Consider the following 113,875-nt stretch of genomic DNA (forward strand, 5'->3'; position numbering starts at 1 on the left):
CGACTTCCTCACGCTCGCGAACGTCGTCGGCATCCTGCAGAACTGCGTCGCCCTCGGCCTGGTCGCGGTGGGGCAGACCGCCGTCATCCTCACCGGCTCCCTCGACCTGTCGGTGGCGTACCTGATCAGCCTCGGCACGCTCGTCGCCGCCACCACCATGGAGGACGGCGGCGTCGTCACCGCGGTGCTCGCCGTCCTCGCCCTGTCGGCGGCCGTCGGCCTCGCCAACGGCCTCATCGTCACCGGGCTCAAGGTCAACGCGTTCATCGCGACGCTCGGCACCGCGTTCATCCTGCGCGGCTGGATCGAGGACAACTACACGGGCCCCGCGGGCAAGGTCCCCGCCTCCTTCCAGCATCTGGGCTATGACCGGATCGGCCCGGTCCCCGTCTCGCTCTTCCTGCTCGCCGCCGTCGCCGCCGCGATGTGGCTGATCACCCGCCGCACCCGCTTCGGACACCACCTGTACGCGACCGGCGGCGACGAGCACGCGGCCCGGCTCTCCGGCGTCCGCACCCGGCGCACCGTCATCGCCGCGCACGTCCTGTGCTCGCTGTGCGTGGGCGCCGCCGCCCTCTTCCTCGCCTCACGGCTCGGCGCGGGCGCCCCCTGGGCGGGCACCGAGGCCCGCTACGACCTGGAGTCGATCGCCGCCGTCGTCCTGGGCGGCACCGTCCTCGCGGGCGGGCGCGGGGGAGTGGCGGGCACGCTCGGCGGCGTCCTCGTGCTCGCCGTGCTCGACTCCGTCTTCAACCAGCTCGGCGTCGACCCGTTCTTCAAGAACGTCGTACGCGGCGTCGTCATCATCGCCGCCGTCGCCCTCTACGCCCGGCGCGGCAGCAGGAGGTCCGCATGAGCAGCCAGACGACAACGGCCGCTCCGTACAGGAGAGTTGCCCGCTCGCTCGGGGCCGGGGCGCCCGTCTTCGCCCTGCTCGTCGTGCTGCTCGTCGCGCTCGCCGCCACCGACCCCGGCTTCTACGAACCCGACCGCTTCCTCGCCTTCGTCAAACGCGCCGCGCCCCTGGTGATCCTTGCCGCCGGGCAGTATCTGGTCATCGTCTGCGGCGAGTTCGACCTGTCCGTGGGGGCGATCGTCACCGCGGGCGTCGTCGCGGCCGTCGAGATCTACGGATCGTTCCCCAACGCGCCGTGGCCGCTCATCACGGCGGGCCTGCTGCTCGCGGGCGCGGTCACCGGTCTCGTCAGCGGGCTGGTCACCACACGTCTGAGAGTGCCCTCGTTCATCACCACGCTCGGCATGATGCTGATCCTGGAGGGCGCCGTCTTCTTCTGGACGGGCGGCTCCCCGCACGGACAGCTCTCCGAAGGATTCCGCCAACTGGGGCGCGGCACCGCCATGGGCCGGCTGCCCTGGGCGGTCCTCGCCTGCCTCGTCGCGGGCTGCGTCGCCGTCCTGCTGATGCGCTCCGACTTCGGCCGTACGCTGATCGCGACCGGGGACAGCGAACGCGCCGCCGCCCTCGCGGGGGTCCGCGTGCACCGCGCCCGCGTCATCGCCTTCGTCCTGTCCGGCACGGCGGCGGCGCTCGCCGCGGTCCTCGTCGGCGGCTTCTCCGGGGTCTCCGCACAGGCGGGCCGCGGCTACGAATTCGAGGCGATCACCGCCGTCGTCCTCGGCGGGGTCGTGCTCGGCGGCGGCCGGGGCAGCGTCGTCGCCGCCATGGCGGGCGCCTTCTCGCTGCAGGCCCTGTTCACGCTGCTCAACCTCCAGGGCGTATCGGGCGCCCTGGAATCCACCGTCCAGGGCGTCATCGTCATCGCCGCGGTCGGACTCGGGGCCGCCGACTGGTCCCGGCTGCGCCGCCGTCGTACCCACTCCTCGGGAGGCAGACCCTCGTGATGCACAGCCCCGTGAACCCCCTGACGCGCAGGCGCGCGCTGATACCCGCCGCCGCTCTCCTCGCCGGCGCGCTGCTCACCTCCTGCTCCAGCGACGCCCCGGCCGACGCACCAGCCGGAGCTTCGCAGTCCGCCGGCTCCGGCGAGGGCGGCGACAAGCCCTCCAAGTTCTTCGAACAGGCGGAGTACGAGCGCCAGTTGAAGCTCGGCAAGGAGACACCGCAGGGCCCGGAGGCCAAGCCCTGGGAGCAGATGCTGGAACCGGAGATGACCGACACGACCCGGTACAAGAAGAAGGGCGCGGGCGGCACCCACCTGTGCTTCTCGAACGCCGGAGTCTTCAACCCCTGGCGCCAGGTCGGCCTGAAGAACATGAAGGCCGAGGTGAAGCTCCACAAGGAGATCAGCGACTTCACCGTCCTGGACGCGCAGGGCAAGGACGACAAGCAGATCTCCGACATCCAGGAACTCGCGGGCGACAAGGACTGCGACGCGCTCATCGTCTCGCCGAACACCACCGCCACCCTCACCCCCGCCGTGAAGGAGGCCTGCGGCAAGCTCCCCGTGATCGTCTTCGACCGGGGCGTGGAGACCGACTGCGCCGTCACCTTCGTCAACCCCATCGGCGGCTACGGCTACGGCGCGGTCGCCGCGGACTTCCTCGTCGACAAGGTCAAGCCCAAGGGGAAGATCCTCGCCCTGCGCATCTCGCCCGGCGTGGACGTCCTGGAGACCCGCTGGTCGGCGGCGAAGCTCGCCTTCGACAAGAGCGAACTCGACGTCGTGGACGCCAAGTTCACCGACGGTGACCCCGCCAAGACCAAGTCGATCGTCTCCGACGCGATCTCCCGGCACGGCTCCGTCGACGGCGTGTGGATGGACTCGGGCGCCACGGCCGTCGCTGCCGTCGAGGCCTTCGAGGACGCCGGTGTCGACGTCCCGCCGATCACCGGCGAGGACCAGCAGGACTTCCTCCAGGCGTGGAAGGACAAGAAGCTCACCGCGATCGCCCCCACCTACCCGACCTTCCAGTGGCGCACGCCGGTCATCGCCGCCCTGCGCATCCTGGACGGCAAGGAGGTCCCCAAGGAGTGGAAGCTCCCGCAGCCCACGGTCACGCAGGCCAACCTCGACGAGTACCTCCAGGAGGGCATGCCGCCGCTGCACTACGCGATGTGCGGCTGCCGGCAGATGCCGGGCTTCCCCGGCTACTGGGGAGGCAAGAAGTGACGTACACCGCCTGGCCGTTGGGCGCCAACCCGTGGATCTGGCACTCGCCGGTCACCACCGATGTGCTCGGTCAGACGCTGCCGCGCCTCGCGGGCTGGGGATTCGACTGCGTGGAGCTGCCCCTGGAACAGCCCGACGACTGGGAGGCCGCCGCGGCGGCCAAACTCCTCGACGCCACGGGCCTGATGCCCGCGGCCGTCGTCGCCGTCATGGCCGAGGGGCGCGACCTGGTCCGCGCCGACCCGGGCGCTCTGCGCGCCACCCGCGACTATCTGCGCCGCTGCGTCGACGCGGCCCACGCGATCGGCGCCCCGGTGGTCGCCGGTCCGGTGTACGCGGCGGTCGGCCGGACCTGGCGGATGGACCGGGCCGCGCGGGCGGCGGCGTACGACGAGTGGCGCGAGCACATCGCCCCGGTCGTCGAGCACGCCTCGCGCGCCGGTGTCCGTATCGCCGTCGAGCCCCTCAACCGCTACGAGACGAGCCTGTTCAACACCGTCGCCCAGACTCTCGACGGCCTCACCGGCCTGCACGGCGAAGCGATCGGCATCGCCCTGGACACCTATCACCAGAACATCGAGGAGCACTCGCTGCCGGAGGCGGTCCGCACGGCGGCGGGTCGCATCGCCCACGTCCAGGTGTGCGCCAACGACCGCGGTGCCCCCGGCGCCGACCACCTCGACTGGCCCGGTTTCCTGCGCGCCCTGGGCGAAACCGGCTACCGGGGGCCGCTGTGCATCGAGTCGTTCACCGCGCACAACGACGCCATCGCCGTGGCCGCCTCCGTCTGGCGGTCCCTCGCGCCCACCCAGGACGCGCTCGCGACCGACGGGCTCGGCTTCCTGCGCCGGACCGTGGCCGCCCTCTGACATCCGGCGATCCCGCACGTCCGTCCGTCCTTCCCACCAGAGAGGACCAGCCCATGGGCTGTCATGAACGTGACATGAGACTGCGCGACCCGAGAGGCGTACGAAGAGCGGTGCTCGCCCTGCTGACGGCGCTGCTGCTCGCGGTCGGGTTCCTGCCCGCCACGTCGAGCGCCGCCGACCAGGCCCCCGCCTTCCGGGCGCTTCTCTTCACCAAGGCCGTGGGCTACGTCCACGACTCCATCCCGGCCGGCGTCCAGATGGTCAAGGAGCAGGCCGCGGAGAACAACTTCGAGGTCGTCGAGACCGCCGACGCGACGGTCTTCGACGACGCGAAGCTCAAGGACTTCGACGTCATCATCATGCTGCAGAACTCCGGCATGGTCTGGGACACCGAGGCCCAGCGCGACGCCATGAAGGCGTACGTGAAGAGCGGCAAGGGCGTCGTCGCCCTGCACAACACCCTGGACATGGGCGTCGAGGACACCTTCCCCTGGTGGGACGACCTGATCAACGCCGGCGCCCACATGCCCGCCCACTCGCCGGGCGTCCTGAAGGGCACCGCCAAGGTCGCCGACCGCGCGCACCCCTCCACCAAGGGACTTCCCGAGCGCTGGGAGCGCCCGGAGGAGTGGTACAACTTCGACAAGAACCCCCGCGGCGACGTGCACGTCCTGGTCACGGCCGACGAGACCACGTACAACCCGGGCAGCGAGGCGATGGGCGCCGACCACCCCATCTCCTGGTGCCGCAACGCCGAGGGCGGCAAGGTCTGGGCCACCGCCATGGGCCACGACAAGGCGTCGTACGGCGAGCCCGCCTTCCGCGAGCACGTGCTCGGCGGCATCGAGTGGGCCGCGGGCAACAAGCCCGGCGACTGCGGCGGCACCGTCTGGTCCGGTTACGAGAAGACCGCACTGGACGACAACACCGCCGACCCGATGGAACTGGACGTCGCCAAGGACGGCAAGGTCTTCTACGTCCAGCGCAGCGGCGAGGTGAAGATCTTCGACCCGAAGAGCCACTCCACCACCACGGCCGGCAAGCTCGACGTCTACACCGGCGGCGAGGACGGCCTCGTCGGCATGGAACTCGACCCGAAGTTCGCCACCAACCGCTGGATCTACCTCTACTACGCGCCCGCGTCCGCGAAGGACGACGTCAACCGCCTCTCCCGGTTCACGGTCAAGAAGGACAACACCCTCGACCTGGCCAGTGAGAAGAAGCTCCTGGACGTCCCCGCCTACCGCGACCGCATCTTCCCCGAGCCCGGCCACACCGGCGGAGCCGTCGAGTTCGGCCCGAACCGTACGCTCTACCTCGGCGTCGGCGACGACGTCCCGCCCAACCTCGACCCGAACTGGCAGGGCTACGCCCCGCTCGACTGGCGCCCCGGCAAGCAGATGCTGGACGCGGCCCGCACCGCGGGCAACACCAACGACCTGCGCGGCAAGATCCTGCGCATCAAGCCCACGGACAAGGGCGGCTACACCATCCCCAAGGGCAACCTCTTCGCCAAAGGCAAGGCCAAGACCCGCCCCGAGATCTACGCGATGGGCTTCCGCAACCCCTTCCGCTTCACCGTCGACCCCAAGACGGGCTACGTCCACGCCTCCGACTACGGCCCCGACCGCGGCGCCCCCGAGACCGATCGCGGCCCCGAAGGTCTCGTCGAGTACAACGTCATCAAGAAGGCCGGCAACTTCGGCTGGCCCTTCTGCCACGGCAACAACCAGGCGTACGCCCCCTACAACCCCGACACCAAGGAAGTCGGAGCCAAGTTCGACTGCGCCAAGCCGACCAACCCCTCCCCGAACAACACCGGCTTGAAGGACCTGCCGACGCTCTCGCAGCCCGAAATCTGGTACGGCTACGGCGAGTCCAAGGAGTTCCCGGAAATGGGCGCGGGCGGCTCGGCGCCGATGAGCGGACCCGTCTACCACTACGACGCCAAGAACCCCTCCACGACGAAGTTCCCCGCCTACTTCGAGGGCGCGAGCTTCTTCTACGAGTGGGCCCGCGACTCGGTCAAGGAGATCCGCTTCGACAAGGACGGCAAACTCCTGAAGATCAACGACTTCCTGAAGTCCGCGAAGTTCGCCAAGCCGATGGACATGACCTTCGGCCCCGACGGCTCGCTGTACGTCCTGGAGTGGGGCAGCGAGTTCGGCGGCGGCAACAACGACTCCGGGCTCTACCGCATCGACTACTCCCAGGGCCGGCGCACCCCCCTCGCCAAGGCCAAGGCGTCCGCCACCAACGGCCCGACCCCGCTGAAGGTCGACTTCTCCAGCGAGGGCAGCAAGGACCCGGACGGCGACCCGCTCACCTTCGCCTGGGACTTCGACGGCGACGGCACCTACGACTCCACCGACGCCGACCCTTCCCACACGTACGACACCAAGGGAGACTTCAACGTCCAGCTGAAGGTCACCGACTCCACCGGCAAGTCCGGCTACGCCAACGTGCCCGTCACCGCGGGCAACACGGCGCCCGAGGTGAAGGTCGAGACCCCGGTCGACGGCAAACTCATCGAGTTCGGCGACAAGATCCCCTACAAGGTGACGGTCACCGACCCCGAGGACGGCACGATCGACTGCTCCAAGGTCACCGTCAACCCGGCCCTCGGCCACGACGACCACGAGCACCCCACCACCGACATCCCCGGCTGCGAAGGCACCGTGGACACCGGTGACCTGGGCGGCCACCCCGAGGGCGCCGACCTCACCTACGTCCTGAACGCCAAGTACACCGACAAGGGCGGCGACGGCGTCAGCGCCCTCACCGGCTACGGCCGCTCCGTCATGCATCCCGAGCACAAGCAGGCGGAGTACCACGACGACCAGTCAGGAACCCGCATCGTCTCCCAGGCGGGTGCCGAGAACGGCAAGCGCGTCGGCGACATCAGCGACGGCGACTGGATCGCGTACAGCCCGATGAGTGTCGAGGGCGTCAGCAAGGTCAGCTACAAGCTGTCCTCGCCGTACGGCGTCGGCTCGATCGAGTTGCGCGCGGACGCGCCCGACGGCAAGCTGCTCGCCACCACGCCCGTGCCCGATACCGGGGGCTGGGACACCTATCAGGCCACACCCGACGTGCCGGTCGAAGCCCTGTCCGGCACGCACAAGCTGTACGTGGTCTTCAAGTCGCCGCAGAACAATTCCTTTGACGTAGACGCGGTGCAGTTCACCACGTCATAGTCACCCGGGGATCGCCGGGGGCATACAAAGGTCCGCAGTACGCCATTGTCCAAGGCGTACTGCGGACCTTTCCCCCCGGTCAGCGGGTACCGACCGCCGCGCGCACGGCCCGGCGGGCCAGCTGGCAGTCGTCGTGCAGCCGCCGCAGAAGCAGCCGCTGTTCCTCGCCGGACGGCGCGGCGCCGGGGTGGCCCGGGCCAGGCGCCGGGGCCGCGTCGTGCATCGAGCGCTGCACGGCCATCTCGTACGTCCGGATCTCCCGGGTGAGGATCAGCATCAGGTTGACCAGGAACGCGTCACGCGCCGCAGGCCCCTGCTCCTGCGCGAGCTGGCTGATCTCGCGCCGTGCCACCGGAGCGTCACCGAGCACCGACCACAGCGTCGCCAGGTCGTAGCCCGGCAGATACCAGCCCGCGTGCTCCCAGTCCACGAACACCGGCCCCGCCGGCGAGAGCAGGATGTTCGACAGGAGCGCGTCACCGTGGCAGAACTGCCACGTGGCGTGCTGCCCCGACGCGTGCGCGATGCCGTGCAGAAGCTTCTGCAGGTCGCCCATGTCACGGTCGGTGAGCAGGCCCAGGTCATGGAAGCGCGAGATCCGTTTGCCGTAGTCCAAGGGCCTGCCGAACAGCTCCTGCGGCGGCCGCCAACGGTTGAGGTGCCGGATCGCGTTGAGCGCAAGGCGTACGTCCGCACGCGGAGGCGCCTCGACGGGATGGCGGGACAGCGCGGCGACGCGCCCCTGCATGCGCTCGATCACCAGCGTGCAGTCCTCCGGGTCCGCGGCGATGAGCCGCGGGGCCCGTACCGGAGGACGGTGCCGGACGAACGAGCGATATGTCGCTATTTCGTGCTGGATCCGCTCGGCCCACGCGGGCGAGTGGTCGATTAAACACTTGGCGATCGCTGTGCTGCGTCCTGTCGTTCCCACGATCAGTACGGTGCGTCCGCTGCGGCGCAGCACCTGTACGGGATTGAATTCCGGACAGATGCGGTGCACCGAGGCGATCGCGGTGCGCAGTTGCGCCCCCTGGGGGCCTGACAAGTCGAGTCTCCCGCTGAGCGGTTGCGTGCCGGGCCCCGGGACGCGTCGCGTGCGGCCTGCGCCGAGCGACCCGGCCGCGGGGCGCGCGGGCTCCAGATACGGGCCGCTGCCCGGCTGTCGGCTGTGCAGTGGCCGGGGCGGGGCGGACACGGAGGACGATGCTGTGTACATGGGCGATACAGATCCCTTCGTGTGCCGGCGAATTGCGGCGCCTCCCGCCCCGGCCCCCTTTTGGGAGCACCCTGGGGAATGTCCCGCGGTGGGGCCGGGTCGGGGTGGCGCTTTCCTACCTGACACCCGCCGTCCCGTGGCACACCACGTAGCGCACCCTGGCGAACCCTGGCGAATAGTCGCTCAGCAACTGACAGAGGGTTACTGTCAACTCAGCCGAGAACCTGGGGGCTTGACGTGAACGGACAACCCAACACCCGACTGTCGGACCTGTTCGGCCTGGCGGGCTGGTCCAAGGGGGAACTCGCGAGACTGGTGAACCGGCAGGCGGCGGCCATGGGCCATCCGCAGCTGGCCACCGACACTTCGCGCGTCCGGCGCTGGATCGACACGGGAGAAATCCCCCGCGATCCCGTGCCGCGGGTTCTGGCGGCTCTGTTCACCGAGCGTCTCGGCCGTGTCGTGACCATTGAGGATCTTGGTCTGGTCCGGCACGGGCGCGTGGGGAAACGGCGTGGCGACGGGAGTGCGGAGCACCCCGACGGCATTCCGTGGGCGCCCGAACGGACAGCCGCGGTCCTCACCGAATTCACGGGAATGGACCTCATGCTCAACCGACGCGGCTTGGTGGGCGCGGGTGCCGCGCTCGCCGCCGGCACCGCACTGACCGGCGCCATGCACGAGTGGCTGCACACCGACCCGGCTCTTGCTGCCGACGCTCCCCGTACCAACCATCCCCTGCACGCCGACCCCGCTGGGTTCGACCGCTACGAGGCCGCCCCCATCGGGTCGCAGGAGATCGAGGAACTGGAGACCTCCGTCGAGGTCTTCCGGGCCTGGGACGCGGCCCGCGGCGGCGGGCTGCAGCGCAAGGCTGTGGTGGGACAGCTCAACGAAGTGGGCGGCATGCTCGCCTACCGACACCCCGACCATCTCCAGCGCCGCCTGTGGGGCGTCGCTGCCAATCTCGCCGTCCTCGCGGGCTGGATGTCGCACGACGTCGGCCTGGAACCCACGGCACAGAAGTACTTCGTGATCGCCGCGCACGCGGCCCGCGAGGGCGGGGACCGGCCGCGTGCCGGTGAGGCCCTGTCGCGGGCGGCACGCCAGATGGTGCACCTGGGGCGGCCCGACGACGCCCTCGACCTGATGAAGCTCGCCAAATCGGGCTCGGGCGAGGAGGTCCTGCCGCGCACGCAGGCCATGCTCTACACCATCGAGGCCTGGGCACAGGCGTCGATGGGCAAGGGCCAGGCCATGCGCCGCACCCTCGGCATCGCCGAGGACCTGTTCGTCTCCGACAACGGCGACGTGCCGCCGCCCAGTTGGATGCAGATGTTCGACGAGGCGGACATGCACGGCATGCAGGCCCTGGCCTACCGCACCCTCGCCGATCACGACGCGTCCGCGGCCAACACCGCCCAGCGCCATGCGAGGGAGGCGATCGAACTGCGGTCCAAGGGCCGCGACCGCTCGCAGATCTTCGACTACATCTCGCTGGCCTCGGCCTGCTTCATCGGCGACGACCCCGAACAGGCCGACCGGTACGCACGGTTGGCGCTGGTCTCGATGGGTGCGAACTCCTCGCACCGCACCTGGGACCGGCTGCGCGAGATGTACCGCCTGACGGCGCAGTACTCGGGCTACCCGAAGATCCAGGACCTGCGTGAGGAGATCAAGCTGGCCCTGCCCAAGGCGGCGGCCAAGACCGGAGGTGGCAGCCGGGTCAAGGCCTAGAGCCGCCGAGGCCCGGAGCCGGAACCCGGCATGACCCGGGCGCGGATCAGAAGACGATCCGCGCGATCAACAGACAGGCGTCGTCCTCGCGCGGGGCCACGCCGAACTCCTCGACGACCGCGCGCACACAGTCCTGCGCACCCCGCGTGTCCGTGAAGCGTGGCGCGAGCGCGAGCAGCCGGCTCGTGGCCGCGTCCCTGGCGCGCCGGGGGACAAGACCGTCGGTGTGCAGCAGCAACAGGTCGCCCGGTTCGAGGTGCACTTCGGCCTGCTCGTACGTGGCTCCGGAGGTCGCACCGAGGATCACGCCGCCCGGTGGCGTCAGCGCGCGCCCCGTCCCGCCGCGGAACAGCAGCGGGGCGGGGTGTCCGGCCTGCGCCCAGGTGAGGGTGCGGGTCGCGGGGGCGTACTGGCAGCAGACGGCGCTGCCGAGAGCCGGTTGTGTGGTGGTGTCCAGTAACTGGTTGAGCCAGCCCATCAGCCGGCCCGGCCGCACTCCGGCCACCGCCATGCCGCGCACCGCGCCGAGGAGCATCGCCATACCCGAGGTGACGGTGACGCCGTGCCCCGTGAGGTCGCCGACGCTGAGGAGGAACCGGCCGTCGGGCAGCTCCATGGCGTCGTACCAGTCGCCGCCGATCAGCGAGCTCGTGGCGGAGGGGAGGTAGTACGCCGCGAGATCCAGTGCGGCGGGTCCGCCGTGCGGGAACCGCAGGGAGCCGCGCCACGGCGGCAGCACGGCCTCCTGCAGTTCGACCGCGAGCCGGTGCTCTGTCTGCGCGATGTGCCGCTGGCGCTGCAGCGAGTCACGGGTCTCGCGCACCACTCGCTGGCTGCGGCGCAGCTCGCTGACGTCCCGCAGGACCGCCCACATCGAGGCGGTGCTGCCGTCAGCGGCGAGCACGGGCTCGCCCATCATGTGCACCTGTCGTACGCCGCCGTCCGGGCGCACGATACGGAACTCGCCGTCGATCGGCTTTCCGTCGATCAGGCAGTCCGTGACCATGGCCGTCAGCATCGGCTGGTCGTCGGCGTGCACCAGGGAGGGCAGCTCGTCGAGGGAGAGCGCGGGGGCTTCCGGATCCCGCCCGAGAATCCGGTAGAGCTCGCCCGACCAACTCGCCTCGTCGTTCAGGAGGTTCCACTCCGCGCTGCCGACCCGGCTGAGCAGTGAGCCGCGCTGCGGGTCGAGCGGTGCGGGCACCGCCGGAGCCGCGGGCTCGGCGGCCGGTGGCAGGGGTCCGTCCCGCAGCTGCGCCAGGTGGTCGTCCAGGTCGTTGAGCTGGTGGACCGCCAGGTCGCACAGGGCGCGCTGCCAGCGCCCCTGCGGGTCGCCGCGATCGGCCCCGGCGTCCCGGCGCACGGCGTCGACCTGGCCGCGGAGCCGGCGCGTCTGCGTGATCAGCGCTTCGACCGAGCCGCGCTCGGGCGGCTGGGCGGAAGGGCGGTCCGCGAAGACATGGGACGGCATGAGGTGCTCCGTTGAGGATGCGGTGCGACCAAACGGGCGGGATGGACCGCTAATGACTTTCGCACAGCGGGGGGTGGCCCGTAAGGGATTTGGCAACACACGACCCGGTCTTGCTTCTGGTATATGCCTATGTCCTCCGGAGCAGTACGTTCCGGAAGAACGGTCCCGATCACCCCCGCAAGTAGCGGATATCCGCCAGGGCGCGGCGGTTGTGGTCGTGCGACCTGTCGACCACGTGCAGATCGCGCTCGACGCGCCTGAGCAGCGCCACCGAGTCGACCACGGCCAGTACCCGCGTCTCCTTCAAGTCCCGCACTCCCTCGACCATTGGAAATGTGGCTGGTAATAACAAGCCCTACGGCGCGGCATCCCTGCGTGGTGACGCGCGACGCCGGGGGCTGTCGCTCGCAGCGGTGAGAGCGCTGCGGGGCCGTTCGGGTGAATCGCTGTGCCTTTACGCGTGCCGGGGTCGACCGCCGGTGCGTCCTCGTGCACAGCATTTCGGTGTGATCATCGGACGAAAGGGTGCGACACGACCGCGGTCGGCGCGGTGGCTGCTGGTCGGCCTTCTGCTGGCCGCGGGCTGCTGGTCGGCCGCCGGGCCCTCCGTCGCCGATGGTGCCGGGCCGAACGGGCTCGCCCTCCAGGTCACGGTGAACACCCGGCCGGGTCTCGGGGCGGTGCGTCCCGGCATCCGCACCGGCGACGCCGTGGTCAAGTCGTACCGTCTGATCAACCGCAGCGGCGCCGACCTCTACCAGGTGCGGGTGTGGGATCCGGGCATGCCGGGCGCCGCGATCCGCTGTCCCGGCGGACGGGACCGGGTGCCGATGCTGACCGGACTGCGTTCGGTGCGCTGTACGGCCACCGGGGCCGCCCGCCCCGGGCCCTGGATCAGCCGGGTCCGGGCGGTCGGACAGCAGCCCTATCTGCGCGCCGGTGCCATGCCGGTGGCCGTGAGTTCCCCGGGCGGGGGGAGCGTGCGACCAGCCGCGTTTTCCGCGCGTGCCGGCGGCGTGCAGGCGACCGCGCGGTCCGGATACACCGGGGTCGGCGCCGCGCTGGCCCTGACGGAGACGGCGCGTGTCACCGGTCCGCGGCAGGCGCGGGTGAGCTATGTCGTGGCCAACCGGGGCAACCGGGCCGTCCACGGCGTGCGGATCACGGACCCGGTGCTTGCCCCGGACCGGATCGTCTGTGCGGGCGGCCGGCCGGTCGTCGCCCATCTCGCCGCGGGGGCGCGGGCCGTGTGCACCGCGCTCGTACGGCGCGGGCCCGGCACGTATCTCAGCGCGGGGCGCGCCGACGGCAGCGACCTGATCCGCACGCTCGGTCCGCGCGGCCAGGCGGTGATACCTCCACGCCTGACGGCGCGGGCCCGGGCACGCTTCACGCTCCGGGATGCGGTGTCTGTGACTCCCGTGGCTCCCGGGGCGTCGCGGCCCGGGGCGCCCGCGGGGGCGGCGGGACAGGGGTCGCGCTCCGGGCCACCGGGGCCGCGCTCCGGGCCGCCGGGAGCCGTACCCCGCCTCGCGTCACAGCTGCCCGCAGCGCCCCTCCCGCCGGGTATCGCGGCCCCGGGCGCCGGCCCGCCGGGCGCCGGCCCGCCGGGCGCCGGCCCGCCGGGCGCCGGCCCGCCGGGCGCCGCGCCCCTGGGCGTCGGTCCACCCGGCGCCGCACCCCTGGGCGTCGGTCCACCGGGCGTCGGCCCGCCCGGCGTCGCCCCACCAGGCGCCGCACCGCCGGGCATCGCACCACCCGCCCCCGCCGCACCCGACGGGCCGGGTCAAGCCCCGGCAGCGGTTCCGCCCGCTGTGCCGCCACCAGCGGTACCACCAGCGGTGCCGCCCCCCGCGGTGCCGCCGCCCGCGGAACCACCGGCCGCGGTCCCGCCGCCAAACGAGCCGCCCGCCGCGGTGCCGGAAGAGGAGCGGCCCCAGCGCACGCTGCTCAGCCGCTTCGTCCGGCCGGACAACACGCCCACCGGCATGGGCATGCTGGCCGCGCTGTTCCTCGTCCTGCTGCCCGCAGCCATCGCGGCCGCCGTCTTCGGCTCCCGCAGACTTTGACCGCGCCGCCACGAAACGGGACCCACCGATGATCGAAAGCTTCGCCGTCGTCCTGGGCGTCGCCCTGCTGGCCGGGGCGGTCGTCCTGATCAAGCACCGTTTCTGGCCCCCGGGCCCGGACGAAGAGCCCCGCGAGGACGTCGCCGAGTACATCTCCATGATGGTCGGCGTCCTGTACGCCCTGGTCCTTGGTCTTGCCCTGGTGTCGGTCTGGGACACCAACTCCGGCGCCGAGGACCACGCCGCCACCGAGGCCAGCGCCGCGCACCAGATCCATCTGCTCGCCGCGGGCCTGCCCGCAGGGCAGGACGCGCGGATGCGCGGCGAGATCGAGACGTACATCCGGCACGTCACCGAGACGGAGTGGCCCGCCATGGCCGAGGGCACCCCGCTGGGGCCGACCGGCTGGCGCCTGCTGAACGACGTGCGCGCCACCGGTCAGGTCCCCGCGGATGCCACACCGGCCCAACAGGCCACGGGCCAGGAGACCTTGGCCCAGTTGAGCACCCTGGACGAGGCGCGCCGCGGTCGCGAGGCCGATGCCACGGAGCGGCTCTCGCCGGTGATCTGGTTCGGCCTGATCGTCGGCGGTGGTCTCACCATCGCCTTCATGTTCATGTTCGGCGTCCAGCGCAGCTTCACCCACCTCGTGATGGTGATGGGCCTGTCCGCCCTGATCACCTTCACCGTGCTCCTGATCTACCAGCTGGACAGCCCCTTCCAGGGGCTGTTCGCCGTCGACACGACGCCGTTCACGCGTTACTTCTAGGGTCCCGGTCGGAGGCAGGCCAGAGGTAGGGCAGGTCGTCGGGTACGCCGGGGAAGATGTCGGCGTAGAACTCCGGGGCCTTGCGCAGCAGTGCCGACTGGTGGCTGCGGTGGAAGGCCGGGTCGCCCAGCCAGGGTGGCAGTTCGCCGTCGGCGGCGAGCTGTTCCCCGGTGCGTACGGCGGTGTCGGGGCGGTGGCGGGTGAAGTCGGTGACGAGGGTGGTGGCGCAGGTGTCGGCGCGTCCGGTGGCGGTCCATGTGGCGCATACGTCGAGGCCGTAGCGGACCAGGGCTTCCTCGTAGCCGATCCACATGCGTACCGCTGGATGGTTGCGCCATCCGTAGCCGGGCACGGTCAGGCCGCGCAGCACCTGGAGGGCCTCGACCCGCTGCTTGCCCAGGCGTGCCTGGTCGAGGACCGCGGCGGATTGCGTGAAGTCGGGGTAGGGGAGAAAGGTCTGCACGCAGCATCTGTACCGCGGCCGGGGCGTTCTCAGACGCCCGCCTCGCCAGGCGCCCGGGGTTTGCGCGTACCTCTTCGGTCGCGGGGCCCCAAGGGGGGAGAGGCGCCCGGAGTGGCCATGTCCGCACCAGGGGGGCCGTCAGCACTGGGCGAAGACGTAGCCCTTGGTGCCCTTTGGGGTGACGTCGCGGTCCCGCAGGGTGATGGAGAGGCGGGAGCCGTAGGTGTCGCAGGCGGTGTTGTAGTCCTTGCGGGTGTACTCGACGGCGAAGACCTTGTCGTCGTAGGCGTCGGCGAAGTCGCCGCATTCCTTGTACGCCGCGCACTCCTCGACGACGGCGAAGTCGAAGCCGATGCGGTCGCGGTCCGGCAGCAGGTCGGTGGTGTTCTTCTGTGCGATGGCCAGGCCCTTGCGGTGGGCGCGCTCGGCGAGCAACTGGGCGAAGGAAGCGGCGTGTTCGGTGGTGAGGAGGTCGTCGGAGCGCTCGTAGGAGTCCAGGTTGTCGGGCTCCACGGCGTCGTAGCCCGCCTTGGCGCAGCCGTCGATCCAGGGCCCCACGATGTTCATCAGCTTCTCGCGCTTGCCGGCCGCGGAGATGTCGAGGAGCGGCTCGTCCCAGTCCTCGTCGACCACCAGTGAGCCCTCGTCGTTCTTCAGGAGCAGGTCGGGGTGGTTCTTCTTCCACCAGGTGATGGCGTCGCCCGGCTGGGTCTGGAAGGCGTTGACGTAGCACACGTTGTACAGGCCCTTGGCCGGCTCGGCGGAGCGGTCGCGGGAGATGGCCCGTACGGCGTCGTCGGGCGCGTAGGGGCCGCCGAGTTGGTAGTCGAAGACGGTGTCAGGCTTCGGCGGGCGCACGGTGCCGGTCCGGTCCGTGGACGTGTCCGGGGTGTCTTTGCCGTCGCCGGTGGAGCAGGCGGCGGCGAGCAGGAGTGTGGCGGCGCAGGCGGCGAGACGGCCGGGGCGCGAGCGGTACGGGCGGTACGGGCGGTGCATGGACAGCTTTCGTTCGAAGCGTGCAGGCCGTGCGGAATGTGGTGCGATGTCGATCTTACGGTGTATGTCGGAGGGGTCGGAGGCCAGGGCAGCGGCGGCCGGCCGGGGGAGACCGGTCGCCGCTGCCTGCCGCTCACGGCGTCAGTGGCCCGGGGGTCAGGCCGGGACGACGACGGAGCGGGTCAGGTGGTCGGAAGGTGTGGCGTGGCGTGGCGGGGTGGGCCGGTCGGGTCAGTCGCCCAGTGTCCGGCGCAGGGCCGGCTGGAGGCGGTCCGCGTGGGCGCGGACCATGTCGTCGCACAGCCGCCAGATCTGCTCGACGGTGAGGGCGGCGGCCGTGGCCGGGTCGGTCATCGCCGCGTGCCGGATGTGGCGCGGCTCGTCGTCGAGGGCGGCGCGGACCACGAGGTCGTTCATGCTGAGGTAGGTGCGGTTGAGCGCAGCGAGTTGCGGGGGCAGGGATCCCGCGCGGGTGGGCTGGATGCCGGAGGCGTCGACGAGGCAGGGGACTTCGACGACGCCGTGGTCGGGCAGGTTGTCGATCAGGCCGTGGTTGGGGACGTTGGCGTAGACGGTGCGCGGGGTGCCCGTCACGATGCTGTGGATGATCTGGGGGGCGTACTCCATGGTGCCCTCGACGGTGAGCGGTTCGCCCGCGGCCAGGGCGTCACGGGTCTGGTGGTAGGCGGCGACGTTCTCGTCGACGATGCCGAGGTAGGCGCCGACCGGCAGGCGCAGGCGCTCGATCTCGCTGTCGTGGTGCAGGTACCAGGGGACGTACTCGGAGGAGTGCTCGCTGGTCTCGGTGGGGTAGTAGCCGAGGCGGCGGTACATGTCGACGCGGACCCGGCGCCGCAACTGCTCGTCGCCGGAGATCAGTTCGTCCAGGCGCGGGTAGAGGTCCTTGCCCTGGTGCTCGAAGCGGAGGACCCAGGCCTGGTGGTTGACGCCCGCCGCCCGGTAGGTGATCTCCTGGTACGGGACGCCGACCAGTTCGGCCAGGTCGTGCATGGTCCAGTACACGGAGTGGCACAGGCCCGCCACCTTGGTCAGGCCGGTGGCCTCGGTGAGGTACTGGATGTTCATGGCCATGGGGTTGGTGTAGTTCAGGAGCCAGGCGTCGGGGCAGAGTTCGGCGATGTCCTGGCCCAGGGCCTTCAGGAGCGGGAAGGTGCGCAGGGCGCGGAAGATGCCGCCGATGCCGAGGGTGTCGCCGATGGTCTGGCGCAGTCCGTGGCGTGCGGGGACCTCGAAGTCGGTGCGGGTGGCCTCGCCCATGCCGACCTGCACGATGTTGATGACGAAGTCCGAGCCGGTGAGGGCTTCGCGGCGGTCGGCGTGGCTGGAGATGGTGGCGTGCGCGCCCAGGTGGTCGGCGATGTACTCGGCGGCGGCCTGTGCGGTGGCCAGGCGTTCGGGGTCGATGTCGTGCAGGGCGATGTGGGCGCCCTTGAGTTCGGGGAAGGCGAAGAGGTCGGCGAGCAGGCCTTGGGTGAAGACGACGCTGCCCGCGCCGATGAAGGTGATCTTGGGGTGGTTCATGAGGCGTGCGCTCCGCTCGGAGTGGTGTGGGCGAGGGCTTCGTCTCGCGTGGGCTGGGCTCGGGTGCCGCCGTGGGCGCGGGTCGAGAGGGATCCGCAGGCGACGGCGAACCGCAGGGCCTCTGGCGGGGTCAGGCCGTCGTGGAGGGCGGCGACGAAGCCGGCGTCGAAGCTGTCTCCGGCGCCGACGGTGTCCTTGGGGGTCAGGGCAAGGCCCGGTGCGGTGTGCAGGGTGCGGCCGTCGTGGCACAGGGCGCCGTCGGCGCCGTTCTTGACGACGGCCAACGGGACGCGGGCGGCGAGGAGTTCGGCCGCCTGTTCGGGGCTGCCGGAGGGCAGTCCGGCAAGGCGCAGGGCCTCTTGGGCGTTGGGCAGCAGGAGGTCGGTGTGGTCGAGGACGGCGCCGAGGGCGGCCGGGTCCCAGCGCCCCGAGGGGTCGTCCTGGGTGTCCAGGGACGTCCTGGCGCCGTGGTCGCGCGCGGTACGGAAGAGCCGGGGCAGGTCGGCGGCGAGGGAGGGCTGCAGGAAGTAGGAGGCGGCGTGCACGTGCCGGGCGTCGGCGAGGAGCTCGGCGGGTACGTCGTCGCCGCTGACGGCGGTCAGGGTGCCCGGCGAGGTGAGGATGGCGCGGTCGTCGCCGCGGGTGAGTACGACGGTCAGCGGGGTCGGCCGGGTGGCGTCCATGTGCAGGGCCCGGGTGTCGACGCCGCGGGAGGCGAGGGTGTCGCGCATGTAGCGGCCGGCGTCGTCGTCGCCGACGCGGCCGGCGAAGGCCACGTCGAGGCCGAGGCGTGCGGCGCCGCAGGCCATGATGGCCGCCGAGCCGCCGAGGGTCAGGGACCCGGTGTCGACAAGCTGTTCGCGCTGGCCGAAGGCGAGCGGTCCGTCGAGCGGGCCCAGGATCACGTCGGGGTTGGCGTCCCCGATGACGAGCAGGTCGTACGAGTGCGGCATCGCGTTCCTTGTGTTCCTTCGGTTCGTGCGGGGATGTGGTGCGGGGCGGGTCAGCCCTTGAGGCCGCTGGAGGTGACCGAGCGGATGAAGGCCTTCTGCGCGAAGAGGAAGGCGACCAGGACGGGCAGGACGGTGAGTACGTTGCCCGCCATCACCGCGGACCAGCGTGTGTGGTGCTGTCCCTGGAAGGTGGTCAGGCCCAGTTGCAGGGTGTACTGGGTGTCGTGGTTGATCGCGATCAGTGGCCAGGTCAGGTCGTTCCAGGTGGTGAGGAAGGTCAGGACGGCCACCGTGGCCAGGGCGGGCCGGGCCAGGGGCAGCACGATCGAGCACAGGACCCGCAGCCTGGAGCAGCCGTCGATCCAGGCGGCCTCCTCCAGTTCCCTGGGCAGGGAGAGGAAGAACTGCCGCAGCAGGAAGACCGCGAAGGGTGTGACGAGGGAGGGCACGATCAGCGCGCCGAGGGTGTCGATGAGGCCCAGCTTCTTCATCACCAGGAAGGTGGGGATCATCGTCAGCTGGAAGGGCACCGCCATCGTCGCCAGCATCAGCACGAGCAGCGTGCGCGAGCCGCGAAAGCGCATCCGGGCGAACGCGTAGCCGCCCAGGGCGCCGAAGACGAGGTTGGAGGTGACCGCGACGGCGGAGACGATCGCCGAGTTCAGCAGCCAGCGCGGGAACATGGCGTTGCCCAGGACGTAGCGGTAGCCGCCGAGGTCGATGCCGGAGGGCCACAGCGCGGGCGGGAACCGGTTGATCTCCGCGTTGCTCATCACCGAGCTGACCAGCAGCCAGATCAGCGGTACGGCGAAGAGCAGTGCCAGGGGTGCGAGCAGCGCGTGCCAGCCGCTGAAGGGCAGGCGCAGGCGGCGGCGTATTGCGGCGGGCCGGGTGGTGCGGCGGGCGGCGGTCTCGGGCGCGGTGGTGGTCGCGGTCATCAGGCGGCTGCTTTCGTACGAAGGGAGCGGCCGCGGGTCACGCGCAGCACGGCGCCCACGGCGAACAGGGCGAGCGCCAGGACGTAGGCGGCCGCGGCTCCGTACCCGGCGGTGAAGTTCTTGAAGGCCTGTTCCCAGATGAAGTAGACGATCACTGTGGTCGAGCCGAGGGGTCCGCCCTTGGTGGTGACGTAGACCAGGTCGAAGACTTGCAGGGACTGGATGGTCTGCCACAGGAGCAGGAAGACGCTGACGGGGGTGAGGGCGGGCAGGGTGACGTGCCGCAGCAGGTGCCACCGCCCTGCGCCGTCCAGGCGGGCCGCCTCGATCAGCGACTGCTCGACGTCCTGGAGCGCGGCCAGGTAGATGACGGTGCACAGTCCGGTGCCGCTCCACAGGGTGATGGCGACCAGTACGAACAGTGCCTGCGAGGAGTCGGTGAGGAAGCCCTGGGGTGAGATGCCCAGGTGGTGCAGGACGGAGTTGGCCGCGCCGAAGTCGGGGTCGAGGATGAAGGAGAACAGCACGCCCTGTGCGGTGGCCGAGATGACGAACGGCACGAAGAACAGGGTGCGGTACAGGCCGACGAAGCGGATCCGCCGGTTCAGCGCGAGGGCCAGGGCGAGTCCGATGACGATGCTCAGGGGCACGTACAAGAGGGTGTAGAGCAGGGTGTTGCGCACGGCCTGGCTGAAGTTCGGGTCCTGCGACAGTGCCCGGTAGTTGTCCAGGCCCACCCAGCGGCTGGGTGTGACCAGGTCGTTGGCCTGGAAGGACAGCAGCAGCGACCAGATGACCGGCAGGACGCTCAGGCCGAGGATGACGAGTACGGCGGGGAAGACGAACGCCCAGGCGGTGGCGGTCTCGCCGCGGCGCCGGCGGCGCAGGGCGCGTCGGCCGGCGGGGTCGGGCGGCAGGGTCAGGGGGCGGGGCAGTGATGGCATGGCGGTGTCCTCAACGGTCTTCGGCTGTCCTCGGCTGTCCTCGGCGGTCCTCGGCGGTCCTCGGTGGTCCGCGGCTGTCCTCGGCGGTCCTCGGCTGTTTTCGAGGGGCTCAACGCGGTATCAGCAGGGCGGCGTTGGCCTCTTCGGCGCAGGAGCGCACGGCGTCGGCGGGGTTCTTGCGGCCGAGCAGGACGGCGACGATCGCCTGGCCGAGGGACTGGGAGATACGGGGGTAGGCCGGGTGCACGGGCCGCACCCGCGCGGAGGTGAGCGCCTTGGTGAACACCGGGAGGCCGGGCTTGCGGTCGGCGTGTTCGCGCCAGGCCGGGCGGTCCTGGCTGCGGCGGCTCAACGGCAGGCTGCCCGCCTCGACGGCCCATCGGCTGTCTTGGGCGGGCTGGTTCAGCCAGGTCACGAAGGTGCGGGCGGCCTCGGCGCGGGCGGAGCCGTTGTCGAACACCGTCCAGGTGTCGGGGCCCGAGATGGTCACGGGGCGGCGGCTGAAGCTGGGCAGCGGCACCACGTGGTAGTCGATGTTCGCCTGGGTGATGTCGGGCAGCTGCCAGGGCCCGGTGGGCACCATGCCCATCCGGTTCGACAGGAAGACCTGGTACATCTGCTCGCTGCCCGGTTTGGGGTCGATGTAGACGCTCTTGTCGCGCGCCAGGTCGCGTACGACCTCAAGGGCGCGCACGCCCTCCTTCGCGAAACCGATGCTGTGCCCGTCGTCGCCGATCACGTCGCCGCCCAGGTCCCACACCAGGGGCCACAGCCGCCACACGGTGTCCTCGTCGCCGGTGCCGGGCCAGCCGGTGCCGAAACGTCCCCGGGAGGCATCGGTCAGGCGCCGCGCGGTGTCGGTGAACTCGTCCCAGGTCCAGCCCGGCTCGGGCAGATCGATCCCGGCCTCGGCGAAGAGCTTCTTGTTGCAGACCACGGCGAGGCAGTCCAGGACCGCGGGCACCGCCCGGACCTTGCCGTTGATGGTGACGGCCTCCCTGGCGGGCGCCCAGAAGTTGCGCCACGGCGTCGCTCCCTCGCGCACGTGCGCGGTCAGGTCGACGACCTCGGGGCTGCGGGCGACGCTGGCCAGGTCGGAGCCGAAGACGTAGGCGATGTCGGGGTAGGAGCCCGCGGCGAGCGCGGCGGTGACCTTCTGGAGCATGGCGTCGGCGAGCACGCCGCCGCCCATGTCGACGCGGATGTCGGGATGGGCCCGGTGGAAGCGTGCGACCAGCCCTTTGATGACCTTGGCGGCGGAGTCCGTCTGGCCGTGCCACAGCTGGATGGTCACCCGCCCGTCGGGGCCGACCCCGTCCGCGGGTCCCGTGCCGCAGCCCGCGACGGCGCCCCCGCCGGCCGCCATCGCCGCCGCGCCGCCCGCGCGCAGCACACTGCGCCGCGAGGGGCCGCCCGGTGCTCGGGGTCCTGCAGCCATCACTACCTCCAGGGGATCGGGGTGCGCCCGCGGCGCGGGAGGGCCGTGGGACGGATGTCGCACGGCGGGGAGGTGGAGCGGGAAGGCGGCCGCTGTCCGGGCGCACCGCGTCACGGCGGATGGCGCGCGGACGCCCGGCAGCGGGGCCGGGTCAGCAGGTCTGGCGGACGTATCCGCTGCTGCCCGCGGGCGACACGTCGAGGTCGCGGCGCACGATGCTCAGCCGGTCGCCCCAGCCCGCGCAGGAGGTGCGCAGTCCCTCGGCCGTGTATTCGATGACCACGACGTCGTCGCCGAAGGCGGAGGTGTAGTCGCCGCACTCGTCGTAGACGCCGCACTCCTCGGCGACGGCGAAGTCCAGGCCGGTCTCCTCGCGCGCGTCGGCCAGTTGGGGCGTGTTCTTCTGCGCGGCGGCCAGGCCCCGCTGGTGGGCGCGGGCGGAGAGCAGCTTGACGAAGGACTTGGCCTGCGAGGCGGTGAGCAGGTCCGGGAAGCGGGTGAAGGTGTCGTAGTTGTCGGGCTCGATGGCCTGGAAGCCCTTGTCGGCGCAGCCGTCGATCCAGGAGCCGACCCGGGCGGCGATCCGCTTTCGCTTGTCGGCGGTGCGGATGTCCAGGACGGCCTCGCCCCAGTCGCCGTCGTAGACGACATCGCCGTTGTCGTCCCGCAGCAGCAGGTCGGCGTCCCAGTCGCCCTCCGCCCCCGGCTGGGCCTGGAAGGCGTTGAGGTAGCAGATGTTGTACAGGCCGGGTGCGGGGGCGGCCGTACGGTCGCGGCTGACGATCCCGACCCCGGCGGGCGGTGTGTACGCGCCGCCGATCTGGTAGTCGAACCCGGCGTGCGCCGGGGGCGGTTCGACGGTGCTCGCTTCGGCGGCGGCGGTCGAGGGCGCGAGCAGGCAGGCGGCGGCGGTGGCCGTGAGGGCCGCTGACGCGGCGATGCCCGTGCGCAGAACACGATTGAGGCTCATCTCAGAGCTCCGGTGGTCTGAGGGCACGTCCCCGCCTCGGACACGCGAAGGGTCCTGGCGACTTAGTCCGGGCTCATGGCCGAGGCCAACTACCGGCTGGGCGTACCTCTGCGCCGAGTGCTCCGCACCGGCGTGCCAGGGAGTTAATCGAGCAGTTTCAGTCATGTCAAGGGACCTGGACTGAGAAGCACTTGGCGTATTCGCGCAGAAACGCGCAGCGATTGTGCGGAACTCTGCTCACGGCTGCTGTTCCGGTCCCTCTCGCGGTCTATGCTCGCCGGGTGCTGAGAAGCGACCGCCAGGCGCGGATACTTGAGCATGTCGCCGCCCGGGGCAGCGCGGACGTCGTACGGTTGGCCGGCCTCCTCGGGGTTTCGCAGGCCACCGTCCGCCGTGACCTGCGGCAGTTGAGCGAGCAGCGGCTGCTCGAACGCACCCACGGCGGTGCGGTGCTCGGCGCACTGAGCATCGAAGTGCCGCTGCGGCACCGCGTCGACCAGCGCTCCCCGCAGAAGCAGGCCATCGCGCGGGCCGCCGCCGGCCTGGTGCCCGAGGGTGCGGTGGTCGGTCTCACCGGCGGCAGCACCACCACGGAGGTGGCCCGGCTGCTCGCCGACCGGGGGCCCGTCACGATCGTCACCAACGCCGTGAACATCGCGGCCGCCCTCGTCCTGCGCCCGGGCGTCACCCTGATCGTGGTCGGCGGCACCGCCCGCAGCGAGAGCTACGAACTGGTGGGCCCCATCGCGGAGAAGACCCTGGCCGACCACCACACCGACATCGCGTTCCTCGGCGTGGACGGCATCAGCGCCGTCCACGGCTGCACCACGCACGATCAGTTGGAGGCGGCCACCGACCGCGCCTTCGCGGGGCACAGCAGCCGCACCGTCGTGGTCGCCGACCACACCAAGATCGGCAGGGCGACGTTCGCCAGGATCTGCCCGACGGCCGGGGTGCACACCCTGGTCACCGACGCCGGCGCGCCCGGCGGCGAGCTCGATGCCATCGCCGCCGTCGGCGTGCAGGTCACGGTCGTATGAGCCGCCGTACGAGCGACTGCCCGGGGTGTCGTACGAGCCGCTGACCTGGGTGTCGTACGAGCCGTCGTGCGGGAGCCGTCAGTGCGCGATGGAGTCGATCAGTTCGCGGGCGCCCTGGCGCAGGAGCGTCACCGCCACCGACGTGCCCAGCGTCGCCGGGTCGAGCGGTCCGGCCCACTCGTGGGCGTTGAGCACCGTCTTGCCGTCCGGGGTGAAGACGCGGGCGCGCAGCGAGAGATCGCCGCTCCGCTCGCAGCGCGCGTATCCCGCGATGGGGGAGTTGCAGTGCCCTTGCAGGACGTGCAGGAACATGCGCTCGGCGGTGGCCTCCCGCCAGGCCTCCGGGTCGCCGAGGCCCGAGACGGCGTCGATGGTCCGCGTGTCGTCCTCGCGGCACTGCAGCGCCAGGATGCCCGCGCCGATCGGCGGGCACATCGCCTCCACCGACAGGACCTCGGTGACCACGTCCATGCGGTCGATGCGCTCCAGGCCCGACACCGCGAGCAGCAGCGCGTCCGCGTCGCCCGCGGCGAGCTTCTCCATGCGGCGCCCGGCGTTCCCGCGCATGGGCACGCACTCAAGTTGCGGGTGGGAGGCGGCGAGTTGGGCGATGCGGCGCACCGAGGACGTGCCGATGCGGGTGCCCGCGGGCAGCTCGTCCAGGGTCAGGCCGCCCGGGTGGATGAGCGCGTCGCGGATGTCGTCCCGCTTGAGGAACGCCGCGAAGGTGGTGCCCGCCGGCAGCGGCCGGTCCGCCGGTACGTCTTTGACGCAGTGCACCGCCAGGTCCGCCTCGCCGGCGAGGAGCGCCGCGTCGACCTCCTTGGTGAACGCCCCCTTGCCGCCCAGCTTCGCGAGGTCCCCCATCCAGCGGTCGCCGGAGGTCGTGACCGGCACGACCTCGGTGCGGATACCGGGGTGCAGCGCGGCGAGTTCGGCGCGTACGCGCTCCACCTGGGCCAGTGCCATGGGGGAGGAGCGGGAGACGATGCGGATCAGCTCAGGAGCGGACATGCGCACCACGATAGGCGCTCGCGGCAGAGGGCCGTTAAAGGAGTCCTCGCCTCGCTGGGGCCCGGAAGGCGGCCGGTTCCGGGGTGCGCCGCGCACCGAGCCCTCATAGCGTGAGGAGCAGTCGGCCCCCGTGCCCGCCTTTGTGCAGGTCCCGGCGTCAGTCCCCTGGGAGGTCCCATGTCAGCCGCCGCCGCCCGCCAGGAGTCCCCGATCGTCCTGGAACGGATGGCTCCCACCCATCTGGCCGACGTCCTGGCCCTGGGCCGGGAGCTGTACGACACCTCGGTCAAGCCCTACACGTCCTGGTCGCTGTCGGCGATCACCGGGCACATGGACGCCGATGCCTCCTCGTGCTGGGTGGCGCTGGACGGCGACGTGCTCGCCGGGTTCGTCTGCGGGTCGATGGGGTTCGACCACCGTACGGACTGGGGGAACCTGGAGTGGATCGCCAGCGCGCCCGCCTATCAGGGGCGGGGGGTCGCCAGCCATCTGGTGCAGGCCTGCTGCGCGACCCTGACCGCCGCCGGTGCCGTCGCGGTCGTCACCGACGTGGAGTCGCGCAACACCGCGTCGGCCGCGCTGATGCGGCGCAACGGTTTCCGGGAGAGCGTCTCGGTCACTCTCTTCGTGCGCGACGCCCCCGAGGCGTCGCTCTGAGGCGGCCCTTCCCCGCGCAGTCCTGGCCCGGCTCCAACGGCGGTGCGCCGACGCCCAGATGAGAGGTGCAGCGCGGGGTGTTGCCCGCCTCCTCGTGCCAGGTGCCCGGACGCGGGCGGATGAAGAGCAGCGCCGTGGCCGCCGCCAGGACGAACAGGCCCGCGCAGCCCACGGCCGCTTTCGCGAACGCCGTGTTCAGGGCCGCCGGATTCGCGTACGCCGTCCCGGACAGGCCCACGGCGAGCGGCAGCGCGGCCACGACGAGCATCTGGGCGACCCTCGCGGCGGTGTTGTTGACGCCGCTGGCCAGGCCCGCGCGCCCCGCGTCGACCGAGGCCAGGACCGTCGCCGTCAGCGGGGCCACGAACACGCTCATCCCCAGGCCCAGGATCACGACCGCGGGCAGGACCTCGGTGCCGTACGAGGCGCCGGGCTCGATGCGCAGCATCAACAGCGCTCCCGCTCCGGCGATCAGCGGGCCCGCGACCAGCGGCAGGGTGGGGCCGACGCGCCGGGCGAGATCGCCCGCGGCGGCCGAGAGCAGCAGCATCAGGACCGTGATGGGCAGCGTCGCCGTGCCGGCCCGCAGGGCGTCGTAGCCCAGCGTCGTCTGCAACTGCACCGGCAGCATGAACAGGAGCCCGCCGATGGCCGCGTACAGGCACAGCGTCATGACGTTGGCCGCGCTGAACAGACGGGAGCGGAAGAGGGAGAGCGGCAGCATCGGGTTGCGGCGGCGGTGTTCGACGACGACGAATGCCGCGCCGGCGGCGAGGCCGCCGAGCCCCGGCAGCAGGGCCGCGGTCTTCGGCGCGTCCCCCGAGGCGCCGATCAGCGAGAAGCTGATGCCCGCCAGGAACAGCGCCGCCAGGCACGCGCCCGTCACGTCGAAGGGCTTGTCCGCGGCGCCCTCGGCGCGGCTCTCGGGCACGTGGCGCACCGCGAGGAGGACGAGCGCGGCCAGCGGCACATTGATCAGGAAGATCCACCGCCAGCCGGGGCCGTCGATCAGCCAGCCGCCCAGGAACGGCCCGATCGCGCCCGCGACCCCGCCGAGGCCCGACCACGCGCCCACCGCCCGCGCCTGGTCCCGCGACCGGAACGAGGTGCGCACCAGGGCGAGCGAACCCGGCGTCAGCAGTGCGCCGCCGATGCCCTGCAGTGCCCGCGCCGCGATGAGCGTCCCCGCGTTCTGCGCGAGCCCGCACAGGGCCGAGGCCAGCGCGAACCACACGACGCCGATGACCAGGGTGCGCCGCCGGCCGATGCGGTCGCCGAGCGCCCCGCCGAGCAGCAGGAGTGCCGAGAGGGTGAGCATGTAGGCGTTGACGACCCACTGCAGGGACGCGAGCGAGGCGTCCAGGTCGCGGCCGAGCGTGGGCAGCGCGACGTTGACCACCGTGCCGTCCAGCATCGCCATGCCCGAGGCGAGCACGGCGCAGGTGAGGACCCAGCGGCCCCGCGCGGACGCCAGCGCGACACCGCCGTCGGAGCTCTGCGTCGCCGAAGCCTCCGCCGCGGACGCCATCGCCCCACCGCCCTACATGTGGACCGGGCCGCCGCCCGTGTCCGAGTGGACCGGAGCGCCCCGGCGGTAGAGAACGACCGTAACGAGGAGTCCGACGGCGAAGAAGACCGCCGACCACCAGTACGCGGTCGAGTAGCTCTCCATGGCCGACTGTGCCTGTACCTCGGGCGTCGGCCGCCTGCCCACGAGGTAGTTGGCCGCGGCGCTGGTGGCCAGGGAGTTGAGCAGGGCCGTGCCGATCGAACCGCCCACCTGCTGGCTGGTGTTGACCATCGCCGATGCCACCCCCGCGTCGTGCGCGGCGACGCCCGCGGTGGCCATGCTCATCGCCGGGGCGAAGACCAGACCCAGGCCGAGGCCGGCGACGAGCAGCGGCGGCAGGACGTGCGCGGCGTAGCCGCTGTGCACGTCCAGGGCGGTCAGCCAGGCCATCGCGGCGGCGGCGAGGCCCATGCCGAGGGGCACGATGGGTTTCGCGCCGAACCGGGGCACCAGCGAGTTGGTGGTGACGACGGAGATCACCACCATCACGGCGACCATCGGCAGGAAGGCGAGGCCCGTCTTGACCGGCGTGTAGCCGAGGATCTGCTGGAGGTAGTACGTCAGGAACAGGAAGACTCCGAACATGCCGGCGCCGGAGATGAACATCGCGAGGAACGACGCCGCGCGGTCCCGGTCGAGCACCACCCGCAGCGGGAGCAGCGGATGCGCGGCCCGCGTCTGCCACCAGGCGAAGGCGGCCACCAGGACGGCGCCGACCACCAGGAAGCCCCAGGTCCGGGCGTCGCCCCAGGCGTGCGACTCGGCGTTGGAGAAGCCGTAGACGATGCAGAAGAGGCCCGCGGAGACAAGGACCGTGCCGGGGACATCGAGCTTGGGCCGGTCCGCCGGCCTGCCGCCGTGCAGCAGCCGGGCGCCGCCGAGCATGGCGAACACCGCGAAGATCAGGTTCACGTACAGGCACCAGCGCCAGTCCAGGTACTCGGTCAGGACGCCGCCCAGGAGCAGGCCGACCGCGCCGCCCGCGCCCGCGATGGCGCCGTAGATGCCGAATGCCTTCGCCCGCTCCTTGGGGTCGGTGAAGGTCGTGGTGAGCAGGGAGAGCGCGGCGGGCGCAAGGAGGGCGCCGAAGAGGCCCTGGAGCGCCCTGGCCACCACCAGCATGGTGAAGCTGGTCGCCGCGCCGCCGAGGGCGGAGGCGAGCGCGAAGCCGCCGAGTCCGGCGAGGAAGACCAGTTTGCGGCCCACCAGGTCGGCGATCCGGCCGCCCAGGAGCAGCAGGCTGCCGAAGGCGAGTGCGTAGGCGGTGACGATCCACTGGCGGTTGCCGTCGCTGAAGCCGAGGTCCCGCTGGGCCGATGGCAGTGCGATGTTCACGATCGTCGCGTCGAGGACGACCATGAGCTGGGCGATGCCGACGACGCCGAGGATCAGCCAGCGGTGTTCGTGACGTCCGCCGGTCTCGTGCGGGGCCGGTGCGGAGGTGGCTCCCGCGGTGGGCGCCGTCTCGAAGGGTTCCGGCGCGGGCGAGCGGTCCATGGGTGCCTCCAGAGGCCCCCCTGTCGCGCCGGACATCCCCGTAACACCGTAGATGCGCTGCCCGGGGGCCGCGACCGGGGCCCGGCACCACCGGGCCCCGCGGGTGGCGCGGGCGGGCGGTCAGTTCTGCGGCTCGCTGATGTCGACCATCCAGGGGATGCCGAAGCGGTCCGTGCACATGCCGAAGACGTCGCCCCACATCTGCTTCTCCAGCGGCACGGCCACCGAGCCGCCTGCGGACAGCTTCTCCCAGTAGCCGCGCAGCTCGGCCTCGTCGTCTCCGCTCAGGCTCACCGAGAAGTTGTTGCCCGGCGTGTGGTCCATGCCGGGCGGGGTGTCGGAGCCCATCAAGGTGAAGCCGTTGGGTGCTTGCAGCAGGCCGTGCATGATCTTGTCGGCGACCGGCGTGCCCTGCTGGCCGGCTTCGCCGAAGGTGTGGAGCGCGAGGTCGCCGCCGAAGACTTCCTTGTAGAACTCCAGGGCTTGGCGGGCGTCGCCGCCGAAGCTGAGGTACGGGTTGAGCCGCGAGACCATGGAAACCTCCCAAAACCGGGTAAAAGGTCCGTTGCGCGGAGAGTAGCGCGGCCCGCCGGCGACGGCCCGGTGAGGCCGGGCGCGCGGTCGTGCGGCACTGCGCGGGCGGGGCGTGCGGCTCATCACGGCCAGGGTGCGCCGCGCATCTCGCGGGGCGTGCGGCGCGTCGTCCGCTGATGGGCGGAAGTCGGACGGAAAGTCCGCTGGATGTAGTGCCCATCCATTTGTCGCACCCGGTTATTCAATCTTCATCGAATCCGGTCCGGCATCCGGACGGACCCCTTGTGTGCGGACTGTATGCGAAATACGTTCTGCCGTATTCCTTGATCGTCCACGATCAACTCCGGAACCACCCTGGCGGAGGTACCTACCCGTGCGCCGAAAATCGGTCGCCCTGGCGGCAGTTGCCCTGGTGATGTCCACGACGGCGGGCTGCGCGTCCTTGCAGTCGCCGGCCACCGAGGTCGGCGGTGAGCGCATGACCGACGACCGTCCCGTACGCGACGGCGGCACCCTGACCGTCGCCCTCAACGCCGACCCGGACAAGCTCGATCCGACCCTCGCGCAGACCCTCGTGGGCCGCACCGTCTTCGCCGGGATGTGCGAGAAGCTCTACGACATCGACGAACACGGGACCGTGATCCCGCAGCTCGCCGCCGCGCTGCCCACGACGTCGAAGGACGGCCGCACCGTCACCTTCGGCCTGCGCAAGGGCCTGCGATTCAGCGACGGGACCAAGCTGGACGCCGACGCCGCCGTCACCTCGCTGCTCCGCCACCGCGACCTGGCGGGCACGGCGCGCGCCACCGAACTCGCCCCGCTCGCCGGGGCGGAGGCGACCGGACCGTACACGGTCAAGCTCACCCTCAAGCAGGCCTACGTCCCCCTCACGGCCGTGCTGGCGGACCGCGCCGGCATGGTGATGTCGCCCGCCGCACTCAAGAAGTACGGCAAGAAGTTCACCAACCACCCCTCCTGCGTGGGCCCGTTCAAGTACGTGGAGCGCGTCGGCGGCGACCGCATCGTGCTCGCCAAGGACCCCCGCTACTACGCGGCCGACCAGGTCCACCTGGACAAGGTGATCTACAAGCCGATCCCCGACGGCAACGTCCGCCTGGCCAACCTGCGCTCCGGCGACATCCAGGTCGGCGACCAGATGACGCCCGTCGACGTGCGCGGTGCCCTGACCGAACCCGGGCTCCAGCTCTTCAACTCGCCCTCGCTCGGCTATCAGGGCATCGGCCTCAACGTCGGCAACGTCAAGGGCCTCGGAGAGAAGCCGGGCCGCATCGACACACCCCTCGCGCGCGAACCGAAGGTCCGCGAGGCCTTCGAGCTCGCCATCGACCGCGACCTCATCAACAAGGTCGTCTTCCAGGGCATGTACGAGCCCGCCTGCGGCCCCGTCTCGCCCGAATCCGCCATCGCCCCCGGCGTCAAGGCCTCGGCCTGCCCCGGGCGCGACGTCGCCCGGGCCAAGAGGCTGCTGCGCGAAGCCGGGGTCAAGACCCCCGTGCGCATCGAACTGAAGGTGTCCACGACACCCGAGTCCAGCCGTCTGGGGCAGGTCGTCCAAGCCATGACCAAGGAGGCGGGCTTCGCGGTCACGCTGCGCCCCACCGAGTACGCCACGATGCTCGAAGAGACCGACTCCGGGCACTACGACGCCTTCACCAGCGGCTGGTCGGGGCGGCTCGACCCCGACGGCAACATCGCAAGCTTCCTCCGGACGCGCGGCGCGATGAACGCCTACGGGCTCTCGGACCGGGCCATCGACCGGCTCGTCGAGCGGGGCCGCGCCGAGGCCGACCCGGAGGAACGCGGCAAGATCTACGCGGAGTTGACCCGGCGCGCCAACGAGCGGCGCGGCCTCGTCTACCTCTACCGGCAGAAGAACTACGTCGTCGCCGGCAAGAACGTCGCGGGCGTCCGCGTCTTCGGCGACGGCCTGGTCCGCGTCACGACGGCGGGGTACGCCCGATGAGCCTCAGCCTGAAGACCGCACGGCCGGTTCCGGTGCGCCTGAGCCCCATGACCTCCTACCTCCTCACCCGCATCCGGCAGTCCCTCATCACGCTCGTCCTGGTCAGCATGGTCGTCTTCGCCGGGATCCGCGCGCTGCCGGGCGATCCGGCGCTCGCGCTCGCCGGTGAGGAGCGCAGCCCCGCGGCGCTCGCCGCGATCCGCGCCGACTACGGCCTGGACGACAACATCGCCGTCCAGTACGGGCGGTTCATCGGGCACGCGATCACCGGCGACCTCGGCACCTCCTCGCGCACCGGCCTGCCCGTCGCCGACGCGATCACCGCGGCGCTGCCCGTCACCCTCGAACTGGCCGCCCTCTCCCTGCTCCTCGCGGTCGTGGTCGGCATCGGCGCGGGAATCGTCGCCGCCGTGCGGCGCGGCAGGCCGGAGGAGTGGCTGGCCAACGCGCTCGCCCTGCTCGGGCTCTCCGTGCCCACCTTCTGGCTGGGCATGGTCCTGGTCCTGGGCTTCGCCATCGCGCTGCCGGTCTTCTCGGCCTCCGGATACGTGCCCTTCGCCGCCGACCCGCCGGACAACCTGCGCCGCATGGTGCTGCCCGCCGTCGTCCTCGGCTCGGGGCTCGCGGCGGTCGTGATGCGCCAGACACGGGCGGCGATGCTCGACTCGCTCTCCGCCGACTACGTGCGCACCGCGCGGGCCAAGGGCCTCTCCCGGCGCGAGGTCATCGGCACCCATGCCCTGCGCAACTCCCTGGTCACCGTCGTGACCGTGCTCGGCCTCCAGCTCGGCCACCTCATCTCCGGGGCCGTCGTCACCGAGCAGATCTTCGTCCTGCCCGGCTTCGGCAAGCTGACCATCGACGCCGTCTTCACCCGCGACTACGCGACCCTGCAAGGCGTGGTGCTGTGCACGTCCGCCGCGTACATCCTCATCAACCTGCTGGTCGACGTGGCCTACTCGCTCATCGACCCGCGCATCCGGCTCGGAGGTGCCCGGTGACGACAGCGCTACCCACCACCCCGGCGCGCACACGCTCCGCGGGCAGCGGCAAACTGCGCGCCCTGCGCAAGAACCGGCTCGCCATGACCGGCGGTGTCATCGCCGCCGTCTTCGTCCTCGCGGCGCTCTTCGCGCCGCTGGTGGCCCCCTACGACCCCGCGCGCCCCGACTTCGCCGACGCCCTGGCCGCGCCCGGCTGGTCGCACTGGCTTGGCACCGACGACCTCGGCCGCGACCAGCTCTCCCGCGTCGTGTACGGGGCGCGGGCGTCCATGCAGGTCGGCGTTCTGGCCGTGGCGCTCGCCTTCGTCGTCGGCGTACCGCTGGGACTGCTCGCCGGCTACTACGGCAAGTTCACCGACAGCGTGGTCTCGCGGCTCACCGACACCATGCTCGCCTTCCCCTTCCTGGTGCTCGCCGTCGGGCTCGCCGCCGTGCTCGGGCCCTCGCTCACCAACGCGACCATCGCGATCGGGATCTCGCAGATCCCGGCCGTCATCCGCATCACCCGCGCGGAGACACTGCGGCTGCGGCACGTCGACTACGTGGCCGCCGCCGTCGCCAACGGCGGCGGGGATGCCACCGTGCTCTTCCGGCACATCCTGCCGGGCGCCACCTCCGCGCTGACCGTCCAGGCGACCGTCGGCATCCCCGCCGCGATCATCGGCGAGGCGCTGCTCAGCTTCCTGGGCCTCGGCGTACAGCCGCCGGAGGCATCGCTGGGCGTGATGCTCTCCGGCGCCCAGTCCTTCCTTGCGCCCGCGCCGTGGATGGCCGTCTTCCCCGGACTCGCCGTCGTCGCGGCCACCCTGGCGTTCAACCTGCTCGGCGACGGCCTGCGCGACGTCCTGGACCCCCGAGGAGCCACCCGATGAGCCTTGCCATGAGCGAGCCCGTACTGAGCGTGCGCGACCTGTCGGTCTCCTTCTGCTCCGACACCCGCACCGTGCACGCCGTCGACCACCTCTCCTACGACGTCGCACCGGGCGAAGTGCTCGCGGTGGTCGGCGAGTCAGGGTGCGGCAAGTCCGTCACGGCGATGGCCGTGATGGGCCTCCTGCCGCCCACCGCGCGCATCGGCGGGTCGATCAGACTCGGCGGGAGGGAGATCGCCGGCGCGAGCGAGAAGGAACTCGGACGGATCCGCGGCAAGGACATCGCGATGATCTTCCAGGAGCCGATGACCTCCCTGAACCCCGTCCTGACCATCGGCCGGCAGATAGGCGAGGTGCTCCGGCGCCACCAGGGCCTGTCGAAGAAGGAGGCACGCGCGCGTGCCGTCGAACTCCTCGGCCTGGTGGGCATCCCGGCCCCCGCCCAGCGCGTGGACGAATACCCCCACCAGCTCAGCGGCGGCATGCGCCAGCGCGTCATGATCGCCATCGCGGTCGCCTGCGACCCCTCCGTACTGATCGCCGACGAGCCGACCACCGCGCTCGACGTCACCGTCCAGGCGGGCATCCTCGAAGTCCTGCAATCCCTGCGCGAACGGCTCGGCACCGCGATCGTGCTGATCACCCACGACCTGGGCGTGGTGGCCGACACCGCCGACCGCGTCCTGGTCATGTACGCGGGACGGCCCGTCGAACAGGCGCCGGTGGACGAGCTGTTCGCCGAGCCGCGCCACCCCTACACCCACGGTCTGCTGGGCGCCGTCCTGCGTCCGGGCGGCGAGGGCAAGCGGCGGCTGCCCGAGATCCCCGGCCTGGTGCCGAGCCTCGACACGCAGCCGGAGGCGTGCACCTTCGCCCCGCGCTGCGCGCACGCCGACGACCGGTGCGCGACGAGCAGGCCCGGCTTCAAGACCCTCGCCCCGAATGCCGGAGCCGCAGCCGGCGCCGCGCACCGCGCTGCCTGCTGGCACCCGCAGCACGCCCCCGCACTCATGCCCACCACCCGGGAGGCCGGACAGTGATCCCCACGCAGCCACCGCACACACCGGGCGGCGGCGCCACGCCCGTACTCGAACTGGACGCTCTGGAGCGGCACTTCGCGGGGCACGGCGGCATCGTGCGCGCCGCCGACGGTGTCACGCTGACCGTCGGCAAGGGCGAGGTCGTGGGCCTCGTCGGCGAGTCGGGCAGCGGCAAGTCCACGGTGGGCCGCTGTGCCGTACGGCTCGACGAACCCACCGGCGGCACCGTCCGCATCAACGGCCGGGACGTGACCCGCCTCTCGCGGCGTGCCCTGCGCCCCCTGCGCAAGGACTTCCACCTGGTCTTCCAGGACCCCTCCTCCTCGCTCGACCCGCGCATGACCGTCGGGCAGATCATCGCCGAACCCCTGCGCCTGCACGGCATCGCCAAAAAAGACGCGGCACGCGCGCGTACCGCCGAACTCCTCGGCCAGGTCGGTCTGCGCCCCGAGCACGCGCAGCGCCGTCCGCACGAACTCTCCGGCGGCCAGCGCCAGCGCATCTCCATCGCCCGCGCGCTCTCCGTGGACCCCGACCTCCTGGTGGCCGACGAGCCCACCTCCGCCCTGGACGTCTCCGTCCAGGCCTCGGTCCTCAACCTCCTCGCCGACCTGCAGCGCGACCGCGGCTTCGGCTGCCTGTTCATCACGCACGACCTGGCCGCGGTGGAGTTCCTCGCCGATCGCATCGCGGTCATGTATCTCGGCCAGATCGTCGAACAGGCGCCGACCGCCGAACTGTTCGCCGACCCCAAGCACCCCTACACCAGGGCGCTGCTTTCCGCCGCCCCCGTGCCCGACCCGGCCATCCAGCGCACCCGCCGGCGCATCGTGCTCAGCGGAGAGCTGCCGAGCCCGCTCGCCCCGCCGCCGGGCTGCCGCTTCCACACGCGCTGCCCGCTGGCCGTGGACCGCTGCCGCACCGAGGCGCCGGAGCTGCGCGAGCTTCCCGGAAACGCGGCCGAGGGCGGCGGACGCCAGGTCTCCTGCCACCTGGTCGGCGACGACGGCACGGCACCGGACGCTGCCGCCGCCCCGGCCCTTCGTACGATCCCCAGTACCCGCACCGCACGCTAGGAGCAGCACTCTTGTTCACCACTAGGCCGACCCTGCAAGGCACCTTCGGCATGGTCTCCTCCACCCACTGGCTCGCCTCGCAGTCCGCGATGGCCGTCCTGGAGGACGGCGGCAACGCCTACGACGCGGCCGTGGCCGCCGGCTTCGTCCTGCACGTCGTCGAGCCGCACCTCAACGGCCCGGCGGGCGAGGTGCCGATCATCCTCGCCCCCGCCGGCGGCGACGTGCGCGTCCTGTGCGGGCAGGGCGGTGCGCCCGCCGGAGCGAGCGTGGAGCACTACCGCTCGCTGGGCCTCGACCTGGTGCCGGGCACCGGACCGCTCGCGGCCGCCGTGCCGGGCGCCTTCGACGCCTGGATGGTGCTCCTGCGCGACCACGGGACCAAGTCCCTCGCCGATGTCCTCAAGTACGCCATCGGATACGCCGAGGACGGGCACGCGCCCGTGGAGCGCGTCGGCGAGACCGTCGAGACGGTCCGTGAACTCTTCGAGACCGAATGGCCCTCGTCGGCCGAGGTCTACCTGCCCGGCGGCCGGGCGCCGCGCCCCGGCGAGCTCTTTCGCAACCCGGCGCTCGCGGCGACCTGGCGCCGCGTCATCGAGGAGGCGGGAGAGGGTTCGCGGACCGAGCAGATCGAGGCCGCGCGCAGGATCTGGAGCGAAGGGTTCATCGCCGAGGCGCTGGTACGCCAGGCCGGCGTGCCCACGATGGACACCAGCGGCGCCCGGCACACCGGCACCCTGACCGCCGCCGATCTCGCCGGCTGGGAGGCGACCTACGAGGCCCCGGCGACGTACGACTGGAACGGCTGGACGCTGTGCAAGGCGGGCGGCTGGAGCCAGGGCCCAGCCTTCCTCCAGCAGCTCGCCGTGCTTCCCTCCGCGCTCGCTGACCTGCCCGCGTACGGCTCGGCCGACTACGTCCATCTGCTGATCGAGGGCTGCAAGCTCGCCATGGCCGACCGCGAGGCCTGGTACGGCGACGCGGCAGGCCCCGGCACCGTCCCGGTGGCCGACCTGCTCTCCGCGGCCTACAACGACGAGCGGCGCGCGCTCATCGGCGACAAGGCGTCGCACGAACTGCGCCCCGGCAGCCCCGGCGGCCGCACCGCCAAGATATCCGCCCACGCGCGTGCCGTGGCCGAGGGCGAGCCCGGCTTCGACGCGCTCGGGCTGCCCGGAGCGGGCGCCGGCGAGCCGACCGTCGCCAAGAGCGGCACCTCGCCCGTGCCCGGCGAACCGGCCGTCTCGGCGGACGGCGCCACTCGCGGCGACACCTGCCACCTGGACATCGTCGACCGCTGGGGCAACATGGTCGCGGCCACGCCCAGCGGCGGCTGGCTGCAGTCCAACCCGGTGGTTCCGGAGCTGGGTTTCCCGCTCGGCACCCGCCTCCAAATGGCCTGGCTGGAGGAGGGCCTCCCCAACTCCCTGACGCCGGGCCGCCGTCCGCGCACCACCCTGACCCCCTCGCTCGCCCTCAAGGACGGCGTTCCGGTGATGGCGTTCGGCACCCCCGGCGGCGACCAGCAGGACCAGTGGCAGGTGCACTTCTTCCTGGCGGTCGCACTGCGCGAGGCCGTACGCGGAGGCCTCGACCTGCAAGGCGCCATCGACGCCCCCAACTGGCACAACGACAGCTTCCCCGGCTCCTTCTACCCGCGCGGCATGCGCCCGGGCAGCGTCACCGTCGAATCCCGCATGGAGGAGGCGGTCATCGAGGAACTGCGGCGGCGCGGACACGACGTGACGGTCGGCGAGCCCTGGTCGGAGGGCCGCCTGTGCGCGGTGGCGCGCGACCCACACACGGGCGTGCTCTCGGCCGCGGCCAACCCACGCGGAATGCAGGGCTACGCGGTGGGCCGCTGAACCGCCACCCCGCTGCGCACAATGGCGCCGCTCTCCGCCCGCGCCGCCTTCGGCACCATGACGACGGCGAATAGGCGGGTGGTCTTGGTTCTGCTCGCGTTGTCCGGGGCGGTCCGGCGGGGAGACGGTCGGCGATTTGCCTGCATCGGGCCGGGGCCGAGGGCGTGGTGAGTGGTGAGTCCCTGCCGTGTGTCGGCATGCCCCTGTGTTCGGCTGCATAGCCGACGGCCCGTATCGAAAAGGACCGCGCCCGCCCCGTAAATCATGCGGGGCGGGCGCGGTGTGCCGTAGGCGGCGTCGGTCAGGAGCGGCCGCTGGTGTTCTGGCCGTCGAGCGACTCCTCCGAGGAGCGTTCCGGCTTTCTGGGGGCGGGCAGGGTGACCGCGGCCGTGTCCCGGCGGCGCGACCTGAGGTCGCTCACGCGGGCGGCCACCGGCTGCGCGAAGCGCGCGGTCAGCGGGCCGACGATCACCAGGATCAGGACGTACGCCGTGGCCAGCGGGCCCAGTGACGGTTCGATGCCCGCGGTGACGGCCAGGCCCGCGATGACGATGGAGAACTCGCCGCGCGCGACAAGGGCGCCGCCCGCCCGCCACCGTCCCTTGACGGAGATCTTGGCGCGGCGGGCCGCCCAGTACCCCGTGGCGATCTTCGTGCACGCCGTCACGACGGCGAGCGCGAGCGCGGGCAGGAGCACCGGCGGGATGCTCGCCGGGTCGGTGTGCAGGCCGAAGAAGACGAAGAAGACGGCGGCGAAGAGGTCCCGCAGCGGCGCGAGGAGGCTGTGGGCGCCCTCGGCGACCTCGCCGGAGAGCGCGATGCCGACCAGGAAGGCACCCACGGCGGCGGAGACCTGGAGCTGCTGCGCGATGCCGGCGACCAGGATCGTCAGACCGAGGACGACCAGGAGCAGCTTCTCGGGGTCGTCGCTCGACACGAAGCGCGAGATGACGCGGCCGTAGCGCACGGCGAGGAACAGCACCAGACCGGCCGCCCCGAGCGCGATGCCCAGGGTGAGGCTGCCCGCGGCCCAGCCGACGCCGGCCAGCAGGGCGGTGATGATGGGCAGATACACCGCCATCGCCAGGTCCTCGAGGACCAGGATGCTGAGGATGACGGGCGTCTCGCGGTTGCCGAGGCGGCCCAGGTCGTTCAGGACCTTCGCGATGACGCCGGACGAGGAGATCCAGGTGACGCCCGCGAGCACGACGGCGGCCACCGGACCCCAGCCCATCAGCAGCGCGGCGATCGCCCCCGGCACGGCGTTGAGCCCCATGTCGACGAGCCCGGCCGGGTACTGGGTCTTGAGGTTGCTGACCAGGTCGCTCGCGGTGTATTCGAGGCCCAGCATCAAGAACAGCAGGATCACGCCGATCTCGGCGCCGATCGCGACGAACTCCTCGCTGGCGCCGAGCGGCAGCAGACCGCCCTCGCCGAAGGCGAGCCCGGCGAGGAGGTAGAGGGGGATCGGGGAGAAGCGGAACCGTCCGGCGAATCTGCCGAGCAGTCCGAGCGCGAGAATGATCGCGCCGAATTCGATCAGGAAGACAGCGGAATGCATCGGCTCACTCCCGCCCGAGTATCGCGGCGGCGCTCTCCACACCCTCGCGGGTGCCGATCACGATGAGGGTGTCCCCGCCGGCGAGCCGGAAGTCCGGCGTGGGCGAGGGAATGGCCTCGGCCCTGCGCAGGACCGCGACGATGGAGGCGCCGGTCTCGGTGCGCATCTGGGTCTCGCCGAGGACGCGCCCGTTCCAGTGCGACGTGCCGGAGATCTCGATGCGTTCGGCGACCAGACCGAGGTCGGTGGTGTGCAGGAGGTTCGGGCTGTGGTGCGAGGGCATCAGCGCGTCGATCAGTGCGTCCGCCTCACCGGAACTCAGTTTCAGCGAGAGCGCGCACTCGTCGGGATCATCGGCACGGTAGGCGCTGAGGGTGCGCGCACCGTCCCGGTGCGCGACGACCGAGATCCGGCGGTGTTCCCTGGTGCTCAGGTCGTACCGGATGCCGATGCCTGGAAGTGGCGTCTGGCTCAGGCGTGAAGCGGACACAGCTCTTCCCCTAGTTGCTGATTGGGTTGATGGGCGTCAATACGGCGTTAAGGTCACCCTATCGGCCCGTTCTTTGCCTGAACTTGGTGGTAGAGGGTCCGCCGGGGGATTAAGGCTGACGGTTCGCCAGGACCGTCTCGACGGAATCGGCTTCCGCGGGCGTCTTGTCCTCGCGATAACGGACGACCCGGGCGAACCGCAGCGTGACCCCGGCCGGATAGCGGGTGGACTTCTGCAGCCCGTCGTAGGCGATCTCGACGACGAGTTCCGGGCGTACGGTCACCACGAGACCGTCGTCGCTGACCGCGATCTCACGCAGCCGCTCGGTCTGCCAGGCGAGCATCACGTCGGTCATGCCCTTGAAGGTCTTGCCGAGCATGGCGAACGTGCCGTCGTCGCGCCGGGCGCCCAGATGGAGGTTGGAGAGCTTGCCGGTGCGCCGCCCGCTGCCCCATTCGGCGGCCAGGACCACGAGGTCCAGGGTGTGTACGGGCTTGACCTTCAGCCAGCCCGCGCCGCGCCGTCCCGCGCTGTACGGCGCGGCAAGGTCCTTGAGGACGATCCCTTCGTGGCCGCGGCGCAGCGTCTGGGCGAAGAACTCGTCGGCCGCGCGCAGTTCCGCCTCGTCGGCGGGGTCGGCGACGACGGTGCGCCGCACCCGCATCGGTTCGGGGACAAGCCGGGCCAGGTGGCCGTGGCGTTCGGCGAGCGGCAGGTCGAGCAGATCCTGCCCCGCGGCGTACAGGACGTCGAAGAAGACGGGGGAGACGGGGAGCGCGGCGGCCGCGGCGGCGACGTCCACGCGGGAGCCGACGCGTCCGGCGATCTCCTGGAAGGGGCGGGGTCTGCCGTCGGCGTCGAGGGCGATGACCTCACCGTCGAGAATGAAGGACTCGTCCTTCAATTCCAGTGCGGCGGCGGTGAGTTCGGGCAGCCGGTCGGTGATGTCGTCGAGGGTGCGGGTGTAGACGCGGACGTCGGGTCCGTCGCGGTGCACCTGGACGCGGATGCCGTCCAGCTTCTCCTCGACGGCGCACGGCCCGGCCAGCTTGCCGATGCCATCGGCGACGGAGCCCGCGCCCTGCGCGAGCATCGGGAACACGGGGCGGCCGACGCTGAGCAGAAACTCCTCCAGGGCGCCGGGCCCGCGCGCGAGCAGGGCCTCGGCGATGGGGGTGACCGCTCCGGCCAGCATCACCGCGCGCCGTACGGCGGCGGGCGGTGCCTCCGTCGCCCGGGCCAGGCCCTCCACGGCGATGGCGTCGAGCGCGCCCTGCCGGACCTCGCCGGTGAGCAGTCCGACCAGGAACCGCTGCTCCTCGGCGGTGGCGGCGCCCATCAGCTCCCGCACCAGGCGCTTGCGCTCGCCCTGCGACCCCTGGCCGGAGACGGCGCCGATCGCGGTGAGGGCGGCGTCGGTGGCCTGGACGGTGAGGGCGGGTTCGACGGCGGGCGGGGGCGGCTCCTTCAGGAGGCTCCACCCGATGCCGAGTCTTCCCCGGGGCAGGCGGCCGGCGAGGTAGGGGATGACGATGGGGGCGTCGGCGGGGGTGGCCGAGCGGAAGAGGTCGGCGAGGAGGGCGATCTTCTGGGAGCGGGCGGGGGTGGTGGCCACGGTGGCGGACACGTGTGCGAGGCGGGCTAGAAGCATGCGTTCTCTTTTCCCCGGCCCCGCCCCTTCCCGAAACGCCCCGACGGGGGGCTTGCGCGCCATCGATCACGGGTGCCGAAGTGACGCGGGTCACAGAAATTGTCCCGTGTGTCGCGTAATAAATCCCGCGCCGCGGACTCGTACAGGTACGGAAGAAAGCAGAGCGGGCAGCGGCAGCTGTGCCGGAAGAGGAGTCCGATCATGGCCGACAAGCTTGAGCAGCCCGCCCGCGCCCGCCTCATCACCCCCGAAGGCCGTGAGCGCGCGCTGCCCGTGACCTTGCGCTATGCGTCGGCCGACCCGCTCGCCGTCCAGATCACGTTCCCCTCGGAGGCCTCGCTGGACGGCGCGGAAGTCACCTGGATCTTCGCCCGCCGGCTCCTCGAAGAGGGGCTCCGTGCCCCCGCCGGCGGCGGTGACGTGCAGATCTGGCCGTGCGGGCGGGCGCGCGCGGTCATCGAGTTCCACGCGCCGCAGGGTGTGGCCCTGGTGCAGTTCGACAGGGCCGTACTGCGCAGGTTCCTGGCGCGTACGTACGCCGTCGTGGAGGCGGGGCGCGAGGGCGAAGGGCTCGGCCTGGACCGGGATCTGGCCCGTCTGCTGGGAGGCGCCGGGTGCGACGGTCCTCCGTCCGAGAGATATTAGGTTAGGCTGCCCTAACTAAATGACGGCGGGCGGCTTCCGGCCGCCCGGCCGTCCGGCAGGGGAGGGGCATCCGATGGGGCACGGCTGGGAGGGCGCGGTCCTCAAACTGTTCCGCGGCAAGGACTTCGAGTTCACCGTGACCGGCGCCGAGGACGTCACCGAACACTACCGGCGCCTGCACCTCACCGACGGCGGCATGCTCGCCCTGACCGGAGTGCATCCCACGATGTGGGTGCGCCTGTGGTTCGACCGGGCGGACGGCCGCCGTCACCAGCGCGCCTACACCCTGGTGGACCCCGACCCCGCCGCGGGGACGTTCAGCCTGGAGTTCGCGCTGCACGACGGTCCCGCGAGCGACTGGGCACGCAAGGCCGGTCCGGGGGACAGGATCGAGGCCACCTTGCAGGGCACCGGCTTCGACGTGCCCGATCCGCTGCCCGCGCGGCTCCTGGTGATCGGGGACACGGCGGCGGTGCCCGCCGTCACCTCGCTCCTGAACGCCATGCCCGGCATACCGGCGACCCTCTGGCTGGAGACACAGCACGCCTCGGACCACGACCTCGACCTGAGCCTGGACACTTCCCTGCACGACCTGCACCGCGTGGAGCGGCGCGACGCGGGCCGGGGTCTGCTGGACGAGGTCAGGGCCGCGCTGCCCGCGCTGATCGAGGACACCCCCGACGCGTACGTATGGATCACCTGCGACACGGCGACGACACGGGCCCTCGCCTCCTACGTCCGGCGGGACCTCTCGATTCCCCGCCGGCGCGTGCACGCGCTCGGCTACTGGCGCCCCGGCAAGAGCTAGACGCGGGCCCGCCGCCGCCGGATCAGCACCACCGCACCGGCAAGGAACACCACCGAACCGGCGCTGACCAGGAGGATCGAGGTCCAGTCCGAGCCGTCGTCGCCGACGGGACGGGCGGCGAGCCCGGCATCGGGCGCGGCGGCCCGGGCCGCGTCCCGCCGCTCGCTCTCGGGGATCAGCGAACCCACCGGCCTGACGTGCTCCGCCGCCTTGAACCCCCAGTCGAGGAGCGCCCTGGTCTCCTCGTACACGCGGTAGCTGCCGCCGGCCTGCGGGTTCATCACCGACACGACAAGGGTGCGGCCGTCGCGCTGCGCCGCGCTGACCAGGGTGTTGCCGGCATGACTGGTGTAGCCGTTCTTGATGCCGAGCAGGCCGGGGTAGCGGGCCACGCCGTCGGCGCCGGTGAGGAGCCGGTTGGTGTTCTGGATGGGATAGGACCAGTTGCCGTGCGGGAACTTGGCGACCGGCGTCGAGCAGTAGCGCGAGAACTCCGGGTCCGCGAGCCCCGCCCGGCCGAAGACCGCCAGGTCGTACGCCGAGGAGACCTGCCCCGCCGCGTCGTAACCGTCGGGAGAGACCACATGGGTGTCGCGGGCGCCGAGGGCGCGGGCCTTGGCGCGCATCTGGCGCACGGTCTGCTGCCAGCCGCCGTTGAGCTTGGCGAGCACATGTACGGCGTCGTTGCCGGAACTGAGGAAAACGCCTCGCCACAGATCGGCGACGCTGTAGCTGCGCCCCGCCTCGACCCCCACCAGGCTGCTGCCGTCACCGACGCCGTCCAGCTCGCTCTGGGTGACCTTGTGCCGGGACACGGCGTCCAGATGGGGCAGCGCGGTCAGGGCGAAGAGCGACTTCAGGGTGGAGGCGGGCGGCAGTTGCCGGTGCGCGTTGTGGGCGGCGAGGACTTCGCCCGAACGGGCGTCGGCCACCAGCCAGGAGAGCGCGGAGACGTCATCCGGCAGGGCCGGGGCGCCCGCGCCGGGGCGGGCCTGGACGCCGGGCCGGTCCAGGAGGTCCGAGGAGTACGCGGGGCCCGGCTTGGGGGGAGAGGGCTCCGCCGTGGTGGCCGACACGGGCGTGGACAGGAGGACCAGGGCGGCGGCCGCGAGTGCCGCGGTGCGGGCGGATGAGGAGCGCGAGAGGTACCTGATGACCATTCAGTCACCGTATGAGCGCGCCCGGAAGCCCGCAGGTCAGCTTGGTCCGGCTGGATGTACCCCGCAGGGCCGCCGACCGCCGGCGGCTCTGCGGGTGCCCTTCCCGAACCGGCCTTCTCTGCCCACACTGCTGGGCAGGGACGGCGGAGGGGGCTTCGATGGCCGCTCGACGGGGACGGCGCTCGGTGGCGCGGAAGCGGCACGAGACGCCGTGGAAGCCGGTGGCGGTGTGCGCCGGCGTACTGGTCCTGCAGCTGATGATGATCTGGACGGCTCTGCGGCCCTACGCGGCGGGGGCGTTGGTACTCGGCGTTCTCGGGGCCGTGCTGTGGTGGCTGTGGCGCACCGACCGGCTGGTGCGTGAGAGCGATCGCGCGTGGCGCAAGGAGGACGGGATACGGGCGGGGCACCGGACGCTCGCCGAGGTGGACACGATGACCGGCACGCAGTTCGAGGAGCTGATCGCCGGTCTCTGCCGCAGGGACGGATGCACCGCGGTGCGCCGCGTGGGCGGGGCGGGGGACAACGGCGTCGATGTGACCGGGCGCCTCCCGGACGGCCGGAGCATGATCATCCAGTGCAAGCGGTACGCACCCGGCCGCGCCGTCGCCGGCCGCGACCTGCGCGATCTCCTGGGCGCCCGCGTGCACTTCGGCGCCGACCTCGCGATCTGCGTGACGACCGCGCGCTTCAGCCGCCCCGCCGGGGCCTTCGCGGCCGGCCACGGCATCGCCGCCCTGCACCGCGACCACGTGGGCCTGTGGAACAGCGGGGCCGCGCTGCCCTCGCTCCTCGGCGTCAGCGAAGCGGGCCAGGGCGACCACCGGCACCGGGTGCGCTGGAAGAAGACGTACGGATAGCCCCGCACGGCTGCCCGGCGCCGGTGTGCCGCGCCTTCGGCGGGGCGCCCGGGTTACTTCGGCAGGTTCGCCTCGATCGCGGCGACGACCTCGGGGGCGTCCGGCTCGGTCTTCGGGCCGAACCGGGCCACCACGTCGCCGTCGGCGCCGATCAGGAACTTCTCGAAGTTCCAGCGGATGTCGCCGGTGTGCCCCTCGGCGTCCGCCGTGCCCACCAGGTTCTTGTACAGCGGGTGCCGGTCCTCGCCGTTCACGTCGACCTTCTCGGTCATCGGGAAGGTCACGCCGTACGTCGCCGAGCAGAACTCCGCGATCTCCTGCGACGTACCCGGCTCCTGGCCCATGAACTGGTTGCAGGGCACGCCGAGGACGGTGAAGCCGCGGTCCGCGTACTGCTCGTGCAGCCGCTCGAGACCCGCGTACTGCGGGGTGAGACCGCACTTGGAGGCGACATTGACGATCAGGACGGCCTTGCCCAGGTACTGGCCCGGGTCGGCCGGGCCGCCCTGGAGGGCGCCGATCTCTGCATTCTCGTAGACAGACATGATCCGGAGCCTACGCTCACCAGGCCCGGCCGCTCACTCTGGTCCCGTCCGGTTCAGGCGGCCGCAGGCGACCAGCTCCACGGTCGTGGCCACCGCGATCGCCTGGACGGCCATGAGGGCGATCAGCACGAAAAGCTGCACCGCGCCCGCGAGGACGGGGGAGGCCCCGCCCAGGAGCATGCCGACGAAGGCGCCGGGCAGCGTCACCAGGCCCACCGTGCGGGTCTGGTCGAGACCGGGCAGCAGGGCGTCCGACGCGGCGGGGCGGATCACCTCCAGGCGGGCGTCCCTGGCGAGGAGGCCGAGGGCCAGGCCCGCCTCGAACTCGCCCTTGCGGGAGTCGAGTTCGTCCAGGGCCCGGCGCCCGCCGAGTACCGTCGCCGTCAGCGCGCCGCCGATCAGGATGCCGGTCACGGGAATCATGGCGATGCCGCGCACCGGAAGCAGCCCGGCCAGGGTCAGGCAGGCGACCACCGGGACGACGGGGCCCGCGATCGGCGCCGCCGCCCACCACCAGCTGCCGTTGTCGGTGATACGGCGCCCCGCGGTGCGCGCGGCGACGGCGATCATGAGGAGCAGGAAGGCGAAGAGCGCCGCGATGTGGTGGATCACCCAGCCGATGGCCAGGGACACCACACCCAGTTGCACGGCCGCCCGCACCCCGGCCACGAGGATCTCCCGCGCCCTGCCGTACGAGCCGTCGGGGGAGAGGCGGAACACGGCGGCCGTGGCGGCCGCGACGAGCAGCAGGACGAGCAGCGCCGCACCGAGCGTCGCGTTGACCGGCAGCAGGGCCTGAGCAGCGAGGTCGCGCACGCGCCCACCCTAAGGGGCGGCCGGCGGTTCGGCGGAGGGCGATGATCGGAACTCGAGCCTCCGGGGTCGTCGCGGGCGGGCCCGGTCTGTGAGGATGCGGGAGGAACCATGTGATGCCGGACGAGCAAGTAACGCCGGAAGAAAGAAGGGCTGACCTCATGGCGCAGCAGGTACAGGGCGTGGTCGCGCGCGCGAAGGGCGAGCCGGTGGCGATCGAGACGATCGTCGTGCCGGACCCGGGACCCGGCGAGGCCGTGGTGCGGGTGCAGGCCTGCGGGGTCTGTCACACCGATCTGCACTACCGCGAGGGCGGCATCAACGACGACTTCCCCTTCCTCCTCGGCCACGAGGCGGCGGGCGTGGTGGAGTCGGTCGGTGACGGTGTCACGGAGGTCGCGCCCGGCGACTTCGTGATCCTCAACTGGCGTGCGGTGTGCGGACAGTGCCGCGCGTGTCTGCGCGGACGGCCCCAGTACTGCTTCGACACGCACAACGCGAAGCAGAAGATGACCCTCCTGGACGGCACCGAGCTCTCGCCCGCGCTCGGCATCGGCGCCTTCGCGGAGAAGACCCTGGTCGCCGCCGGACAGTGCACCAAGGTCGACCCGGCCGCCTCGCCGGCCGCGGCGGGTCTCCTCGGCTGCGGGGTCATGGCCGGTATCGGCGCCGCCATCAACACCGGCAACGTGGGCCGCGGCGACTCGGTCGCGGTCATCGGCTGCGGCGGCGTGGGCAACGCTGCCGTCGTGGGCGCGCGGCTCGCCGGCGCCGCGAAGATCATCGCCGTGGACATCGACGACAAGAAGCTCGAGACGGCCAAGGGCCTCGGCGCCACGCACACCGTCAACTCCCGCTCGGCGGACCCGATCGAGGCGGTCCGCGAGCTGACCGGCGGCCACGGGGCCGACGTCGTCATCGAGGCGGTCGGCCGCCCCGAGACGTACGAGCAGGCCTTCTACGCCCGTGACCTGGCCGGCACGGTCGTCCTGGTCGGCGTGCCGACACCGGACATGCGCATCGATCTGCCGCTCCTTGACGTCTTCGGGCGCGGCGGCGCGCTCAAGTCGAGCTGGTACGGCGACTGCCTGCCCTCCCGCGACTTCCCGATGCTGATCGACCTCTATCAGCAGGGGCGTCTGGACCTGGACGCGTTCGTCACGGAGACGATCGCCCTGGCCGACGTGGAGAAGGCGTTCGAGCGGATGCATCACGGTGATGTCCTGCGTTCGGTGGTGGTCTTCTGATGGCGGCGCGCATCGACCACCTGGTCACCTCGGGCACGTTCTCCCTCGACGGAGGCACCTGGGACGTCGACAACAACGTATGGATCGTGGGGGACGACCACGAGGTCGTCGTCATCGACGCCGCGCACGACGCGGACGCCATCGCGGCCGCGGTGGGCGAGCGCCGGGTCGTCGCGATCGTGTGCACGCACGCGCACGACGACCACATCGACGCGGCCCCGGCGCTCGCCGACCGCACCGGCGCGCCGATCCTGCTGCACCCCGCCGACGCGGAGCTGTGGAAGCGGACCCACCCCGACCGCGCGCCCGACGGCGATCTCGCCGACGGGCAGGAACTGACCGTGGCGGGTACGCGGTTGCGGGTCCTGCACACGCCGGGCCACTGCCACGGCGCCGTCAGTCTCTACGCGCCCGACCTGTCCGCGGTCTTCACCGGCGACACGCTTTTCGCGGGCGGTCCCGGAGCCACGGGCCGCTCGTTCAGCGACTTCCCGACGATCGTCGACTCGATCAGGGACCGGCTCCTGACGCTGCCGGCCGGCACGGAGGTGCGTACCGGGCACGGCGACAGTACGACCGTGGGCGCGGAGGCGCCGCACCTGGAGGAATGGATCGCCCGCGGTCACTGACCGCGCCGAGATCCGAGAGGCCCCGCGCGAATCACCGCGCGGGGCCTTATCCGTACTGGCCCTGCTCCGCGATCTCCGATAAGTTAGGCAAGGCTTACCTAATGGAGGTTCAAGGATGGGTGTCCGTCACGCCAGCACGTCCGTGCCCACCGCAGCGGCACGCGCTCGTTCCCTGCTCACCACCGCGTGGTCCTGCGCGGTGACCACGGAGATCGGCAGGGATGAACTCGTCGGCGCGCACAGCGTCACGCCGGAGGGCATCCTGCTGCTCTCCCCGCCGCCCGACAGCGCCCTTGCCACCGCGATGATCTGCGCTCCGCGCGGCGAACCCTCCACCCTGGTGGAGTTCGCCGACGTCGCCCCCGTACCGGTCAGGGACCGCATCCGGGCCCGGCTCTGGCTCTCGGGCTCCCTGGTACCCGACGGGGAGGGATTCGTCTTCGCGCCGACCTGCGCCGTGCTGCACGACTCCGCGGGCGGCCGCACCGGCATCGACCTCGACGAACTCGCCCTGGCCGCCCCCGACCCGCTGGCCGAGGCCGAGGCGCGTCTGCTCACCCATCTCGCCGACGCGCACGAGGACGCCGTCGAGCAGCTGACCCGGCTCGTGTGCGCGGACAGCCTGCACGGCGTGGTGCGCGTACGCCCCCTCGCCATCGACCGCTACGCACTGACGCTGCGCCTGGAGAAGGCCCGCAGCCAGGCGGACGTACGGCTGGCCTTCGACGAGCCCGTCGAGGACGTCTCCCAGGTCACCGAACGCATGCACGTCCTGCTCACCAAAGCCCGGCACCTGCGCCGCCCCCTACTGCGCCCCACGCCGCCCGACGCCTGAATTCGCCGACTTCATGGAACGCAGCGCGAGCAGGAGCACCCCGATGTCGTCGACGAACACCGGATCGGGCAGCAGATCGGCCGGCAGGACGAGATAGGCGATGGCGCCCCAGAACACCCACTGGCGCTCGACCGGCAGCCCCGCCGCGCGCAGCGTGCGGCGCGTGCGGACCAGACGTACGGCCAGCGCGATCGCGACCCCGAGCGTCGCGGCCGCCAGGATCGCGCCGACCATAAGGAGGACCGTGATTTCCGTGCTCACCAGACCCTGACCTCCGTCCTGCCACATCCTGCGACACCGCGCCTACCCGCGACGTCCTCTGCGGGCACTCGGCCCAGGCTATGGGTACCCGCGGGACGCCGCGCGAACATCCCGTCCCGCCCTTCCGCGGGGGACGTTGTGCCCTCTCATGACGGACGATCTCCCCTTCCATGACGGACGATGGAGGCCGGCATCACCGCCGGCTCCTCCAACTCCGTTACGGAAAGGCAGAGATGAGCCAGACGCTGATCACGGCAGGGCGGGTTCTGACCGGGCCGCGCGGCCGGCACGTCATGGACGGCGCCGTGCTCACCGAGGGCGCGGACATCGTCGCCGCGGGAGCGAGGGCCGAGGTCGAGCCCCTGGCACACGGCGTGTCGCAGCGCTACGCCCTGCCCGATGCCACCGTCCTGCCCGGCCTCATCGACGCCCACGTCCATCTGGTCTTCGACGCGAGCAAGGACCCCGTCGCGGTCCTGGACGCGCACAACGACACCACCCTGCTGGCGGCGATGGAGGAGCGCGCGCTTCTGTTCGTGCGCAGCGGCGTCACCACGGTGCGCGATCTGGGTGACCGGGGCCGCCTCACCCTGCGGCTGCGCGAGGCGATCACCGCGGCCCGGGTGCCGGGCCCGCGGATCGTCGCCGCCACCACCCCGCTGACCGCGAAAGGCGGCCACTGCTGGTTCCTGGGCGGCGAGGTCGAGGGCGAGAGCGAGATCCGGGCCCTGGTGCGGCGCAACGCCGAACTCGGCGCGGACGTCATCAAGGTCATGGCCACCGGCGGCGGCCTCACCCGCGGCGGCCCCGCCACCTGGCAGGCCCAGTTCACCGCCCCCGAGATCCGCGCCGCCGTCCGCGAGGCGCACCGGGCCGGTCTGCCGGTCGCCGCCCACGCCCACGGCACCGAGGGCATCGTGGCCGCCGTGATGGCCGGCGTCGACACCATCGAGCACTGCACCTGGATGAACCGCAAGGGTCTCGGCCTGCGCGAGGACGTCCTGGACGCCATCGTCGCCAAGGGCATCCGGGTCTGCCCCACCGTGAGCCCGAACTGGCGGATGCTGCCCATGTTCTTCGGCGCCGAACGGGCCGCGGCGATGTTCGACCAGGTCCGCACGATGGCCGAGCACGGCGCGCGGCTGATCGCGGGAACGGACGCGGGGGTCCAGCGTGCGGGCTGCGACGGTCTGGCGCAGAGCCTGGGCTTCTACCAGCACCTGGGAATCGAGCCCGACCGCGTCATCGACATGGCGACCACGGAGGCCGCGGACGCGCTGGGCATCGCCGACCACGTCGGACAACTGGCCGCGGGCTACCGCGCCGACCTGATCGCGGTGCACGGCGACCCGCTGCGGGACGTGGCGGCACTGGGCGACGTACGCCTGGTCATGGCGAACGGCAGGATGGTGGACCATGAGTGAGCAACCGGCACATCCCGCCACGTCCGCCCCGAAGCCCGTCCAGGCGCTGATCGTCGTCGACATGCAGACCGCCTTCGTCACCGGCGACGGCGCGGTGCCCGCAGCGGCCCGCGTCCTCGACCGGACCAGCGACCTGATCACGCGGGCCCGCGCCGCGGGCGCCCTGGTGATCCAGCTCCAGAACGACGGCGAGCCGGGAGCCGTCGACGAACCCGGCACACCCGGCTGGCGGATACACCTCCCGGTGGACGCCGACCGGGGCGAGCGGGTCCTGCGCAAGACCGTCGACGACGGCTTCGAGGAGACCGGCCTCGCGCGGCTGCTCGCCGACGCGGGCGTGCGTGACCTCGCCGTCTGCGGGGTGCAGTCCGAGATGTGCGTGCTTGCCACCGCGCGGACCGCCCTGGAGCTGGACTTCCGTGTCGTCCTGCCGCACGACGCGCACGCGACGTACGACATCCCGGCCGCCGAGGGCATCAGCGAGGCGGTCCCGGCGGCGATGGCGTCGAGGGTGGCCGAATGGGCCCTCGGCGACGAGGTGGAGATCGTCGCGAGGGCCCGGGACGTGAATTTCACCAAGCCGTAGGCCCGGCGGCCACCAGGGGAGGGGTCAGCGGGCGGTGTACGCGCCGTCCACCAGGTGGTAGCTGCCGTGGACGAAGGAGGCCCGCTCCGAGAGCAGGAACACGATCAGCTCCGCGACCTCCTCGGAGTGACCGAGACGGCCCGCCGGGTGCAGGGAGACGAGCGCGTCGTAGTCGTCCTTGTTCATCTTCTGCAGCAGCGGGGTGTCGATGAAGCCGGGGCCGACGGCGTTCACGCGGATGCCCTGCGCCGCGTACTCGGCGGCGGCGGTCTTGGTGAGGCCGACGACGCCGTGCTTCGCGGCGACGTAGGCCGGGGAACCGGCGAAGCCGACGGAGCCGAGTATCGAGGCGACGTTCACGATGGCGCCCGCGCCCGCGGCCGCCAGGACCGGCAGCTCGTAGCGCATCGAGTAGAAGACGCCGTCGAGGTTCGTGCGCACGACGCGGTTGTAGACATCGATGTCGTACTCGCCGGTGGGCTTGCTCTCCCCACCGATGCCCGCGTTGTTGACCGCGAGGTCGAGCCCGCCGAACGTGTCGACGGCGAACCGCACGGCGGCCTCGACCGACGCGGGCTCGGTGACGTCGACGGCGACCGCGGCGGCCTTGACGCCCTCGGCGAGGAGCGCGGCGGCGGCCTTCTGGGCGCCCTCGGCGTCGTAGTCGGCGATGACGACGTTCGCGCCGCCCGCGCCCAGACGGCGGGCGGTGGCCAGGCCGATGCCGGAGGCGGCGCCGGTGACCAGGGCGGTCTTGCCCGCGAACTCGGTGGCGTAGTCGGGGACGGTGGTGGCGGGGGTAGTGCTCATGGTGCTTTTCGCTTTCCTCATCCGATGTGGGGGGCGGCGAGTGCTGCCTCCCCGGTCAGGACGGCGTAGGCCTGCTCCACATGTGCGGCGAGGTCTGCGTCGTACTCGTGCCCGCCGCGCGCCCAGCTGCGCAGGGCGGCGGTCAGGACTCCGGCGGCGGCACCGACGACGACGGCCGGGCGCTGGTCCCCGGCGGGGTCGGTGCCGAGCCGGTCGGCGATGATCCGGACGGACTCGTCCTGGGCGTCGACCCGGACGCGTTCGTACGCGGCGAACAGGGCGGGCTCGGTGTCGACGAGGGCGAGGAGTTCGCGCCGCCGGGCCCTGCGGTGCAGGGCCGGCGCCTCTTCGGCGGTGAGCCAGTCGCGGACGGCCGCGTGATAGGCGGCCAGCGGGGGTTCGCCGGCGGGGCGGGCGCGCAGGGCGGCGTTGATGCGGTCGCCGTCGGCGCGGGTGAAGTCGAGCGCCGCGGCCTCCTTGCCGCCGAAGTGGCGGCTGAAGGTACGGCGCGTGACGTCGGCCCGCTCGGCGATGGCCTCCACGGTGACGGCCGCGAGGCCGTGCTCCAGGATCAGGTCGATGGCCGCGTCGGCGAGCGCTTCCCGGGTCTGCCGGGCCTTGCGCTGTCGTCGGTCCTCGCCGCTCCGGTCCGTGGCCGGGAGCTCCCGGGCCGCGGGGGTTCCCGCGCCGGATTCCGTCGCCTTGTTCATGTCTCCGACTGTACACCTGTGATGTCCCAATGAGACACCTGTCCCGCCGGGACTCAATCAGGGGCCGATGCGGGCCGCAGCTCGAAGACGCCGTACCCGAATGCCCGCGCGGTGAGCGCTCCGCTCCCGGCCACCACCCCGTGCGCCTCCAGAACCCGCGGGCTCGCGCCGCCCGCGACATCGGTGGTGAACACCGCCGGCGTGCTGCGCGGATTGATCACCACGAGATGGCGCCCGCCCCTGACGTACACGAACGGATAGCCGTCGTGCAGCACCTCCACCGAGCCGTCGGGACCCAGCTCCGGGGTGGCCTTGCGCAGGGCGATCAGACGGCGCACGAGGTGCAGCAGAGAAGTGGCGTCGGCCCGCTGCGCGGCGACGTCGGGGCGTCGCGGGTCGGGGTCGACGGGGAGGTAGAGACGGTCGGCGGGCGCGCCGGAGAAACCGGCGTTCGCGCTGTCGTCCCACTGCATGGGGGTGCGCGAGCCCGCCCGGTTGTAGCGCGGGCCCAGCACACTGCCCTCGGTGTCGGGCAGCCCCGGGACGTAGCGCATGCCGATCTCGTCGCCGTAGTAGATCGCCGGGAGCGTGGGCCAGGTGAGCTGGAAGGCGAAGGCCGCCGGGAGCTGCTCGGCGGTGCGCGGGCCGCAGTTGAGGCGCGAGAAGTCGTGGTTGGAGGTGGGCAGCGCGATGTGCCCGGCCCCGCCGATCGCCGCGCGGGCCGCCCGCCACGCCTCGACGAACGTACGGGCCGAGCCCTTGCCGCTGGGGTCGAAGAAGCAGTCGACGGGGTCCCACCGGGTGTCGTCGGTGCCCTCGCCGTTGTTCCACAGGGAGCGCAGGGGACCGCCGTTGGTCGGGCCGCCGAACTGCAGGAAGAAGTCGGCGTGGAACCCGGCGGGCACCGACACGGCCGGATCGCCCCACTCCGAGAGCAGCACCGCATCCGGATGAGCGGCATCCAGCCAGCCGCGCAGCTCCGTCCACACCGCGGCGGTCGCGCCGCGGTCCGGGTCGTCCTTGACGAGGGAGTGCGCCATGTCGACGCGGAAACCGGCGAGGCCCAGACGCAGCCAGTGGTCCATGATGTCGCGCAGTGCGGCCCGGTTGGCCCGCGGCCCTTCGGCGTCGACGGGCTGCCGCCACGGCTCGGCCGGATTCATGCGCGCGTAACCGAAGTTGAGGGCGGGCTGGGATTCGAAGAAGTTCGGCAGATACGCGCCGGGACGGCTCCCCGGCGACCGCACGAACCCCTCCGGGCGGCCTTCGGGCGCCCAGATGTAGCGGTGGTCGTCCGGGTCGTCGGCCGCGGCGGTGAACCACGGGTGCTGGTCGGAGGTGTGCCCGGCCACCAGGTCGAGCAGGACCCGGATACCGCGCCGCCTCGCCCGCGCCACCAGCTCGGCCAGATCGTCGCTCGTGCCGTAGCGGGGTGCGACCGAGAGGTAGTCGGCGACGTCGTAGCCCGCGTCGCGGAACGGCGAGGCGAAGCAGGGGTTGATCCAGACGGTGTCGACCCCCAGCCAGGCCAGGTGGTCCAGATGCGCGGTGATGCCGTTGAAGTCACCGATGCCGTCGCCGTCGGAGTCGGCGAAGGACTGCGGATAGATCTGGTAGAAGACGGCCTCGGAAAGCCAGGCGGGGGCGGGACGGAACGAAGTCATGTCGCGGGTGCGGCCTTTCCCTCGTCGTACGGATGCGGAAGCGGGGGAGTCGGGTCGTGCGCGCCCCGGAGGAGCGGCGCGCACACGGCTGGACGCGCATACGGCTAGAGGGGCAGTACGCACACGGCCGCGGGGGCGGCGAACGGCTCGCCCGTCAGGCTCAGCCGTCCGTCGCGCTCCACCCGCAAGACGCTCACCGAGCCCGACTTCTGGTTCGCCGCGAACAGCAGCCGCCGGGAGGGCGAGAAGGCGATGTGCCGGGGGAAGTCCCCGCCGACGGGGACCGTGCCGAGCAGCCGCAGCCGGGCGCCTTCGTCCTCGACGGCGTACCGCGTGATGCTGTTGTGGCCGCGGTTGGCCAGGAAGGCGAAAGTGCCCTCGCGGTCGACGAGCAACTGCGCCGGATAGCTGGTCCCCTCACCGGTGCCGGTGGACTGCGGATCGCCGGGAGTCAGCCGCCCGCTCGCCGCGTCGTAGGCGCAGACGACCACCGTGTCGTCGAGCTCGTTGGCCAGGTACGCGAAGCGGCCGGAGGGGTGGAACGTGAGGTGGCGGGGCCCGGCGCCCGCGCGCAGGACGGCGTACGAGACCCGGCGGAGCTTTCCCTTCTTCGTGTCGAGGCGGTAGCTGTAGACGGCGTCGTTGCCCAGGTCGACGGCGAGGAGATGTCCGCCGTCCGGACTGGTCACGATCTGGTGGGCGTGCGGTCCCTCCTGTCCCGGACCGGGCGGCGGACTGGAGTGGGTGACCAGATCGCTCAACTCGCCCAGCGCGCCGGAGGATTCGACGGGGTGGACGGCCACACTCCCGGAGCCGTAGTTGGCGCTGAGCAGCCAGCGCCCGCCCGGATGCACCGACAGATGGCAGGGGCCGGCGCCGCCGGTGCCGCGCCGGCCCAGGACTTCGGGGCCCGCGGCGGAGAGCGCGATCGCGGTCACGCCGCCCTGCTCCTGCTCATTGACGGCGTAGAGGGTCTTGCCCGAGGGATGGAGACAGAGGTAGGAGGGGTCGGGTACGCCGGTCAGCGTGCCGGTGCGGGTGATGCGCCCGGTCGCTTCGTCGTACGACGCCAGGCCGAGGCCGCTGCCACCGCCGGGCTGGGTGGTGTAGGTGCCGAGGAAGAGCTGCCCCGTGCGGCGTGGCGGCCGTGCGGCGGCCACGGTGGAGAGGGCGGAGGCGGACGCGGGCGCCGGTGCGGAGACGGCAGCGGCGGCAGCGGTGGCGGCGAGGGCTCCGATGAACCCCCGTCGGCCCCAGGTGTCCGCCGCGGGCGCCGCGTCGGACCCGCTGCTCATCCCTGCCGCCATGTCCGCTCCCGGGTGTCGGTGGTGACGTGTGGAGGTGTACGGCAGACAGCGTGGTGCCTCGCCTCCGCACGATCAAGGGGACAGGCGGCGGGCGCCGGGGCGCGGCGTCGGGCGTCCATGCCCCGCGGACGCGAGACCGGCCAGGTGCCGCGTCCGGCGCATGAAATACGGAGAGTAACTACGGCCGACGAGTGGCGAATATGCACCGCACAACGGCCGGTGCTGCGCCCCGGAGGTATGAACTGGCCCTGAGCGGGCAAGATGTAGGTGCCATTCGCGGTGCCGCCCTAGACCCCGGCGGCGTCGGGCGCCGGCTTTCGGGCCGCGCCGCTCGCGTTGTCGTAACTCTTCGTATGCGGGGTGTAGTGATTTTAGGGGGTGGATCATGGGCACGCCCGACCCGGGCTTTGGGCTGCATCACCGTGTGGTGGACGGATCGATCATTCTGACGTTCAGGGGCGAACTCGATGCCTGGGCGGATCAGGAACTGGCGCCGCGCATAGCGGTGTTGATGAACCGTCCGGACACGGAAGTCGTGGTGGACCTGCGGCAGGTGACGTTTCTGGACGCCGGCGGGTTGCGGATGCTGGTGCGTATCAAGGGCCAGGCCGCGGCCAGGAGGCGCCCTCTTCGACTGGTGCGCAGCAGTCCGCGCGTATGGCGGGTGCTGCGCATCACCCGGCTCGACCGCAGTTTCACCGTCCTCGACGGAATGCCCGCCGCCCTGGAGGCGCCGGGCGGGACCGACTGCGAGGGAAACCTGAACAGGCCGGCCTAGAGGGACCGGAAGAACGGACCGGCCTGGAAGAACAGGCCGGCCCCCGACGGACAGACCGGCCACGCCCTGCCCCGGCGTTGGTTTCGCGCCACGGTTCGAACACGGCTCCGGCCCCTTAGGCGGTCGTCGACCCGGCGCGGCAGACCGCGCCCCGCGTGCAATCCGCCGGGTGTCCGCTCTCCCGGCGCGCCCGTTTCGGCCATCGCGACGGAATGCGATAACTCTGAGCCACGGGGTGGATACGGTGTGCGAGATGTTCTTCGTTTCCCGTGGATACGCGAGGAGTTTGCGAGTGGACCGTAGTTCTGTGATCCGGATCCGTACTGTTCTGGCGGCGTTGGGCGTGGCAACCGCGATGGCGGCCGCCCCCACCGCGACGGCGGCGGGCCAGGCGGATCAGAAGTCGGCGTCGTCGTCGGCGGGGCCGTCATCGCTCTCGGCGCGGCACGAGCCCTGCACCGGCGAGTTCCACAAGGACGCGCGCCTCGGTCCGAAGTGGCTCCCCAAGAAGTGGCAGGAGCCGGTCGGACCGCTGCTCAAGGGGTGGAAGCGCACGGGCGGCCTCTCGCCGTCGTCCTTCCTGAAGAAGTACTGGGAGGGCCCCGCCGGAACGGGCGGCTGGAAGTACCCGCCCAATGACGGCTTCGAGACGGTCAACGGCCAGGTCGACAAGCACCCCGAGGAGCTGGAGAAGGGCGAACTCCTCGACCGCTTCGGATCCGAGTACGGCTCGTTCCTGGCCCCCGCGGGCGACTCGTACGCCGAGCGGGCACTGCCCCCGCAGAATCTCAACACCCGTGACGCCGCGGTCGCCTGCGACTACCGCGTCTACAAGGTGAGCAAGCCGTTCTACGCCTGGCAGGGCGGCATCGCCCCCTGGTTCGAGCAGCCCGGCGGCGGACAGCAGGTCAAGCTCGACCCGGTCTTCCTGGATCCGGGCGAGGGGCAGCGCCTGAACGTGAAGTGGCTCCTCGATCACGGGTACCTCGAGCCGGCGAACGGCTAGCACGCCCGTGGACATCCGTGGACTGCCCGCCGCGCTGCACGAAGCCGGTGTCGCCGACGGCTACTTCTGGATCGAGGGAGTCCACGAACCGGTCCCCACGCCCCCCGACTTCGTCTACCTGCGCAGGACCGGGGACGGCGCGGCGTGGGAGACCGGGACGTTCGAACGCGGAGAGCATCACCCTCTCGCCCGGCACGCGGACGAGGGGGAGGCCTGCGCCCACCTGCTGCGCCTGGTGCGGTGAGGCGATGAGGCGGCGGGACGGGCCCGGCGGCCGTCCCGCGCGTCCCGCCCGTCAGCCCTCGGGGCGCAGCAGGCCGCGCTCGTAGGCCTTGGCCGGCCGCCGGGGCACCAGATAGGCGGAGCCGTCGACGGTGACCGGTACGAGCTGCGGAGCGGCGGCCTTCCACTGGGCCCGGCGGTGCCGGGTACTCGCGTCCGGGATCGTGGTTGACAGCCCGAACACGCCCGCGACAGCATCCCGTTGATGGAGATCACCGACGCGACACCGGCGGAGGTCCGCGTCCTGGAGGCGTTCGCGCTCGGCGAGGGCGTCGACTTCCGCGAGAGCCCCGACGAGGACCCGCGGGCCGGTGCGTCCTGGGGGCCCGAGCGCACGGTGCGCGCCGAGGTGCTGCGCGCCCTGCTGATCGACGGCCCGACACGGGACGGCGAGATCGCGGGCCTCAAACTGTGGGGCGCGCGGATCACCGGGCAGCTCAACCTCATGTACGGCACGGTCGAGCACCCCGTACGGCTGCGGTCCTGCTACTTCGAGGAGACCCCGAACCTGTACGGGGCCCAGGTCCGCGCCCTGGTGCTGAGCGACTCGGTCCTGCCGGGTCTCACGGCGGGCACCCTGCGGGTCGAGCTGGTCCTGCGCATCACCTGCAGCCGGATAACGGGCCCCGTGCGGCTCGCGGGCGCGCAGATCGCCGGCGCCTTCTTCGCCAACGGCGCGGAGCTCGGCACACCGCCCGCCGCCGACGGGACGCCGCCCCCGCCGGACACGCCCGGCCCCGAAGCCGCCGCGGAAGCGGTCTTGCAGCTGAACCACGCCGTGGTCGGCACCGACGTATGGGCCGTCGGTCTGGTGGCCCACGGGCAGCTGCGGCTGAACGGCGCCACCGTCGGGGGCCAGGTCAACCTCGACGACGCCGAACTGAGCGCTCCCGGCGGCGTCGCCCTGCACGCCGAGACCCTCACCGTCGGCACCGACCTGCGGGCCATGCGGCTGCGCGCCCGCGGCACGCTCAACCTCAGCGGCGCCCGCATCCCGCGGCACGTCAATCTCGCCTACGCCCGCCTCTCCCACCCCGGCGCCACGGCACTGCGGGCCAGCAGCTGCGTCATCGGCGAGCTGTGGCTGCGGGATGCCGCTCCGATCGAGGGGACGGTGAACCTGCGCCGCTCCCAGCTGGACCTGCTGCACGTCCCTCCGGAGGTGTGGCCGGGCCAGGTCAAGCTCGACGGCCTCGGCTATCACAGGCTCGCCCCGCACCTGCCCGCCGCGCAGCGCCTCCCGCTGCTCGAACGCGAGGCGGCCGGCTATCTCCCGCAGAGCTACGAGCAGTTGGCCGCCGCGTACCGCACGGTGGGCGACGAGGCCGCCGCGCGCACCGTGCAGCTGGCCCGGCTCCGCCGCCACCGCCGCACCCTGCCCCCGTACGCCAGGATGTGGGGCCACCTCCAGGACGTGACGGTCGGCTACGGCTTCCGGCCGATGCGCGCCGCCGGATGGCTCCTCGTCCTGCTGCTCGCCGGTTCGCTGGCCTTCGCCCTGCACCATCCGCCCGCGCTGAAGTCCGGCGAGGCGCCCGGCTTCAACCCGGTCTTCTACACCCTCGACCTGCTCCTGCCGATCATCGGCTTCGGGCAGGAGGCGGCGTTCGCGCCGGAGGGCTGGTACCAGTGGTTCTCCTATCTCCTCGTCGCCACGGGCTGGGTCCTCGTCACCACGGTGGCGGCGGGCATCACGCGGGCCCTCAGCCGCCAGTGACCGGCCCTTGACACGACCGGCCTGGACACAAGCGGGGCGTTGATCGATATCCTCCAGCGGAAACGTTCAAACGAACACCCGGCGGGAACGTCGCGAGGGGGTCGGCAGCATGCGGGAGCCGAGGGACGTCAGGCGGCAGCGGATACTCGCGGTCGTGGAGTCACGGGGCGAGGCGCGGCTGAGTGATCTCGCCGACGATCTCGAGGTCTCCGTGATAACGGTGCGGCGGGACGTCGAAGACCTCGCCCGGGAGGGCAAGTTGCGCCGCGGGCACGGAGTCGCGCGGTCGGTGGGCCCCGTGGAGCGCGGCGCCCCGCGGGCCGAGCCGGTGGCGCAGGGCGCCGAGCCGGTGGCCCGGGGCGGGGCCGTGGCGCTGATGGTGCCCGAGCGGCACACCTACCTGTACGAGACGATGCACGGGGCCAGAAGCGTCCTGTACGAGGCCGGGGTGCGGGTCGCCCTGCATATCGCGCCGCAGGTGGAGGGCGCCGAACGGCCGCTGGTCGAGCGGGTGCTCGGCGAGGGGATACAGGGGCTGCTCATCGCGCCGCGCTGGCGCACCGCACAAGAGGAGGCGGACTACGCCTGGCTGGCCGCGTCGGGTGTGCCCACGGTCCTGATGGAGCGCCGGCCGCGTGCGGGCAGTGCGCTGCACACCATGGACTCGGTCTGCACCGATCACTGGTACGGCATCCATCTCGCCGTCGACCACCTCGTCCGGCTCGGCCACCGGCGCATCGTCCTCGCCGCCCGCGACGACAGCCCGACGGCCCGTGCGCTGCGCACCGCCTTCGCCGAGATCGCCGCGTCCCGGCCCGAGATCGAGGACTGGACCGTGATGCTCAGCGCCGCGAACGCGGGAGTCGGCCGGGTGCGCGAGCCGCTCGACCTCGCGGCGCGGTTGCGCGAGCACGGGGCGACGGGCGCCGTGCTGCACGGCGACGTCGACGCGCTGATGCTGGTGCAGCAGCTGATGGACCACGGCATGCGGGTGCCGCAGGACTGCTCGGTGGTGGCCTACGACGATGTGGTGGCCGCGCTCGGCAGCACTCCGCTGACCGCGGTGTCCCCGCCGAAGTACGAGGTGGGACGCACGGCGGCCGGGCTTCTGCTGCGCAGGCTGGAGGAGTTGGCGGCGCCGGGCGCCGTGACGACTCAGCGGGCGGAGCTTCTGCCGGAGCTGAAGGTCCGGGGCTCCACCACGCATGTCGGGATCGTTTGACCGCTTTAGTTTCTTTTGATCGATCTATTGACCGTCATCGTTCATGCGATCAGGATTCCCGTGTCTCGAACAAGAGCCGCGGGAGGCGCCCACCCATGCCTGGTCGACCGAGCCGCCGGTCCCTGCTCGCCGTGACAGCCGCAGCACCCATGACAGGCGCGCTCAGCGCCTGTTCGGGCAGCGCGGGCAGCACGTCACGCGGCAGGGGCGGCACCACACGCATCACCTTCTGGTCCGCGCTGCGCGGCAGCCAGGAAGTGGTCGACGCGTTCAACAAGACCCACGACCGTATCCAGGTCGAGTTCCAGCAGGTTCCGTCCGGTGCCATGGGCGGATACGCCAAGCTCAGCAACGCCGCCCGGGCCGGCAACGCCCCGGACGTCGCCACCATCGAATACCCGCAGGTCCCCGGCTTCGCCATCGACGGAGTCGCCCGCGACATCACCTCGCTGCTGAGCCAGAGGCTGCGCGCCAAGCTGCTGCCGCAGGCTCTGGGCCTCACCACCTTCGAGAAGCGGGTCTTCTCCGTCCCGCTCGACGTGGAGCCGATGGTCCTCCACTACCGCACCGACCTGTTCGACGCGTACGGGGTCGAAGTCCCGCGCACCTGGGACGAGTTCGCGCGTTCCGCCCGCACCGTGCGGGACAAGGACCGCGAGCGGCGCATCGCGGTCTTCCCCACCGACGGCGGGACCCAGTTCGCCGCGTGGGCCTGGCAGGCGGGCGCCCAGTGGTTCGACACCCGCGAGGGCGCCTGGAACGTCTCGCTCACCGACCGCCCGACCCGCGAGGTCGCCGCGTACTGGCAGCGGCTCGTGGACGAGGATCTCCTCTTCGTCAACGCCACCGAGAGCAGGCACCACGACGCACAGCTCGGCGATGGCCTGATCCTGGCCAGGCTCACCGGCGCCTGGGACGCGGGCTCGCAGATGAACGCGCGACCGGGCCAGAAGGGCCGGTGGGCCATCGCCCCGCTCCCGCAGTGGGACCCCGGCAAGCCCGTCGTCGGCACCCACGGCGGCTCCACCTTCGCCGTCACCAAGGACAGCAAGCAGCCGGAAGCCGCCATGGAGTTCATCGAGTGGCAGGTCTCGCACCCCGACGCCCTGCGCGCCCGCCTCTCCAGCGGCACCAGCAGCCAGTACCCGGCCGTTCCCGACCTGGTCGCCGTGGGCCGCGAGGCCTTCGACCGCGCCTACTACTCGGGCCAGGACATCTACCGCCTCTTCGAGGAACAGGCCGAGACGATCCGCGACGGCTGGGTCTGGGGACCGCGGATGACAGCGACCCAGCGGGTGATGCAGGACGGCTTCGCCCGCGCGGGCGGCGGCAAGGGCTCGCTCATCGACGCCGTACGCGCGGCGCACGACGGCACCATGCCGGACCTCAAGGCCCTCGGCCTCTCCATCACCGAGCACAGCACATGAGCGCGCCGAGCGCCCCGGCGCGTCCGAAGCCCCCGAACTCCCCGGCGCGCCCCGGGCCCCTGAACGCGACGAGCACCAGCAGAGAGGCAGGTGACCCCCGATGACCACGACCGCGCCCCCGGCCCCCGCCACCCGCACCCCCGACGCCCCCGTCTCCGCCCGCCGCGCCCGTACGCGTGCGCGGCGCCGCGAACACATGGCGTGCGGCGTCCTGATGACCCCCTTCCTGATCCTGCTGGTGGCCGTCTTCCTGATACCCGTCGGCACCGCGGTCTGGCTGAGCTTCTTCAGCGACGACCAACCGGGCCTGGGCTTCGGCCCCGAACGCACGGTCTTCGTGGGCCTGCGCAGCTACACCGCCGTCCTCACCGACCCCACCTTCCTCGGCAGCCTCGGCACGGTCGTCCTCTACTGCCTGATCTACATCCCGCTCATGGTGCTCGGCGCCCTCGCCCTGGCCCTCCTCCTCGACTCCGGCGTCGTACGGCTGCGCGCCTGGGCCCAGTTGGGGCTCTTCCTGCCGCACGCCGTGCCCGGCATCATCGCCGCCCTCATCTGGCTGTACCTCTACACGCCGGGGCTCAGCCCCGTCGTCGACCTGCTCTCCAAAGGCGACATCACCATCGACTTCCTCGGCGTGCACACCGTGCTCCCGTCGATCGTGAACATCGCCCTGTGGAGCAACCTCGGCTACAACATGGTGATCTTCTACGCGGCCCTGCAGGCCGTGCCCCGGGAAGTGATCGAGGCCGCCGTGGTCGACGGCGCGGGACCGGTGCGCACCGCGCTCCAGGTCAAAGCGCCGCTGGTGCGCTCCTCGATCGTGATGGTCGCGATGTTCACCCTGATCTGGGCGATGCAGCTGTTCACCGAACCCATGCTGCTCAGCCAGTCGTCCCCGATGATCAACTCGCGCTTCTCGCCCAGCATGTACATCTACGACGCGGCCTTCACCCGCAACAACTACGGCCTCGCCGCCGCGGCCTCGGTGATCCTGCTCCTGTGCACGGTCGCCCTGTCCTACGGCGTCACCCGCTGGACCAACCGCTCCCAGAAGGAGGCCGCGCGATGAGCGCCGACACCCTCACCGCGCACCGCCCCCGCCTCCTGGGCCGCACCGCCGTGAACACCGTGGTCGGCATCGCGGTGCTCTACACCCTGCTGCCCGTCCTGTGGCTGGTGCTCGCCGCGTCCAAGAACCGGGACGCGCTATTCAGCAGCAACTTCTTCTCGCTGACCGACTTCTCCTTCGTACAGAACCTGCGCGACCTGTTCGCGATGGACGGCGGTCTCTACGGCCGCTGGTACACCAACAGCCTCCTGTACGCCGTCCTGGGCGCCGCGATCAGCGCCCTGGTGAGCGTCGCCTGCGGCTACGCCTTCGACAAATACCGCTTCGCGCACAAGGAGAAGGTCTTCGGCCTGGTGCTCGCCGCGGTGATGGTGCCGCAGACGGTGCTCGCCCTCCCGCTGTATCTGATGGCCTCGGCCACGGGCGTCGTCGACACCTTCTGGGCGGTGTTCATCCCCGTCCTCTTCAACCCGTTCGGGGTCTATCTGGGGCGGATCTTCAGCCAGGGCTACGTGCCCGACGAAGTGCTCGAAGCGGCCCGGATGGACGGCGCGGGGGAGCTCACCACCTATTTCCGTGTCTCCCTGCGGATGCTGGGCCCCGGCGTCGTGACGGTGTTCCTCTTCCAGCTCACCGCCATCTGGAACAACTTCTTCCTGCCCATGGTGATGCTCTCGGACCAGAAGCTGTACCCGGTGAGCCTGGGCCTCTACACCTGGAACAGCTCGGCCACCGTCTCGCCCGAGTACTACCCCGTGGTGATCATGGGTTCGCTCCTCGCGGTGCTGCCGCTGATCCTCGCCTTCATGCTGCTGCAACGCTTCTGGAAGTCGGGCCTCACCGCGGGCTCGGTCAAGTGAGCCATGTGAAAGGGAATCTGTTGAAGAACGGCAGCAACCGTCCGCGTGCCGCGCTCGCCATGGCGCGGGACGCGGCCACGGCCGTGATCGGCCCCGCGGCCCTGGCCGCCCTCGGACACGTCTGCGAGCTGACGCCGGACACCGTCCTGGACGACTTCACCACCGAGGAGGCACGTGCCGTGCTCCGTGACGTGGAGGTCCTGGTCACCGGCTGGGGCTGCCCGCCCCTTGACGCCGCCGCGCTCGCGGCGGCGCCCCGGCTGCGGGCCGTCGTCCACACCGCCGGGTCGGTACGCGGCCACATCACTCCGGAGTGCTGGGACCGCGGCATCGAGGTGTCGTCGGCCGCCGCGGCCAACGCCCTGCCCGTCGCGGAGTACACCGTCGCCATGATCCTGCTCACCGGCAAGAACGTGATGGAGCGCGCACGGGAGTTCAAGGAGACCCGGCGCCGCGACGACTGGCTCGGCCTTTCGCACGGCGTGGGCAACTACGGCCGCACGGTCGGCATCCTCTCCGCCTCGATGATCGGCCGCCGCGTCATCGAACTCCTGCGCCCCTACGACCTCGAACTCCTGCTGCACGACCCGTACGTCTCCGACGAGGAGGCGCTGGCGCTCGGGGCGCGACCGGTCGGCATCGACGAACTGTTCGCCGGCAGCGACGTCGTCAGCGTCCACACCCCGCTGCTGCCCGCCACCCGCGGTCTGGTCGGCCGGGAACTGATCGCGGCGATGCGCCATCAGGCGGTGCTCATCAACACGGCACGCGGCGCGGTGCTCGATCAGGACGCCCTCACCGAAGCCGCCCTCGCTGGCCGCATCCGTGCCGTCCTGGACGTCACCGTCCCCGAAGTACTGCCTCCCGAGCACCCGTTGTGGGAGTGCGAGCACGTCATGATCACCCCCCATCTGGCCGGTTCGCAGGGCAACGAGTGGGGGCGCCTCGCCGACCTCGCCGTCGCCGAACTCGGCCGCTGGGCCGCGGGCGACGGTTTCGCCCATGCCGTACGACGCGAAAGGCTGGCCTTCCTCGCATGAGCACCCCCGCACTGCCCGCACTGCCCGGACTGATCGAATTGCCCGAAGCGGACCGGGTGCTGAGCCCGCACACCGGCTATACGCGCGCACACTGGGAGGCCGCCGCCGACGGCCTCCTGGGCGCCGCCTGGAAGTGGGCGACCCCGCAGGGCGCCCTGCTCGACCTGCCGGGGCGGCCCTCCGCCTCGGGCGTACGCTCCGACGGCCTGGAGGGATACGCCCGTACGCTGCTCGCCGCCGCCTTCCGGGTGGCCGGGGCCGAGGGCAAGGACCCGCACGGCTGGCTCGACCGGTACGCGCGCGGCCTCGCGGCGGGCACCCGCACCCCCGGCCGTGACGACGCCGAGTCCTGGCCGGTGATCCTGGACCACCACGTCCAGGGCCAGCCGATGGTGGAATCCGCGTCCGTCGCACTCGGCCTGCGGCTGACCCGCCCCTGGCTGTGGGACCGCCTCGACAGCGAGGTGCAGGACCGCGCCGAGGAGTGGCTGCGCGGCGCGATACGCCACGTCCCCGCGCCCAACAACTGGTACCTCTTCCCCTACACCGTGGCCGGATTCCTGGAGTCGGTGGGCCGGGGTGACGCGCAGACGGCGCGTGCGCGTGAGCGGGCCCTGGAACTCCTGGAGAGCTGGAACCGCGGCCAGGGCTGGTACGCCGACGGGGACGGCCGCGCCTTCGACCACTACAACGGCTGGGCCCTGCACCTGTACCCCACGCTCGACGCCCACCTGACGGACGACCGAACACAACTGGCCCGGCACGGCGCCCGCCTGCACGAATACCTGGAAAGCTTCGGGCTGCTGTTCGGGGGTGACGGCGCCCCGATCCACTTCGGACGCTCCCTGACCTACCGCTTCGCCGCGGGTGCCTCCGTGGCGCTGGGCGCGCTCACCGGCCACACGCCCCTGACGCCCGGCACCTCGCGCCGCCTCCTCAGCGGCTCCCTGCGCTACTTCCTGGACCGCGGCTCCGTCGGCCCCGACGGACTGCTCGGCCTCGGCTGGCACGGCCCGCACGAAGCGACGTTGCAGCCCTACTCAGGACCCGCCTCGCCCTACTGGGCGTCCAAGGCGTTCGTCGGCCTCCTGGCTCCGGCCGGCCACCCGCTGTGGACCGCCACGGAGGAACCCGCCCCCAGCGAGCGCCGCGACGAGGTCCTCGCGCTGCCCGCACCGGGTCTTCTCGTACAGAGCACCCGGGCCGACGGGATCGTACGGCTGCACAACCACGGCAGTGACCACGCGCGCCCGCACGAGGCCGAGTCGGCGGCGCACGAGGATCCGCTCTACGCCCGCCAGGCCTATTCCACCCGCACCGGCCCCACGGCACGCGGGAACATCGCGGACAACCATCTCGCGGTGGAGGTGGCCGGGATACGCAGCGCCCGCACCCGCATCCAACCGCTGGGCGCGGGGCAGGGCGACGGCTGGGGCTGGGCCGCGTCCCGGCACACTCCGGCCTTCGTGAGCGGCCCGCCCATGGTGCCGGGGCTGCGCGTGGAGAGCGTCACCGTGGCCAGGGGCCCGCACGAACTGCGCGTGCACCGCGTCGTCGGCGCACCGCACGGCGCCCGCGTCACCCATACGGGCTGGGCGACGGGGCCCGAGGAGCCCCTGCTCTCCGCGCTCCACCCCCTGCACGGCTGGAGCGGCCGGGACGAACAGCGCGCACCGCAGGGCACGGCCTACACCCGGTGGGCCCGCCTGCCCCGGCTCACGGCCGAGGCGGAGGGCACGGCCGTGTTCGCGGCGCTCGCCCTGCTCACCGCGGAGCCGGACCCCGCGCCCGCGGCCGACGCGGCGACCGTGGTGAGCGCGACGGCGGACGCCGTGGAGGTGCGGTGGGCGGACGACGGCTCCGTGACCCGGATCGCCTTCGCACCGCTGACGGTGGAGCACGGGCGCGGCGCCGGGAGGCGATGAACCGCGCCGCCGCCCGCTTCGCGGCGCCGGTCAGGTCCTCGGGGCGGTCCGTACGTAGCCCGAGCGGCCGAACGGGCAGCTCATCGTGGTCATGACGGAGCCACGGCGTGGAAGCCTGCAGACATGACCGAAAGCGCGCATCTGTATATGGCGAACCCCCGGATCACGGTCCTTGGCGTCAACCCCGGCCGACCACCCTTCCGCATCGTGGAGCTCGACGGGGAGGTGGTCGGCGAGGCGAGGGAACTCGTGGACGTCCTGGAGGTTGCCGCCCAGGCGGGTCTCGTCGTGCACGACGTGGACGACCCGGATCTGGTGCGCTGGGTGGGCGGCGACAAATTCACCTGGAAGCCGAAGGAGTCGGCGGAGCCGAGTGGATCGACGGACCCCGGGGGACGCGACGCGGCCACGGACGTCACGGCACCGAGGGGATCGACGAGGGCGAACTAGCCGGGGCGGGGCCCGGCCGGAGATCGGGGCGGTCGGGCTCGAGGTCGTAGATCCTGTTCAGGAGTTCGGCTTCGTTGCCCGTCAGGCCTGCCCTGCGCAGGGCTTCGTCCGCCTCCGCGATGGGTCCTGCGAGCAGCGTGGCCGCCGCGGCCGGCGAGGGACCGGACAGCGCGGCGCGTGCGGTGTGCAGCAGCCGCAAGCAGGCCTGGGCGGCGGCCAGTTCGGCTGTCGGCGTGTTGGTCATGTCGAGAGCTCCTCTGCGCGGGGTCACAAGGACCGATGGCTCGCACCGGTGGACCCTCCACTCTTGCGCACGGGTCTGACAATCGAGCCCTAGGCGGCCCTGGCGCGGCGGGTGAGGCGCAGCGTGAGCCCTTCGGGCATGAGGGTGAGGCGCTCGACGATCCGCAGTCGGTAGCCGGGATCGGCGTGCAGGTCGTAACGGCGCAGGAGCAGTCCGAGGACCAAAGTCGCCTCGTGCAGCGCGAACTGACGGCCGATGCAGGCCCTGGCACCCGTGCCGAACGGTTTGAAGACATGGGCGGGCCGCGCGCGTACCGCCGAAGGGGTGAACCGGTCGGGGTCGAACTCCTCGGGTCGCTCGCCCCACGCCGCCGGATCACGGTGGAGCAGCGTGGCGAGGACGAGCGCCCAGGCGCCCTCGCGCAGAGGGTGTTCGCCGCCGATGGTCGTGTCGTGCCGGGCCTGCCGGGAGAAGCCGGGCGCGGTCGGCCACAGCCGCAGCGACTCGTCGAGCACGCGGCGCAGATAGCGGAGCTTGGCGACCTGCTCGTACGCGGGCTCCTGCGCGTCGCCCCAGACCTGGTCGACCTCCGCCCGGGCGCGGGCCAGGACTTCGGGAGAGCGCGCGAGGTAGTGCAGCGCGAACGACAGGGCGCCCGAGGTCGTCTCGTGCCCGGCGACCAGGAAGGTGATGACCTGGCGCCGGATGTTCTCGGCGGAGAGCCGCTCGCCGGTCTCGGGGTGGGCGACCTCCAGCATCCGGTCGAGCAGATCGCCGTCGCCGGGGCCCGACGCGGCGCGGCGTGCGGCCACCACGTCGTCGACGGTGCGGTTGAGGAAGTCCATGTCGGCGGCGTTGCGCCGGGTGGCGCCGCGCAGCACCAGCGGGGCGAGCGCGGGCGGTACGACGTTGCGGCGCTGGGCGTAGGTGAGCGTGCCGACCATGGCCGACACGAAGGGGTGGGGCCTGGATCGCTCGAAGGAGCCGAAGTCGTGCCCGAAGCCGGTGCGGGCGATCGTCTCCAGGGTCAGTTTCGTCATGTCGCCGGGCACGTCGACGGGCCGTCCGGCCTTCTCCCGCGCGTCCCAGTGGTCGGTCAGCTGCCGGGCGACGTCCAGCATCAGCGGGTGGTAGCCGGCCATCGCCTCACGGCTGAAACCCGGCGCGAGGATGTCGTGCGCGAGCTGCCAGTTGGGCTCGTGGTTGTACGCGGTGAACAGGCCGTCCCCGGCGACCGGCCGCAGATTGGCCACGCCGAGGCCGACATGCTTGGCGAACCGGGACTCGTCCGCCAGCTCGGCCGCGAGTTCGGCGCCCCAGACGAAGACGATCTCCTTGCCGAAGGCCTTGCGGCGGAATATCGGCCCCAGACTGCTGCCGATCCGCATCGAATCCTGCACGGGTGTACGGGCATTGGCGCCCAGGACGTCGCCGATCAGCGGCAGGCGGCGCGGCGGATGCGGGATGAGGTCGAGGCGCGGCCACCCGAGCTCGGCGCTGCGGAACCCCTTGGGAGGACCGGCGGGGCCGGACTTCCCGGCGCCCGCCGCCACCTGCGATGTCTGCGACACCTGCGCCATATGTGCCATCTCCCTTGTGCCGCAGACCCGTTGAGCCTGTTGTACGCGGATTCAATAAGGGGTCCCAGTCTGGTCCCGCTGTTGAATCCACGTCAAGTAAGGTTTTGCCATGGCCGCGAAACCGCAGGAGCGCACGCGCCGCAGGCTCAGCACCGAGGAGCGCAGGGAGCAGCTTCTCTCGGCGGGGGCGCGGCTCTTCGCCCAGAACCCGTACGACGACGTCTGGGTCGAGCGGGTGGCGGAGATCGCCGGAGTCTCGCGCGGCCTGCTGTACCACTATTTCCCGACGAAGAGTGACTTCTTCGCCGCGGTGGTGCAGCGCGAGAGCAAGCGGATGCTGCGTCTGACGGCGGCGGTGCCCGGCGTGCCGGTCCGCGACCAGATCTGCACGGGCCTCGACACGTTCCTCGCGTACGTCGAATCGCACGCGGAGGGTTTTCGTGCCTTCCACCGGGCGGAGGAGACCGGCGACGCCACGGTCCGCAGGATCTACCGCGAAGGCCTGGCCGCCCACGAGGACCAGATCCTGGCGGCCCTGGCCGCCGACCCGGAGACGGCGTCCTCGCACCACGAACTGCCCACCCTGCGCCTGGCGGTGCGCGGCTGGCTCGCCTTCATGGTGGCCGTCTGCCTGGAGTGGCTCGAAGAGCCGGAACTGCTGCCGCGCGCACAGGTGCGGGACCTGTGCGCACGGGCACTGCTCGGCGCGATCGCGCCCTGACACTGCCCACGCCGGGCGGCCCCCGACGACTTCCCGCGCCTGGTGTCGCAGACCGTATCCGGCGACAACTTCCCCGAGGGCGCGCCGCTCGTCGTCCGTGTGCTGTGGGCGGCCCGCTGGAAGATCGGGGCGTTGCCGGTGTGGGACCGCCCGAAGAGCGGCATGGGTTCCCGGGTCGCCTCGCTCCGGGACAGGCTGCCGGACGACCTGCGCGAGGCGCCGAAGGGCCCGGAGTCCGCGGCGTTGCCGCTCGCCCCGGTCCATCTGCTCAAGGACGAGTTGGCGGTCAGGCCGCCATCGCCATCGCCAGCGGCCTGGTCGCCGCCACGACGCGTCCGTCCGGCAGCAGCTCACCGGAGTCGTCGAAGACGATCGTGCCGTTGCACAGCAGGTTCCAGCCCTGTTCGGGGTGGGCGGAGAGAATCCTGGCCGCGAGGTGGTCGGGGCTGTCGGCGGACGGGCAAGGGGGCTGGTGGGCGCACATGGTGTACCTCCGGGTGGGGGTCGCGAACCTTGCGCGCGGCCCGGTCTTGTTCGGTTTCTCTTGGTACGAGTCATGACTCCCCGAAAGGCGCCGACTCATCGCCCGCAGAGGCTACTTGCCACGTCAGTCGGGGAGAAAACCGGCCCGGAAGTGCGCCAGGAGCGTGGTACGCGACGAGGCGTCCGCGTCCGTCAGGCGACCCGCCGCCCAGAGGAAGAAGTCGTCCGCCTCCGCGTCGATCCAGTCGTAGGCCGGGTCGAAGGGACCGGGATCCGGCGCGGGGTAGCGGAGTTCGAGGGCTGCTCCCCGCGCGTCCCGGACGGTGAAGCGCCGGGAGCCGTCCGGGGCGACGGACTGGCGGACCGTCACCGCGGCGCAGTCCCAGCGGCGCCGCCCGTACTGGAGCCAGAGGACCGGCACCGCGTCGGACGGGTCGGCGTACAGCGCCGCCGCCTCGTCGGCCACGTGGACGAAGCCGTGGCAGCGGCCGGACGCGGGGGAGAGGAGACCCGTCGCCGGGTCCAGGGCCCACGTCCGTCCGTGGCGGTCGTAATCCCGCAGCAGCATGGTGGTCAGCCGCGCGGCGGGATGCCGAGTTCCTTGTCGACGGCGGCGCTGGTGCGGTTCGACGCCTCGATGACCTTCGCCCAGCTGCCGTACTTCATGAACTGCTGGTCCGCGGTCGGGCCGAGCGGGTTGCCGTACTTCTTCATGTTCCGCTGCTCCAGGGCCTCTACCGCCTCGGGGGTCATTCCGGCGCGGGTGATGTCCTTGGCCTCGTTGCGCATGGCGACGAGGACGCGGGCGATCTCCTCGTCGGAGCGGCCCTCCTCGTGCATACGGTCCGCCACCTGCTCCATGGTGTCCAGGAGTTGGTGATAGCGCAGCCGCACCTCGCGCGCCCGCTCCCGCTCCTCCGGAGTCATCTGCCGGATCAGGCAGACCGCGGGGTCCTTGCTGGTGCACGGATCGTCGGGCGCGACCGGCGGCGCGAGCACGCTGGTGGCGGCCGGGACGTGCCGCGCCGGCACGTCCGCGCGGGCGTGTGCCGGAGCGAGCAGGGCGCTGCTGAGCGTGGTGAGCAGGGGAAGCAGGAAAAGGACCGCGAGGCGGGTCGCGAGAGGGGCACGCACGTAAGGACTCTCCTTCGCCGGGGGTGGGGACGAAGGGGACATTACGGCCCGATAACGACCGCGGAGGGTCGCTCCCGCGACGCGTATGGGTGACGGTGACGCACGAGGAACGCCCCCGGTACGGTGACGACGCGCCGTCTCACCGGGCCGGACGTCTCCCCGACCCGGACGCCTCACCGGGCCGTAGGCCTCACCGGCCCCGGCGTCTCGCCCGGCCGGGTGTCTCGCCTGCCTGGACGCCTCGCCTGCCTGGACGCCTCGCCGGCCTACGCCTCGCTGAGCCGGACACCTCCCGGCCTGGACGCCTCGCCGGGCCGGGGCGCCTTACCGGCCCGGTTGCGTCGCCGTCCTGGACATCTCACCGGCCCGGTCGCCTCACCGGCCCGCCGGTCACCTCACAGCACCCGGCAGCTCACCGCCCCCGGCCTGTCGTGTCCCGTTCGGCCTTGTCCGGGCGCAGGCTCAGTGCGTGCAGTGCCAGCTGCATCTCGAACTGCGCCCCCGGATCGTGCAGCCGGTCGCCGAAGACCTCGTCCAGTTGCCGCAGGCGGTAGCGGACCGTCTGGGGGTGCACCGCGAGGCGCGTGGCCACCTCGCTGGCGTTGTGTCCGCAGCGCAGCCAGCACAGCAGGGTCTCGGCGAGGCGCTCGCGCTGCGGTGAGCGCACCTCTTCCAGGGGCAGCAGGTGCCGTTGGGCGAGCGCGTCGATCAGCGCCTCGTCGTGGAAGAGCAGCAGCGTCGCCAGATGGTCCGCGCAGTGCAGCAGGCCCGCCGGGGGCAGGATGCCGCGCCGGGACAGCTCCAGGGCGTCGAGCGCCCAGCGCCGCGAGCGCGCCCCCTCGTGCAGCGCGACCGTGGGGCCGACGACCGCGCGCAGCCCTTGCAGCGCGGCGGCGATCGTGCGGGCCCGGCCCGGCCCTTCCGGATCGGGCACCACGATGCAGCCGGGCTGCTCGCTGAAGCGCGCGAGGAACTCCGGCGGCACGATGGGGCTGATGGACTCCGGGGTGAGGGCGTGCTCGATGACGACAACGGCCACCTCGCGCGGGATGGGCCACTGCGCGGCCTGCGCGAGATCCGCGATCGCCTCCGCCGACGCGGGCGGATCGACGGTGAGGAGGTCGATGAGCCGGGCACGGCGCTGCTGGAGCTCGCCCGCCGCGTGCAGCCTGGCCTCGGTGTAGCCCGCCGTCGTGGCCGCGGCCATCTCGTCCAGGTGCAGGAACAGCGCCTCGCCGAAGGCGGCGAGGACATGCCGTGGCAACAGGTCGGCGTCGACCATGGCGTTGACCCGGCGCCAGGTGACGCGCGCGCCCAGGCGCAGTGCCGACTGGAAGGAGTCGAGGCTGCGGCCCTCGTCCGCCTCGCCCCTGCCGATGTTCTGGTACGTGGCCTTCACCGACTCCCAGTCGGTGTCCGGGTGGGCCATCCGGGCCAGGAATCCCTCGAGGGCCTGTTCCACGCCCCGGTGCACGACATGCATGTAGGTGTCGTCGGTCGGGCGCGCGTACTCCGGTATCTCCGTGCGGATCGCCCGCACCACCTCGGCGGTGATGTCGTCGAGGAACGGTCGCACGTGATCGTGGAGGCCCGAGGGGAAGGCTCTGAACGCCGCGGACGACTCCTCGGCGGGGGTGCCCGCGGGTGCGGGTGCGCCTGCCGGGGGTATGCCGGCGGGCAGCGTCGAACCGTTCACCATGGGGGTGCTCCCTCTGCGCGCGGGGGACAAAGGTTTGGTGAAGATACCGCCGCGGGTGCGTGGCGGCCCATCAAGTACGGACAGACATGATGCTGCCTCTTGTCACCCGTGTGACAAGAGGCAGCGCGCGCCGGCTCACTCAGGAGAGCAGGCGGCTTCTCGCGAACCAGCTCATGGCAGCAGGCAGTTGCCGAACTCAGGTTTCCCTTCGAACCGGTCGCCGAGCCACTTGACCGTGTCGTCCTTCGCCAGCTGATCGGTCGTCAGATGCTCGCCGGGGTAGACCTTCCACCGGGTGGTGATGTCCGCCTCGCAGTACGCCTTGCGCGTCGCGTCCTCGGTCTCGATCGGAACGACTTCCTCCAGCGCGCCGCGGTACTGCAGGACGGGGAAGCCGATCTCGTACGTGGCGCCGGAGCCCGCGCGGCCGATGCCGGTGCCGAGCTTCTGCTCGTCGACGACCTGGCCCCATGTCCTGCCGTCCGTTCCCTTGAGCGCGTAGAGCTGCTCCAGGCTCAGGCCGTCCTTGGTGTTGTCCTCGATCCGCTGGCCCGCGAGGGTCGAGATCGTGCCAAGGAGACAGTGCGACCTGGCCTTTCTCAGGGTCTCCTTGCCCTGCTCGTTCATGAGCTCCTCGAAGGGCATCCGCGGGTGCGACGAGGACAGGCCGAGCACGGCGTCGACCAGGAAGCCCGCGAACGGGCCGCCGTTGAGCGACTTGGCGACCACCTTCAGGTCGCCGGGCACACCGCCGGACGCGTCGCCGACGATGTCCAGTTCAGGGGCGTACGACGCCGCGAGCTGGGCGGCCCACAGGCTGGCCGCCCCGCCTTCGGAGTACCCCCACAGGCCGACCTTCGTCTTGGGGTCGAGGCCGCTGCCGGGGATCGCGGACGCGCTGCGCACGATGTCGAGGAGCGCGTGCCCGGCGTCGGCGCCCGAGACGTACGGGTGGGTCTGGCCGTCCAGATAGCCCGCGCCGTCGGTCGCGGCGACGGCGTATCCGGCCTTCAGGAGTGCCGCGATGTTCTCGCCCTCGTACTCGTCCTGGAACGCGCCAGCGAGCTGCTTGGAGAACGCGCACTGCGGACCGAGCCCCAGCGTCCCCGGGTTGAAGGCGACGACGGGACGACTGCCCCGGCCCGTCCACCGGGCGTCCGGCACGGCGACGGTGCCGGAGACCGCGACCGGCTTGCCCGCGTTGTCCTTCGAGCTGTACTGGACCTTCCACGCGCGCATCGGGACGTTGCCCGGCACGTGGGGGAGTGCGGTCGCCCGGCAGGCGATGACGCTGCCGGGATCGCTCGGCACGGAACCGGGCACCTGGTAGATCCGCGCGTCCGGTGCGTCGCACGCCGCCGACGCGTCCGGGGCAGCGGCGGCGCCCGCCGTCAGGGCCGGCACGCCGAGACCCGTGCCCGCCAGGGCGACGGCGGCGGTCAGCGCGAGCAGCCTCTTCTTCCGTTTCGCTCTTGGCCAGGGCACGGCGTTGCTCCTTCGGGTCGAGGGTGTTTGCGGTGCACGCCGTGAAGTTACGGAGCGGTAACCAGGCGTCGATAGTCAGTGGAGCCACAGCCAGCCGCGCCCGAACTGTGCGCGGGGCACAAGTGGCGGCCCGGTCTCCTGCGCCACGATCAGGTCATGACCGAGTCACAGGTGACGGCCCCGGACGCGCGACCGTGGCTCCGCTTCTACGCCGCCGGGGTGCCGCACCGTCTCCAGGTGCCCGACGTCACGATCCCCGGCCTGCTCGACGCGGCGGCCCGGCGCCACGGAGCCAGGACCGGCTTCCGGGGGCTGCACCGTGCGGCGGGCGCATGCGCCGAGACGTTGCGGAGGCGGGGCATCCGGTACGGCGACCGGGTGGCGTTGGTGCTGCCCGGCTGCCCGTGGTTCGCGGTGGCGTGGCATGCGGTGCTGCGGCTCGGGGCGGTCGCGGTGGCGATCGATCCGGCGGCGTCCCGGGCAGTGCTGCGTCATCAACTGGCGCACTCCGGCGCGGTGTTGGTGGTGGCATGCGCGTCGGCGGGGGAGCGGCTCGACGCGGTGCGCGCCGACACCCGCGTACGCGACGTGGTCACGGTCCCGGACGACGGGGAGTGGCCGGGCGGCAGCCGGCCACGGAAGCCCGCCCGGACGGAGCCCGGCGCGGGCGGCCCGCGGCCGGGCGACCCGGCCGTCCTCGCGTACGCCACTGCCGAAGGCCCCGCCGCGGTGCTCACGCACGCGAACCTGGTCGCTGCGGCTCACCAACTCGCGCTGTGGCACCCGCAATTGCGCACAGGACGGGAAACGGCCCTGGCCGTCACGCCGTTGTGGCAACCGCACGGGCTGCTCTTCGGCCTGACCGCTCCCCTGCTCACCGGATCGCGCACGATTCTCCTGCCGGACCCCGAGCCGCAGGCGCTCCTGCGCACGGCGCGCCGCCGCAAGGCGACTCTCCTGTCGGCCGGACCCGCCGACTGCCGGCGCCTCCTCCGGCGCCCCGCCCATGAGTTGGAGGCCCTTGCCACGGTGCGCACCTGGCTGACCGAGACGCTGGACGCCGAAACCGCCGACCGCATCCGGGGCTCGGTGGACGCGGTGCTCGTCGAGGGTTACGGCATTCCGGCGGCGGCGGGCGCCGTCCTGGCCAACCCGCACGGCGCCAACGCCCGGCCCGGCACGTCAGGGCTGCCCCTGCCCGGTACCGAGGTCCGCATCGGCCGGGAAGGCGCTCCGGAGGTCGGGCTGCCGTCGGGGCATGCCGGTGAGCTCCTGGTGCGGGGGCCGCAGGTGTGCGCGGGCTACTGGGGCGACCCGGCGGAGACGGCGCGGCGGCTGCTGCCGGGCGGGTGGCTGCGTACGGGCGACGTCGCCGTCATCGGCCCGGACGGCTATGTGACCGTCATCGGCGGCACGGGCGCCGCGCTGCACGGAGAGCAGTGATCACCGATGCGATGAAGGGCCGGGGTCACGACCGCACCGGGCGGCTGCCGCGCCCGATCCCGGAAGGAGCCCCCGGCCGCCGGTGCCGTGCGGGCCGCCGCAGTGTTGTGGCGGTGACGACGGCCCCCAGCAGGACGCAGCAGGCGGCCAGTTGCAGGCCCGTGTCGTAGCCGTCGAGGAAGGCGCTGCGCGGATCGGCGCCGTCTTGCAGCGCCGTACGCTCCGTGCGGGTCAGGACCACGCCGACCAGGACCACTCCGAACACCCCGGAGATCTCGCGGGCCGCGCTCACGAGGCCCGAGGCCATGCCGGTGCGTGTCGCGGGGACATCGGCGACCGAACGTACCGTCAGCGGGGTCGTCAGGGCCGAGCCCGCGCCGATCAGGAGCAGCCCCGGCTGCAGATCCCAGTACTGCGCGTGAAGACCCGTCCCCGACACCCACACGAGCCCGCCGGCGACCAGGACGAGACCCCCTGCGATCGACCAGTGCGCCCCCACCGCCTTGGCCGCACGCTCGGCGAACGGCGTCGTCACGAGCAGCGCACCGGCCAGCGGCAGAAAGGCCAGGCCCGCCTTGGTGGGGGAGAAGCCGAGCACGCGCTGGAGATAGAGCGCGGTGAAGAAGAACACGCCGTTGACGCCGATGCCCCACAGCACCTGGGCCGCCGCGCCCCCGCTCAGCGAACGGTTGCGCAGCAGCCGCAGATCGATCAGCGGCAGGAAGGTGCGCGACTCGACGACCAGGAACGCGATCCCGGTGGCCGCCGAGAGCCAGAGGCAGAGCGGTACGGGTGGCGTGCCGAAGCTGTGCTCGCCGCCTCTGACCAGGCCGTAGGTGAGGAGGAAGAGCGAGGTCGCGGACAGCGCGACACCCGGCAGATCGAGCAGCGGCAGCAGGCCGTGCCGTACGCGGGAGACGGCCCGCGGGACGGCGGGCACCAGGAGCAGGGCGAGGACGCCGAAGGGGACGTTGAGCAGGAACACCCAGCTCCAGTCCCACCGTTCGGTGACGAAACCGCCCACGACGGGCCCGAGCGCGAGGGCGACGGCGAGCGCCGCCGTCCACAGGCCGACCGCCATGGCGCGTCTGCGCGCGGGCAGATCGGCGGCGACCACCGCGAGCGAGGCCGGGATGACGAGCGCCGCGCCCACGCCCTGCACCGTGCGCGCCGCGATGAGCGTCCCGCCGCTGTCCGCGAGGGCCGCCGCCAGTGAGGCCGCGGTGAAGACGACGATCCCCGCCGCGAGGACGACCCGCCGGCCGAGCAGATCCGTCAGCCTGCCCCCGGCCGGAAGGAGCGAGCCGAAGCTCAGTACGTAACTGGTGGCCACCCACTCCAAGTCGGTCACCGTCAGGCCGAGGTCGCGCTGCACGGTCGGCAGGGCCACGTTGATGACGGTGTTGTCCAGCGTCGTGATGAAGCCTGCCAGGGCCAGCATCGCCAGCAGAGCGGTCAGCCTGCCCCGTCCCACGTGCGGCTCCCCTCGATCGCGATGCGGTTCCGCTGCCGGATTCTCCGGGGCGGGCCCGGGCGGTGGCTGCTGCCCGCGACGCCGAATCGGACCCAGGGCCTTGTCAGAGAAGTGACAGAGGGTGTCAGACGATCTGTCAGCAAGCCGTCTTACTCAGTAGTCACATCCGGGCGGAACCTGGTGCACCGCTCATCCGATCCCGCACAGCCCGTACCCGGTCCCCGCAAAGCCCGCCCCGGCCCCCCGCAAGCCCGTCCCCGGTCCCCGCGCTGTCCAGTTGGAGCCGCCATGTCCAGCCCCGAGAACCCACAGCAGCCCGAACTCCCGTTGCTGACCGACCACTTGGCGCACTGGGTCGCCTGCCGTCCGCACCAGCGCGCCTTCACCTACGTGGAGTTCCCCGGACCGTCGTCGCCCGGCCTGCACCACACGCTGGGCTGGCAGGGCCTCGACGTCCGCGCCCGCGCGCTCGCCGGACGCATCGCGGCCACCGCCGGACCCGGCGAGCGGGTGGCCCTGCTGCTCCCGCAGGGCCTGGACTACACGGCGGCGTTCCTGGGCTGTCTCTACGCGGGCGTGATCGCGGTGCCGCTGTTCGGCCCCGAACTGCCCGGACACGAGGGCAGGCTGGCGGCCGTCCTCGCCGACTGCGAACCCGCGTGTGTCCTCGCCGACGAGCGCAGTGCCGCAGGGGTCGCGCGGTTCACGGCCGAGCAGGGGCTGCCGCCGGTACCGGCGCTGCTGGTGGACCGGCACGACGAGCGGCCCGAGGCCGCCCTTCCGGAGCGGATCGCACCGGACGACATCGCCTACCTCCAGTACACCTCCGGTTCCACACGCAGCCCGGCGGGCGTCGTGATCAGCCACGCCAACGTCGTGGCCAACGCCCGCCAGGCCATCGAGGCGTTCGCGGCCGACGCGCGGAGCAACACCACGGTCGGCTGGCTGCCGCTCTTCCACGACATGGGCCTCGTCCTGAGCGTGGCCGCGCCCGTCGTCGGCGGCTTCCCCTCGGTCCTCATGGACCCGGTCGCCTTCCTGGAGCAGCCGGTGCGGTGGCTGCGGCTGCTCGCCTCGTATCCCGGCACGATCAGCGCCGCCCCCAACTTCGCCTACGACTACTGCGCGAGCCGCATCGACGCGGACGAGGCGGCCGAACTGCGCCTCGGCCGCGTCAAGGTCCTCATCAACGGCAGCGAACCGGTGCGCCCCGGCACGGTCGACCGCTTCCGCGACGCGTTCGCCGACGCCGGGCTCGCACCCGAGGCGCACTGCCCGGCCTACGGACTCGCCGAGGCCACCGTGTTCGTCACGACCGACACGTTCGGCGCACCGCCCACGGTCCTGGCCTGCGATCCGCTCGCCCTGAGCGAGGGGAGGCTGGACGTGAGGGAGCCGACGGACCCTGATGCCGCCCAATTGGTTGCCTGCGGCACCCCTGCGGGGCAGGAGCTGCGCATCGCCGACCCGGCGACCGGCGCCGCACGCGGTCCGGGCGAGGTCGGCGAGATCCTGCTGCGCGGGCCCAACATCGGCCTCTGCTACTGGAAGCGCAGCGGACTCTCCGAGGAGGTGTTCGGCGTCCGCCCGCCCGACACCGCGGGGGACGACGGCGAGGCCGGCTGGCTGCGCACCGGCGACCTCGGCGCGCTCCACGACGGGCGGCTCTACGTCACCGGGCGGCTCAAGGACCTGATCATCGTCGACGGCCGCAACCACTACCCCCAGGACATCGAGGAGACCGTGCAGTCGGCCGTCGGCCTCGTACGCAGGGACCGGCTCGCCGCGTTCTGCGTGCCCTGGACGGGCACGGAGACCGACGTCCTGGTCGTGGTCGCCGAACACCGGCGCGGCGCCGAGCCCACGGAAGCGGACCTCATCGCCGCGCAGCGCACCGCCACGGCCGCCGTATCGGCCCGGCACGGCCTGCGGCTCGCCGAACTCCTGCTCATCGCGCCGGGCTCGCTGCCCCGCACGAGCAGCGGCAAGGTCGCCAGGGCGGCGGGCCGTGCGCGCTACCTGCTCGGCGCGTTCGGCGAGGGGGGCCGCGGCGTGGCGGAGGACGCACGATGAGCGCGGTGGGCCGAGCGGAGATACGGGCCGCGGTCGTCGACAGCCTCGGCGCCTGGTACGGCCTTGCGGCCGGGGAGATCGACGACGACCGCCCGCTGGCGGAGCTGGGCCTCACCTCCCGTGACGCGGTCGTGCTGACCGCGCGCCTCGGCGACCTCGCGGGCACCCGGCTGCCCGCGACGCTGCTCTGGGAGGCGCCGACCATCGGCGCGCTCGTGGAGTGGGTGGAACGGGGTGAGCCGGAGCACGGCGGGGCGCCGCCGGACACGGGGCGGACCGGAGTGCCGTCCGGGGGAGAAGAGGGCGCGGCGCAGGCCGCGGGAGACGATGTACCAGGTGGGGGTGAGGGCGCGGCACGGGTCGCGGTCATCGGCATCGGCTGCCGGCTGCCCGGCGACGTCACCTCGCCCGCCGCCTTCTGGCAGCTCCTGAGCGAGGGCCGCGACGCCGTGGGCACCGTCGGCGACGACCGCTGGCCGCCCTTCGTGCGCGAGGGGACGAGCCTGCCGGGCGACCTCAGCAGGCACGGCGGCTTCCTCGGCGACGGCAGGCTCGACGGTGTGGCGGGCTTCGACGCCGAGTTCTTCGGCATCGGCGCGGACGAGGCCACCGCCATGGACCCGCAGCAGCGCATGCTCCTCGAAGTCGTCCGGGAGGCCGTCGATCACGCGGCCCTTTCCGTGCCGTCCCTCGCGGGCAGCCGTACCGGAGTCTTCGTGGGCATCAGCGGCAACGAATACGCCCATCTCACCACCGCCGAACCGGAGTCGATCGGCGCCTGGACCTCGCCCGGCGCGGCCCTGAGCATCGCCGCGAACCGCCTCTCCTACCTCCTCGACCTGCGCGGGCCGAGCATGGCGGTCGACACGGCGTGCTCCTCCTCCCTCGTCGCCGTGCACCACGCGGTACGCAGTCTCGGCGCGGGGGAGAGCGACATGGCGCTCGCCGCGGGCGTGAATCTGCTCCTCGCCCCCTCGGTGACCCTGGGCTTCCAGCGGGCGGGGGCGCTGGCCGCCGACGGCCGGTGCAAGGCGTTCGACGCGTCGGCCGACGGCATGGTGCGCGGCGAGGGCTGCGGCGTCGTCGTGCTCAAGCGCCTCGCGGACGCCGAGCGCGACGGCGACCGCGTCCTCGCGGTCATCGAGTCCACCGCCGTCAACTCGGACGGCCGCTCCAACGGCCTGACGGCGCCCAGCGCCCAAGCCCAGCGCACGCTCCTGGAGCAGAGCCATGGCGCCGGGGGCGCAGCCGTGGACTACGTGGAGGCGCACGGCACGGGCACGGCCCTGGGCGACCCGATCGAGGCGGCGGCCCTCTCGGCGGCGCTCGGAGCGGGCCGCGGGCGGGCCGTGGACCAGCCGCTGCTCATCGGCTCGGTCAAGACGAACATCGGCCACCTGGAAGCGGCGGCGGGGATCGCCGGGCTCATCAAGACGGTCCTCGCCCTGCACCACGACGAGATACCGCCCCAACTGCACTTCACCGCCCCGAGCCCGCACGCCGATCTCGACGCTCTGGGTCTGCGTGTCGTCACGGGCCCCGAACCGTGGCCCCGCTACTCGGGCACCGCACGGGCGGGGGTCTCGGCGTTCGGCTTCGGAGGCACGAACGCGCATGTGGTCCTCTGCGAACACCGCGTGCCGCGGGCCCCGCGCCGAGCCGACAGCGCCCCCGCCATCGCCCTGCTCGACGGAGTCACCGAGGACCGTGTACGCGCGTACGCGGGGGAGTTGGCCGCATGGCTGGCCGATCCGCGCAGCCGCTCCGTCCGTCCGGCGGATCTCGCCCGCACCCTTGCGGGCCGCACGGGGCGCGGCCGGCACCGGGCGGCGGTCGTCGCCCGCGGCCGGGAGGAGCTGACCACGGCGCTGGGCCGCCTGGCCGGACGGGAGCCCGACGGACGGGTGGTGGTCGGGGCGCCCGCGGCGGGGGACGGACCCGGCGCGGTGTGGGTGTTCTCCGGGTACGGCTCGCAGTGGGCCGGGATGGGGCGTGAACTGCTCTCTGCTGAACCGGAGTTCGCCGCCGCCGTCGACCGCGTCGAGCCGCTGTTGCGTGACCTGGCAGGTGTCTCGCTGCGGCACTGCATGGCGGCCGGCGCCGATCTGACCTCGCCCGCCGTCGTCATGCCCGCCCTCTACGGGATGCAGGTCGCCCTCGCCGAGCTGTGGAAGTCGTACGGCTTCGAGCCCGCCGCCGTGATCGGCCACTCCATGGGGGAGATCGCCGCGGCCGTCGCCAGCGGCGCCCTCGACGCGGCCACCGGTGCGCGCGTCGTCGCGATCCGGTCACGGCTCCTCGCCGGGCTCACGGGCGGTGCCATGGCCGTGGTGGACCGTCCCGGCGAGGGCATCGAGGCCCTGGCCGCCGACTTTCCTACCCTCCAGGTCGCCGTGCACGCGTCACCGGCGCAGAGCGTGGTCACCGGCTCGGCCGACGATGTACGCGGCCTCATCGACCACGTCACGGGCCAGGGCGGATTCGCCCGCTCCCTGCGTGTGACCGGCGCCGGGCACTCGTCCCATGTGGACCCGCTGCTCGCGGAGTTCGCGCGCGAGCTCGGTGCCGTGCCCCACGCGGCCCCCGGCTGCCGCCGCTACTCCACCGTCCTGGCCGACCCGCGCGATCCGGCGCCCTGCGACGCCGACTACTGGGTGGCCAATCTGCGGCGCCCCGTCCGCTTCAGCCAGGCGGTGCGCGCCGCCGCCGACGACGGCCACCGGGTGTTCGTCGAAGTGGCCCCGCATCCCACGCAGTTGCACCCCCTCACCGAGACGCTGCGGGACGCGGGCGTGGACGGACCGCTGATCCTGCCGACCCTGCGCCGAGACACGGACGACGCGCTCACTTTCCGTACATCCCTGGCATCCCTCCTCGTTCAGGGCTCGGACGCCCCGGCGGCCCGCCGACGACTGCATCCGGGCGCGCGTGTCGCCGACGTACCGCCACCGCGCTGGCGTCACCGCCGCTTCTGGGCGGGAGAGACACCGGGGCCGCGCGAGACGCCACGCCACGCGACGGCGCCGGCCCCCGCCGCCCGCGTCCTGAGCACCCTCGACCGGCTCCGCGGCTGCGTGGCCGACGTCATGGGGTACAGCCCCGACCGCATCGACGCCGACACCCCCCTCACCGACCTGGGCCTGGACTCACTCACCGCGGCACGCGTCCGGACCGCGGTGGAGCGGGAGTTCGGGGTGGCGGTGGAACCGGGCGTGCTGCTGCGCCAGGCGACGCTACGAGGAGTCGCGGAGCTGCTGCCGGACTCCGGGGGCGCCTGGCGTACGCGGGGGGCGTCCCGCGAGGCCCGCGATGCCCACGGCCCCCGCGATGGCGGCGACTCCCGCGACGCCCACGCCTTCCGCCATACCCGCGACGCCCACGACTCCCGCCATACCCGCCACGCCCGCGATCCCCAAGCCCCCCGCGACTCCGTAGGCCCCCTGCGTGTCCTCGCCGACGCGGCCGGTGGCGTCCCCCTCTTTCTGGCCCACGCCGCGGGCGGCAGCTCTGCGGTGTACGCGCGTCTTGCCGAACGCCTGGGCGGGGCCCGGTCCGTGTACGGCTTTGACCGGATGGCTACACCGGAGGATCTCGGGCCCCGCGCGGAGCACTTCGCGCGACGCATCCGCGCGGTGTCGCCCGAGGGCCCCTGGATTGTCGGCGGCTGGTCCTACGGCGGTCTGCTGGCGCAGGAAGCCGCGCGGCTCCTCGCCCGGCACGGCACGGTCAGCGCGTTGGTCCTGCTCGACTCCGTACTGCCCCTGCCCGCGCCCCCCGGCCTGACACCGGTGCAGGAAGCCCGCCGCCGGTACGCCGATTTCGCCGCGTACATCGCCCGCACCTACCGCACGCAACTCCCCCTGCCCTTCGAGGAGTTGGCGCGCCTGGACGACGCCGAGCAGATCGCGCTCGTCATGAAACTCCTGGAGCAGGCCGTGGACCTGCCCCGAGGGGTGCTTGACCATCAACGCACCTCCGCCCTCGACCTGCGCAGCGGCGAACGCCACCGGCCGGGCCCGTACGCGGGCCGGACCCTTCTCTACCGGGCGACCGAGCCGGCCCCGCACACCGTGCGCGACGTCCGCTACGAGAGGGACGACGAAAGCCTGGGCTGGGACGCCCACTGCACCGACCTCACGGTCACTCCGCTGCCCGGTCACCACCTCTCCCTGCTCGACCCCCCGGTCGTGGAAGTCCTCGCCGGACTGCTTGCCCGCGACCTGCCCGACTCCTGATCCGCGCGCCCGATCCCCGCGCGCCGGCCCACCGGCCCGCCCGAGAAGAGGACCGCCCATGCCGCACAAGCACCGCAGACCCCGCAAGAAGCTCGCCGCCCTCGCCGCGGCCACCGCCCTGCTCGCCACCGGCGGCGCCCTGGGCACCTCCACCGCCCAAGGCGCACAAGGAGCGTCCGCCGCGCCACCGGCAGCGGCCAGAGCCGCCGAAGGCCCGCGTGTCGTCGGCGAGAAGTGGCTGGACGCGCGCACCGTCGACCTCACCGTCGCCTCGCCCGCCGTGGGCAAACAGCTGCCCGTACGCGTGATCCTGCCGGCCCGCTTCGAAGAACAGCCCGACCGCACCTGGCCCGTGCTCTACCTGCTCCAGGGCGCCCACGACGACTACACCTCCTGGACCCGCGAGACGGACGTCGAGGAGTTCCTGGCCGACAAGGACGTCATCACCGTGATGCCGTCCTCGGGTCCCACCGGCATCCCCACCGACTGGTGGAACCACGGCAGCCCCACCGCTCCCGACTACGAGGCCTTCCAGGTCCAGGAGTTGCCCGCTCTCCTGCGCGACGCCTACCGCGCGAACGGCAACCGCTCCGTCGCCGGCGTCTCGACCGGCGGCTACGGAGCCATGGCGTTCGCCGCCCGGCACCCCGGCACCTTCGGCGCGGCGGCCTCGTACAGCGGAGTGGTGGACACGACGGCCCTCGGCATGCCGACGGTGATGAACGCCATCGTCGCCCGCGAGCTGCTGCTCCCCACCGCCCTGTGGGGCAGCCCCCTGCTGCACCGCGCGAACTGGAACAGCCACAACCCCGCCGCCCTGGCCGAGCGCCTGGCCGGCACCCGGCTCTATGTCTCACAGGGCAGCGGCATCCCCAGCAGCGACTTCGGCAACCTCGAAGGGGCCGTCCTGGAGGGCACGCTGTGGAACCAGGCCCGTGCCTTCGACCGCAAGCTGGACCGCGCCGGCATCCCGGCGACGGTCCACTTCTACAGCGGGGGCACGCACGCCTGGTCCTCCTGGCAGAGGGAGTTCAAGGCTTCCTGGCCGACGCTCGCGGCGGGCCTTGGGCTTCCTTCGGGGGTGTCCTGACGTCGGCGGCGGAAAGGCGGGCCAGCCTCCGCTCGTCCGGCCAGCGCACGGCGCTCGCCCACGAGGCCAGCTCGAAGAGGCGTATCAGCCGGGCACTGGAGTCGAGCTGGCCGCGCAGCACGCCGTGCCGGGCGGACGTCGGATCGGCGTGGTGGAGGTTGTGCCAGGACTCACCGCCCGAGAGCGGTGCGAGCCACCACACGTTTCCCGAGCGGTCGCGGACCCGGAAAGGCCGGTCCCCGCTGATGTGGCAGATCGAGTTGATCGACCAGGTGACGTGATGGAGCAGACCGATCCGCACGAGCCCGGCCCAGAAGAAGGCGGACCAGGCGGCGCCCGAGTCCCAGCTTCCCTCGCCCCAGAGCCCTCCCGCCACCGCGGGCGCACCGAAGGAGAACAGCACGATCAGTGGCTGCCACCGCGCCACCATGACCAGATCACGGTCGGCGAGGAGGTCGGGGACGTACTTCCGCTGATTGGTCTTGTCGTTGTTGAAGGTCCATCCGACGTGCGCCCACACCATGCCCTTGAGCAGCGCGCGCACAGAGGTGCCGAACCGCCAGGGGGAGTGCGGGTCGCCCGGCTGGTCCGCGAACTGGTGGTGACGGCGGTGGTCGGCGCACCAGGTGATGGCGTCGCCCTCGACGGCCATCGTCCCGGCGACCGCGAGGGCGATCTTCAGGGGGCGGGCCGCCTTGAACGCCTTGTGCGTGAACAGGCGGTGGTAGCCGATGGTGATGCCGTGCACGGCGATGGCGTACATCACCGCGCCGATCACCAGATCGTGCCAGGTGACGCCCCATCCCCACAGGACGACGACGGAGGCGATCACCGCGACGAAGGGAATGCCGACGAACACCCCCACCACGATCCGGTCGCCCGTGCCCATGCGTTCGCCCCAAGCGGCGCTCGCGGTCTCTTCAGCCATGGAATTTCTCACCTTTCAGTGCGGGTGAGCCGGACATTAGCGACGGAAAGAGAGGGGGCTCTACTCGGAAAGTGATGAGTGCGCCGGGGTCCGTTAGCGATCCTGATGAATTGGTGGCTATCTGCTTGTGAGATACGGGATTCGCAAGGAACGTATATCCGCGCCGAACGAATCCGAACCGAAAAGGAGGAACGAACGCCATGGATGTGCTCGCAGAGGCAGTCGTCGCGGGAGCCGGCGCGGACGAACTGCGCCGACTTCCCTTACCCGCCGAATTCACCGCCGCGCATCTGCGGAGGGAGGACGTGGAGAGTTTCACGGGCGTGGCCGACAAAGATGTCCGGAAAACGCTCCATGTGGGAGCGGTCCCGATGCCGGAACTCGCCCCGGACGAAGTCCTGGTGGCCGTCATGGCGAGCGGGATAAATTACAACACCGTGTGGTCCGCGATGTTCGAGCCGATATCGACCTTCGCTTTTCTGCGGCATTTCGGTGCGAAAGGCGGCTGGGCCGAGCGGCACGACCAGCCGTATCACGTGGTCGGTTCGGACGCGGCCGGCGTCGTCGTCCGCACCGGGGCCGGGGTGCGCCGCTGGGCCGTCGGTGACGAGGTCGTGGTCAGCCCGGCCTACGTCGACGACGAGGAACCGGCGACCCACGCCGACGGCATGCTCGGCGACTCCCAGCTGGCGTGGGGCTTCGAGACGAACTTCGGCGGCCTCGCGCACTACTGCGTGGCCCGCGCCAGCCAGCTCCTGCCCAAGGCGGACAAGCTGACCTGGGAGGAGGCAGCCGCCAATCCGCTCTGCGCGGGCACCGCCTACCGGATGCTGATCAGCGACCGCGGCGCGCGCATGACGCAGGGCGACATCGTGCTGATCTGGGGCGCGGCGGGCGGTCTCGGCGCGTACGCCGCGCAGCTCGTGCGCAACGGCGGCGGCATCGCGGTCGGGGTGGTCGGCAGCGAGGAGAAGGCGGAGCGTGCCCGCGCCTTCGGCTGCCACGCGGTGATCAACCGCGCCGAGATCGGCCTGACCGGCGACGCCCCGGCCGATCCGGCGGCGGTCGGCAAGAAGCTCGGCAAGCGGATCCGCGCGGCGGTGGGAGAGGACCCGCACATCGTGTTCGAGCACGTGGGCCGGGCGACCTTCGGGGTGTCCGTCTTCGTGGTGCGCCGCGGCGGCACCGTGGTCACCTGCGGATCGAGCACCGGCTACCTCCACGAGTTCGACAACCGCTATCTCTGGATGCGGCTCAAGCGCGTCATCGGCAGCCACGGGGCCAACCTCCAGGAGCAGGCCGCCGTGGCCCGGCTCCTGGATCTCGGCCACCTCCGGTCCGCCCTGTCGGTGACGTACGACCTCCAGGACGTGGCCGAAGCCGCCCGCCTCGTCCAGGCCAACCGTCACACCGGGAAGGTCGGTGTCCTGGCGCTCGCGCCCCGGACCGGTCTCGGCAGGCGCGGCACCGGGTAGGCGGTCGCGGTCCTACCGGTTCGGCGGACGGTTCAGCGGACCGTCACCCGCAGGACCGGCGAGATGGCGCGGCCACCGACGATGCGCAGCGAGTTGCGCCCCTTCCAGCCCAGCTTGACCCGCATGTTGTACGCCCCGGAGCGCGCCGTGTAGACCGAGGCGGGCAACGACACCCACCACTTGCCCTGCTTCTGCTGCAGCGTGACGCGCGTGCCCGCCCGCATGTGGCGGCCGACTCCGTAGATGCGGAAGTTCTGCCACGCGCGCACGGTGCGCGCGGTGGACTTCGCCGTGAGAGTGGGACGCGGGGCCGCGGCAGCGGCGGCTCCGGGCGCGGCGGCTCCGAAGGCGGTGGTGCCGGGCGCGGGGGACGAGGGGCTCACGGCGCCGGCACCGGCCGCCGCGGGGCCCGTCAGTACGGCCAGGGCCGCGATGCCCGCCACCGACACGTACTTCACCGAGGTGTACTTCAGCTTCAACCGGTTCACGCTCAACTTCCTGTCTCCGTCTCTCTGTTGATGTGTCGCTTGGTCGACTTGCCGAGAAAGCCGCGCCAGCCGCCGTCGGGGCGCTGTCCCACTTCGAGCCGGCGCAGCCTGGCCAGAACGGCCGGGTCCTGGACGTCGAGCCAGTCGACGAACTGCCGGAAGGAGACGAGCCGTACGTCCTCTTTCCCGGACATCCTCTTGAGGGCTTCCTCGACGGCGTCCATATAGATGCCGCCGTTCCAGTCCTCGAAGTGGTTGCCGATGAAGAAGGGAGCGCGGTTGGTCTCGTACGCGCGCCGGAAACCGGCGAGATACGACTGGGTCGCCTGGGTGCGCCAGCCGGGATAGTTGTAGGAGGGCGCCCGCGTCGAATTCTTCGACTGGTTGGCCAGGACGTTGTAATCCATGGACAGGACCTCGAAGCGGTGTCCGGGGAACGGGATCTGCTGAAGCGGCAGGTCCCACACCCCGAGGCGTTTCTCCGGCCACCGCTGCAATCCGCCGGGTGACGAGGAGTCGTAACGCCAGCCGCGTTCACGGGCCACGGGCAGCAGATTGCGCTGGCCGAGGAGGCAGGGGGTGCGGCCGCCGACGAGTTCCTTGTCGTAGTCGAAGGGCAGCGACGGCAGATCGGTCCAGCCGGTATTCGTGCGCCATTGCTGCACGAAGGAGGCGGCCTGGTCGATTTCGCTCTGCCATTGCGCGGGCGTCCAGTGGGCGACGCTTCCGGTGCCGGTGCAGAAGTGTCCGTTGAAGTGCGTGCCGATCTCATGGCCTTCGAGCCAGGCCTGACGGACGTACCCCAGTGTCTCCTTGATGTGGTCGTCGGTGAGATAGCCGATGTCGGACGCGCCGACCGCGTTGTTCGGCGGCTGGTACAGCCGCTTCTTCGACTCGGGCAGGAGGTAGAGCCCGGAGAGGAAGAACGTCATCCGGGCGTCGTGGTCCTCGGCGAGCTTCAGGAAGCGCGGGAAGAGGCCGTTGCCGACCTCGCCGGCGCCGTCCCAGGAGAAGACCACGAACTGCGGGGGCGTCTCGCCCGGCTCCAGGGGGACGGGGGTGTCGGGCTGTTTCGGCTGCTTGCCCGAATACGCCGTCGAGCCGTCGCCGATCGGCTTCTCCGGAGGCTGTTTCTGCGCGCCGTGCCGGCCGCTGTCCGTGTCACGCCCCTGTCCCCGCCCCGGCCCGGACGGCGAGGAGGAGGCCGCGTCCCCGCTTCGCCCTCCCGTCGCACCGCACCCGGCAAGACCCGCGCCCGCCGCCACCGCGAGTCCGAGGCTCAGCGCGTGCCTCCGGCCGACCGAGCGCATACTCACTCCGTTCATTCACTTCCTGGTCGAAAACATGTGTAGACCGCAGGAAGATAAACGAATCAGATGAATGTATGTTTTTTCACCTTTTTGACCCTAGCTGCGTAAGAAGTGAGGGGCCATCAGGGGGTTCGGACGGCCCCGTCACTGGTCAGCCGTCGTTCGATCTGCGTCCGCTCAGGCAGACCGGCCCCCACCGGCGTCCTGTCTGACGTGACCAAGAACGAACCGGAGCAGCAGGCCCACGAGAGACCGGTACGGGAGAGGCTGTCGGCGGGTGAGACCTGGCGGGCGCTCTACCGCTACTTCCGTCCGCACCGCGCTGCCGTAGCACTCGGCGCCCTGTGCACGCTGATCGGCGCGGCGACCGGCCTCGCCCAGCCGCTCGCCGCCAAAGCCCTGGTGGACCGGCTCGGCAGCGACGAGTCGATCGGCGGGATCATCCTCCTGCTCACCGCGCTCGTCGTGCTCGGCACCGCCATCGAGTCCGTCGGCGCGTACGTCCTCGAACGCACCGCCGAATCCGTGGTGCTCGCGGCCCGACGCACCCTCATCGGGCGGCTTCTGCGGCTGCGCCTGCCGGAGGTGGAGCGCACCCAGCCCGGCGACCTGATGTCCCGCATCACCTCGGACACGACCCTGCTGCGCGCGGTCACCACCCAGTCCGTCGTGTCCGCGGTCGCCGGCGGGCTCAGCTTCATCGCGACGATCGTGATGATGGGCCTGATGGACGTCGTCCTGCTCGGCGTCACTCTCGGCGTGATCGTGCTCATCGGAGGCGCGGTGGCCCTGGTGATGCCGAAGATCGCGAAGGCGACGGAGCGGGCCCAGGAGGCGGTCGGCACGATCTCGACCGCCCTGGAGCGCGCGTTCGGCGCGTTCCGCACGCTCAAGGCCTCGGGTGCCGAGGAGCGCGAGACGGCCACCGTGCAGGCCGCGGCGCGGGAGGCGTGGCGGCACGGCGTGCGTTCCGCCAAATGGCAGGCGGTGGCCTGGAGTTCGGTGGGCTTCGCCGTGCAGGTGTCGTTCCTCGCCGTGCTCGGCATCGGCGGTGCGCGGGTCGCCTCCGGCGCGATATCGGTCTCGACGCTCGTGGCGTTCCTGCTGTTTCTCTTCTATCTGATCGACCCGGTCTCCCGGCTCGTCGAGGGCGTCTCGCAGTACCAGGTCGGCTCGGCGGCCATCGCGCGGATCGTACGGGCCGAACGCCTGGAGACGGAGGATGTCGCCGGGTCCGCGGAGCAGGCCGGGCGGCAGGGTCCCGCCGCCGTCCGCTTCGAGGACGTGACCTTCCGCTACCGCGAGGGCCTTCCGTACGTCCATCACGGCGTGAGCTTCGACATTCCCGGCCCCGGCATGACCGCCTTCGTCGGACCGTCGGGCGCGGGCAAGACCACTCTCTTCGGCCTCATCGAGCGCTTCTACGACGCGACGGGCGGTCGCGTCCTGGTCGACGGACGTGGCGTGCACGAGTGGCCGCTGGCCCAACTGCGCTCCGCCATCGGCTACGTGGAGCAGGACGCGCCCGTCCTCGCCGGCACCCTGCGCGAGAACCTTCTTTTCGGAGCGCCCGGCGCGACGGACGAGGAGATCCGGGAGGTTCTTGTGCGGGCCCGTCTCGACGCCCTGGTCGAACGGCTGCCGGACGGTCTGCAGACGCTGGTGGGACACCGCGGCTCGCAACTGTCCGGCGGCGAACGCCAGCGCGTGGCGATCGCCAGGGCGCTGCTGCGCAAGCCGCGCCTCCTGCTTCTGGACGAGGCGACCTCGCAGCTCGACGCCGTGAACGAACTGGCCTTGCGCGATGTCGTCGCCGAGGTCTCCAGGGAGGTGACGGTCCTCGTGGTGGCACACCGCCTCTCGACGGTGACGCTGGCCGACCGGATCGTGGTGATGGACGCGGGCCGGGTCCGCGCCTCCGGCACCCACGAGGAGCTGGTCGCGGCCGATCCGCTGTACGGGGAGCTGGCGGCGACGCAGTTCCTCGCGACGGGCGAGGACGGCATGATCCGCCCCGGCCGTTGACAATCGCCGGACCCGCACGCGGACTTCGGGGTTGGATGACGGCCATGACCAGCGGACGCAGGCGAGCGGAACTGTTCGTGGACGAAGAGCGGGACGACCGGCTCGACGCATGGACCACCGGAGACGAACGGCCCATGCTGCTCGGCTTCCTCGGGGCTCAGCGCACCACACTCGTGCTGAAGTGCGCGGGCCTGGAGACCGAGTTGGCCCGGCGGTCCGTGCCGCCGTCGACCCTCTCGCTGCTCGGCCTGGTGCGCCACCTCGCCGACGTGGAGCGCCGCTGGTTCCGGCGGGTGCTCGCCGGTCAGGACGTGCCGCTCCTCTTCGGCTCGGACACGCACCCCGACGACGACTTCGACGGCGCCGTGCCCGAACCGTCCGTGATCGCCGCGGCGTGGGAGGCCTGGCGTGCCGAGGTCGCCTTCGCCGACCGCTTCGTCTCCGAGGCCCCCGACCTCGACGTCGAGGGCCACGACGGGTGGCGCGGACCGGTGTCGCTGCGCTGGGTGCTCATGCACATGGTCGAGGAGTACGCCCGGCACAACGGCCACGCCGACCTGCTCCGCGAGCGGATAGACGGCGCGATCGGCGTGTAGCCGGTGCTCGGCGCCGGAGCGCGGGGGCGGTGCGGAATGCCCGGCCGTCACCGGCGATGGTCTCCCGATGAGCCCGCGCGAAGGCGTCCTGGCCCGCCTCCTGCACGCCCAGACGCTGCTGCCCGGGGGTCTGCGTCTCCTGTTCGTCGAGGGCTACCGCCCGCCCCGGTTGCAGCGCAGCTATTTCGAGGAGTACGAGACGCGGCTCACTGGGCCCTGGCCACGGGGGCACCGCGCGCCCTGTACGCGGCGGCGGAACAGGGGATCGGGATCAGGTCGCTGAGGAGGGCCGCGTCACCAGACGCGTGACGAGGTCGTGCCACCCGGCAAGCACACGGTCGAGCGGCATGCCGCGCTCGACGATCAGGTGATGGACGAGCACGCTGTCGACGGAGCCGAGCAGGGTGTGCGCGAGGAGTTCGGCGTCGCCCGCGACGCCCGCCTGACGCAGCAGCATCGTGACGTGCGTGAGGCGCAGTCGGTTCGCCGGGACGTCATAGGTGCGCAGGGGGTCGGTCCGCGAGGACAGGATCAGTTCGTGGTGGTCGCGCTCGTGGCGGACGAGGGCGGGGCCGAACGCGTGCAGGCGCTCCAGGGGCGGGGCGTCCGGGCCCAGCGGGGCCGGGCCGGTGAGGAAGGCGGCCTGGAGCTGCTGCTCGCGGTGGTCGAGCAGGGCGACGAGGAGTCCGGTGCGGTCGCCGAAGCGCCGGAACACGGTTCCTTTGCCGACTCCGGCCGCCGCGGCCACCGCGTCCATGGTCAGCTGCGCGGCTCCGCACCCGGCCATCAGCTGCGAGGCCGCCTCGAGGAGCCGGGTGCGGTTGCGTGCCGCGTCGGCCCTGAGGGGCGGCGGCTCGCCGACCGGGGAGAGGGCGAGCTCAGTCGCCCCGCCCGGCGTGCCGGGCGAGGAGGGGAGGGGCGGGGTAACGGAGCCGGTCATGGGTCCAGCGTAGCGCTGCGAGAAGCTAAGTGGACCGCGGTCCGAATAGGTGGTACAACTTTAAACGGACCCCGGTCCGCTTGATTCGTATCTTTTTCGTACCCCCTTACGTGAGCACGTCCGCACCGTCATCTGGAGTTTCGCCATGTCAGTACGCATCCTCGCTCTCGTCGGCAGCCTCCGCGCCGGCTCCCACAACCGCCAGCTCGCCGAGGCCGCGGCCAAGCACGCGCCCTCCGGTGTCGAGGTCGACCTGTTCGAGGGTCTTGCGGACGTGCCCTTCTACAACGAGGACATCGACAACGAGGCCGACCTGCCCGCCGCCGCGGCCCGCCTGCGCGAGGCGGCCGGCAGCGCCGACGCCTTCCTCCTCTTCTCGCCCGAGTACAACGGCACCATGCCCGCCGTCCTCAAGAACGCGATCGACTGGCTGTCCCGCCCGTTCGGCGCCGGTGCGATCTCCGGCAAGCCGGTCGCCGTCGTCGGCACCGCGTTCGGCCAGTACGGCGGCGTGTGGGCGCAGGACGAGGCCCGCAAGGCCGCGGGCCTCGCGGGCGGCGCGGTCCTGGAGGACGTCAAGCTGTCCATCCCCGCATCCCTGACGCGCTTCGCCGAGACCCACCCGGCCGACGACACCGAGGTCGTCCAGGGCCTCACCGAGGTCGTCACCCGCCTCACCGAGCAGGCCGCGCCCGCCGCTGCCTGACGCTCGTACCGGACTGCGCCCCGCTGCGGCCAGGCGATGTACGGCACAGACGCGCGGCACGTACTTCTCGTGCCGCACGGCAGGCACCGGCGGAGTCCGAGCAGGATGGAGCCCTACCGCCCCCTTCCGGGGGCGGTAAAGCGCTTTCGTGGCGGGCGGCCGGGAGGCTAGCCTGCCGACACCACGTGATCCCCGCGATCCCCGTGGTCTTAAGGAGCAGAAATCGAGATGCCCGGTCACTGAGCACGCGCTGACGCCATAGGTCGCCATCGACCTGTCATCGCGTGCTGCCCCTGAGATGCGGCACGGCGAACCTTTTCCTGCCTCAAGGGGTCCCTGTGCCGTTCGCCTTCCGCGGCGTTTCCCGTGCCGTTTCTCGTACGGCTTCCCGTACTGCTCCCCCTTCTGCTACCCCACGCCCCGGGCCGAGTCTGTGGCGCGACGCCGACTTCCGCAGGCTCTGGCTGGGGCAGACCGCCTCCCAACTCGGGGCGCAGGCCTGCCAGGTGACCCTGCCGCTCGTCGCCGTGCTCGCCCTGGACGTCGGCGCCGGTCAGCTCGGCGCCTTACGGGCGGTGGAGCAGGCGCCGATCCTGCTCTTCTCGCTCTTCGCCGGCGCGTGGGTGGACCGCAGGCGCTCCCGCGACGTCATGGTCGTCGCGGATCTCGGGCGCGCTCTGGCACTGGCCGCGGTTCCGCTCGCGTACCTGCTCGGCGTGCTCGGGACACCGACACTGCTCGCCGTCGCCTTCCTCGTCGGCGTCCTGAGCGTGTTCTTCGACGTGGCCTACCAGGCCTCCCTGGTACGCCTTGTGGAGCGCGACCGGCTCCTGGCCGGCAACAGCGCGCTGGAGGGCAGCCGGTCGGCGGCGCAGATCGGTGGGCCCGCGCTCGGCGGCGCGATGGTGTCGGTGTTCTCCGCGCCCCTCGCCACCGCGGTCAGCGCCCTCTTCTTCGCGCTGTCCTTCGTGTCGATCCGCCGCATCCGCCGTCGCGAGACGTTGCCGCAGGACGGGGAGGCGGAGACAGCCGAACGGCCGCCTCGCATGCGGCGTCAGATCCGGGAAGGCCTCCACCTGGTCGTCGGCAACCCGTCGCTGCGGGCCGTGGGCATCGCATCGGCCCTCTTCCAGTTCTCCTTCGCGGCCGTGATGACCGTCTACCTGCTCTTCCTGCCCCGCGAACTGCACCTGTCGGGCCTGGCGGTCGGTCTGGCCCTTGCCGCCATGGGGCCGGGCGCGGTGATGGGCTCCCTGCTCGCGGCGAGGCTGCCGGGCAGGCTCGGTTACGGCAGGGTGCTCGTGGTCTCGGCGGTGCTCGCCGACGGTGTGCTGCTCTGCGTACCGGCACTGCACGGTTCCACCACCGTCACCCTCGCCGCGCTCATGGCCGTCAACTTCGTCTTCGGCGTCTTCAGCCAGCTGGTCAACGTCACGGCCATGGCCGTACGCCAGGCCGTCACCCCCGTCCGGATGCAGGGGCGGGTCGTCGCGACCATCAACTGCGTCGGCATGGGCCTGACACCGGTCGGTTCGCTGCTCGGCGGCTTCCTGGCCGGGGTGCTGGGACTGCGCACGAGTCTGCTCCTGACGGCCGTCTGTCTGGCGCTGTCCCCGCTGTTCATGGCGCTCTCCCCGCTGGCCCGGCTGGGAAAGCAGCTGCCGGTCGAGGACGATGCCGCCGTCCGGTGACCGGTGGGGACCTAGATTGGTGCCCATGTATTCCACCGAGGTGTCCGGTCATGTCGACGCCCCGCGTACGGCCGTCTACCGGGCGCTGCTGAACGCGGAGGCGATCGCCCGCTGGCGTGTGCCGGACGGCATGAGCAGCCGGGTGCACACCTTCGATGCCCGCGAAGGCGGTCGGTTCCGCGTCTCGCTCACCTACGACGAGCCGACCGGCACCGGCAAGTCGGCCTCGCACACCGACACGTACAGCGGCCACTTCGCCGAACTCGTGCCGGACGAGCGGGTGGTCGAGGTGCTCGCCTTCGAGACCGCGGATCCCGGCCTCGGCGGCACGATGACGATGACGACCACGCTCACCGACGCGGCCGGCGGAGGAACCGACGTCCGCATCGTGCACGAAGGCATCCCCGACAGCGTGCCCGCCGCCGACAACGAGACGGGGACGCGGATGGCGCTGGCGAACCTCGCCCGGTACGTCGAAGGCGCACGGTAGGCGCTCAGCTCGTACGCGGCTCTGCCGCGCCGGGCAGCAGAGCCGTCAGCGCGACGAGCGCAAGGAGCAGGAGCGCGGGCGCCAGCGCGGCGACCGTGCCGTGCCGCAGTTGCAGCAGCCCGCCCGCGAGGGCGCCGGCGAACATCGCGGCGACCGACACGAACCTGCGCACCGACGCCGGACCGAAGCGGTCGGCGGCCAGGCCGGTCAGGGTACGCGTGAGGACGGTGGTGTTCAGATCGGGCACGGCGAGTTTGCCGACCACGGCGTTCTGCAACCCCATGCCGAGCGCGAGCAGCACGATCAGTACGTCCCTGACGTCGGCAACGACGTCGAGCACCAGAGCCGCCGCCACCAGCACGGCATGCGCCCCGACGAGGAGCGCGAACAGCCGCAGCGGCCGCTCGACCCGAGGCGCGATCCGCCCGCCGAGCCATGCGCCGGCCACGAACGAGCCGGCCGCGAGAAGTGACGCCGTCGCGGACAGCTGTACGTCGCCCGCGAGCGCGAAGCCCAGGAAGACCACATTGCCGGTCATGTTGGCGACGAAGACGCGGTCGAGGCCGAGATAGCTGACGGCATCGACGAGTCCCGTGACGAAGGTCAAAGCGACGAGCAGCGGAGGCAGTACGCCGTGCTGCCCCTCGGCGTCGGGGAAGAGGAGGGCGGCGGCCCGGCCGAGCGATGAGTGCATACCGTCTCTTCGGCAGGGACACGCCGCGACCCGACCCGCGAGGGTTCGCGACCCGACCCGCGGGGGGTCTGCGACTCACCGTTTCCAGGCGCGCCGTATGCCGCCCCGCAGGTCCTCGTGCTCCGCCCAGCGCCGCCCGATGACCGAGGTGATCCGGCGCCGGGTGTCGTACGGAGTCCAGCCGGGGTCGCCGTCGCGGGCGAAGCTGATCCAGGCTGCGTGCATGCGGGGAGCCAGGTCGGGGGGCGGGCTTTCCGGGCCGAGCAGGGACTTGTCACCGCTCAGCCGGGCCGGGTCGAGGCCGAAGACGAAGGGGAGCTCCATCGTGTGGGTGGCGCCGAGCAGGCCGTCGAAGGCGCGGGAGCGCCAGTCGAAGAGGTAGCTGTACGTGGCGCCGGAGGACCGCTCGGCGTGTGCGTCGGCCAGGGCCCAGCTGCCCGCACCGAACAGCGCGTCGCCCATGACGGCGGAGCGCAGCCGCGCGGGTGAGGCTCCGGGATACGCCGTGCGGTAGGCGTCGGCGAGCAGGTCCGGTTCGGGGTGGGAGCGTTCGGCCGCCGCCCGGACGTCGGCCGGTGACGAGGTGGCGTAGGCGCCGGAAGGGACGAGGTAGAGGTTGCCCTCTTCGGCGTTGGTGCCGATGAGGAGATCGATGCCGTCGCTGCCGTGCCCGGTGGCGACGGCATCGGCGGGCTGGCGGTCCGCGACCACGCTGAAGGGGCTGAGCCCGATCAGCGGGTCGTAGGCGGTCGTGGTCCGCAGGTCGATCCCGCCGAGCTCGGCCGTGGCCTCGACCAGGCGGGCGTCGGGGACGGCGGCGAAGGCGCCGGCGTGGGGCGCGATGCCCAGGGCCGACGCCGCCGCCCGCGTCACCCGGGTGGCCTGTTCGGGCGTGAAGGCGCCCAGGCCGCTGCCGCTCTGCACAATGGCGCGCCGCACGAGGCCCCTGCTCTGCGGCGCGGCGATGACGGCGCCGGTGAGGGTGGCGCCGGCGGACTGCCCGAAGAGTGTGACCCGGCCGGGGTCCCCGCCGAACGCGGCGATGTTCTCCCGGACCCAGCGCAGGGCGGCCAGGATGTCGAGGAGACCACGGTTGCGCGGCGCTCCGGGCAGGTCGAGGAAACCGCTGATCCCGAGGCGGTACTGCACGGTCACCAGGACGACGCCGCTTCGCGCGAAGGCGGTGCCGTCGTACAGGCTCGCCCGGGTCGATCCCGCCACGAAGCCTCCGCCGTGCACGAAGACCATGACCGGCAGGGCGTTCCCGCTCTCCCGGCTCCGGTGTCCGGGGCGGTCAGGGCGGTCGGGGGTCCATATGTCGACGGTGAGGTAGTCCTGCCCCGGCAGCCAACCGGGCCCGAAGTAGGGCGACATGTCGAGGGCGCCGAGGTTCCGTTCGGACTGCGGGGCGGTCGGCCCCGGCGCGGTCGCGTCCCGGATGTCCTGCCACGGGGCGTGCTGGCGGGGCGCGGCGAAGCGTCCGGTGCGGGCCGGTGGCGCGGCGTAGGGGATGCCGCGGAAGACGGTGACGTCCTCGTGCCGGGCGCCGGCGACCGCGCCCTGCGCTGTCGTGATCACGGTGCGGTGCGCGGTGGTCATGCCCGCGCCTCCTGTGCCTCGGCCGCCTCTTCGTGCGCGTACGGCGTGAAGGGGGCCCAGCCCTTGACGGCGAACGCGCTGCCCGAGCGTTCGACCTCGGCGGCGCCGTGGCCGCCGAGGTGCGCGGGGACGACGAGCGCGTTGTGGTCGGCGGCCCAGCCGAGGATGCGCCGGCGGGTGGCGCGGGCGCCGGCGGGATCCTCGCAGAAGCAGCTGTTGTGGTCCGGGTCGACGAGCTGGACGGGGCTGTGCAGCAGATCGCCGACGAAGACCGCGCGGTCCGTGCCGCTGACGAGGGTGAGGACGCAGGAGCCGGGCGTGTGCCCCGGAGCCGCGTCGAGACGCAGGTTGCCGTCGATCCGGTGGCCCCCTTCCCACAGCCGCACCTGGCCCGCGCGGTGCACGGGGGCGACGCTGTCCTCGAAGACGTTCTGGTTGCCGCGGCCGAGCAGGGGCTCGTGGCCGTTCTCCGGGTTCCAGAAGTCGTAGTCGTCCTTGGGCAGCAGATAGGTGGCGTTGGGGAAGGTGGGGACCCACTGCCTGCCGTCCAGGCGGGTGTTCCAGCCGACGTGGTCGACGTGCAGATGCGTGTTGATCACGATGTCGACGTCCTCGGGGGCGACGCCCGCCCGCGCGAGCTCGGCCAGGAAGCCGGTGCGCAGGTGGCTCCAGACCGGGGAGTACGGGCGCTCCTTGTGGTTGCCGACGCCCGTGTCGACGAGGATGGTCTTCCCCTCGCTGCGCAGCAGCCAGCTCTGGACCGCGGAGTTGACGATGTTGGTCCGCGGGTCGAGGAAGTCGGGGGCGTGCCAGGCGGTGCTGTCGCGCCAGGCGTCCTCCGGGGCGGTGGGGAGGAATTGGCCGGGCGTCATGCCGACGGGGCCGTAGTACTCCTTGACGCGGGTGACGCTGACGTCGCCGAGTTCGATCTGTGCCGGGGCGAGTTCGGTCGGGGTCGGTTCCATGCGGGTCTCCGGGGCTGGGCGGGCTTGCTTCGGATCACTACCGTCGCCGGTGTCCGCGCAGGTCAGCCAGACCCGCCGCTGCCTACCCCGCACAGGGTCAGGCTGGCGCCGGCGGCCCGGTGCAGACTGGGGGCATGAGTGAAAGAGGCCGGCTCGGCGACTTCTTGTACGCGCGGCGCTCCCGGCTGCGTCCGGCGGACGTGGGCCTGAAGGACTACGGCGACCGGCGGCGGGTTGCGGGCCTGCGCAGGGAGGAGCTCGCGCTGCTCGCCGGTGTCAGCGCCTCGTACTACACGAGGCTGGAGCAGGGGCAGTCGGTGGGTGCGTCCCCGGAGATCCTGGACGCCGTCGCCGGGGCCCTCGGCCTCGACGACGCGGAGCGCGCACATCTGCACGACCTCGCCGACGCCGGCCGGAGGCGCAGCCGGGCACGCCGATCGCGGCCCGAGCACGTGGGGGCCACCACGCTCCACTTGCTGAGCACTCTGGACAGCGTTCCTGCGCTGGTCAGCGGACGTCGTGCCGACGTACTGGCCTGGAACCGGCTCGGCCACGCGCTGTTCGCGTCGCACCTGAGCCCGGACAGCCCCGAGCGGGCGGCGGAGCGCCCCAACCTCGCCCGGATGCTGTTCCTGGACCCCCACACCCGCGCGCTGTACGCCGACTGGGAGTCGAAGGCCAAGGCCGTCGTCGAGAACCTGCGGATGGTCGCCGGACGCCACCCCGACGACACGCTGCTGACCTCGCTCATCGGCGAACTGACCGTCAAGAGCGACGAGTTCGCCGCCATGTGGGCCGGTCACGGGGTGCACCCCTGCGATGCGGCCGGCTACGAGATGCGCCACCCCCTCGTCGGCACCCTCACCGTCACCCAGCAGAGCCTCAGCCTGCCCGGCGCGGTGGACCAGCACCTGGTGCTCGTCGTCACCGAGCCCGGCTCACCGTCGAGGGAGGCCGTGACCCTGCTCGGGCAGGCCGCCACCGCCGAGCGGCGCCCGCGCACCGAGAACGTGCGCCCCTAGGACGGCTGGCGCCCCTTCAACGCGGTCTGCCAACCGGGCGGTTCGGTCTCGCGGACCGGCGCGGCGCGCCGCCCGCCCCGCGCGAAGAAGTCGGCGAGCGGCAGCGTCGCCGCGCCGACGGTCACCGCGTCCGGGCCGAGGCGGCCCAGGCCGATGGTGACGCGTTCTGCCGGGTAGGAGAGGGCGTACGTGGGGATGTAGCGCTTCACCGCGGTCAGGAAGCGCTGCCCGAGCTGGAGCCCGGCCCAGCCGCCGACGAGGATCCGCTCCGGCTGGAAGAGGTTGATGAGGTCGGAGAGGCCCGCGCCCAGGTACTCGGCGGTCTCCTCCAGGACCAGCAGGGCCGTCGGGTCGGCCGTGCCGACGGCCTCCGGGTAGGCGGCGTCGAGCATGGCGGTGAGCGCGCTCTCCTCGTCCGTGCCGCCCGGCGGGCGCCCGCCCGCCTCCTGCCACCGTTCGAGCAGCGCCTCCGCCCCGGCGTACGCCTCCAGGCAGCCGAGGGCGCCGCACCGGCACTGTCTGCCCTGTACCCGTACGGTCAGGTGCCCCCACTCGACGGCGCGGCCCTGCTCCACGTCCTCGGTGACCACGCAGGCGCCGACACCCGAGCCGAAGAGGACCACCACGGCGTTGCGCGTCCCGCGTCCGGCACCGAACCACATCTCCGCCTGCCCGAGGGTTTTGGCGCCGTTGTCGATGAAGTACGGTACGGCGGCGGGGAGTTGGACCCTCTCACGGAGCAGTGATTCGAGCGGTACGGCGTCCCAGCCGATGGTCTGCCCGTGGACGACCGCCCCGAGATCGGCGTCGTGCGCGACGATTCCGGGCACGCCGATTCCGACGCCGAGGAGCCCTTCGGCCGTGGCGCCCGCCGTGGCGAGCACCTCGCCGATCCCGTCGCGGATGTGCTCCGCGATGTCGTCGACGTCATGCGCCTTGTGCGTCAACGGCCTTTCTGCGCGGGCCAGTTCGGACAGCGAGAGATCGAAGAGTTCGACGCGTACGCGGGTCTCGCCGACGTCCACACCGATCAGCTGGCCACGGCCCGGCGCGACCCGCAGGAGCGTACGCGGGCGTCCGCCGTCGGACTCCACGCTGCCCGCCTCCTCCACCCACCCCTCCGTCACCAGCTCCGCCACGACGTTGCTGATGGAACCTGAACTCAGCCCGGTGGCGGGCCCGAGCGTGAAGCGGCTCATCGGCCCCTCGAAATACAGCCGTTGCAGTACGGCGGCGCGGTTCTCCCGCCGCAGGTCGTGCACCGTACGCCCGTTGCGCTGCCCAGCCATGTAGTTCCTTCCGGCCTGCTCTGCCTCGAAGTTGGTCCTGTGCGACCCCTTGACGGTATCTTCCCCGCCGGTTTAACTCACGTCCTAAATTAAGTCATGAGGTCATTCAGGAGTTGAACGCGGCGCTGCCTCCAGCCGGCGCTGAGCCATCCGACCCATGCCTTCGTCTCCGGAAGGGACACCTGGAGCCATGCGCAGATTCCGAGCCGCCGCCGTCGGCGCCGCCACACTCTCGCTCGCCCTCACCGCGTCCGCCTGCGGCGGCGGTTCGACGACGGGCGGCGAGGGGTCCAACGACTCGCCGAAGACGCTGACCTACTGGGCGTCGAACCAAGGACCCAACATCGAGGCGGACAAGAAGATCCTCAAGCCCGAACTGGCCAAGTTCGAGAAGCAGACGGGCATCAAGGTAAAGCTCGAGGTCATCCCCTGGTCGGAGCTGCTCAACCGCATCCTGACCGCGACGACATCGGGCCAGGGCCCCGACGTCCTGAACATCGGCAACACCTGGAGCGCGTCACTGCAGGCCAGCGGGGCCCTGCTGCCCTGGGACGAGAAGAACTTCGCCAAGATCGGCGGCAAGGACCGCTTCGTGGAGTCCGCGCTCGGCTCGGCGGGGGCGCCGGACAAGGACCCGGCCGCCGTCCCGCTGTACTCCATGGCGTACGCCCTCTACTACAACAAAAAGATGTTCGAGGAGGCAGGCATCGACAAGCCGCCCGCCACCTGGGACGAGATGATCGCGGACGGCAAGAAGATCTCCAAGGGCGGCAAGTGGGCCCTGGGCGCGGAGGGCGCGAACCTCTCCAACAACATCCACCAGGTCTTCGCCCTCGGCAAACAGCACGGCGCCGACTTCTTCACCGAGGACGGCAAGCCCGACTTCACATCCGACGGCGCGGTCGCGGCCGTGAAGCAGTACGTCGACATGATGGCGAAGGACAAGATCATCGCCCCCGGCAACGCCGAGTACGCGCAGAACCAGTCCCTGAGCGACTTCTCCAAGGGCAAGACGGCGATGGTCCTGTGGCAGGCCGCGGCCACCACCTTCAAGTCGCAGGGCATGAGCGAGGACGACTGGGGCGTGGCCCCCGTGCCGGTCCAGTCCGGCGCTCCGGGCCAGGGCAAGGCCACCAACTCGATGGTCGCCGGCATCAACATGGCCGTCTTCAAGAACACCAAGAACATCGACGGCTCGCTGAAGTTCGTGAAGTTCATGACGAGCGACGCGGAGCAGAAGATCCTCTGCAAGTCCTACGGCTCCGTGCCGCCCGTCAAGGCCGCACAGGAGGACGCCGCCTTCGATCGCCCCGAACTGAAGGTCCTGCGCGACACGCTCGCCAAGAGCGCCGCGCCGCTGCCCCAGGTGCCCAACGAATCGCAGTTCGAGACCGCGGTCGGCACCGCCGTCAAGAACCTCTTCGCGAACGCCGCGGCCGGGCGTGAGGTGACCACCGGGTCGGTGAAGGCCGAACTGGTCAAGGCTCAGCAGCAGATGTCCGAGCAGTGAGCGACACGACTGTGACTACTGGGACCACAGGGACCACCGGGACCCCCGCGACCATCGTGCAAGGAGGCAAGGAGCCGCCCGCGACCGCCCCGGAGACGGGGCGGGCCCCGCGGCTCCGCCGCCCCGGCCGGCTGCGCCGCATCGGCCTGCCGTACCTCCTGCTGCTCCCCGCCCTGCTGCTCGAACTCCTCGTCCATCTGCTGCCGATCGTCATCGGCATCGTGATGAGCTTCAAGGAGCTCACCCAGTTCTTCATCCGCGACTGGGGCGCCGCGCCCTGGTCGGGCCTGGACAACTACAAGGTGTCGGTGGACTTCGACGCACCGGTGGGCGAGGCGCTGCTGCACTCGTTCCTCGTCACCTGCGCCTTCACGCTGCTCTCCGTGGGCCTGTGCTGGCTCATCGGGACGACCGCGGCGATCTACTTGCAGGAGACGTTCAAGGGCCGTGGCCTCCTCAGGGCGCTCTTCCTCGTCCCGTACGCCCTGCCCGTCTACGCCGCGGTGATCACCTGGGGCTTCATGTTCCAGCGTGACAACGGCCTGATCAACCACGTCCTGCACGACCAGCTGGGCCTCACCGACAGCGCGCCGTTCTGGCTCATCGGCGACAACAGCTTCTTCGCGCTGCTCACCGTGTCGGTGTGGAAGGGCTGGCCGTTCGCCTTCCTCATCATGATGGCCGGGCTGCAGAACATTCCCCGGGATATGTACGAGGCCGCGGCGCTCGACGGCGCGGGCATGTGGCAGCAGATCCGCCGCATCACGCTGCCGTCCCTGCGCTCCGTCAACCAGGTCCTCGTGCTCGTCCTGTTCCTGTGGACGTTCAACGACTTCAACACGCCCTACGTCCTGTTCGGCAGGTCGGCACCCGAGGCCGCGGACCTGATCTCGATCCACATCTACCAGTCCTCGTTCGTCACCTGGAACTTCGGCACCGGCTCCGCCATGTCCGTACTGCTGCTCCTGTTCCTGCTCGCGGTGACCGGCGTCTATCTGTGGATCACTTCGCGCGAGAGGAAGTCCGCCCATGTCTAGCGTGCGCCTGGCCGCGCGGCCGCGCGGGGCCGCGAAGCCCCGGTCGCCGATGGCGGCACCCCGCTCGTTCCTCTGGTCGCGGCGGATCTTCCTGACGCTGCTCACGGGCTTCGTGCTTCTCCCCGTGTTCGTCATGGTCTCCAGCTCGCTCAAGCCCCTCGAGGACGTGTCGGGCAAGTTCCGTTGGATGCCCAGCGGGCTCACGATCCGCCCGTACATCGACATCTGGAAGACCGTTCCGCTGGCGGAGTACTTCGTGAACTCGCTGATCGTGGCGGGCGCGGCCACCGTCTGCTCGGTGGTGATCGCCGTCTTCGCCGCCTACGCCGTCAGCCGCTACCAGTTCCGCGGCAAGCGGGTCTTCACGGTGACGGTCCTTTCCACCCAGATGTTCCCCGGCATCCTGTTCCTGCTGCCGCTGTTCCTGATGTACGTCAACATCGGCAATGCCACGGGGATCGCCCTGTTCGGCTCGCGGGGCGGGCTCATCCTCACGTATCTGACCTTCTCGCTGCCCTTCTCGATCTGGATGCTGATCGGGTACTTCGACTCGGTGCCGCGTGATCTGGACGAGGCCGCGCTCGTCGACGGCTGCGGGCCGATCGGCGCGCTCTTCAGGGTCGTCGTGCCGGCCGCGATCCCCGGCATCGTCGCGGTCGCCGTCTACGCGTTCATGACCGCCTGGGGAGAAGTGCTCTTCGCCTCCGTCATGACGAACGAGTCCACCCGCACGCTGGCCATCGGCCTGCAGGGCTACTCCACGCAGAACGACGTCTACTGGAACCAGATCATGGCCGCGTCGCTGGTCGTGAGCATTCCCGTGGTGGCGGGCTTCCTCCTGCTCCAGCGCTATCTGGTCGCCGGCCTCACCGCCGGAGCCGTCAAGTGACCCACCCCCCTGCCGGGCTGCCCCTTGCCGCCACCCCGTCTGACCCGTCTGAGAGGACGTCCGTGTCCGAGCTCATCGACCTTGCCGCACTTCCGCACGATTTCGCGTGGGGCACGGCCACATCGGCGTACCAGATCGAGGGGGCCGTCACCGAGGACGGCCGTTCCCCCTCGATCTGGGACACCTTCTCGCACACCCCCGGAAAGATCGACAACAACGATCACGGTGACGTGGCCTGTGACCACTACCACCGCTGGCGCGAGGACATCGCGCTGATGAAGCAACTGGGCACCACCGACTACCGGCTGTCGCTCGCCTGGCCGCGCATCGTGCCCGGCGGCGACGGGCCCGCCAACCCCAAGGGCCTTGACTTCTACGACCAGTTGATCGACGGGCTGCTCGACGCGGGCATCACGCCCTCGGTGACCCTCTACCACTGGGACCTGCCGCAGGTGCTCCAGGACCGCGGCGGCTGGCCCGAGCGGGCGACGGCCGAGCACTTCGCCGCGTACGCCGCCATCGCCGCCGAGCGTTTCGGCGACCGCGTCACCCAGTGGGCCACGCTCAACGAGCCTCTCTGCTCGGCCTGGATCGGCCACCTCGAAGGACGTATGGCACCGGGCCTGACCGACCTGACCGCCGCCGTGCGAGCCTCCTACCACCTGCTGCTCGGGCACGGCCTTGCCACGCAGGCGATCCGCGCGGCAGCGCCCGGCGCGCAGATCGGCATCGTCAACAACCTCTCCACGGTCGAGCCCGCGAGCGACCGCCCCGAGGACGTCGCCGCCGCCCGCCGCGTGGACGGCCACACCAACCGCTGGTGGCTCGACCCGGTCCACGGCCGCGGTTTCCCCGCCGACATGCGTGAGGTCTACGGGGTCGAACTCCCGGAGCGCGCCGGTGACTTGGCGACCATCGCGCAGCCGCTCGACTGGCTGGGCCTGAACTACTACTTCCCGGCCGTGGTCAGCGACGACCCCGCGGGCCCCGCGCCCTACGCCCACCAGGTGCGCCGCGAAGGGGTGCCCCGCACCGGCATGGACTGGGAGATCGACGCGAGCGGCATCGAGACACTCCTGCTGCGCCTGACGAACGAGTACGGGGCACGCAAGCTGTACGTCACCGAGAACGGCTCGTCCTACCCCGACGTCGTACGCCCCGACGGAACGATCGACGACCCGGAGCGCACCGACTACCTGGTCCGGCACCTTGCCGCCTGCGCGAGCGCCGCCCGCAAGGGAGCACCCCTGGCCGGGTACTACGCGTGGTCGCTGCTCGACAACTTCGAGTGGGCCTACGGCTACGACAAGCGGTTCGGCCTGGTGCACGTCGATTACGAGACGCAGGTCCGCACCGTCAAGGGCAGCGGGCAGCGCTATGCCGACATCATCCGCGGCCACCGCGCGAGCGCGAGACGCGCGGCCTGAGGCGTCCGCACGACCGACGGCGACCCCCGGTTCTCCGCCGAACCGGGGGTCGCCGCCGTTTCCGGCCCGCCTTCCCGTGCCGGAGCCGGACCGTGACTTCGCCGCGTCAGGTCGTGGTGGTCCTGCGTCCTCCCTTTGCTGCCGCGCCGGCGCACATGAGGCCCAGCAGGAGAGTGAGGGCGCCGATGATGACGTTGGTGAGGATGACGCCCCTGTCGGGACTCTGACCCACGACCCACGGGGACACGATCATCCAGACGCCCATGGCGCACATGGCCCAGCTCAAGCCGAGCATCCTGGCGGGCGCGAAGGTGAAACCGAGACCCAGCAGGGCGATCGCGATGCCCATGATGAGGTTGTGCGTCGTGAGGACGGACTGACTCGCGGTGAAGTGGACCACCCAGGGGGAGATGGCACAGAAGAGACCCGTGAGGAACACGGGCCCGTCCACCATCGCCACGCTCTGTCCACGGAGTACGCGGGCGTGCCGATCCCGCATTTCGGATACGTCAGGGTGAGCGGCTATGTCTCCCCTGTGTGAGACGTCGGCCATGAGACTCGACTCCTCTGGTGCGTGCAGGCCTGATCAGGCCGCGCGGCGGGATGTCGCGCACATCCATTGTGCTCTTATTTTTTCCTTATGCGTAGTTTCTGGTGACTTTGGTCCCGTAGGTGAGTGAGGAAGGTCCCGTATCAGGGGCCTGAGTCCGCGGAACCACCGAGGGGACGCAGAAACTCGGGTGAGGAGAGCACGCCGTGACGACGGACATCGGGACGACCAGCATTCCCGCGCCGCGCGCATCGGAGAGTACGCGCGGTGCGCCCTGCTGGCTGAGCTATGCCGCGCGTGACGCGCGGGCCGCCGAGGAGTTCTACGGGAACGTGCTCGGCTGGTGCCATGTGCCGCTGCTCGGCGCGGCGGGCAGGACACGTTCCCTGGCCCTGCGGGCCGGCACGCCGGTGGGGGCCATCAGCGAGGCTTCCTGCGACCTCGGCGACCACGCGGGCTGGATGCCGCACTTCGCCGTCGACGACCTGGACGGCGCGGTGGGACGGCTCAGGGACCGCGGCGCCACCGTGGCGGTCGGCCCCCTGACCACGGCGGCCGGACGAGTCGCCGTGGCGGCCGGGCCCCACGACGAGGTGTTCGGGCTGCGGCAGCAGGCCGTCGACCGGCGCTGGTCGGTCGGCGACGGCCCCGTGGCGCGGATCGAGCTGTACACGGGTGACATTTTCGCGGCGGCCCTCTTCTACGGCGGCGTGCTGGGCTGGGCGGGCGAGAGCGCCGACAGCTGCCAGGTGGAGTACACCGGCGGACGGATCGTGGTGCGTGACGGCGCGCGTGCGGGTTCGCGCCCGGTCGCCACCCTCGGTGAGGGAGCGGTGCCGGGCTTCGAGGGACAGCACCGCTGGCACACGGCCTTCCGGGTGGCCGACGTCGACGCGGCGGCCGGCATCGCGGCGGCACAGGGCGGACGCGTCATCACGCCGCCGCGGGGGTCCGGCGGCCGACGGGAGGCCGTGCTCGCGGACCGCGAGGGCGTGCCCTTCACGGTCGTGGCGGAGTGAGCCCGGCGAACCCGAGTGCCGGTCCAGAGCGTGGAGAGCGATCAGACGATGTTTAGTTCAATGCCGGACGCGATGGAGAGCGCGGACCGTGTGGTCGGTGTCGATGCCGACGTCGACATAAGCGTGGTCGAGCCGGCCGGGCCGCCGTCGGAGGCGGTGGTGCCGGCTCAGGCCGGCGGGCGCTCGCGGGGCGCGGCCGTCGGGCTGCCGTGGATCGAGGAGGCCAACGAGGTCGCGCCGAAGGACGCGCGGGAGCTGTCGAAGCTCTTCTTCGAACGGCTGCGGACGCTGGAGAGCGGCTCGCCCGACCACACGTACACACGCGACACCCTGATCGAGATGAACCTCTCCCTGGTGCACTACGTCGCGGGGCGCTTCCGCAACCGCGGCAACGGCCAGCTGGAGGACCTCGTCCAGGTCGGGACCATCGGCCTCATCAAGGCCATCGACCGGTTCGACGTGAGCCGGGGGTACAAGTTCGTCTCGTTCGCCGTCCCCTGCATCCTCGGGGAGATCAAGCGCTACTTCCGTGACACCAGCTGGGCCGTGCACGTTCCGCGCAGGCTCCAGGAGCTCCGTACCGACCTGGTCAGGGCACAGGAGCGGCTGTCCGGTGTGCTCGGCCGCGAACCGACGGTCAGGGAACTCGCGGCCGAGCTGGAGGTCACCGAGGAGCAGGTCCTGGAGGCCGTCGTCGCCGCCAACGGCTACACGGCGGGCTCGCTGGACACACCGCACGGCCCCGGCGACCCGGGCGACACGTACAAGAGCGGCCGCTCGCTCGCCGACGCCATGGGCGCCCCGGACCCCGCCATCGAGGTCTTCGAGCACCTTTACGACCTTGCTCCGCTCCTGGCCGAGCTCGGCGAGCGCGAGCGCCGCATCATCGAGATGCGCTTCGGCCAGGAGATGACGCAGGCCGAGATCGGCGCCGAGCTCGGCATCTCGCAGATGCATGTGTCGCGGCTGCTGTCCCGCACCCTCGCCCGGCTCCGCACGGGTCTGGCGACGGAGGAGTGACGAAGAAGAGTGGCAAAGGGGCCGGAGGACCGCAGCCGGGCCCGGACGGTCAGGGGTGGTCCGGGCGCTCCTCGGGCGGGGTCCCGCCGCCCGGGCCGCCGCCCTTGCCGCCCTTGTCCGTGCCGTGCTCGTGGCCGCCGGCGCGGCGGGACTTGCCCGGCTGCCGGGCCTTGAGCTCGGCACTGTCCTGAGGGGTCGCGGCCCCCTTGTCGCTGCGGCGCTGCGCGGGCTGTTGCGGGTTCGACATCGCGATCGCTCCCATCACGTGATCCGTTTCCCCCTGCGGGTCATGCTGCCACGTGCGGGTCCGCCCGGCAGGCCGGGAGATCGCCGCTCACGGCACTGCCCGGTGGCCCCTGCGGGCGGATCACCCCTACGCCCGTACGGGCCACCAGAACGCGCCGACCTCCGCCCCCGCCCGATGGAATGGAGGGGTGACCGCGCCCCCGGACGACTGCCTCGCGCGCAACGAGTGGATCTGCGGTGAGTATCTGAGCACCCGCCGCCAGATCATCGTCGACGCGGTCCTCCAGCATCTGGAGCTGACCGCGCTCTCCGTGCTCATCGCGCTCGTCATCGCCGTCCCGCTGGCCGTCGCCGCACGCCGCTGGGCCCTGGCGGCCGGCCCCGTCCTGGCGCTGACCACCATCCTCTACACGATCCCCTCGCTCGCGATGTTCTCGCTGCTGCTGCCCGTCTACGGCCTCTCCGCCTCCCTCGTGGTCGCCGGACTCGTGCTGTACTCGCTGACGCTGCTCGTCCGCAACATCCTGGCCGGCCTGCGCGCCGTCCCCGAGGACACCCGGCAGGCCGCCCGCGGCATGGGCTACGGGCCCATCCGCCTCCTGCTCACGGTCGAACTGCCGCTGGCGCTTCCCGCCGCGATGGCGGGCCTGCGCATCGCCACCGTCTCGGCGGTCTCCCTCGTCACGGTCGGCGCCATCGTCGGCTTCGGCGGGCTCGGCAACCTCATCTACACGGGCATGAACACCTACTTCAAGGCGCAGGTCCTGACCGCCTCCGTGCTGTGCGTCGTCATCGCCGTACTGGCCGATGTGCTGCTCCTCGGCGTGCAGCGGGTCCTCACCCCGTGGACGAGGGCGGTCCGCTCGTGAACACCATCGGCGATGCCTGGAAGTGGCTGACCGACGCGGCGCACTGGGCGGGCGACGACGGCATCTGGCACCGCCTCACCCAGCACCTCGTCCTCACCGTGGTGTGCCTGGTCCTGAGCTGTCTGATCGCGCTGCCGGTCGCGCTCGTCCTCGGCCACCTGGGCAAGGGCGGGGCCCTGGCGGTCAACATCTCCAACGTCGGCCGCGCGGTGCCGACCTTCGCCGTCCTCGTGCTGCTGCTCCTCACCCCCATCGGCCAGTGGGGCGAGGGCCCCACCGTCGTCGCGCTCGTCCTGTTCGCCGTGCCGCCGCTGCTCACCAACGCGTACGTCGGCATGCGCGGGGTCGACCGCAGCGTCGTACAGGCCGCTCGCGGGATGGGCATGACGGGGCGGCAGGTGCTGTGGCGGGTCGAACTCCCGCTCGCGATGCCGCTGATCCTCAGCGGCGTGCGGATCGCCGCCGTACAGCTGGTGGCCACCGCCACGATCGCGGCGCTCGCCGGCGGCGGGGGGCTCGGCCGGATCATCACCGCCGGCTTCAACCTCGCGAGCACGCCGCAGGTGGTGGCGGGCGCCGTCCTTGTCGCCGTGTTCGCGCTGGTCGTCGAGGGGATCTTCGAGATCGGCGAACGGCTCGCCCCCGGGCGGGCGCGGGGGAGAGGACCGACCGTATGAGGCGGCGCACGCGAAGGGGCGCGACATGGGGCGCGGCGGGCGCCGCCGGGCTCGTGCTGCTGTCCGGATGCGCGTCCGGGCCGTCCCTGGAGACGCGGGGCGAGGTCACCGCGCCGCCCGGCGACAGCCATCACCTGGTCGTGGGCTCGGCGGGGTTCACCGAGAGCGACCTGCTCGCCCAGATGTACGTGCTGCTCCTGAAGAAGGCCGGTTACGAGGCGGAGATCCTCTCCGTGGCCAACCGTGAACTGTACGAACCCGCCCTGGAATCCGGGCAGATCGACGTCGTCCCCGAGTACGCGGCGACGTTCGCGGACTGGCTGAACGCCAAGAAGAACGGCGCGGACGCGAAGCCGGTCGGATCGCCCGATCTGGACGCCACGATGAAGGCCCTGCGCGGCCTCGCCGCTCCGCGCGGCCTCACCGTCCTCGACCCTGGCAAGGCCGTCGACCAGAACGCGTTCGCCGTCACCGCGGCCTACGCCGCGCAGCACCGCCTGAAGACACTGAGCGACCTCGGCAAGTCCGGCCAGAAGGTACGCCTGGCCGCGGGCGACGAATGCGTGCAGCGCCCGTACTGCGAACCCGGCCTGAAGAAGGTCTACGGCATCGACATCACCTCCGTCGACCCCAAGGGCGTGGGCACCACCCAGGCCAAGAAGGCCGTGCAGAGCGGCCAGGACCAGATGGTCCTGACGACGTCGACGGACGCCACGCTCGACGACTTCGGCCTCGTCCTGCTGAAGGACGACAAGAAGCTCCAGAACGCCGACTACCTGGTCCCGGTCGTCAACCGCTCGAGCGCGGGCAGCGAGGGCGTCGCGAAGGCACTCGGCCGCCTCAACTCCGTACTGACCACGGCGGACCTGGCCTCCATGAACGAGCAGGTCGACAGCTGGCGACGGCTGCCGCAGGACGTCGCGCGTGCCTATCTGGAAGAGAAGGGGCTGCTGTAGCCCACGCCCGGCAGGGGTTACGCGTCGGCGACGGAGTCGAACTCCACCTGGTCCCGGGCCACGCCCTGCGCGTCCGCGTCCACCGAGCGGCGCAGCGCCTCGTGCAGCTTCGCCGGGGTCAGTACGCCGAGGAAGCGGGCCCCGTCGAGGACCGCGACCCAGCCGGCGTCGTGCTGGAGCATCACGCCGAACGCCTGCTTGAGCGGGGCGCCGACGGGGACCCAGGCCCGCATGCGGTGGGCCAGATCGCCCACCTTGCCGCCCTCCCCGGCCAGGGCCACCTCGTCGATGCCGACCCAGCCGTGCAGATCCCCGTCCGCGTCCAGGACGACGCCCCAGCGGGCGTCCTCCTCGCGGAGCCGCGCGGCGGCGTGCGCGGCGGACTCGTCCAGGCGCACCACCGTCGGCTGCTCCAGGTCGTCCGGCAGGATCTCGGTCACCGAGAGACGCTTGAGACCCCGGTCGGCGCCCACGAACCCGGCGACGTACGGCGTCGCCGGAGTGCCGAGCACCGCGCCGGGCGTGTCGAACTGCTCGATGCGCCCCTGCCCGTACACCGCGATCCGGTCCCCGAGCCGGACCGCCTCCTCGATGTCGTGCGTGACCAGGAGAACCGTCTTGCGGACCGCCGCCTGCATCCGCAGGAACTCGTCCTGCAACTGCTCGCGCACCACCGGGTCGACCGCACCGAACGGCTCGTCCATGAGCAGGACGGGCGGATCGGCGGCCAGCGCACGCGCCACGCCGACCCGCTGGCGCTGCCCCCCGGACAGCTGCTCGGGGTAGCGGGAGCCGTACATCTTCGGGTCGAGGCCCACCAGGTCGAGCAGCTCGGCCGCCCGTGCCCGCGCCTTGGCCTTCTTCCAGCCGATCAGCGCGGGGACCGTCGCCGTGTTGTCGAGGACCGTCCGGTGCGGGAAGAGCCCCACCTGCTGGATGACGTAGCCGATACGGCGGCGCAGGCGGACCGGGTCGACGTCCGCGATGTTCTCGCCGTTGACGAAGATGCGGCCCGCGGTCGGCTCGATGAGACGGTTCACCATCATCATCGTGGTCGTCTTGCCGCACCCGGACGGTCCGACGAGCGTGACCAGTTCACCCTCGCCGACCTCGAAGGACAGCTCGTCCACGGCCATCGTGCCGTCCGGGTAGCGCTTGCTGACCTGCTCGAACCGGATCATGCACTCACGCTAACCGCGGCTTTCAGACTCCGCTCACCAGCACCACCTCCAGGGTGCGCGGCCCGTGCACGCCCTCCACCCGGTCAAGTTCGATGTCGCTGGTCGCGGACGGTCCCGAGATCCAGGTCAGCGGGCGGGCGGGGTCGAGCCGTTCGAGTGCCTGCGGGACGGAGGAGACGACCTGGTCGGGGACCCGCACGACACAGATGTGGTGATCGGGGACGAGCGTGATCCGCCGGCGGCCCTGGTCGGGCCCGCCGTCCAGGACGATCGTGCCGGTCTCGGCGACGGCTACCGCGCAGCCGGTGACGACGCTGTCGACCTCGTCGAGCTCATGCGGGGTGCTCGCGGCCCGGTCGGCGATTCGGTTCGTGTCGGCGGCCTTGAGCCAGTGCGGCGGCAGGCCGGGCGGCGCGAGCACGGTGCGCGCGCCGCGCGCCGCGAGCAGACGTGCGAGCAGCGCGGGCAGCTCCTCGGCCGTGCACCGGTGCACGTGTGCGCGATAGTCGGCGAGGTTCTCCGCGAGCAGGCCGGTGGTCTGTTCCGTGGAGCGGTCGCCGTGCTCGCGCAGGTAGTCGCGGGGCACGGCCCGGTCGTAGGCGTGGTTCTTCTTGTCCTCCGGGACGTCGGCCAGCGCTCGCCGGACGCGGCCCAGGATCTGGTCCCTGCTGCTCACTTCTTCCCGCCCTTCTCCGTCTGGCCGCCGTTCGTACGCCGCCACCAGTCGCGGAACGGTTCCGCCGGTACCTTCGGCAGGTCGCGCGTCGCGCTCCACGCCCGGCCGGGTCCGGGAAGCGTGCGCGGATGGATGCGCCGGGTCCCGGACGCCAGCCGCTGCCCGGTCCGCAGTGCGGCAGGACGGCCGAACGCCCAGCCCGCCGCGCGCATCGCCGCCCGCTCCGCGGCGTGCCCCTTCGCGGGCCGCAGCGTCACCTTCGTGCCGTGCCGCGTGACCTCGCCGCCCTGGACCACCCGCTCCCGCAGGTGGACGAGGACCTCGGGGATGTCGATGGCGACCGGGCACACCTCGTAGCAGGCGCCGCAGAGGGAGGAGGCGTAGGGGAGCGAGGCGTCGATCTCGCTCTGGGTGCCGCGCAGTTGGGGGCTGAGGATCGCGCCGATGGGGCCGGGGTAGACCGAGCCGTACGCATGACCGCCGGCGCGTTCGTACACCGGGCAGACGTTGAGGCAGGCCGAGCAGCGGATGCAGCGCAGCGCCTGGCGGCCCACCTCGTCGGCGAGGGTGTCGGTACGCCCGTTGTCCAGGAGCACGAGGTGGAAGGTGCTCGGGCCGTCCTCCCGCGCGGTGCCGGTCCACGTCGACGTGTACGGGTTCATCCGCTCGGCCGTCGAGGAGCGCGGGAGCGTCTGCAGGAAGACCTCCAGGTCCCGCCAGGTGGGCACGATTTTCTCGATGCCGACGACCGAGATCAGCGTCTCGGGCAGCGTCAGGCACATCCGGCCGTTGCCCTCCGACTCGACGACCACGAGCGTGCCCGTCTCGGCGACCATGAAGTTCGCCCCGGAGATGCCGACCTTGGCCCGCAGGAACTTCTCCCGGAGGTGCAGGCGGGCGGCCTCGGCGAGTTCGGCGGGGGTGTCGGTCAGCCCCTCGGGGGCCGGGCGGCCCCAACTGCCCATCTCCTTCTCGAAGATGTCACGGATCTCGCCGCGGTTGCGGTGGATGGCGGGGACGAGGATGTGCGAGGGCCGGTCCTTGCCGAGCTGCACGATGAGTTCGGCGAGATCGGTCTCGTAGGCGTGGATGCCCTCTGCCTCAAGGGCTTCGTTGAGGCCGATCTCCTGCGTCGCCATCGACTTGACCTTGACCACCTCGCTCTCGCCGGTGGCCTTGACCAGGTCGGTCACGATGCGGTTCGCCTCGTCGGCGTCCCCCGCCCAGTGCACGGTGCCGCCCGCCGCGGTGACCGACTCCTCCAGCTGGAGCAGATAGTGCTCCAGGTTGCGGAGGGTGTGGTCCTTGATCTGTTTGCCCGCCTCGCGCAGAGA

Annotated in this window: 103 protein-coding genes and 2 pseudogenes (2 of these 105 running past the window's edge); 57 read left to right on the forward strand and 48 right to left on the reverse strand. The window is 71.8% G+C overall.

Features of this window, described 5'->3' with window-relative positions:
* The 5 genes from IE226_RS14955 to IE226_RS14975 all read left to right on the forward strand — a co-directional run.
* Positions 1-856, forward strand: partial view of an ABC transporter permease gene (locus IE226_RS14955; protein ID WP_190081682.1) — the 3' portion only. Its footprint begins 149 nt before the window's first position; the window shows 856 of its 1,005 coding nt (coding positions 150-1,005); its start codon lies beyond the left edge, outside the window; its stop codon occupies positions 854-856.
* Positions 853-1,863, forward strand: a complete 1,011-nt coding sequence (locus IE226_RS14960; protein WP_190081683.1) for an ABC transporter permease — start codon at positions 853-855, stop codon at positions 1,861-1,863. Before IE226_RS14955 ends, IE226_RS14960 begins: the two co-directional genes overlap by 4 nt.
* Positions 1,864-1,883: 20 nt before the next feature.
* A complete protein-coding gene (locus tag IE226_RS14965) occupies positions 1,884-3,092 on the forward strand; it encodes a substrate-binding domain-containing protein (RefSeq protein ID WP_373306961.1) in 1,209 nt (402 codons plus the stop codon).
* Entirely contained in the window at positions 3,089-3,961 is an 873-nt protein-coding gene (locus IE226_RS14970) for a sugar phosphate isomerase/epimerase family protein (RefSeq protein WP_190081685.1), read from the forward strand. Before IE226_RS14965 ends, IE226_RS14970 begins: the two co-directional genes overlap by 4 nt.
* Positions 3,962-4,035: 74 nt before the next feature.
* Positions 4,036-7,158 carry a ThuA domain-containing protein gene (locus IE226_RS14975; protein ID WP_229870955.1) on the forward strand — a complete coding sequence of 1,041 codons (3,123 nt, stop codon included), beginning with the start codon at positions 4,036-4,038 and terminating at the stop codon, positions 7,156-7,158.
* A gap of 79 nt (positions 7,159-7,237) precedes the next feature.
* Here IE226_RS14975 and IE226_RS14980 read toward each other — a convergent pair whose 3' ends face one another.
* Positions 7,238-8,374, reverse strand: a complete 1,137-nt coding sequence (locus tag IE226_RS14980) for an aminoglycoside phosphotransferase family protein (RefSeq protein WP_190081686.1) — start codon at positions 8,372-8,374, stop codon at positions 7,238-7,240.
* A 237-nt stretch (positions 8,375-8,611) separates the two neighbouring features.
* Here IE226_RS14980 and IE226_RS14985 point away from each other — a divergent pair, with 237 nt between their 5' ends.
* Positions 8,612-10,111 (forward strand): DNA-binding protein NsdB, encoded by a 1,500-nt coding sequence (locus IE226_RS14985; RefSeq protein WP_190081687.1) that lies wholly within the window; start codon positions 8,612-8,614, stop codon positions 10,109-10,111.
* Between the two features lie 46 nt (positions 10,112-10,157).
* Here the strand turns inward: IE226_RS14985 and IE226_RS14990 are convergent, their stop codons facing one another.
* Together IE226_RS14990 and IE226_RS14995 are read right to left on the reverse strand one after the other, a co-directional pair.
* Complete coding sequence (locus IE226_RS14990; protein WP_190081688.1) at positions 10,158-11,582, reverse strand: PP2C family protein-serine/threonine phosphatase; 1,425 nt, start codon at positions 11,580-11,582, stop codon at positions 10,158-10,160.
* Between the two features lie 169 nt (positions 11,583-11,751).
* Positions 11,752-11,889: a hypothetical protein gene (locus tag IE226_RS14995; protein ID WP_190081689.1), complete on the reverse strand. Its 138-nt coding sequence runs from the start codon at positions 11,887-11,889 to the stop codon at positions 11,752-11,754.
* Positions 11,890-12,088: 199 nt separating this feature from the next.
* Between IE226_RS14995 and IE226_RS15000 the strand changes: the two genes are divergently transcribed.
* A complete protein-coding gene (locus IE226_RS15000; protein WP_190081690.1) occupies positions 12,089-13,651 on the forward strand; it encodes a hypothetical protein in 1,563 nt (520 codons plus the stop codon).
* Positions 13,652-13,679: 28 nt separating this feature from the next.
* The gene (locus IE226_RS15005; protein ID WP_190081691.1) at positions 13,680-14,420 is read left to right on the forward strand and encodes a bestrophin-like domain; all 741 of its coding nucleotides are present in this window, start codon (positions 13,680-13,682) and stop codon (positions 14,418-14,420) included.
* On the opposite strand, the gene IE226_RS15010 is transcribed toward IE226_RS15005, so the two are convergent.
* The 8 genes from IE226_RS15010 to IE226_RS15045 form a co-directional block, all read right to left on the reverse strand.
* Positions 14,404-14,883, reverse strand: coding sequence for an MSMEG_6728 family protein (locus IE226_RS15010; RefSeq protein ID WP_190081692.1), 480 nt, complete (start codon positions 14,881-14,883; stop codon positions 14,404-14,406). The genes IE226_RS15005 and IE226_RS15010 overlap by 17 nt on opposite strands.
* 138 nt (positions 14,884-15,021) lie before the next feature.
* Positions 15,022-15,879, reverse strand: coding sequence for an endo alpha-1,4 polygalactosaminidase (locus IE226_RS15015; protein ID WP_190081693.1), 858 nt, complete (start codon positions 15,877-15,879; stop codon positions 15,022-15,024).
* 231 nt (positions 15,880-16,110) lie between these two features.
* A complete protein-coding gene (locus IE226_RS15020; protein WP_190081694.1) occupies positions 16,111-17,421 on the reverse strand; it encodes an alpha-glucosidase/alpha-galactosidase in 1,311 nt (436 codons plus the stop codon).
* Positions 17,418-18,374, reverse strand: a complete 957-nt coding sequence (locus tag IE226_RS15025; protein ID WP_190081695.1) for a carbohydrate kinase family protein — start codon at positions 18,372-18,374, stop codon at positions 17,418-17,420. The genes IE226_RS15020 and IE226_RS15025 overlap by 4 nt, the downstream gene beginning before the upstream one ends.
* A gap of 50 nt (positions 18,375-18,424) precedes the next feature.
* A complete protein-coding gene (locus IE226_RS15030; protein WP_190081696.1) occupies positions 18,425-19,312 on the reverse strand; it encodes a carbohydrate ABC transporter permease in 888 nt (295 codons plus the stop codon).
* On the reverse strand, positions 19,312-20,256 hold the full coding sequence (locus IE226_RS15035; RefSeq protein ID WP_190081697.1) for a carbohydrate ABC transporter permease: 945 nt from the start codon (positions 20,254-20,256) through the stop codon (positions 19,312-19,314). The genes IE226_RS15030 and IE226_RS15035 overlap by 1 nt, the downstream gene beginning before the upstream one ends.
* Before the next feature lie 109 nt (positions 20,257-20,365).
* Positions 20,366-21,694 (reverse strand): ABC transporter substrate-binding protein, encoded by a 1,329-nt coding sequence (locus IE226_RS15040; protein ID WP_190081698.1) that lies wholly within the window; start codon positions 21,692-21,694, stop codon positions 20,366-20,368.
* 151 nt (positions 21,695-21,845) lie between these two features.
* Positions 21,846-22,664, reverse strand: coding sequence for an endo alpha-1,4 polygalactosaminidase (locus tag IE226_RS15045; protein ID WP_190081699.1), 819 nt, complete (start codon positions 22,662-22,664; stop codon positions 21,846-21,848).
* Positions 22,665-22,945: 281 nt separating this feature from the next.
* Between IE226_RS15045 and IE226_RS15050 the strand changes: the two genes are divergently transcribed.
* Positions 22,946-23,704 (forward strand): DeoR/GlpR family DNA-binding transcription regulator, encoded by a 759-nt coding sequence (locus IE226_RS15050; RefSeq protein ID WP_190081700.1) that lies wholly within the window; start codon positions 22,946-22,948, stop codon positions 23,702-23,704.
* 78 nt (positions 23,705-23,782) lie between these two features.
* On the opposite strand, the gene hemC is transcribed toward IE226_RS15050, so the two are convergent.
* Positions 23,783-24,718 (reverse strand): hydroxymethylbilane synthase, encoded by a 936-nt coding sequence (hemC, locus tag IE226_RS15055; protein WP_190081701.1) that lies wholly within the window; start codon positions 24,716-24,718, stop codon positions 23,783-23,785.
* A 177-nt stretch (positions 24,719-24,895) separates the two neighbouring features.
* Here hemC and IE226_RS15060 point away from each other — a divergent pair, with 177 nt between their 5' ends.
* A complete protein-coding gene (locus IE226_RS15060) occupies positions 24,896-25,375 on the forward strand; it encodes a GNAT family N-acetyltransferase (RefSeq protein WP_229870963.1) in 480 nt (159 codons plus the stop codon).
* On the opposite strand, the gene IE226_RS15065 is transcribed toward IE226_RS15060, so the two are convergent.
* From IE226_RS15065 to IE226_RS15075, 3 genes are all read right to left on the reverse strand, one after another.
* On the reverse strand, positions 25,335-26,903 hold the full coding sequence (locus IE226_RS15065; protein ID WP_190081702.1) for an MFS transporter: 1,569 nt from the start codon (positions 26,901-26,903) through the stop codon (positions 25,335-25,337). The genes IE226_RS15060 and IE226_RS15065 overlap by 41 nt on opposite strands.
* 12 nt (positions 26,904-26,915) lie before the next feature.
* Positions 26,916-28,442 (reverse strand): MFS transporter, encoded by a 1,527-nt coding sequence (locus IE226_RS15070; RefSeq protein WP_190081703.1) that lies wholly within the window; start codon positions 28,440-28,442, stop codon positions 26,916-26,918.
* Between the two features lie 120 nt (positions 28,443-28,562).
* Positions 28,563-28,976 carry a VOC family protein gene (locus IE226_RS15075; protein WP_190081704.1) on the reverse strand — a complete coding sequence of 138 codons (414 nt, stop codon included), beginning with the start codon at positions 28,974-28,976 and terminating at the stop codon, positions 28,563-28,565.
* A 373-nt stretch (positions 28,977-29,349) separates the two neighbouring features.
* On the opposite strand from IE226_RS15075, the gene IE226_RS15080 reads away from it, so the two are divergent.
* The 6 genes from IE226_RS15080 to IE226_RS15105 are packed head-to-tail and all read left to right on the forward strand — an operon-like array spanning position 29,350 to position 36,820.
* Positions 29,350-30,960: an ABC transporter substrate-binding protein gene (locus tag IE226_RS15080; protein WP_308429466.1), complete on the forward strand. Its 1,611-nt coding sequence runs from the start codon at positions 29,350-29,352 to the stop codon at positions 30,958-30,960.
* 47 nt (positions 30,961-31,007) lie between these two features.
* Entirely contained in the window at positions 31,008-31,961 is a 954-nt protein-coding gene (locus IE226_RS15085; RefSeq protein WP_190081844.1) for an ABC transporter permease, read from the forward strand.
* Positions 31,958-32,836 carry an ABC transporter permease gene (locus IE226_RS15090; protein WP_190081705.1) on the forward strand — a complete coding sequence of 293 codons (879 nt, stop codon included), beginning with the start codon at positions 31,958-31,960 and terminating at the stop codon, positions 32,834-32,836. The genes IE226_RS15085 and IE226_RS15090 overlap by 4 nt, the downstream gene beginning before the upstream one ends.
* A complete protein-coding gene (locus tag IE226_RS15095) occupies positions 32,833-33,876 on the forward strand; it encodes an ABC transporter ATP-binding protein (protein WP_229870969.1) in 1,044 nt (347 codons plus the stop codon). The genes IE226_RS15090 and IE226_RS15095 overlap by 4 nt, the downstream gene beginning before the upstream one ends.
* Positions 33,873-34,952 carry an ABC transporter ATP-binding protein gene (locus IE226_RS15100; RefSeq protein ID WP_373306958.1) on the forward strand — a complete coding sequence of 360 codons (1,080 nt, stop codon included), beginning with the start codon at positions 33,873-33,875 and terminating at the stop codon, positions 34,950-34,952. Before IE226_RS15095 ends, IE226_RS15100 begins: the two co-directional genes overlap by 4 nt.
* An 11-nt stretch (positions 34,953-34,963) precedes the next feature.
* Complete coding sequence (locus IE226_RS15105) at positions 34,964-36,820, forward strand: gamma-glutamyltransferase family protein (protein WP_190081706.1); 1,857 nt, start codon at positions 34,964-34,966, stop codon at positions 36,818-36,820.
* A gap of 301 nt (positions 36,821-37,121) precedes the next feature.
* Here IE226_RS15105 and IE226_RS15110 read toward each other — a convergent pair whose 3' ends face one another.
* From IE226_RS15110 to IE226_RS15120, 3 genes are all read right to left on the reverse strand, one after another.
* On the reverse strand, positions 37,122-38,381 hold the full coding sequence (locus tag IE226_RS15110) for a cation:proton antiporter (protein ID WP_190081707.1): 1,260 nt from the start codon (positions 38,379-38,381) through the stop codon (positions 37,122-37,124).
* A gap of 4 nt (positions 38,382-38,385) precedes the next feature.
* Positions 38,386-38,871 (reverse strand): cation:proton antiporter regulatory subunit, encoded by a 486-nt coding sequence (locus IE226_RS15115; protein ID WP_190081708.1) that lies wholly within the window; start codon positions 38,869-38,871, stop codon positions 38,386-38,388.
* 109 nt (positions 38,872-38,980) lie between these two features.
* Positions 38,981-40,522, reverse strand: a complete 1,542-nt coding sequence (locus tag IE226_RS15120) for an ATP-dependent DNA ligase (protein ID WP_190081709.1) — start codon at positions 40,520-40,522, stop codon at positions 38,981-38,983.
* 201 nt (positions 40,523-40,723) lie between these two features.
* Between IE226_RS15120 and IE226_RS15125 the strand changes: the two genes are divergently transcribed.
* Complete coding sequence (locus tag IE226_RS15125) at positions 40,724-41,167, forward strand: SsgA family sporulation/cell division regulator (protein ID WP_190081710.1); 444 nt, start codon at positions 40,724-40,726, stop codon at positions 41,165-41,167.
* Between the two features lie 73 nt (positions 41,168-41,240).
* On the forward strand, positions 41,241-41,975 hold the full coding sequence (locus tag IE226_RS15130) for a siderophore-interacting protein (protein WP_190081711.1): 735 nt from the start codon (positions 41,241-41,243) through the stop codon (positions 41,973-41,975).
* On the opposite strand, the gene IE226_RS15135 is transcribed toward IE226_RS15130, so the two are convergent.
* Complete coding sequence (locus tag IE226_RS15135; RefSeq protein ID WP_190081712.1) at positions 41,972-43,135, reverse strand: D-alanyl-D-alanine carboxypeptidase family protein; 1,164 nt, start codon at positions 43,133-43,135, stop codon at positions 41,972-41,974. The genes IE226_RS15130 and IE226_RS15135 overlap by 4 nt on opposite strands.
* Before the next feature lie 158 nt (positions 43,136-43,293).
* Between IE226_RS15135 and IE226_RS15140 the strand changes: the two genes are divergently transcribed.
* Entirely contained in the window at positions 43,294-43,995 is a 702-nt protein-coding gene (locus IE226_RS15140; protein WP_190081713.1) for a restriction endonuclease, read from the forward strand.
* Between the two features lie 53 nt (positions 43,996-44,048).
* Here IE226_RS15140 and IE226_RS15145 read toward each other — a convergent pair whose 3' ends face one another.
* Together IE226_RS15145 and IE226_RS15150 are read right to left on the reverse strand one after the other, a co-directional pair.
* Complete coding sequence (locus IE226_RS15145; RefSeq protein WP_190081714.1) at positions 44,049-44,540, reverse strand: glutathione peroxidase; 492 nt, start codon at positions 44,538-44,540, stop codon at positions 44,049-44,051.
* A 33-nt stretch (positions 44,541-44,573) separates the two neighbouring features.
* A complete protein-coding gene (locus IE226_RS15150; RefSeq protein ID WP_190081715.1) occupies positions 44,574-45,356 on the reverse strand; it encodes an ABC transporter permease in 783 nt (260 codons plus the stop codon).
* Positions 45,357-45,514: 158 nt separating this feature from the next.
* Here IE226_RS15150 and IE226_RS15155 point away from each other — a divergent pair, with 158 nt between their 5' ends.
* From IE226_RS15155 to IE226_RS15165, 3 genes are all read left to right on the forward strand, one after another.
* Positions 45,515-46,600 carry an S-(hydroxymethyl)mycothiol dehydrogenase gene (locus tag IE226_RS15155; protein ID WP_190081716.1) on the forward strand — a complete coding sequence of 362 codons (1,086 nt, stop codon included), beginning with the start codon at positions 45,515-45,517 and terminating at the stop codon, positions 46,598-46,600.
* Positions 46,600-47,229 (forward strand): MBL fold metallo-hydrolase, encoded by a 630-nt coding sequence (locus tag IE226_RS15160; protein ID WP_190081717.1) that lies wholly within the window; start codon positions 46,600-46,602, stop codon positions 47,227-47,229. Before IE226_RS15155 ends, IE226_RS15160 begins: the two co-directional genes overlap by 1 nt.
* A gap of 115 nt (positions 47,230-47,344) precedes the next feature.
* Positions 47,345-48,064, forward strand: coding sequence for a DUF2470 domain-containing protein (locus IE226_RS15165; protein ID WP_190081718.1), 720 nt, complete (start codon positions 47,345-47,347; stop codon positions 48,062-48,064).
* On the opposite strand, the gene IE226_RS15170 is transcribed toward IE226_RS15165, so the two are convergent.
* On the reverse strand, positions 48,035-48,352 hold the full coding sequence (locus IE226_RS15170) for a DUF1232 domain-containing protein (protein WP_190081719.1): 318 nt from the start codon (positions 48,350-48,352) through the stop codon (positions 48,035-48,037). The genes IE226_RS15165 and IE226_RS15170 overlap by 30 nt on opposite strands.
* 206 nt (positions 48,353-48,558) lie before the next feature.
* On the opposite strand from IE226_RS15170, the gene IE226_RS15175 reads away from it, so the two are divergent.
* Together IE226_RS15175 and IE226_RS15180 are read left to right on the forward strand one after the other, a co-directional pair.
* A complete protein-coding gene (locus tag IE226_RS15175) occupies positions 48,559-49,749 on the forward strand; it encodes a metal-dependent hydrolase family protein (RefSeq protein WP_190081720.1) in 1,191 nt (396 codons plus the stop codon).
* Positions 49,742-50,335 (forward strand): isochorismatase family protein, encoded by a 594-nt coding sequence (locus IE226_RS15180; RefSeq protein WP_190081721.1) that lies wholly within the window; start codon positions 49,742-49,744, stop codon positions 50,333-50,335. Before IE226_RS15175 ends, IE226_RS15180 begins: the two co-directional genes overlap by 8 nt.
* A gap of 24 nt (positions 50,336-50,359) precedes the next feature.
* Here IE226_RS15180 and IE226_RS15185 read toward each other — a convergent pair whose 3' ends face one another.
* The 4 genes from IE226_RS15185 to IE226_RS15200 form a co-directional block, all read right to left on the reverse strand.
* The gene (locus tag IE226_RS15185) at positions 50,360-51,145 is read right to left on the reverse strand and encodes an SDR family NAD(P)-dependent oxidoreductase (RefSeq protein WP_190081722.1); all 786 of its coding nucleotides are present in this window, start codon (positions 51,143-51,145) and stop codon (positions 50,360-50,362) included.
* Between the two features lie 17 nt (positions 51,146-51,162).
* Complete coding sequence (locus tag IE226_RS15190; protein WP_190081723.1) at positions 51,163-51,855, reverse strand: TetR/AcrR family transcriptional regulator; 693 nt, start codon at positions 51,853-51,855, stop codon at positions 51,163-51,165.
* Between the two features lie 53 nt (positions 51,856-51,908).
* Complete coding sequence (locus IE226_RS15195; protein ID WP_190081724.1) at positions 51,909-53,519, reverse strand: alpha-amylase family glycosyl hydrolase; 1,611 nt, start codon at positions 53,517-53,519, stop codon at positions 51,909-51,911.
* Between the two features lie 104 nt (positions 53,520-53,623).
* Entirely contained in the window at positions 53,624-54,814 is a 1,191-nt protein-coding gene (locus tag IE226_RS15200) for a lactonase family protein (RefSeq protein ID WP_190081725.1), read from the reverse strand.
* Between the two features lie 397 nt (positions 54,815-55,211).
* On the opposite strand from IE226_RS15200, the gene IE226_RS15205 reads away from it, so the two are divergent.
* From IE226_RS15205 to IE226_RS15215, 3 genes are all read left to right on the forward strand, one after another.
* Complete coding sequence (locus IE226_RS15205) at positions 55,212-55,604, forward strand: STAS domain-containing protein (protein ID WP_190081726.1); 393 nt, start codon at positions 55,212-55,214, stop codon at positions 55,602-55,604.
* Positions 55,605-55,911: 307 nt separating this feature from the next.
* The gene (locus IE226_RS15210; protein ID WP_190081847.1) at positions 55,912-56,610 is read left to right on the forward strand and encodes a TNT domain-containing protein; all 699 of its coding nucleotides are present in this window, start codon (positions 55,912-55,914) and stop codon (positions 56,608-56,610) included.
* A gap of 7 nt (positions 56,611-56,617) precedes the next feature.
* Positions 56,618-56,854 carry a hypothetical protein gene (locus IE226_RS15215; protein WP_190081727.1) on the forward strand — a complete coding sequence of 79 codons (237 nt, stop codon included), beginning with the start codon at positions 56,618-56,620 and terminating at the stop codon, positions 56,852-56,854.
* 51 nt (positions 56,855-56,905) lie between these two features.
* On the opposite strand, the gene IE226_RS15220 is transcribed toward IE226_RS15215, so the two are convergent.
* Positions 56,906-57,076: a 50S ribosomal protein L32 gene (locus IE226_RS15220; protein ID WP_190081728.1), complete on the reverse strand. Its 171-nt coding sequence runs from the start codon at positions 57,074-57,076 to the stop codon at positions 56,906-56,908.
* 21 nt (positions 57,077-57,097) lie between these two features.
* Between IE226_RS15220 and IE226_RS15225 the strand changes: the two genes are divergently transcribed.
* From IE226_RS15225 to IE226_RS15260, 8 genes and pseudogenes are all read left to right on the forward strand, one after another.
* A complete protein-coding gene (locus IE226_RS15225) occupies positions 57,098-58,609 on the forward strand; it encodes a membrane-associated oxidoreductase (protein WP_190081729.1) in 1,512 nt (503 codons plus the stop codon).
* A gap of 109 nt (positions 58,610-58,718) precedes the next feature.
* Positions 58,719-59,831 (forward strand): substrate-binding domain-containing protein, encoded by a 1,113-nt coding sequence (locus tag IE226_RS15230; RefSeq protein WP_190081730.1) that lies wholly within the window; start codon positions 58,719-58,721, stop codon positions 59,829-59,831.
* A gap of 95 nt (positions 59,832-59,926) precedes the next feature.
* Positions 59,927-61,258, forward strand: a complete 1,332-nt coding sequence (locus IE226_RS15235) for an ABC transporter substrate-binding protein (protein ID WP_190081731.1) — start codon at positions 59,927-59,929, stop codon at positions 61,256-61,258.
* A 100-nt stretch (positions 61,259-61,358) separates the two neighbouring features.
* Entirely contained in the window at positions 61,359-62,330 is a 972-nt protein-coding gene (locus tag IE226_RS15240; RefSeq protein WP_190081732.1) for a carbohydrate ABC transporter permease, read from the forward strand.
* A complete protein-coding gene (locus IE226_RS15245) occupies positions 62,327-63,190 on the forward strand; it encodes a carbohydrate ABC transporter permease (protein ID WP_190081733.1) in 864 nt (287 codons plus the stop codon). The genes IE226_RS15240 and IE226_RS15245 overlap by 4 nt, the downstream gene beginning before the upstream one ends.
* 59 nt (positions 63,191-63,249) lie before the next feature.
* Positions 63,250-64,230 (forward strand): hydroxyacid dehydrogenase, encoded by a 981-nt coding sequence (locus IE226_RS15250; RefSeq protein ID WP_190081848.1) that lies wholly within the window; start codon positions 63,250-63,252, stop codon positions 64,228-64,230.
* Positions 64,227-66,155 carry a DUF2264 domain-containing protein gene (locus tag IE226_RS15255; protein ID WP_190081734.1) on the forward strand — a complete coding sequence of 643 codons (1,929 nt, stop codon included), beginning with the start codon at positions 64,227-64,229 and terminating at the stop codon, positions 66,153-66,155. The genes IE226_RS15250 and IE226_RS15255 overlap by 4 nt, the downstream gene beginning before the upstream one ends.
* Before the next feature lie 123 nt (positions 66,156-66,278).
* Positions 66,279-66,503, forward strand: a pseudogene (locus IE226_RS15260) (hypothetical protein); the annotation flags it as partial.
* 67 nt (positions 66,504-66,570) lie between these two features.
* Here IE226_RS15260 and IE226_RS15265 read toward each other — a convergent pair.
* Together IE226_RS15265 and IE226_RS15270 are read right to left on the reverse strand one after the other, a co-directional pair.
* Complete coding sequence (locus IE226_RS15265; protein WP_190081735.1) at positions 66,571-66,849, reverse strand: hypothetical protein; 279 nt, start codon at positions 66,847-66,849, stop codon at positions 66,571-66,573.
* Positions 66,850-66,938: 89 nt separating this feature from the next.
* Positions 66,939-68,429: a cytochrome P450 gene (locus IE226_RS15270; protein ID WP_190081736.1), complete on the reverse strand. Its 1,491-nt coding sequence runs from the start codon at positions 68,427-68,429 to the stop codon at positions 66,939-66,941.
* Positions 68,430-68,538: 109 nt separating this feature from the next.
* Here IE226_RS15270 and IE226_RS15275 point away from each other — a divergent pair, with 109 nt between their 5' ends.
* Positions 68,539-69,150, forward strand: a complete 612-nt coding sequence (locus IE226_RS15275; protein ID WP_190081737.1) for a TetR/AcrR family transcriptional regulator — start codon at positions 68,539-68,541, stop codon at positions 69,148-69,150.
* A 286-nt stretch (positions 69,151-69,436) separates the two neighbouring features.
* Here the strand turns inward: IE226_RS15275 and IE226_RS15285 are convergent, their stop codons facing one another.
* The 5 genes from IE226_RS15285 to IE226_RS15305 all read right to left on the reverse strand — a co-directional run bounded on the left by IE226_RS15285 (position 69,437) and on the right by IE226_RS15305 (position 73,951).
* A complete protein-coding gene (locus tag IE226_RS15285; RefSeq protein WP_190081738.1) occupies positions 69,437-69,634 on the reverse strand; it encodes a DUF5999 family protein in 198 nt (65 codons plus the stop codon).
* 123 nt (positions 69,635-69,757) lie between these two features.
* Complete coding sequence (locus IE226_RS15290; protein WP_190081739.1) at positions 69,758-70,201, reverse strand: hypothetical protein; 444 nt, start codon at positions 70,199-70,201, stop codon at positions 69,758-69,760.
* Between the two features lie 5 nt (positions 70,202-70,206).
* Positions 70,207-70,767 (reverse strand): hypothetical protein, encoded by a 561-nt coding sequence (locus IE226_RS15295; RefSeq protein ID WP_190081740.1) that lies wholly within the window; start codon positions 70,765-70,767, stop codon positions 70,207-70,209.
* 412 nt (positions 70,768-71,179) lie between these two features.
* Positions 71,180-72,466: a PucR-like N-terminal domain-containing protein gene (locus IE226_RS15300; protein ID WP_190081741.1), complete on the reverse strand. Its 1,287-nt coding sequence runs from the start codon at positions 72,464-72,466 to the stop codon at positions 71,180-71,182.
* Positions 72,467-72,637: 171 nt separating this feature from the next.
* Positions 72,638-73,951, reverse strand: coding sequence for a lipase family protein (locus IE226_RS15305; protein WP_229870972.1), 1,314 nt, complete (start codon positions 73,949-73,951; stop codon positions 72,638-72,640).
* A 156-nt stretch (positions 73,952-74,107) separates the two neighbouring features.
* Between IE226_RS15305 and IE226_RS15310 the strand changes: the two genes are divergently transcribed.
* A complete protein-coding gene (locus IE226_RS15310; protein ID WP_190081742.1) occupies positions 74,108-75,394 on the forward strand; it encodes an AMP-binding protein in 1,287 nt (428 codons plus the stop codon).
* Positions 75,395-75,419: 25 nt separating this feature from the next.
* Here IE226_RS15310 and IE226_RS15315 read toward each other — a convergent pair whose 3' ends face one another.
* A complete protein-coding gene (locus tag IE226_RS15315) occupies positions 75,420-76,868 on the reverse strand; it encodes an MFS transporter (protein ID WP_229870974.1) in 1,449 nt (482 codons plus the stop codon).
* A gap of 288 nt (positions 76,869-77,156) precedes the next feature.
* Here IE226_RS15315 and IE226_RS15320 point away from each other — a divergent pair, with 288 nt between their 5' ends.
* From IE226_RS15320 to IE226_RS15330, 3 genes are read left to right on the forward strand one after another with little or no spacing between them, the layout of a single operon-like run.
* Complete coding sequence (locus tag IE226_RS15320; RefSeq protein WP_190081743.1) at positions 77,157-78,941, forward strand: fatty acyl-AMP ligase; 1,785 nt, start codon at positions 77,157-77,159, stop codon at positions 78,939-78,941.
* Positions 78,938-83,176 (forward strand): type I polyketide synthase, encoded by a 4,239-nt coding sequence (locus tag IE226_RS15325; RefSeq protein ID WP_190081744.1) that lies wholly within the window; start codon positions 78,938-78,940, stop codon positions 83,174-83,176. The genes IE226_RS15320 and IE226_RS15325 overlap by 4 nt, the downstream gene beginning before the upstream one ends.
* A gap of 58 nt (positions 83,177-83,234) precedes the next feature.
* Positions 83,235-84,266 carry an alpha/beta hydrolase gene (locus IE226_RS15330; protein ID WP_190081745.1) on the forward strand — a complete coding sequence of 344 codons (1,032 nt, stop codon included), beginning with the start codon at positions 83,235-83,237 and terminating at the stop codon, positions 84,264-84,266.
* On the opposite strand, the gene IE226_RS15335 is transcribed toward IE226_RS15330, so the two are convergent.
* Positions 84,208-85,194 carry an acyl-CoA desaturase gene (locus tag IE226_RS15335; RefSeq protein WP_190081746.1) on the reverse strand — a complete coding sequence of 329 codons (987 nt, stop codon included), beginning with the start codon at positions 85,192-85,194 and terminating at the stop codon, positions 84,208-84,210. The genes IE226_RS15330 and IE226_RS15335 overlap by 59 nt on opposite strands.
* A gap of 200 nt (positions 85,195-85,394) precedes the next feature.
* Between IE226_RS15335 and ccrA the strand changes: the two genes are divergently transcribed.
* Positions 85,395-86,669 carry a crotonyl-CoA carboxylase/reductase gene (ccrA, locus tag IE226_RS15340; RefSeq protein ID WP_190081747.1) on the forward strand — a complete coding sequence of 425 codons (1,275 nt, stop codon included), beginning with the start codon at positions 85,395-85,397 and terminating at the stop codon, positions 86,667-86,669.
* A gap of 32 nt (positions 86,670-86,701) precedes the next feature.
* Here the strand turns inward: ccrA and IE226_RS15345 are convergent, their stop codons facing one another.
* Positions 86,702-87,157, reverse strand: a complete 456-nt coding sequence (locus IE226_RS15345) for a hypothetical protein (protein WP_229870976.1) — start codon at positions 87,155-87,157, stop codon at positions 86,702-86,704.
* Positions 87,158-87,159: 2 nt separating this feature from the next.
* Positions 87,160-88,467 (reverse strand): polysaccharide deacetylase family protein, encoded by a 1,308-nt coding sequence (locus tag IE226_RS15350; RefSeq protein ID WP_190081851.1) that lies wholly within the window; start codon positions 88,465-88,467, stop codon positions 87,160-87,162.
* Positions 88,468-88,680: 213 nt separating this feature from the next.
* Between IE226_RS15350 and IE226_RS15355 the strand changes: the two genes are divergently transcribed.
* The 3 genes and pseudogenes from IE226_RS15355 to IE226_RS15365 all read left to right on the forward strand — a co-directional run.
* Entirely contained in the window at positions 88,681-90,492 is a 1,812-nt protein-coding gene (locus IE226_RS15355) for an ABC transporter ATP-binding protein (protein ID WP_229870978.1), read from the forward strand.
* Between the two features lie 44 nt (positions 90,493-90,536).
* Positions 90,537-91,088: a DinB family protein gene (locus IE226_RS15360; RefSeq protein ID WP_190081749.1), complete on the forward strand. Its 552-nt coding sequence runs from the start codon at positions 90,537-90,539 to the stop codon at positions 91,086-91,088.
* Between the two features lie 76 nt (positions 91,089-91,164).
* Positions 91,165-91,311: pseudogene (locus IE226_RS15365) on the forward strand (M15 family metallopeptidase); the annotation flags it as partial.
* A gap of 48 nt (positions 91,312-91,359) precedes the next feature.
* Here the strand turns inward: IE226_RS15365 and IE226_RS15370 are convergent.
* Entirely contained in the window at positions 91,360-92,028 is a 669-nt protein-coding gene (locus IE226_RS15370) for a TetR/AcrR family transcriptional regulator (protein ID WP_190081750.1), read from the reverse strand.
* 145 nt (positions 92,029-92,173) lie between these two features.
* Here IE226_RS15370 and IE226_RS15375 point away from each other — a divergent pair, with 145 nt between their 5' ends.
* From IE226_RS15375 to IE226_RS15385, 3 genes are all read left to right on the forward strand, one after another.
* On the forward strand, positions 92,174-92,734 hold the full coding sequence (locus IE226_RS15375) for an NAD(P)H-dependent oxidoreductase (protein WP_190081751.1): 561 nt from the start codon (positions 92,174-92,176) through the stop codon (positions 92,732-92,734).
* 431 nt (positions 92,735-93,165) lie between these two features.
* A complete protein-coding gene (locus IE226_RS15380; RefSeq protein WP_190081853.1) occupies positions 93,166-94,425 on the forward strand; it encodes an MFS transporter in 1,260 nt (419 codons plus the stop codon).
* A 25-nt stretch (positions 94,426-94,450) separates the two neighbouring features.
* Positions 94,451-94,915: an SRPBCC domain-containing protein gene (locus IE226_RS15385; protein WP_190081752.1), complete on the forward strand. Its 465-nt coding sequence runs from the start codon at positions 94,451-94,453 to the stop codon at positions 94,913-94,915.
* A 4-nt stretch (positions 94,916-94,919) separates the two neighbouring features.
* Here IE226_RS15385 and IE226_RS15390 read toward each other — a convergent pair whose 3' ends face one another.
* The 3 genes from IE226_RS15390 to IE226_RS15400 all read right to left on the reverse strand — a co-directional run bounded on the left by IE226_RS15390 (position 94,920) and on the right by IE226_RS15400 (position 98,173).
* Complete coding sequence (locus IE226_RS15390; protein WP_190081753.1) at positions 94,920-95,609, reverse strand: YoaK family protein; 690 nt, start codon at positions 95,607-95,609, stop codon at positions 94,920-94,922.
* A 75-nt stretch (positions 95,610-95,684) separates the two neighbouring features.
* Positions 95,685-97,208, reverse strand: coding sequence for a carboxylesterase/lipase family protein (locus IE226_RS15395; protein ID WP_190081754.1), 1,524 nt, complete (start codon positions 97,206-97,208; stop codon positions 95,685-95,687).
* Positions 97,205-98,173, reverse strand: coding sequence for an MBL fold metallo-hydrolase (locus IE226_RS15400; RefSeq protein WP_190081755.1), 969 nt, complete (start codon positions 98,171-98,173; stop codon positions 97,205-97,207). The genes IE226_RS15395 and IE226_RS15400 overlap by 4 nt, the downstream gene beginning before the upstream one ends.
* Positions 98,174-98,307: 134 nt before the next feature.
* Here IE226_RS15400 and IE226_RS15405 point away from each other — a divergent pair, with 134 nt between their 5' ends.
* Positions 98,308-99,195 (forward strand): helix-turn-helix transcriptional regulator, encoded by an 888-nt coding sequence (locus tag IE226_RS15405; protein WP_190081756.1) that lies wholly within the window; start codon positions 98,308-98,310, stop codon positions 99,193-99,195.
* Here the strand turns inward: IE226_RS15405 and IE226_RS15410 are convergent.
* Positions 99,192-100,484 carry an ROK family transcriptional regulator gene (locus IE226_RS15410; RefSeq protein ID WP_190081757.1) on the reverse strand — a complete coding sequence of 431 codons (1,293 nt, stop codon included), beginning with the start codon at positions 100,482-100,484 and terminating at the stop codon, positions 99,192-99,194. The two genes, IE226_RS15405 and IE226_RS15410, sit on opposite strands and share 4 nt — an antisense overlap.
* 190 nt (positions 100,485-100,674) lie before the next feature.
* Here IE226_RS15410 and IE226_RS15415 point away from each other — a divergent pair, with 190 nt between their 5' ends.
* The 4 genes from IE226_RS15415 (at position 100,675) to IE226_RS15430 (ending at position 105,347) form a co-directional block, all read left to right on the forward strand.
* Complete coding sequence (locus IE226_RS15415; RefSeq protein WP_190081758.1) at positions 100,675-101,994, forward strand: ABC transporter substrate-binding protein; 1,320 nt, start codon at positions 100,675-100,677, stop codon at positions 101,992-101,994.
* A gap of 56 nt (positions 101,995-102,050) precedes the next feature.
* A complete protein-coding gene (locus IE226_RS15420; protein ID WP_229871025.1) occupies positions 102,051-103,031 on the forward strand; it encodes a carbohydrate ABC transporter permease in 981 nt (326 codons plus the stop codon).
* Positions 103,024-103,920, forward strand: coding sequence for a carbohydrate ABC transporter permease (locus tag IE226_RS15425; protein WP_190081759.1), 897 nt, complete (start codon positions 103,024-103,026; stop codon positions 103,918-103,920). The genes IE226_RS15420 and IE226_RS15425 overlap by 8 nt, the downstream gene beginning before the upstream one ends.
* A gap of 62 nt (positions 103,921-103,982) precedes the next feature.
* Positions 103,983-105,347 (forward strand): GH1 family beta-glucosidase, encoded by a 1,365-nt coding sequence (locus tag IE226_RS15430; protein ID WP_190081760.1) that lies wholly within the window; start codon positions 103,983-103,985, stop codon positions 105,345-105,347.
* A gap of 106 nt (positions 105,348-105,453) precedes the next feature.
* Here IE226_RS15430 and IE226_RS15435 read toward each other — a convergent pair whose 3' ends face one another.
* Positions 105,454-105,900 carry an SPW repeat protein gene (locus tag IE226_RS15435; RefSeq protein WP_190081761.1) on the reverse strand — a complete coding sequence of 149 codons (447 nt, stop codon included), beginning with the start codon at positions 105,898-105,900 and terminating at the stop codon, positions 105,454-105,456.
* A gap of 203 nt (positions 105,901-106,103) precedes the next feature.
* On the opposite strand from IE226_RS15435, the gene IE226_RS15440 reads away from it, so the two are divergent.
* A complete protein-coding gene (locus IE226_RS15440; RefSeq protein ID WP_190081762.1) occupies positions 106,104-106,916 on the forward strand; it encodes a VOC family protein in 813 nt (270 codons plus the stop codon).
* 60 nt (positions 106,917-106,976) lie between these two features.
* Positions 106,977-107,936 carry an RNA polymerase sigma factor SigF gene (locus IE226_RS15445; protein ID WP_229870980.1) on the forward strand — a complete coding sequence of 320 codons (960 nt, stop codon included), beginning with the start codon at positions 106,977-106,979 and terminating at the stop codon, positions 107,934-107,936.
* A 49-nt stretch (positions 107,937-107,985) separates the two neighbouring features.
* On the opposite strand, the gene IE226_RS15450 is transcribed toward IE226_RS15445, so the two are convergent.
* A complete protein-coding gene (locus IE226_RS15450; RefSeq protein ID WP_229870983.1) occupies positions 107,986-108,198 on the reverse strand; it encodes a hypothetical protein in 213 nt (70 codons plus the stop codon).
* A gap of 172 nt (positions 108,199-108,370) precedes the next feature.
* Here IE226_RS15450 and IE226_RS15455 point away from each other — a divergent pair, with 172 nt between their 5' ends.
* From IE226_RS15455 to IE226_RS15465, 3 genes are read left to right on the forward strand one after another with little or no spacing between them, the layout of a single operon-like run.
* Positions 108,371-109,051, forward strand: coding sequence for an ABC transporter permease (locus IE226_RS15455; protein WP_190081763.1), 681 nt, complete (start codon positions 108,371-108,373; stop codon positions 109,049-109,051).
* Entirely contained in the window at positions 109,048-109,728 is a 681-nt protein-coding gene (locus IE226_RS15460) for an ABC transporter permease (RefSeq protein WP_190081857.1), read from the forward strand. The genes IE226_RS15455 and IE226_RS15460 overlap by 4 nt, the downstream gene beginning before the upstream one ends.
* Positions 109,725-110,684: an ABC transporter substrate-binding protein gene (locus IE226_RS15465; protein ID WP_190081764.1), complete on the forward strand. Its 960-nt coding sequence runs from the start codon at positions 109,725-109,727 to the stop codon at positions 110,682-110,684. Before IE226_RS15460 ends, IE226_RS15465 begins: the two co-directional genes overlap by 4 nt.
* Positions 110,685-110,701: 17 nt before the next feature.
* Here IE226_RS15465 and IE226_RS15470 read toward each other — a convergent pair whose 3' ends face one another.
* The 3 genes in view from IE226_RS15470 to IE226_RS15480 are tightly spaced (at most 22 nt apart) and all read right to left on the reverse strand, a layout consistent with a single transcriptional unit that may run on beyond the window.
* Positions 110,702-111,865: an ABC transporter ATP-binding protein gene (locus IE226_RS15470; RefSeq protein ID WP_190081765.1), complete on the reverse strand. Its 1,164-nt coding sequence runs from the start codon at positions 111,863-111,865 to the stop codon at positions 110,702-110,704.
* 22 nt (positions 111,866-111,887) lie between these two features.
* Entirely contained in the window at positions 111,888-112,541 is a 654-nt protein-coding gene (locus IE226_RS15475) for a LutC/YkgG family protein (RefSeq protein WP_190081766.1), read from the reverse strand.
* Positions 112,538-113,875 carry the 3' portion of a LutB/LldF family L-lactate oxidation iron-sulfur protein gene (locus IE226_RS15480; RefSeq protein WP_190081767.1) on the reverse strand. The gene runs 150 nt beyond the window's last position, so 1,338 of the gene's 1,488 nt are visible here — the last part of the coding sequence; its start codon lies beyond the right edge, outside the window; the stop codon is at positions 112,538-112,540. The genes IE226_RS15475 and IE226_RS15480 overlap by 4 nt, the downstream gene beginning before the upstream one ends.

This window comes from Streptomyces longisporoflavus (genome assembly GCF_014649775.1).
Classification (GTDB): domain Bacteria; phylum Actinomycetota; class Actinomycetes; order Streptomycetales; family Streptomycetaceae; genus Streptomyces; species Streptomyces longisporoflavus.

Coding starts and splice junctions, on each gene's coding strand:
- IE226_RS15465 (WP_190081764.1), top strand. CDS start 109,725: ATGAGGCGGCGCACGCGAAGGGGCGCGACATGGGGCGCGGCGGGCGCC.
- IE226_RS15140 (WP_190081713.1), top strand. CDS start 43,294: ATGGCCGCTCGACGGGGACGGCGCTCGGTGGCGCGGAAGCGGCACGAG.
- IE226_RS15230 (WP_190081730.1), top strand. CDS start 58,719: ATGCGGGAGCCGAGGGACGTCAGGCGGCAGCGGATACTCGCGGTCGTG.
- IE226_RS15005 (WP_190081691.1), top strand. CDS start 13,680: ATGATCGAAAGCTTCGCCGTCGTCCTGGGCGTCGCCCTGCTGGCCGGG.
- IE226_RS15310 (WP_190081742.1), top strand. CDS start 74,108: ATGACCGAGTCACAGGTGACGGCCCCGGACGCGCGACCGTGGCTCCGC.
- IE226_RS15390 (WP_190081753.1), bottom strand. CDS start 95,609: ATGCACTCATCGCTCGGCCGGGCCGCCGCCCTCCTCTTCCCCGACGCC.
- IE226_RS15035 (WP_190081697.1), bottom strand. CDS start 20,256: ATGCCATCACTGCCCCGCCCCCTGACCCTGCCGCCCGACCCCGCCGGC.
- IE226_RS15170 (WP_190081719.1), bottom strand. CDS start 48,352: ATGTGGCAGGACGGAGGTCAGGGTCTGGTGAGCACGGAAATCACGGTC.
- IE226_RS15165 (WP_190081718.1), top strand. CDS start 47,345: ATGGGTGTCCGTCACGCCAGCACGTCCGTGCCCACCGCAGCGGCACGC.
- IE226_RS15155 (WP_190081716.1), top strand. CDS start 45,515: ATGGCGCAGCAGGTACAGGGCGTGGTCGCGCGCGCGAAGGGCGAGCCG.
- IE226_RS15325 (WP_190081744.1), top strand. CDS start 78,938: ATGAGCGCGGTGGGCCGAGCGGAGATACGGGCCGCGGTCGTCGACAGC.
- IE226_RS15275 (WP_190081737.1), top strand. CDS start 68,539: ATGGCCGCGAAACCGCAGGAGCGCACGCGCCGCAGGCTCAGCACCGAG.
- IE226_RS15395 (WP_190081754.1), bottom strand. CDS start 97,208: ATGACCACCGCGCACCGCACCGTGATCACGACAGCGCAGGGCGCGGTC.
- IE226_RS15130 (WP_190081711.1), top strand. CDS start 41,241: ATGGGGCACGGCTGGGAGGGCGCGGTCCTCAAACTGTTCCGCGGCAAG.
- IE226_RS15375 (WP_190081751.1), top strand. CDS start 92,174: ATGTCAGTACGCATCCTCGCTCTCGTCGGCAGCCTCCGCGCCGGCTCC.
- hemC (WP_190081701.1), bottom strand. CDS start 24,718: ATGTCCGCTCCTGAGCTGATCCGCATCGTCTCCCGCTCCTCCCCCATG.
- IE226_RS15330 (WP_190081745.1), top strand. CDS start 83,235: ATGCCGCACAAGCACCGCAGACCCCGCAAGAAGCTCGCCGCCCTCGCC.
- IE226_RS15190 (WP_190081723.1), bottom strand. CDS start 51,855: ATGAACAAGGCGACGGAATCCGGCGCGGGAACCCCCGCGGCCCGGGAG.
- IE226_RS15145 (WP_190081714.1), bottom strand. CDS start 44,540: ATGTCTGTCTACGAGAATGCAGAGATCGGCGCCCTCCAGGGCGGCCCG.
- IE226_RS15235 (WP_190081731.1), top strand. CDS start 59,927: ATGCCTGGTCGACCGAGCCGCCGGTCCCTGCTCGCCGTGACAGCCGCA.
- IE226_RS15255 (WP_190081734.1), top strand. CDS start 64,227: ATGAGCACCCCCGCACTGCCCGCACTGCCCGGACTGATCGAATTGCCC.
- IE226_RS15095 (WP_229870969.1), top strand. CDS start 32,833: ATGAGCCTTGCCATGAGCGAGCCCGTACTGAGCGTGCGCGACCTGTCG.
- IE226_RS15405 (WP_190081756.1), top strand. CDS start 98,308: ATGAGTGAAAGAGGCCGGCTCGGCGACTTCTTGTACGCGCGGCGCTCC.
- IE226_RS15195 (WP_190081724.1), bottom strand. CDS start 53,519: ATGACTTCGTTCCGTCCCGCCCCCGCCTGGCTTTCCGAGGCCGTCTTC.
- IE226_RS15425 (WP_190081759.1), top strand. CDS start 103,024: ATGTCTAGCGTGCGCCTGGCCGCGCGGCCGCGCGGGGCCGCGAAGCCC.
- IE226_RS15225 (WP_190081729.1), top strand. CDS start 57,098: ATGGAGATCACCGACGCGACACCGGCGGAGGTCCGCGTCCTGGAGGCG.
- IE226_RS15060 (WP_229870963.1), top strand. CDS start 24,896: ATGTCAGCCGCCGCCGCCCGCCAGGAGTCCCCGATCGTCCTGGAACGG.
- IE226_RS15180 (WP_190081721.1), top strand. CDS start 49,742: ATGAGTGAGCAACCGGCACATCCCGCCACGTCCGCCCCGAAGCCCGTC.
- IE226_RS15300 (WP_190081741.1), bottom strand. CDS start 72,466: ATGGTGAACGGTTCGACGCTGCCCGCCGGCATACCCCCGGCAGGCGCA.
- IE226_RS15290 (WP_190081739.1), bottom strand. CDS start 70,201: ATGCTGCTGCGGGATTACGACCGCCACGGACGGACGTGGGCCCTGGAC.
- IE226_RS15385 (WP_190081752.1), top strand. CDS start 94,451: ATGTATTCCACCGAGGTGTCCGGTCATGTCGACGCCCCGCGTACGGCC.
- IE226_RS15245 (WP_190081733.1), top strand. CDS start 62,327: ATGAGCGCCGACACCCTCACCGCGCACCGCCCCCGCCTCCTGGGCCGC.
- IE226_RS14980 (WP_190081686.1), bottom strand. CDS start 8,374: ATGTACACAGCATCGTCCTCCGTGTCCGCCCCGCCCCGGCCACTGCAC.
- IE226_RS15270 (WP_190081736.1), bottom strand. CDS start 68,429: ATGGCGCAGGTGTCGCAGACATCGCAGGTGGCGGCGGGCGCCGGGAAG.
- IE226_RS15265 (WP_190081735.1), bottom strand. CDS start 66,849: ATGACCAACACGCCGACAGCCGAACTGGCCGCCGCCCAGGCCTGCTTG.
- IE226_RS15070 (WP_190081703.1), bottom strand. CDS start 28,442: ATGGACCGCTCGCCCGCGCCGGAACCCTTCGAGACGGCGCCCACCGCG.
- IE226_RS15110 (WP_190081707.1), bottom strand. CDS start 38,381: ATGCATTCCGCTGTCTTCCTGATCGAATTCGGCGCGATCATTCTCGCG.
- IE226_RS15435 (WP_190081761.1), bottom strand. CDS start 105,900: ATGGCCGACGTCTCACACAGGGGAGACATAGCCGCTCACCCTGACGTA.
- IE226_RS14960 (WP_190081683.1), top strand. CDS start 853: ATGAGCAGCCAGACGACAACGGCCGCTCCGTACAGGAGAGTTGCCCGC.
- ccrA (WP_190081747.1), top strand. CDS start 85,395: ATGGATGTGCTCGCAGAGGCAGTCGTCGCGGGAGCCGGCGCGGACGAA.
- IE226_RS15075 (WP_190081704.1), bottom strand. CDS start 28,976: ATGGTCTCGCGGCTCAACCCGTACCTCAGCTTCGGCGGCGACGCCCGC.
- IE226_RS15400 (WP_190081755.1), bottom strand. CDS start 98,173: ATGGAACCGACCCCGACCGAACTCGCCCCGGCACAGATCGAACTCGGC.
- IE226_RS15065 (WP_190081702.1), bottom strand. CDS start 26,903: ATGGCGTCCGCGGCGGAGGCTTCGGCGACGCAGAGCTCCGACGGCGGT.
- IE226_RS15125 (WP_190081710.1), top strand. CDS start 40,724: ATGGCCGACAAGCTTGAGCAGCCCGCCCGCGCCCGCCTCATCACCCCC.
- IE226_RS15020 (WP_190081694.1), bottom strand. CDS start 17,421: ATGAACCACCCCAAGATCACCTTCATCGGCGCGGGCAGCGTCGTCTTC.
- IE226_RS15200 (WP_190081725.1), bottom strand. CDS start 54,814: ATGAGCAGCGGGTCCGACGCGGCGCCCGCGGCGGACACCTGGGGCCGA.
- IE226_RS15085 (WP_190081844.1), top strand. CDS start 31,008: ATGACCTCCTACCTCCTCACCCGCATCCGGCAGTCCCTCATCACGCTC.
- IE226_RS15045 (WP_190081699.1), bottom strand. CDS start 22,664: ATGAGCCTCAATCGTGTTCTGCGCACGGGCATCGCCGCGTCAGCGGCC.
- IE226_RS15205 (WP_190081726.1), top strand. CDS start 55,212: ATGGGCACGCCCGACCCGGGCTTTGGGCTGCATCACCGTGTGGTGGAC.
- IE226_RS15450 (WP_229870983.1), bottom strand. CDS start 108,198: ATGGGAGCGATCGCGATGTCGAACCCGCAACAGCCCGCGCAGCGCCGC.
- IE226_RS15445 (WP_229870980.1), top strand. CDS start 106,977: ATGCCGGACGCGATGGAGAGCGCGGACCGTGTGGTCGGTGTCGATGCC.
- IE226_RS14975 (WP_229870955.1), top strand. CDS start 4,036: ATGAGACTGCGCGACCCGAGAGGCGTACGAAGAGCGGTGCTCGCCCTG.
- IE226_RS15250 (WP_190081848.1), top strand. CDS start 63,250: ATGGCGCGGGACGCGGCCACGGCCGTGATCGGCCCCGCGGCCCTGGCC.
- IE226_RS15015 (WP_190081693.1), bottom strand. CDS start 15,879: ATGCACCGCCCGTACCGCCCGTACCGCTCGCGCCCCGGCCGTCTCGCC.
- IE226_RS14990 (WP_190081688.1), bottom strand. CDS start 11,582: ATGCCGTCCCATGTCTTCGCGGACCGCCCTTCCGCCCAGCCGCCCGAG.
- IE226_RS15185 (WP_190081722.1), bottom strand. CDS start 51,145: ATGAGCACTACCCCCGCCACCACCGTCCCCGACTACGCCACCGAGTTC.
- IE226_RS15240 (WP_190081732.1), top strand. CDS start 61,359: ATGACCACGACCGCGCCCCCGGCCCCCGCCACCCGCACCCCCGACGCC.
- IE226_RS15320 (WP_190081743.1), top strand. CDS start 77,157: ATGTCCAGCCCCGAGAACCCACAGCAGCCCGAACTCCCGTTGCTGACC.
- IE226_RS15135 (WP_190081712.1), bottom strand. CDS start 43,135: ATGGTCATCAGGTACCTCTCGCGCTCCTCATCCGCCCGCACCGCGGCA.
- IE226_RS15370 (WP_190081750.1), bottom strand. CDS start 92,028: ATGACCGGCTCCGTTACCCCGCCCCTCCCCTCCTCGCCCGGCACGCCG.
- IE226_RS15350 (WP_190081851.1), bottom strand. CDS start 88,467: ATGCGCTCGGTCGGCCGGAGGCACGCGCTGAGCCTCGGACTCGCGGTG.
- IE226_RS15360 (WP_190081749.1), top strand. CDS start 90,537: ATGACCAGCGGACGCAGGCGAGCGGAACTGTTCGTGGACGAAGAGCGG.
- IE226_RS15175 (WP_190081720.1), top strand. CDS start 48,559: ATGAGCCAGACGCTGATCACGGCAGGGCGGGTTCTGACCGGGCCGCGC.
- IE226_RS15410 (WP_190081757.1), bottom strand. CDS start 100,484: ATGGCTGGGCAGCGCAACGGGCGTACGGTGCACGACCTGCGGCGGGAG.
- IE226_RS15120 (WP_190081709.1), bottom strand. CDS start 40,522: ATGCTTCTAGCCCGCCTCGCACACGTGTCCGCCACCGTGGCCACCACC.
- IE226_RS15415 (WP_190081758.1), top strand. CDS start 100,675: ATGCGCAGATTCCGAGCCGCCGCCGTCGGCGCCGCCACACTCTCGCTC.
- IE226_RS15040 (WP_190081698.1), bottom strand. CDS start 21,694: ATGGCTGCAGGACCCCGAGCACCGGGCGGCCCCTCGCGGCGCAGTGTG.
- IE226_RS15025 (WP_190081695.1), bottom strand. CDS start 18,374: ATGCCGCACTCGTACGACCTGCTCGTCATCGGGGACGCCAACCCCGAC.
- IE226_RS15030 (WP_190081696.1), bottom strand. CDS start 19,312: ATGACCGCGACCACCACCGCGCCCGAGACCGCCGCCCGCCGCACCACC.
- IE226_RS15470 (WP_190081765.1), bottom strand. CDS start 111,865: ATGATCCGGTTCGAGCAGGTCAGCAAGCGCTACCCGGACGGCACGATG.
- IE226_RS15160 (WP_190081717.1), top strand. CDS start 46,600: ATGGCGGCGCGCATCGACCACCTGGTCACCTCGGGCACGTTCTCCCTC.
- IE226_RS15335 (WP_190081746.1), bottom strand. CDS start 85,194: ATGGCTGAAGAGACCGCGAGCGCCGCTTGGGGCGAACGCATGGGCACG.
- IE226_RS15285 (WP_190081738.1), bottom strand. CDS start 69,634: ATGTGCGCCCACCAGCCCCCTTGCCCGTCCGCCGACAGCCCCGACCAC.